Source organism: Maribacter sp. 6B07 (genome assembly GCF_002700155.1).
Classification (GTDB): Bacteria; Bacteroidota; Bacteroidia; order Flavobacteriales; family Flavobacteriaceae; genus Maribacter; species Maribacter dokdonensis.
In genome coordinates this window covers 374422-489764 of sequence record NZ_PDUT01000001.1, presented here as the reverse complement: position 1 = coordinate 489764, position 115343 = coordinate 374422, and the positions used below count along the sequence as shown (strand labels likewise).

The 115343-nt window shown below is 36.4% G+C and carries 90 protein-coding genes and 2 tRNA genes (2 of these 92 only partly in view); 55 read left to right on the top strand and 37 right to left on the bottom strand.

What is annotated here, in order from left to right; genetic code table 11:
* Positions 1-1580, bottom strand: the 5' portion of a protein-coding gene (locus CSC80_RS02035) for an Npt1/Npt2 family nucleotide transporter (protein ID WP_099189441.1). It extends 1240 nt beyond the left edge of the window; 1580 of the gene's 2820 nt are visible here — the first part of the coding sequence; the start codon lies at positions 1578-1580; its stop codon lies beyond the left edge, outside the window.
* A 28-nt stretch (positions 1581-1608) separates the two neighbouring features.
* Positions 1609-2514: a serine hydrolase gene (locus CSC80_RS02030; protein WP_058103685.1), complete on the bottom strand. Its 906-nt coding sequence runs from the start codon at positions 2512-2514 to the stop codon at positions 1609-1611.
* Positions 2515-2780: 266 nt separating this feature from the next.
* Here CSC80_RS02030 and CSC80_RS02025 point away from each other — a divergent pair, with 266 nt between their 5' ends.
* From CSC80_RS02025 to CSC80_RS02015, 3 genes are read left to right on the top strand one after another with little or no spacing between them, the layout of a single operon-like run.
* On the top strand, positions 2781-3842 hold the full coding sequence (locus tag CSC80_RS02025; protein WP_099189437.1) for a pyridoxal-phosphate dependent enzyme: 1062 nt from the start codon (positions 2781-2783) through the stop codon (positions 3840-3842).
* Positions 3843-3850: 8 nt separating this feature from the next.
* Positions 3851-4924 carry a DUF1611 domain-containing protein gene (locus CSC80_RS02020; protein ID WP_099189433.1) on the top strand — a complete coding sequence of 358 codons (1074 nt, stop codon included), beginning with the start codon at positions 3851-3853 and terminating at the stop codon, positions 4922-4924.
* A complete protein-coding gene (locus CSC80_RS02015) occupies positions 4921-5988 on the top strand; it encodes a dipeptide epimerase (RefSeq protein WP_099189431.1) in 1068 nt (355 codons plus the stop codon). The genes CSC80_RS02020 and CSC80_RS02015 overlap by 4 nt, the downstream gene beginning before the upstream one ends.
* Before the next feature lie 10 nt (positions 5989-5998).
* Here CSC80_RS02015 and CSC80_RS02010 read toward each other — a convergent pair whose 3' ends face one another.
* Genes CSC80_RS02010 through CSC80_RS01995 form a run of 4 tightly spaced genes read right to left on the bottom strand, consistent with a single transcriptional unit; the run spans position 5999 to position 10136 of the window.
* Complete coding sequence (locus CSC80_RS02010) at positions 5999-8626, bottom strand: glucosidase (RefSeq protein ID WP_099189429.1); 2628 nt, start codon at positions 8624-8626, stop codon at positions 5999-6001.
* An 18-nt stretch (positions 8627-8644) separates the two neighbouring features.
* Positions 8645-8950 (bottom strand): antibiotic biosynthesis monooxygenase, encoded by a 306-nt coding sequence (locus tag CSC80_RS02005; RefSeq protein ID WP_099189427.1) that lies wholly within the window; start codon positions 8948-8950, stop codon positions 8645-8647.
* Positions 8951-8955: 5 nt separating this feature from the next.
* The gene (locus tag CSC80_RS02000) at positions 8956-9438 is read right to left on the bottom strand and encodes an SRPBCC family protein (RefSeq protein WP_099189425.1); all 483 of its coding nucleotides are present in this window, start codon (positions 9436-9438) and stop codon (positions 8956-8958) included.
* Between the two features lie 14 nt (positions 9439-9452).
* Positions 9453-10136 carry an ATP-binding cassette domain-containing protein gene (locus tag CSC80_RS01995; RefSeq protein WP_058103679.1) on the bottom strand — a complete coding sequence of 228 codons (684 nt, stop codon included), beginning with the start codon at positions 10134-10136 and terminating at the stop codon, positions 9453-9455.
* A gap of 155 nt (positions 10137-10291) precedes the next feature.
* On the opposite strand from CSC80_RS01995, the gene CSC80_RS01990 reads away from it, so the two are divergent.
* The 4 genes from CSC80_RS01990 (at position 10292) to CSC80_RS01975 (ending at position 18501) form a co-directional block, all read left to right on the top strand.
* On the top strand, positions 10292-13309 hold the full coding sequence (locus CSC80_RS01990; protein WP_099189423.1) for a tetratricopeptide repeat protein: 3018 nt from the start codon (positions 10292-10294) through the stop codon (positions 13307-13309).
* 31 nt (positions 13310-13340) lie between these two features.
* Positions 13341-15095: a TonB-dependent receptor gene (locus CSC80_RS01985; protein ID WP_099189421.1), complete on the top strand. Its 1755-nt coding sequence runs from the start codon at positions 13341-13343 to the stop codon at positions 15093-15095.
* A gap of 154 nt (positions 15096-15249) precedes the next feature.
* On the top strand, positions 15250-17262 hold the full coding sequence (locus CSC80_RS01980) for a hypothetical protein (protein WP_099189419.1): 2013 nt from the start codon (positions 15250-15252) through the stop codon (positions 17260-17262).
* 186 nt (positions 17263-17448) lie between these two features.
* Positions 17449-18501 (top strand): OmpA family protein, encoded by a 1053-nt coding sequence (locus CSC80_RS01975; protein WP_180268570.1) that lies wholly within the window; start codon positions 17449-17451, stop codon positions 18499-18501.
* Here the strand turns inward: CSC80_RS01975 and CSC80_RS01970 are convergent.
* Positions 18498-19280, bottom strand: coding sequence for an NIPSNAP family protein (locus tag CSC80_RS01970; protein WP_099189415.1), 783 nt, complete (start codon positions 19278-19280; stop codon positions 18498-18500). The two genes, CSC80_RS01975 and CSC80_RS01970, sit on opposite strands and share 4 nt — an antisense overlap.
* Before the next feature lie 53 nt (positions 19281-19333).
* Between CSC80_RS01970 and CSC80_RS01965 the strand changes: the two genes are divergently transcribed.
* From CSC80_RS01965 to CSC80_RS01945, 5 genes are all read left to right on the top strand, one after another.
* Complete coding sequence (locus CSC80_RS01965) at positions 19334-20668, top strand: MFS transporter (RefSeq protein ID WP_236973305.1); 1335 nt, start codon at positions 19334-19336, stop codon at positions 20666-20668.
* Positions 20669-20746: 78 nt separating this feature from the next.
* A complete protein-coding gene (locus tag CSC80_RS01960) occupies positions 20747-21505 on the top strand; it encodes an NYN domain-containing protein (protein ID WP_058103672.1) in 759 nt (252 codons plus the stop codon).
* A 76-nt stretch (positions 21506-21581) separates the two neighbouring features.
* Positions 21582-23399 carry a DUF885 domain-containing protein gene (locus CSC80_RS01955; protein ID WP_099189411.1) on the top strand — a complete coding sequence of 606 codons (1818 nt, stop codon included), beginning with the start codon at positions 21582-21584 and terminating at the stop codon, positions 23397-23399.
* A 78-nt stretch (positions 23400-23477) separates the two neighbouring features.
* On the top strand, positions 23478-23906 hold the full coding sequence (locus CSC80_RS01950) for a hypothetical protein (RefSeq protein WP_099189408.1): 429 nt from the start codon (positions 23478-23480) through the stop codon (positions 23904-23906).
* A gap of 116 nt (positions 23907-24022) precedes the next feature.
* A complete protein-coding gene (locus CSC80_RS01945) occupies positions 24023-25630 on the top strand; it encodes an amidohydrolase (RefSeq protein WP_099191376.1) in 1608 nt (535 codons plus the stop codon).
* 65 nt (positions 25631-25695) lie between these two features.
* On the opposite strand, the gene CSC80_RS01940 is transcribed toward CSC80_RS01945, so the two are convergent.
* The gene (locus tag CSC80_RS01940; RefSeq protein WP_058103669.1) at positions 25696-26235 is read right to left on the bottom strand and encodes a DUF2911 domain-containing protein; all 540 of its coding nucleotides are present in this window, start codon (positions 26233-26235) and stop codon (positions 25696-25698) included.
* 247 nt (positions 26236-26482) lie between these two features.
* Between CSC80_RS01940 and asnB the strand changes: the two genes are divergently transcribed.
* A complete protein-coding gene (gene asnB, locus CSC80_RS01935) occupies positions 26483-28156 on the top strand; it encodes an asparagine synthase B (protein ID WP_099189406.1) in 1674 nt (557 codons plus the stop codon).
* Positions 28157-28243: 87 nt separating this feature from the next.
* On the opposite strand, the gene CSC80_RS01930 is transcribed toward asnB, so the two are convergent.
* Positions 28244-28429, bottom strand: a complete 186-nt coding sequence (locus CSC80_RS01930; RefSeq protein ID WP_058103667.1) for a CsbD family protein — start codon at positions 28427-28429, stop codon at positions 28244-28246.
* Positions 28430-28837: 408 nt separating this feature from the next.
* Here CSC80_RS01930 and gyrB point away from each other — a divergent pair, with 408 nt between their 5' ends.
* Together gyrB and CSC80_RS01920 are read left to right on the top strand one after the other, a co-directional pair.
* Positions 28838-30778 carry a DNA topoisomerase (ATP-hydrolyzing) subunit B gene (gyrB, locus tag CSC80_RS01925; RefSeq protein ID WP_071341490.1) on the top strand — a complete coding sequence of 647 codons (1941 nt, stop codon included), beginning with the start codon at positions 28838-28840 and terminating at the stop codon, positions 30776-30778.
* 71 nt (positions 30779-30849) lie between these two features.
* On the top strand, positions 30850-31866 hold the full coding sequence (locus CSC80_RS01920) for a DUF6588 family protein (protein WP_099189404.1): 1017 nt from the start codon (positions 30850-30852) through the stop codon (positions 31864-31866).
* 256 nt (positions 31867-32122) lie between these two features.
* Here the strand turns inward: CSC80_RS01920 and CSC80_RS01915 are convergent, their stop codons facing one another.
* A complete protein-coding gene (locus CSC80_RS01915; protein ID WP_139254388.1) occupies positions 32123-32500 on the bottom strand; it encodes a hypothetical protein in 378 nt (125 codons plus the stop codon).
* 290 nt (positions 32501-32790) lie between these two features.
* Here CSC80_RS01915 and CSC80_RS01910 point away from each other — a divergent pair, with 290 nt between their 5' ends.
* From CSC80_RS01910 to secDF, 3 genes are all read left to right on the top strand, one after another.
* On the top strand, positions 32791-33717 hold the full coding sequence (locus CSC80_RS01910; RefSeq protein WP_099189402.1) for a malate dehydrogenase: 927 nt from the start codon (positions 32791-32793) through the stop codon (positions 33715-33717).
* A 135-nt stretch (positions 33718-33852) separates the two neighbouring features.
* On the top strand, positions 33853-34467 hold the full coding sequence (locus CSC80_RS01905) for a hypothetical protein (RefSeq protein ID WP_099189400.1): 615 nt from the start codon (positions 33853-33855) through the stop codon (positions 34465-34467).
* Positions 34468-34569: 102 nt separating this feature from the next.
* Positions 34570-37536 (top strand): protein translocase subunit SecDF, encoded by a 2967-nt coding sequence (gene secDF / locus CSC80_RS01900; RefSeq protein WP_099189398.1) that lies wholly within the window; start codon positions 34570-34572, stop codon positions 37534-37536.
* Between the two features lie 54 nt (positions 37537-37590).
* Here secDF and CSC80_RS01895 read toward each other — a convergent pair whose 3' ends face one another.
* From CSC80_RS01895 to CSC80_RS01865, 7 genes are all read right to left on the bottom strand, one after another.
* A complete protein-coding gene (locus CSC80_RS01895; protein ID WP_099189396.1) occupies positions 37591-38817 on the bottom strand; it encodes an ATP-binding cassette domain-containing protein in 1227 nt (408 codons plus the stop codon).
* Positions 38814-39338: a GNAT family N-acetyltransferase gene (locus CSC80_RS01890; RefSeq protein WP_099189394.1), complete on the bottom strand. Its 525-nt coding sequence runs from the start codon at positions 39336-39338 to the stop codon at positions 38814-38816. The genes CSC80_RS01895 and CSC80_RS01890 overlap by 4 nt, the downstream gene beginning before the upstream one ends.
* Positions 39339-39371: 33 nt before the next feature.
* Positions 39372-39866: a DUF192 domain-containing protein gene (locus CSC80_RS01885; protein ID WP_099189392.1), complete on the bottom strand. Its 495-nt coding sequence runs from the start codon at positions 39864-39866 to the stop codon at positions 39372-39374.
* A complete protein-coding gene (gene lgt, locus CSC80_RS01880; protein WP_071341498.1) occupies positions 39866-40828 on the bottom strand; it encodes a prolipoprotein diacylglyceryl transferase in 963 nt (320 codons plus the stop codon). Before lgt ends, CSC80_RS01885 begins: the two co-directional genes overlap by 1 nt.
* Before the next feature lie 253 nt (positions 40829-41081).
* Positions 41082-41309 carry a membrane protein insertion efficiency factor YidD gene (gene yidD / locus CSC80_RS01875; RefSeq protein WP_099191374.1) on the bottom strand — a complete coding sequence of 76 codons (228 nt, stop codon included), beginning with the start codon at positions 41307-41309 and terminating at the stop codon, positions 41082-41084.
* Between the two features lie 109 nt (positions 41310-41418).
* Complete coding sequence (locus tag CSC80_RS01870; RefSeq protein WP_099189390.1) at positions 41419-41793, bottom strand: DUF779 domain-containing protein; 375 nt, start codon at positions 41791-41793, stop codon at positions 41419-41421.
* A 12-nt stretch (positions 41794-41805) separates the two neighbouring features.
* Positions 41806-43329 carry an aldehyde dehydrogenase family protein gene (locus CSC80_RS01865; RefSeq protein ID WP_074672528.1) on the bottom strand — a complete coding sequence of 508 codons (1524 nt, stop codon included), beginning with the start codon at positions 43327-43329 and terminating at the stop codon, positions 41806-41808.
* A gap of 195 nt (positions 43330-43524) precedes the next feature.
* On the opposite strand from CSC80_RS01865, the gene CSC80_RS01860 reads away from it, so the two are divergent.
* Positions 43525-44448 carry an AraC family transcriptional regulator gene (locus tag CSC80_RS01860; protein ID WP_236973304.1) on the top strand — a complete coding sequence of 308 codons (924 nt, stop codon included), beginning with the start codon at positions 43525-43527 and terminating at the stop codon, positions 44446-44448.
* On the opposite strand, the gene cysS is transcribed toward CSC80_RS01860, so the two are convergent.
* Together cysS and folE are read right to left on the bottom strand one after the other, a co-directional pair.
* The gene (gene cysS, locus CSC80_RS01855) at positions 44445-45923 is read right to left on the bottom strand and encodes a cysteine--tRNA ligase (RefSeq protein WP_099189388.1); all 1479 of its coding nucleotides are present in this window, start codon (positions 45921-45923) and stop codon (positions 44445-44447) included. The genes CSC80_RS01860 and cysS overlap by 4 nt on opposite strands.
* Before the next feature lie 14 nt (positions 45924-45937).
* Complete coding sequence (gene folE, locus CSC80_RS01850) at positions 45938-46618, bottom strand: GTP cyclohydrolase I FolE (RefSeq protein ID WP_099189386.1); 681 nt, start codon at positions 46616-46618, stop codon at positions 45938-45940.
* Between the two features lie 134 nt (positions 46619-46752).
* Here folE and CSC80_RS01845 point away from each other — a divergent pair, with 134 nt between their 5' ends.
* Together CSC80_RS01845 and CSC80_RS01840 are read left to right on the top strand one after the other, a co-directional pair.
* Entirely contained in the window at positions 46753-48555 is a 1803-nt protein-coding gene (locus CSC80_RS01845; RefSeq protein WP_099189384.1) for a T9SS type B sorting domain-containing protein, read from the top strand.
* A 125-nt stretch (positions 48556-48680) separates the two neighbouring features.
* Positions 48681-50117 carry a T9SS type B sorting domain-containing protein gene (locus tag CSC80_RS01840; protein WP_099189382.1) on the top strand — a complete coding sequence of 479 codons (1437 nt, stop codon included), beginning with the start codon at positions 48681-48683 and terminating at the stop codon, positions 50115-50117.
* A gap of 146 nt (positions 50118-50263) precedes the next feature.
* Here the strand turns inward: CSC80_RS01840 and CSC80_RS01835 are convergent, their stop codons facing one another.
* Entirely contained in the window at positions 50264-51769 is a 1506-nt protein-coding gene (locus CSC80_RS01835) for an outer membrane protein transport protein (RefSeq protein ID WP_099189379.1), read from the bottom strand.
* A gap of 32 nt (positions 51770-51801) precedes the next feature.
* Positions 51802-53121: a hypothetical protein gene (locus tag CSC80_RS19310; protein WP_143751712.1), complete on the bottom strand. Its 1320-nt coding sequence runs from the start codon at positions 53119-53121 to the stop codon at positions 51802-51804.
* Positions 53122-53217: 96 nt separating this feature from the next.
* On the opposite strand from CSC80_RS19310, the gene proS reads away from it, so the two are divergent.
* The 4 genes from proS to rpsT all read left to right on the top strand — a co-directional run bounded on the left by proS (position 53218) and on the right by rpsT (position 55257).
* The gene (gene proS, locus CSC80_RS01820; protein WP_099189372.1) at positions 53218-54693 is read left to right on the top strand and encodes a proline--tRNA ligase; all 1476 of its coding nucleotides are present in this window, start codon (positions 53218-53220) and stop codon (positions 54691-54693) included.
* A gap of 78 nt (positions 54694-54771) precedes the next feature.
* Positions 54772-54843, top strand: a tRNA-Glu gene (locus CSC80_RS01815).
* Positions 54844-54886: 43 nt separating this feature from the next.
* A tRNA-Glu gene (locus CSC80_RS01810) sits at positions 54887-54958 on the top strand.
* Positions 54959-55005: 47 nt separating this feature from the next.
* Complete coding sequence (gene rpsT, locus CSC80_RS01805) at positions 55006-55257, top strand: 30S ribosomal protein S20 (protein ID WP_036152561.1); 252 nt, start codon at positions 55006-55008, stop codon at positions 55255-55257.
* A gap of 786 nt (positions 55258-56043) precedes the next feature.
* On the opposite strand, the gene CSC80_RS01800 is transcribed toward rpsT, so the two are convergent.
* Complete coding sequence (locus CSC80_RS01800; protein WP_099189370.1) at positions 56044-56748, bottom strand: hypothetical protein; 705 nt, start codon at positions 56746-56748, stop codon at positions 56044-56046.
* Between the two features lie 203 nt (positions 56749-56951).
* The gene (gene rho, locus CSC80_RS01795) at positions 56952-58586 is read right to left on the bottom strand and encodes a transcription termination factor Rho (protein ID WP_099189368.1); all 1635 of its coding nucleotides are present in this window, start codon (positions 58584-58586) and stop codon (positions 56952-56954) included.
* Positions 58587-58788: 202 nt separating this feature from the next.
* On the opposite strand from rho, the gene CSC80_RS01790 reads away from it, so the two are divergent.
* The 3 genes from CSC80_RS01790 (at position 58789) to CSC80_RS01780 (ending at position 60920) form a co-directional block, all read left to right on the top strand.
* The gene (locus CSC80_RS01790; protein ID WP_099189366.1) at positions 58789-59199 is read left to right on the top strand and encodes a DUF4293 domain-containing protein; all 411 of its coding nucleotides are present in this window, start codon (positions 58789-58791) and stop codon (positions 59197-59199) included.
* 243 nt (positions 59200-59442) lie between these two features.
* Entirely contained in the window at positions 59443-59940 is a 498-nt protein-coding gene (locus tag CSC80_RS01785) for a hypothetical protein (protein WP_058103644.1), read from the top strand.
* Positions 59941-60059: 119 nt separating this feature from the next.
* A complete protein-coding gene (locus CSC80_RS01780) occupies positions 60060-60920 on the top strand; it encodes a hypothetical protein (protein WP_099189364.1) in 861 nt (286 codons plus the stop codon).
* A gap of 42 nt (positions 60921-60962) precedes the next feature.
* On the opposite strand, the gene CSC80_RS01775 is transcribed toward CSC80_RS01780, so the two are convergent.
* Entirely contained in the window at positions 60963-61457 is a 495-nt protein-coding gene (locus tag CSC80_RS01775) for a metallophosphoesterase family protein (protein ID WP_099189361.1), read from the bottom strand.
* A 146-nt stretch (positions 61458-61603) separates the two neighbouring features.
* On the opposite strand from CSC80_RS01775, the gene truA reads away from it, so the two are divergent.
* Positions 61604-62353, top strand: coding sequence for a tRNA pseudouridine(38-40) synthase TruA (gene truA / locus CSC80_RS01770; RefSeq protein ID WP_099189359.1), 750 nt, complete (start codon positions 61604-61606; stop codon positions 62351-62353).
* Entirely contained in the window at positions 62346-64112 is a 1767-nt protein-coding gene (locus CSC80_RS01765; protein ID WP_099189357.1) for an ABC transporter ATP-binding protein, read from the top strand. The genes truA and CSC80_RS01765 overlap by 8 nt, the downstream gene beginning before the upstream one ends.
* On the opposite strand, the gene CSC80_RS01760 is transcribed toward CSC80_RS01765, so the two are convergent.
* From CSC80_RS01760 to folP, 3 genes are read right to left on the bottom strand one after another with little or no spacing between them, the layout of a single operon-like run.
* A complete protein-coding gene (locus tag CSC80_RS01760) occupies positions 64113-64910 on the bottom strand; it encodes a DUF3667 domain-containing protein (RefSeq protein WP_099189355.1) in 798 nt (265 codons plus the stop codon).
* Positions 64907-65695, bottom strand: a complete 789-nt coding sequence (locus CSC80_RS01755) for a diadenylate cyclase (RefSeq protein ID WP_058103638.1) — start codon at positions 65693-65695, stop codon at positions 64907-64909. The genes CSC80_RS01760 and CSC80_RS01755 overlap by 4 nt, the downstream gene beginning before the upstream one ends.
* A 39-nt stretch (positions 65696-65734) precedes the next feature.
* Positions 65735-66559, bottom strand: a complete 825-nt coding sequence (folP, locus tag CSC80_RS01750) for a dihydropteroate synthase (RefSeq protein WP_099189353.1) — start codon at positions 66557-66559, stop codon at positions 65735-65737.
* A gap of 103 nt (positions 66560-66662) precedes the next feature.
* Between folP and CSC80_RS01745 the strand changes: the two genes are divergently transcribed.
* Genes CSC80_RS01745 through CSC80_RS01725 form a run of 5 tightly spaced genes read left to right on the top strand, consistent with a single transcriptional unit; the run spans position 66663 to position 70251 of the window.
* Positions 66663-67211 (top strand): DUF1599 domain-containing protein, encoded by a 549-nt coding sequence (locus CSC80_RS01745; RefSeq protein WP_058103636.1) that lies wholly within the window; start codon positions 66663-66665, stop codon positions 67209-67211.
* A gap of 8 nt (positions 67212-67219) precedes the next feature.
* A complete protein-coding gene (locus tag CSC80_RS01740; protein ID WP_099189351.1) occupies positions 67220-68317 on the top strand; it encodes a BT_3928 family protein in 1098 nt (365 codons plus the stop codon).
* A 35-nt stretch (positions 68318-68352) separates the two neighbouring features.
* The gene (gene tpiA, locus CSC80_RS01735) at positions 68353-69102 is read left to right on the top strand and encodes a triose-phosphate isomerase (RefSeq protein WP_099189349.1); all 750 of its coding nucleotides are present in this window, start codon (positions 68353-68355) and stop codon (positions 69100-69102) included.
* Positions 69103-69117: 15 nt separating this feature from the next.
* On the top strand, positions 69118-69954 hold the full coding sequence (gene prmA, locus CSC80_RS01730; RefSeq protein WP_099189347.1) for a 50S ribosomal protein L11 methyltransferase: 837 nt from the start codon (positions 69118-69120) through the stop codon (positions 69952-69954).
* Positions 69955-69975: 21 nt separating this feature from the next.
* A complete protein-coding gene (locus tag CSC80_RS01725) occupies positions 69976-70251 on the top strand; it encodes an ATP-dependent Clp protease adaptor ClpS (protein WP_027064640.1) in 276 nt (91 codons plus the stop codon).
* Positions 70252-70370: 119 nt separating this feature from the next.
* Here the strand turns inward: CSC80_RS01725 and CSC80_RS01720 are convergent, their stop codons facing one another.
* Complete coding sequence (locus CSC80_RS01720; RefSeq protein ID WP_058104301.1) at positions 70371-70592, bottom strand: hypothetical protein; 222 nt, start codon at positions 70590-70592, stop codon at positions 70371-70373.
* Between the two features lie 468 nt (positions 70593-71060).
* Between CSC80_RS01720 and uxaC the strand changes: the two genes are divergently transcribed.
* Genes uxaC through CSC80_RS01700 form a run of 4 tightly spaced genes read left to right on the top strand, consistent with a single transcriptional unit; the run spans position 71061 to position 75247 of the window.
* Entirely contained in the window at positions 71061-72467 is a 1407-nt protein-coding gene (uxaC, locus tag CSC80_RS01715) for a glucuronate isomerase (RefSeq protein ID WP_099189345.1), read from the top strand.
* A gap of 42 nt (positions 72468-72509) precedes the next feature.
* A complete protein-coding gene (locus CSC80_RS01710) occupies positions 72510-73487 on the top strand; it encodes a TRAP transporter substrate-binding protein (RefSeq protein ID WP_091606168.1) in 978 nt (325 codons plus the stop codon).
* 6 nt (positions 73488-73493) lie between these two features.
* A complete protein-coding gene (locus CSC80_RS01705) occupies positions 73494-73952 on the top strand; it encodes a TRAP transporter small permease (protein WP_058103630.1) in 459 nt (152 codons plus the stop codon).
* The gene (locus CSC80_RS01700; protein WP_091609047.1) at positions 73952-75247 is read left to right on the top strand and encodes a TRAP transporter large permease; all 1296 of its coding nucleotides are present in this window, start codon (positions 73952-73954) and stop codon (positions 75245-75247) included. Before CSC80_RS01705 ends, CSC80_RS01700 begins: the two co-directional genes overlap by 1 nt.
* Before the next feature lie 79 nt (positions 75248-75326).
* Here the strand turns inward: CSC80_RS01700 and CSC80_RS01695 are convergent, their stop codons facing one another.
* Complete coding sequence (locus CSC80_RS01695; RefSeq protein WP_091606166.1) at positions 75327-76346, bottom strand: LacI family DNA-binding transcriptional regulator; 1020 nt, start codon at positions 76344-76346, stop codon at positions 75327-75329.
* A 74-nt stretch (positions 76347-76420) separates the two neighbouring features.
* Positions 76421-77113 (bottom strand): NUDIX domain-containing protein, encoded by a 693-nt coding sequence (locus CSC80_RS01690; RefSeq protein WP_091606163.1) that lies wholly within the window; start codon positions 77111-77113, stop codon positions 76421-76423.
* 472 nt (positions 77114-77585) lie between these two features.
* On the opposite strand from CSC80_RS01690, the gene CSC80_RS01685 reads away from it, so the two are divergent.
* From CSC80_RS01685 to CSC80_RS01675, 3 genes are all read left to right on the top strand, one after another.
* On the top strand, positions 77586-78647 hold the full coding sequence (locus CSC80_RS01685; RefSeq protein ID WP_343224325.1) for an aldose epimerase family protein: 1062 nt from the start codon (positions 77586-77588) through the stop codon (positions 78645-78647).
* Positions 78648-78655: 8 nt separating this feature from the next.
* Positions 78656-80275 carry a sodium:solute symporter gene (locus CSC80_RS01680; RefSeq protein WP_099189340.1) on the top strand — a complete coding sequence of 540 codons (1620 nt, stop codon included), beginning with the start codon at positions 78656-78658 and terminating at the stop codon, positions 80273-80275.
* Positions 80276-80419: 144 nt separating this feature from the next.
* Positions 80420-81238 carry a glucose 1-dehydrogenase gene (locus tag CSC80_RS01675; protein WP_099189338.1) on the top strand — a complete coding sequence of 273 codons (819 nt, stop codon included), beginning with the start codon at positions 80420-80422 and terminating at the stop codon, positions 81236-81238.
* A gap of 60 nt (positions 81239-81298) precedes the next feature.
* Here the strand turns inward: CSC80_RS01675 and CSC80_RS01670 are convergent, their stop codons facing one another.
* Positions 81299-81835 carry a lipid-binding SYLF domain-containing protein gene (locus CSC80_RS01670; protein ID WP_071341522.1) on the bottom strand — a complete coding sequence of 179 codons (537 nt, stop codon included), beginning with the start codon at positions 81833-81835 and terminating at the stop codon, positions 81299-81301.
* Positions 81836-82110: 275 nt separating this feature from the next.
* Between CSC80_RS01670 and CSC80_RS01665 the strand changes: the two genes are divergently transcribed.
* Positions 82111-82302 (top strand): hypothetical protein, encoded by a 192-nt coding sequence (locus CSC80_RS01665; RefSeq protein ID WP_099189336.1) that lies wholly within the window; start codon positions 82111-82113, stop codon positions 82300-82302.
* Between the two features lie 59 nt (positions 82303-82361).
* Here CSC80_RS01665 and CSC80_RS01660 read toward each other — a convergent pair whose 3' ends face one another.
* Positions 82362-83192, bottom strand: coding sequence for a DMT family transporter (locus CSC80_RS01660; protein ID WP_262497223.1), 831 nt, complete (start codon positions 83190-83192; stop codon positions 82362-82364).
* A 393-nt stretch (positions 83193-83585) separates the two neighbouring features.
* Between CSC80_RS01660 and CSC80_RS01655 the strand changes: the two genes are divergently transcribed.
* Positions 83586-84404: an SDR family oxidoreductase gene (locus tag CSC80_RS01655; RefSeq protein WP_058103621.1), complete on the top strand. Its 819-nt coding sequence runs from the start codon at positions 83586-83588 to the stop codon at positions 84402-84404.
* A gap of 60 nt (positions 84405-84464) precedes the next feature.
* On the top strand, positions 84465-86702 hold the full coding sequence (locus CSC80_RS01650) for a c-type cytochrome (RefSeq protein WP_099191370.1): 2238 nt from the start codon (positions 84465-84467) through the stop codon (positions 86700-86702).
* A 2-nt stretch (positions 86703-86704) separates the two neighbouring features.
* Here the strand turns inward: CSC80_RS01650 and uxuA are convergent, their stop codons facing one another.
* The 5 genes from uxuA to CSC80_RS01625 all read right to left on the bottom strand — a co-directional run bounded on the left by uxuA (position 86705) and on the right by CSC80_RS01625 (position 93478).
* Positions 86705-87883, bottom strand: a complete 1179-nt coding sequence (gene uxuA / locus CSC80_RS01645) for a mannonate dehydratase (RefSeq protein ID WP_099189332.1) — start codon at positions 87881-87883, stop codon at positions 86705-86707.
* A 19-nt stretch (positions 87884-87902) separates the two neighbouring features.
* Positions 87903-88718 carry an SDR family oxidoreductase gene (locus tag CSC80_RS01640; RefSeq protein WP_058103619.1) on the bottom strand — a complete coding sequence of 272 codons (816 nt, stop codon included), beginning with the start codon at positions 88716-88718 and terminating at the stop codon, positions 87903-87905.
* Between the two features lie 11 nt (positions 88719-88729).
* The gene (locus tag CSC80_RS01635; RefSeq protein ID WP_099189330.1) at positions 88730-90565 is read right to left on the bottom strand and encodes an alpha-L-rhamnosidase C-terminal domain-containing protein; all 1836 of its coding nucleotides are present in this window, start codon (positions 90563-90565) and stop codon (positions 88730-88732) included.
* Positions 90566-90728: 163 nt separating this feature from the next.
* Complete coding sequence (locus CSC80_RS01630) at positions 90729-92084, bottom strand: Gfo/Idh/MocA family oxidoreductase (protein ID WP_058103617.1); 1356 nt, start codon at positions 92082-92084, stop codon at positions 90729-90731.
* Positions 92085-92089: 5 nt separating this feature from the next.
* Entirely contained in the window at positions 92090-93478 is a 1389-nt protein-coding gene (locus CSC80_RS01625) for a DUF1080 domain-containing protein (RefSeq protein ID WP_236973303.1), read from the bottom strand.
* Positions 93479-93790: 312 nt separating this feature from the next.
* Between CSC80_RS01625 and CSC80_RS01620 the strand changes: the two genes are divergently transcribed.
* From CSC80_RS01620 to CSC80_RS01575, 10 genes are all read left to right on the top strand, one after another.
* The gene (locus CSC80_RS01620) at positions 93791-96868 is read left to right on the top strand and encodes a TonB-dependent receptor (protein WP_099189326.1); all 3078 of its coding nucleotides are present in this window, start codon (positions 93791-93793) and stop codon (positions 96866-96868) included.
* Positions 96869-96886: 18 nt separating this feature from the next.
* Positions 96887-98536 carry a RagB/SusD family nutrient uptake outer membrane protein gene (locus tag CSC80_RS01615; protein WP_099189324.1) on the top strand — a complete coding sequence of 550 codons (1650 nt, stop codon included), beginning with the start codon at positions 96887-96889 and terminating at the stop codon, positions 98534-98536.
* A 310-nt stretch (positions 98537-98846) separates the two neighbouring features.
* Positions 98847-100901, top strand: coding sequence for a glycosyl hydrolase 115 family protein (locus CSC80_RS01610; protein ID WP_143751711.1), 2055 nt, complete (start codon positions 98847-98849; stop codon positions 100899-100901).
* Positions 100902-100911: 10 nt separating this feature from the next.
* Positions 100912-103236 (top strand): GH92 family glycosyl hydrolase, encoded by a 2325-nt coding sequence (locus CSC80_RS01605; protein ID WP_099189320.1) that lies wholly within the window; start codon positions 100912-100914, stop codon positions 103234-103236.
* Positions 103237-103240: 4 nt separating this feature from the next.
* The gene (locus tag CSC80_RS01600) at positions 103241-104536 is read left to right on the top strand and encodes an alpha-L-fucosidase (RefSeq protein ID WP_091606124.1); all 1296 of its coding nucleotides are present in this window, start codon (positions 103241-103243) and stop codon (positions 104534-104536) included.
* Positions 104537-104572: 36 nt separating this feature from the next.
* Entirely contained in the window at positions 104573-107137 is a 2565-nt protein-coding gene (locus CSC80_RS01595; RefSeq protein WP_099191368.1) for a glycoside hydrolase family 3 protein, read from the top strand.
* Complete coding sequence (locus tag CSC80_RS01590) at positions 107137-108201, top strand: phosphatidylinositol-specific phospholipase C1-like protein (protein ID WP_099189318.1); 1065 nt, start codon at positions 107137-107139, stop codon at positions 108199-108201. Before CSC80_RS01595 ends, CSC80_RS01590 begins: the two co-directional genes overlap by 1 nt.
* Complete coding sequence (locus CSC80_RS01585; protein WP_180268569.1) at positions 108179-111169, top strand: glycosyl hydrolase 115 family protein; 2991 nt, start codon at positions 108179-108181, stop codon at positions 111167-111169. Before CSC80_RS01590 ends, CSC80_RS01585 begins: the two co-directional genes overlap by 23 nt.
* Complete coding sequence (locus tag CSC80_RS01580; RefSeq protein WP_236973302.1) at positions 111124-113022, top strand: metallophosphoesterase; 1899 nt, start codon at positions 111124-111126, stop codon at positions 113020-113022. The genes CSC80_RS01585 and CSC80_RS01580 overlap by 46 nt, the downstream gene beginning before the upstream one ends.
* A gap of 61 nt (positions 113023-113083) precedes the next feature.
* Positions 113084-115343, top strand: the 5' portion of a protein-coding gene (locus CSC80_RS01575) for a hybrid sensor histidine kinase/response regulator transcription factor (protein WP_099189314.1). The gene runs 1775 nt beyond the window's last position; the window shows 2260 of its 4035 coding nt (coding positions 1-2260); it begins with the start codon at positions 113084-113086; its stop codon lies beyond the right edge, outside the window.

Sequence of the window (115343 nt, the reverse complement as noted above, 5' to 3'; positions counted from 1 at the left end):
ATATAGGCCAAAGTGGCAATAGTCAATTCACGGTCATCTATTTTCAATAATTCGGATACCTCTGCCGTCATACTTTTAGAATTTAAAAAGTATAGATTCTGTATAGCCGATAACTTCACTTTATTACTTGGGTGCTCTAACAACAGCTCTACATCATCTGCGAATCTCTTGTCATTGATTTCCATCAATTTATCCAACATAAATAGAATTTGCTCTTCTGTACCTTTCTTAAAAACGGTGCGCATGCCTGCAACTACAGATACTTTGGTGTCCGTGACCTTCCTGGTTTTCTTATAAGAGTCGGTCAGTACTTCTAAATTGTTTCTAAACGTTTTGTAATATTCAATACGTACTTTATAAATAAAATAGAGCCAAAGACATACCAAAGCAATTATAAGAATGCCAATGTAAAAAGAGGGTAGGTCAAGCCCACGTACAACGAATATTAAAAGGCATCCGGCAATTCCTGTAGCCAAACTATCCACCACCACATCAATAAATGATTTGGTCTTGTTTTTTAGCTCAAAAGGTAAGGGCAAGGTCAATAGTTCAGAGGCGCTTTTATGTATGGATTGTTTCAATATGCCATCCATCGCTTTAATGACTACAACGGCAGAAAGTTCAGGAAGCATTAAAAACAAAATACTACCACCAAATATACCAATGGGCAATAATAACAGTGAAAACCCTACACCCCAAATACCCACAATTCTATGGGTGAAAAATAGCTGAATTATCAGCGAAAGTAGATTAAACGTAGAAAACCAAAAAGCAAAAAATGCGGTAAGCTCATCGGCATCCGTAAAAGACGACGACGCAAAATCACTGAACAAATAATCTACCAATTTAGCGACTACGACACTCACGGCTACAATGCTGGCAATATAGGTGAGATGTTTGGATTTTAGTATGAGTTTTAAAGGCGGTTCACTAAGGTTGGTCGCAGATTTATGTTTTTTTACACTACCATTTTTTTTAACGCGGATGTTCCAAATATTTCGCAGAAGGGGAATGCAAAAAAATAGAAGCAGGGCGGCTACGAACATTAAGTTTTCATTGCCGATTATAGGGGCTAGAATAGAAGTTAAGTATCCACCAAAAATTCCACCAATAATGGCTCCCGATCCTATAAAGCCAAACAGTCTTTTAGCCTCGCGAATATTGAACACCAAATTAGCCAATACCCAAAACTGAGAAGCGGATAAAACGGCATAAATGGCAACCCAGATGTAGAAGAAATACAATAGAACGCCACTCACTACCTCAAATGACAATAGAATGCCTAAACCGATCATAATAATAATGGAACTGATCAGGGTAATCTCAATTACTTTTTTAAGCGGGTATTTTGATACCGCCTTTGAGTAAAAATAAGAGGTGGCTACCGCCGTAACGGCAACCAATAAAAAAGCAAAAGGCAATTGTTCAACACCTAGTTCAGAAAGAAAAAGAGCGTTTACCGTAGGTTTTATGATCAGTAATACGGCTATGACCAAAAAAATGTAGGCGAGCATCCAAAGAGATACTTTGAACTCGCCTTCACGTACATCGAATATTTTTTTAATCAGTCTTTCTACCATCAAGAAATGGGCATCTGTATTCCAAGACCTAAAGTACTGGCTTTTTTAACACCTTTTCAATTGGTTTTACTAAATCTCTGATTATTTGTTCTCCATTGGCATCATCTATGAGTGCAACCAGAATATATCTTCTATTGCTGTCTTCGCCCCAAACCAATATGGAATCGGAATGATAGGTACGCCAAGAGCCCGATTTTCTGAACAACCTGGCATTGGGAGCGATCTTATCCAGTGTATTTACAAACTTATGGTGCAGTTCTGGATCTTCCATAATATCTAGCATTTGCTTGGATCGTTTTTCATTGACCAACTTACCGTTCGCCAACAGATAATAATATCTACATACTTGGGTAACAGATGCAGCGTGACTCAGATTTTTTAAGGGCTCTCTGTTGGTTTCACCACCACTGCCGTAACGTTTGCCTACCCAAAGACCGCCTCCTTTTTGTTCATCATAAAAGGCATACTTGGGATCGCACATCACCGATTCTAATTTTTCATACCCCACGCGATCGATCATTCTGGTAGATGCGGCATTGTCAGATTTACTGATCATTAAACGCATATCTTTCTTTACTTCTGCAGTTTCCTTTAGTTCGCCTTTTTCAATAGCATCCATGGCCGCCAATAGAATGGCAATTTTAGGTAGGCTGGCAGCATACATCATATGGTTGCCGTTGACCCTTGCAAATCTCACCTTTTCCGGATTGCTCAGATCAACTAGTCCAACTGCCATTTTCTTTTGCACGATAAGATCGTTCCATTCTTGGTGTGAAGCCAGTTCATCCCTTAAATTGGTTTGCAGAGAACTGTCTAACAATTTTTGCAGGGGTTTGATCTTCGAATTGTCCATACGAAGTGGTAGCTCATTTTGTGCTTGTACTGCGGTACAGCATAGAAGGAAAAAAAGAAAAATAACAGGGGTTGATCTCATTGACGTTCGCTTATTTAAAAATGTAGTCAAAATTAGGTAAAGCACTCATTGGCCATATGTTAATTTTTTTGGTTAGTGCATTTTTTAAAATCACCGTAAAATCAATATAAAGACATATATCGCATAAAATAGGGTGTTAATTTTTAAAATAATTTCGGATTAAATAGTACCTATGCGTCCTTTTTTTTGAGGGCAAATGGGTTAAAAATTTATATCTAATTTCAATAAAATAACTGTATCTTAAAAAATGGAATTTATACAGACTTATGAATCTTAAAGATGGCGTAAAAACGGCTGAGAACAAGGTGTCTACAGAGGCACGAAGGCTTAGTGATATGGTCAAGGATAAGGGTAAATCTTTGGTGGATCGCTTAGAGTGCTTTGAAGATATTATAAGTTTGGAAGTAGGCGATACCGGTCTGCACCGTGCCAAGACTTTAGAACGTGAGTTCGATGTTCGTCAGCTTTATTTAAAATACGAAGGTGATAACCCCACCGGAACCCAAAAAGACCGTATTGCTTTTGCACAATTGTATGATGCGCTACGTCGCGAGTTTAGCGTGGTAAGCTTGGCTACCTGCGGTAACTATGGTGTGGCAATGGCGTTGGCATCGGACCTGGCGGGTATAGCTTGTAAGATTTATATACCGGAAAGTTACCATACCGATCGAGTGATTGAAATGGAAAGCCTAGGCGCAGAGATTATTCGTATACCCGGTAGTTATGAAGATGTGGTTACGGAAAGCTCAAGGTTGGCGGCAGAACATGGCTGGTATGACGCAAACCCGGGAGGAGCCAATACGCCGCTGCAGATTTCTGCCTATGCGCAGATCGCACAAGAGATTTTTGAAGATTTGGGCGACGCCCCAAAATACTGTGCGGTACCCGTTTCTAACGGAACGTTGTTTGCAGGTATTTATAGGGGCTTTGTAAATCTTTACAAAAGAGGGAAGACCTCGCGTATTCCTAAAATGATCGCGGCTTCTTCTTCGCATAAGAACCCTATTGTAGAATCCTATTTGCAAGGTTTGGATCATTGTAAGGATCTTAATCCTGCCGCAATAAAAGAAACCAAATACAATGAGCCATTGATCAACTGGCACAGTTTTGATGGGGAAGAGGCATTGTATGCACTTAAGGAATCTGAAGGGCATGCCTTCAACATTAGCGACAAAAAACTAAAGGAGATGACTTCTCTTTTACATAAAAAGGAAGGGTTCCGAATTTTACCTGCATCGACAGCGGGTTTGATCGGACTCTTAGAATTAGACGAAAAAATGAATTTTGAGCCTGACCGATTTGTGGCGGTGCTCACTGCAAAAAATTAAATATAAAAATGAAAAAAGTTATTGACGGTAAGGCACTGGTGTATTGTGAGGGAGCATTTAATACGCCTAACGGTAAAACGGCACATGGGTTGGTTCGCTTTACCGAACGTTATGATGTGGTTGGTGTGCTAGATGCTAAATATGCCGGTAGAGATGCCGGTGATGTTTTAGATGGCAGACCAAACGGAATACCGGTTTTTAAAGATCTGGAAGCTGCTATTATAGCATTAACGGCCAGCGACAACTTGCCAAGTTATTTGGTAATAGGGCTTGCACCAGATGGTGGTAGGTTGCCACAAGTTGCAAAAGCCACTATAAAAGCTGCGCTGCAACAAGGCTGGAACGTTGACAGTGGTTTGCATGATTTTCTAACGAACGATGCGGCATTGGTTGCATTGGCCAAAGAAAAGAATGTGAATATCAGGGATATCAGAAAAACTCCGGATCGCGATCAATTGCACTTTTTTACGGGAGATATCGAAAAAGTAGACTGTTTAAAATTAGCGGTTTTAGGAACGGATTCGGCCCTAGGTAAACGTACAACTGCCTGGATTTTAGTACATGCATTTAGGAATGCCGGTAAAAAGGCGGAAATGATAGGTACCGGACAAACCGGATGGATGCAAGGCGCTAAATATAGTATGGTGATGGATAGTTGTATCAATGATTTTGTATCGGGTGAAATTGAACATGCCGTGGTCAGTGCCTACAAGAATGAAGATCCAGATGTTATTGTCATAGAAGGGCAGGGGAGCTTAATGAATCCTGCTTACCCGGGCGGATTTGAAATTCTGGCTGCAGGTAGACCGGACTATGTTATTCTGCAACATGCACCAAAACGTTTGGAGTATGATGGGTTCCCAGGATATAAAATGCATTCGTTAGAAGAGCAGATCAATGCCATACAAGTGATTTCGGGTAAAGAGGTAATTGCCATTACCGTAAATCATGAAGGCATGGAGAAAAGCGAAATTCTAGAGGTATGCAAAGCAATTACCCTTGAAACTAAATTACCGGCTTTTGATGTATTGGAGTACGGTGCAGATGATTTAATAGCCATTTTGATGTCAAAATTGAAATGAGAATAACGAACATTTCTTTTGAGCGCTTAGATTTAAAACTCTCCGATCCTTACACGATCGCTTATGAGACTATAGATCGCACCAGTAATTTTATACTAAAAGTAGAGACCGATGGTAAAATTATAGGTTATGGTTGCGCAGCGCCAGATCCTATAGTTACCAATGAAACTCCTGATGATGTTGCACATGCCATAGATAGCATTATTATACCGTATTTAAAAGGCAAGGATCCATTTACCTACGCGCTATTGCTTTTAGAACTTAAACAAGTATTGGGCAAACGGTCTTCTACTTTGGCAATGGTAGATTTGGCATTATTTGATATTATGTCTAAAAAAGCCGAGGTGCCTTTGTACAAGTTTTTAGGGGGCTATCGCAATCAAATTGCTACCAGTATTACCATTGGTATTATGGGTGTAGACGAGACCTTGGCTCAAGCTAGTGAATTTGTAAAGCAAGGATTTGGCATTTTAAAGGTTAAAGGCGGTTCTAACCTTGAAGAGGATATTGCTAAAATGCGAATGATTCACGAAAAGTACCCGAATGTTGAATTACGGTTTGATGGTAACCAGGGCTATTCTGTAAAAGAATCGGTTGCATTTGTGAAGGCTACTGCCGCAATTGGGGTAGAAATTTTTGAGCAACCCACCAAAGTGGAGGCTGAAGAACGCTTGGGCGAAGTAATGGATCAGGTAAATGTGCCTATTATGGCAGATGAAAGTCTAAAAACATTGACCGATGCATTTCGATTGGCACAAAATGAACGGGTAGATATGGTGAATATCAAGCTACAGAAAGTAGGTGGTATTTGGGTGGGTATGCATATCAATTCCGTAGCCAAGGCAGCTAAATTAGATGCTATGGTGGGTTGTATAGATGAGTGCGGACTGGGTATTGCCGCAGGTTTGCACTTTGCCCTATCTAGACCTAATATTAAGTATGCCGATCTAGATGGTCATTTAGATATAATTGATGATCCCTATCATTCCATTTTTAAATTGGAAAATGGAATTTTATATCCGACCGAAAAACACGGTTTAGGTTTCTCTGAGTCGGATATATAAGAGGATCTCATTATTCTTCCAATTCCTCAATAAGGTTGGCAACTAAGGCTGTCCAACCTGTTTGATGCGATGCTCCCAGACCACGACCGTTTTCTCCGTGAAAATATTCGTAGAATAATATCAAGTCCTTAAAATGAGGGTCTTGGTAGTATTTTTCGTAGTTCTTGTTAATTGCCCTATTACCTTTTTCATCTTTCTCGAACATGTGGATCAGGCGTTTGCTCAACTCATCGCTCACTTGTTTAAGGTTCAGGAGTTTGTTGCTCCCGGTTGGGTATTCAAAAAGGAAGTCATTACCGTCATACCATTGGTATTCTCGTAGTGCTTGAATGAACAGATAGTTCATGGGCATCCAAATAGGTCCGCGCCAGTTAGAATTTCCACCGAACAAGGGCACGGTAGATTCCGCCGGCTCATAATCAATGGAATATTCTATGCCGTCAATATGAATTTGATAGGCTTTCTCATGTACTTTAGATAATGATCGTATACCATATTCACTTAAAAATTCTTTCTCATCTAAAAGTGCAGTGACCAGTTTTTGCATTCTATCCTTAGGTACCAATGAAAGCAGTAGGTCGCCATCTGCTTCGTATTGCTGTATTACCTCATATTTTAAGTTTTCTGCACGGTATTTTTTAAACCAAAGAACACTGGCTTTAAACTTTGGAAATTTATCCAACACACTTTTTTTAATGGTAAGTACTGCCGCTAGGGACAACATACCTGCAATAGAGCGTACTTTAATGGTGGTAGATTGCCCATTGGGCAAGATCAACCTATCATAGAAGAAACCTTCTACATCATCCCAAACATTAGCCTTATCGGTATCCATTTTGTTTAGGGCTTCTGCTATGAATACAAAATGCCCAAAATATTTTGTCGCCATGTCTTCATAGGTATCGTCATGTTCCGCAATACGAAGACTTATTTCTAGCATGTTTAAACTATATAGGGCCATCCAAGCGGTACCGTCAACTTGATCCAAGAATCCACCGCCGGGCACACCATGGCTACGATCAAAGACCCCAATGTTATCCAAGCCCAAAAATCCGCCTTGAAAGACATTATTGTCATTTCTGTCTTGACGATTTACCCACCAGTTGAAGTTCAACGAAAGTTTGTTGAACATGCGTTTTAGGAACTTGATATCGGGTACACCTGTAATGGACTTATCGGTGCCGTAAATCTGTAATGTTGCCCATGCCTGTACTGGCGGATTTACATCACTGAAATTCCATTCGTATGCGGGAATTTGCCCATTAGGTGCCATATACCATTCTTTGGTGAACAGCAATAATTGATCTTTGGCAAATTCAGGATCTATAGACGCAAAAGAGGCACAGTGAAAGGCAGAGTCCCACGCCGCGTACCACGGATATTCCCAAGCATCGGGCATAGAAAGTACATCGTGGTTTCTAAGTGTTTTCCAATTGCTATTTCTTCCGTTTTTACGCTGCTCTGGCGGTGGGGTGGTTTTGTAATCGCCTTCCAGCCATTTTTCAACCTCGTAATTGTAGTATTGCTTTGTCCATAGTAAACCGGCAAAGGCTTGTTTTAAAATCGCCTTTCGATCATCGGTTGCTTTAGGAGCTATTTCTTCATAAAATTGGGCACATTCTTCTTGTCGTGCTTTAAAAATAGCATCAAAATCTGAAAAAGGTGTATTCAAAGTTTCTTCTGTCAAACGAAGTTGAAAGGTTTTAGATTCACCGCCACCTATAATTTCTTGGTATAACGGTGCAAATTTGGTCCCGGAGCTATTTTTGGTGGCCAATTCAAAATCATTGTTACAAACGGCATCATTAAATAAATCCTTTTTATATGGGTGGTCGTTTGTATCGCTATATACTTTTTTTCTGTTCGTTTCATTTTCGGTAAAGAACAACTGTGCCGCCTTTTGAAAATACAGATTGTAGCTGCCCACATAAGGGTGGTCTATATGCACAAAAGGATTTGTTTTGGTCCCTTTTTTAGTGATAACAGGTTTTTTGGACATTTCTTTAAATGTCCAATGATTACGCATTACCATTTGTGGTAATAGTGTTATGGGCGCTGCTTGGTTGCTTCTGTTGGTAATGGTAATTTTTATGAGGATATCGGTCTCGTCTCCCTTTGCATATTCGGTACTGACATCAAAATAGGTGTTGTCATCAAAAATACCGGTATCCAAAAGTTCATATTCCAGCTCTTTTCGATTTCGTTTTTGATTCTCGGCTATGAGTTCATTGTATGGATACGCTTTCTGGGAATACTTGTACAAGTACTTCATGTACGAGTGAGACGGTGTATTCTCTAAATAATAGTACAGCTCTTTTACATCTTCTCCATGATTACCTTGCGGACCTGTTAGCCCAAATAGGCGTTCTTTTATAATGGGATCTTTTCCGTTCCACAAACCTATGCTAAAACACATATTGCAATAGCGGTCGCTAATACCTGCAATACCATCTTCACCCCAACGAAAAGCGCGACTTCTGGCATGGTCATGCGGAAAATAGTTCCAGGCATCGCCACCGGCACTATAATCTTCACGTACCGTTCCCCATTGGCGTTCACTTAAATACGGTCCCCATTTTAACCAGTCTTTTTCTTCTTTTTGTTGTTGTGATAAGCGGATTTTTTCAGGGTTTTTCATAAGGTAATGTACTATGTTTTATTGTTCTGCAAAGATTTCAAAGTGAGTTACTTTTTCTGGAAAATCGATAAGATAGTTTTTGTCTTCAGGGTAGTATTTTGCTATTTCATAATCTTCACCGGCAAAATTTTTAATGACCTCCAAACTTTCCCAAACGGTGATGAGTTTAAAATAAGCGAATTTTTTGTCTGTATGCTTTAGAAACATAAGTTTTACAAAGCCGGTTGTCTTACTGTAATCAGGTATGGCGCGAGACTTCATAAAATCTTCGTATTCATTTAGATGATCCAATTTTGTTTTGCCTTCCCAAATTCGTGCGATCATGATACTTATTTATTGATTTCAATTAGTTGTTTCCATTTTTCCGACTCGGCAAACGCTTTAATTGTTGTATTTCGTTTTTTCAGAAAATTAGTCATGTATTTTTTTAAAAATAAACTATCAGCAATTTTACCTAAAAAACCCAAAGGAGAGGTGTAATCAAAATAGTCGGTCATCAACGTGCTGTTTTGGCGACTTTCAAATACATGTTTATGCTTAAAATTTTTAAAAGCGCCTTTCATCATTTCGTCGGTAAAATAATTGGGGTATTCAAACTCGGTAATTTTAGTGGTTAGTTTTTGACTAATACCAAAATGTTTAGCTTGCCAAGTAACCCATTCATTTAAACCAATTAGACCAGTGGTGACACCTGCAATAGCTTCTTCGTTGGTCTGTTCTGTAGAAATTTTATGTAAATCAATACTTCGGGAAATATCAAAAACAATTTCCTTACTAGCATTGATTTTAGTGGTTAGAACAATACGTGGCATATTAATAAATACGTCTACACCGCCCTTTGCACTACTTCAAAAACCTTATTGGCATCGCACTTGATAGTTTTAGAAGGGAATTTTAATATTAAGGCGTAATCATGGGTGGCCATTAGAATGGTTCTCCCGGATTTATTGATTTCCTGTAAAACCTTCATCACCTCTACACTGGTTTGTGGATCAAGGTTTCCGGTTGGCTCATCGGCAATGATCAGCTCGGGGTCGTTCAATAAGGCACGGGCAATGGCAATACGTTGTTGTTCTCCACCAGAAAGCTCATGTGGAAATTTAAAGCCCTTGGTTTTCATACCTACTTTTTCAAGTACGTTTGCTACCCTTGCATCCATCTCGGCTTTATCCGTCCACCCGGTAGCTTTCAGTACAAAGAACATGTTCTGGTTAATATTGCGGTCTGGCAATAGTTTAAAATCCTGAAAGACAATACCTAGTTTTCTGCGTAAAAATGGAATGTCCTTTTCCTTTAGCGTCTTAAGATCGAACTCCACCACATGCCCTTCGCCCTTTTGCAAAGGCAAATCGCCATATAGGGTCTTCATAAAGCTACTTTTACCGCTACCGGTCTTACCAATGAGGTAAACAAATTCACCTTTAGCGATTTTTAAACTAACTTCACTAAGTACCAAGCTCTCCTTTTGAAAGATAGCCGCATCTTTAAGTTCTAAAACAATCTCTTCCATAACGCAAATGTTGATATAAAAGTAATAAGTTCCATTAGATATTAGAGTCCCCATGTTCAAATTCTTTTCTTTTGTATGGGTATTGCACATACTTAGGTACAATTTTTGCCGTTATCACATGTGATAACGGTAATTCTAAATAGTAACAGAACACTATGCTTAAACAATTCACCGCTTTTATTCCAATGGTATTGGGTTTGGTAGCTTTGGGCACGGCCCAAGAGACAAAGATCTATACCCATGAACAGAAAGCATTTCAAGACGCGCTAGCGCTATACAACAACGAACAATATCAAGCGGCACAGACTATTTTTGATAAGGTCAAAGTGTCAACAAAAGATGAGGAGACTGCTGCCAACAGTGCCTATTATTCTGCCAACGCGGCAGTGCGCTTAAACCAGATGGGTGCCGATAGGTTGATGGAAGATTTTGTTGAAAAATATCCTACGTCCACTAAACGTAATTCTGCTTATGCCGATGTGGCGGAGTACTATTTTCAAACAGGAAAATATCCGTACGCTTTAAAATGGTACAACAAAGTAGATCAAAGTTCTCTTTCTCGTGGAGAGATGGATAAGTTCAACTTCAATTATGGGTATTCTTTATTTACGTCACGCAAAACAAAAGAGGCTGAAAAATATTTGGAGAAAGTAACGACCTCTCAGGTTTACGGTTCACAGGCAAAATATTACTTAGGTTATATTTCTTATCAGCAAGATGACTATGAAACCGCAAACCAGCGTTTTGATCAAATTACGGATCAAGATGTGTTAGAGGAAAAGTTGAGTTATTACCAGGCAGATATGAACTTTAAGCTGGGTAAGTTTGAAGAGGCTATTGCATTGGCAAAAAAGCAATTGCCAAAATCTGACCGACGTGAAGTATCTGAACTGAACAAAATCATTGGGGAAAGTTACTTTAACCTAAAGCAGTACGAAAACGCCATACCTTACCTTACGGAGTATAATGGTAAAGGCGGTAAATGGAGTAATACCGATTATTACTATTTGGGCTATGCCTATTATAAAGGTGGTGATTATGCGAATGCCATTGCCCAATTCAACAAAATTATTGGAGGTACCAATAGCGTTGCACAAAATGCATACTACCATTTGGCAGAATGTTATTTAAAGTTGGATAAAAAGCAGGAAGCTCTGAACGCTTTCCGTAATGCATCTCAAATGGATTACAGTGCGGAAATTCAAAAAGATGCATTCTTAAATTATGCACGTTTAAGTTATGAAGTGGGTAATGCCTATGAGCCGGTACCGCAAGTAATTACCAATTATTTAAAAACCTATCCTAAAGATGAGCATCAAGAAGAGATGCAGACCTTATTGGTAGATTCATACATTACCTCAAAGAACTTTGAAGGTGCCATGCAATTGTTGGAGGAGAATAAAAACTACGCCAGTAAATCGGTATACCAAAAAGTAGCTTATTATAGAGGTATTGAGCTTTTTATGGAAGGCGATTATAATGCGGCTTCAGAGAATTTTTCCAAATCATTGGGCAGTGCGGAAGACATGTTGTTCAAGGCCCGTGCCGATTATTGGAAAGCGGAGTCCGATTATTTGTCCAACCGTTTTGATGATGCGGTAAAAGGGTATACGGCATTTAAGAACAACCCGTCTGCACAGAGTACGGCAATGTATACCGATGTTGATTATAATTTGGCATACGGATATTTTAAGCAGAAAAATTATAATGAGGCCATTACCTATTTCAACGCATTTACGTCTAATGGTAATGCCGATGTAGAAAAATTAAATGATGGTTACCTACGTTTGGGCGATAGTTATTATGCGACCAGTAAATACTGGCCTGCCATAGAAACATACAATAAAGCTTTGGCTTTAACAGGACCTGAAAAAGATTATGCCTTCTATCAAAAAGCAATGAGCTATGGTTACGTGGACAGAGGTGCTAGCAAAATTGAAAACCTTGAAGAATTTGTAAGCAAATTTCCTAGATCAAGCTTTAGGGACGATGCTTTGTTTGAACTGGGTAATACGTATGTAGCCCAAGGCCAAGAGAGTAAAGGTCTAGAGGCCTATGATCGCTTGATCAGTGAATATAGGGCCAGTTCATTGGTGCCACAGGCATTAATGAGACAAGGTTTGGTCAATTATAACGCCAGCAGAAATGAGGCTGCATTGGCTAAATTTAAAACCGTGGTTAGAGATTTCCCAAAAACGCAAGAGGCTATACAGGCGGTTGCTACGGCAAAATTGGTCTATGTGGATATGGGGCAGGTAAACGAGTATGCCGAGTGGGTACGCGGATTGGATTTTGTAGAGGTAACCGATGCCGAATTGGATAATGCTACTTTTGACGCTGCCCAAAAACAGAACTTGGAGGGTAATGTTGATGCCGCTATTAAAGGGTATAAGAATTACATTCAGCAGTTCCCAACAGGTTTACATGCCGTAGATGCCAACTTCAGTTTAGCTCAATTATATTTTGGAAAAGGAGATAAGGAAGCTGCTTTACAGTATTACAAATATGTGGCGGATAGAAGCACGAGCGAGTATGCAGAACAGGCATTAACACGTGTATGCGAGGTCTATATCTCTAAAGACGATTACCAGATTGCATTGCCATATTTGTTAAAATTGGAGAGTCAGGCGAATATTCAGCAGAACAGAACTTTTGCACGTTCCAATTTAATGAAAGGGTATTACAAGCAAAAGAACTATCCAAAGACATTGGAATACGCGGATAAGGTATTGTCTACTCCAAGTATTGACGACAGAATAAAGAGCGATGCGCATATTATGATCGCCAGATCGGCCATTGCTACAAATGATGAGGCAAAGGCTAAAGCGGCCTATGCAGAAGTTTTAAAAATAGCTTCTGGTGCCACTGCTGCAGAAGCATTGTATTATGATGCTTATTTTGAGCATAAAGACGGTGCTTACGAAAATTCAAACGTAGCGGTTCAAAAATTGGCTAAAGATTATGCGGCGTACAAAGAATGGGGTGGTAAAGGTTTGGTGTTAATGGCTAAAAACTATTATGCCTTAAACGATGCCTACCAAGCAACCTATATTTTAGAGAGCGTAATAACCAACTTTACGCAATACCCGGAAATTGTTGCCGAGGCTAGAGCGGAATTGACCATTATAAAGTCAAAAGAGGCCAAGAGCAATTCATCTGTAGATCCTAATTAAAAGATTCACGTACACCAGTAAAAGAACACCTATGTACAACAAACATATATTTACGCTTATATTTTTAACGCTTGGCTTTCAAGTTACCTTTGCTCAAGAAGAGGAAGAGAAAGATTTGGGTACAGAAACCGTAACGGTGACCAAAGCCTACACGCCAACCGTTTCAGATGCTTTTAAAATTAAATCGGTACCAAATATGAACGATTCTATCGTTCTTCAGAAAAAACCGATCAATTACAGCATATTTTCTGTTCCGGTAGCATCTACGTTTACGCCTTCTAAAGGAACGGCATCTAAAGTAGAAAAATTACCTCCTCCGGTATTATATAATTCATATGCTTCATTGGGCGCCGGATTGTATGGTAATGTTCTGGGCGAGTTTTATACGAGTAGAACTATAAATAGAGATGAGAATTTTGATATTGGTTTCAACCATTTGTCTTCTCGTGGTGGAATCAACGGTGTAGAGCTTAACGATACCTTTTATGATACCAGGTTAGATGCATCGTATGCAAAAAGAGATAGGGATTTAGATTGGGGTGCGGCCATTGGGTTGCAACATCAACTGTATAATTGGTACGGTATTGAACCCGGTGTGTTCAGTGAAACGGTTATTAATAGTATTGATGAACGTCAAAATTATTACATGGGCGAAGTAAGTGGTCACATAAACGTGGAAGATGCTTATTTTAAAAGGGCCGATTTAAAGTATAGAAGATTTTTTGATGCCGTAAGTTCCGGTGAAAACAGGGCAATTTTCAATACCGGATTTGAGTTTCCAATGAACGAAGAAACCTTTAATGCTAAAGTAAAGTTGGATTATGTTGGTGGTACATTTGAAAGTGCCAGTGTTAGTAGTGCTGACAATGATAATGGTATTTCTTATGGCAATTTGCAAGTAGGTATAAATCCGACTTTGACCATGTTGCGTGATGATCTTTCCTTGAATTTGGGAGTAAATTTGGTCTACGGAATGGACTTGGAGAATAGTGAAAGTAATTTCTATATCTATCCGGCTGTAACGGCTTCGTATAGGTTGTTAGATGAAACCGTAATCGCTTATGGTGGGGTAACAGGGGAGTTAAAACAAAACTCGTATTATGATTTTGTAGAAGGTAACCCTTTTGTTTCGCCAACGTTGACCATTGCGCCAACAGATAGCCAGTACAATGCTTATGTAGGTTTTAAAGGGCAATTGTTACCTAATTTAAGCTATAATGTTAAAGGGTCATATACCGCCGAGAACAATACACCTTTATATACTTTAAATCCGAGAAACGATTTTAGGTCAGATGATAAAGGATATTACTATGGTAATTCATTTGGTTTGTTTTATGATGATATAAAGACCTTGGGTATTTTTGGGGAGTTGAATGTAGATGTTAACCGTAATTTTACCGCAGGTGCAAATGTTGAGATCTATGATTATAATACAGAAACGGGCAACCCGGCATGGAACCTTCCAAATTTACAGGCTTCTTTGTTTATGGATTATCAAATAGGTGAAAAATGGTATGCTGGTGTTAACTTGTTCTATGTTGGTGAGCGTGAAGATTTTTCATCCACGGTAGTACAAAATGCACAACCAAGTGAATTTCCCGCAACCCTTATTACTTTAGATGGGTATTTTGATGCCAACGCCCATGTTGGATATCGTTATACAGATCAATGGTCGTTCTTTATAAAGGGAGCCAACCTTTCAAATAACGATTATCAACGTTGGTGTAACTTTCAGGTACAAGGAATTCAAATTTTAGGAGGCGCAACCTATAAGTTCGACTTTTAACAACAATTCATTTATAAATGACAACGCCTAAGTGTCGGATGCTTCTGATACTTAGGCGTTTTTGGTTTTAGTATATTTTTAACACATTAAAACAAACCTCAAATAGTTCACTTCGTAAGTATGGGCAATTCAACTATTAAACCCAATATAAATTATGAAGAAATCTATTTTTTATTTAGCAATACTTATAGGTGCCCTTTTCATTGCTTCTTGCAGTGATGATGATGACGCCATCGTAGATATGAATCCAGATGCCACCTGTGATGATGGTGTAATGAACGGTGATGAAACCGGTATTGATTGTGGTGGTTCTATGTGCGAACCTTGTGGAGACGGAATGACCGTTTTAGGACGTAGAACTGATCTTTTTGTTACCAATAACGAAAACGGAAACATATCAAGATATAGCGTTACCGGAGATTCTTTGGTTACATATATGACCACAACTACGGCTGCAGAGGGTATTTATTATGATGCTACGGCCGATATGGTCTATCAGGCATCTAGAAGCGACTTACAATTAGAAGCATTTGCGGACATTAATACATTAATTGATGGTGATGCCATAACTTCTTCCTTTTCAGGAGCGGCAGATTTGGAAAGCCCAAGAGAATTAGCGGTAAACGGAAGTTCTTTTGTAGTGGCCGATAATGGGTCTAACAAATTCTTTGTATATGAAAATACAGGCAGCGGATTTACACTGATGAATACCGTTGAAGTACCGTTCCCGGTTTGGGGCATTACTTTTAAAGGTGATGATTTATACGCTGTTGTTGATACTACGGGCGACTTGGCAGTTTATTATGATTTTCTTTCTAACGCCAACTCGGCTATTTTAAGATCTTCTAAAAGAGTTACTATTGAAGGTATTGTAAGAACACACGGTATTACTTATGATGGTACGGACGATGTTATGGTATTGACCGATATTGGTGATGCTACAGATGCAAACACAGATGGTGGTTTTCATGTAATTTCAGAATTCTCATCAAAATTCGATGCATTATCAGATGGTGAATTATTACCCATAGGAATGCAGGTAAGAGTAGCGGGTTCATCAACTTTAATGGGTAACCCTATTGATGTTGCCTACGACTCTGAAACCGAAGCAGTATATGTTTCTGAAATAGGAAATGGAAAAGTATTAGGATTTACTTCTATAGGTTCTGGTGGCGATGTGTCTCCGTCTTTCAACAAAGATTTGGCAATGGCTTCATCTATTTATTTCAGTAGTGATGAAACAGATGGTAACACAGGAGATTCTAGTGACGCTAGGGCAACAAGATTATATGCTACGAGTACTGCCAATGGTGATGTCAGTATTTATGACGGTTCTGGTATGCTAACTAAAACTGTTGCCACAGGTTCTGATGCTACAGAAGGTATTTATTATGATGCTTTTAATGATGCTATAATACAGGCTTCAAGATCTGGCTTGGCGTTGGAGTTTTATGGTAGTTTTTCTGCTGTAACCGATCTTGCAAATATTGCTGCGGATTTTTCAGGTAGTGCGGAGTTGGCCAGCCCTAGGGAAATTGCTGTCTTTGGTAATAAGGTGGTAGTGTCAAGTAATTCGGAAAATAAGTTCTACGTATATGAATATAACGGTTCTAGTTTTAGTTTGATGAATACTTTTGATGCCGGTTTTAACACTTGGGGAATTACTTTTATGGGCAATAGCTTATTGGCTGTAGTAGATAACACAAGTGATTTAGCGGTGTATGACAATTTCTTGACCGCTTTTTCCGCTGATGGTGCTATTACACCAACTAAAAGAATTACGGTTGAAGGTATTGTAAGAACACACGGTATAGATTATAGCGAAGCTGATGATGTGTTGGTGATGACGGATATAGGAGATGCTGCAGATGCCAATACAGATGGTGGTTTTCAAGTAACCCAAGATTTTGCCGCTAAATTGGCAGCAATAAATGACGGCGGTTCATTGGCCTTGTCCGAGCAAACAAGAGTTGCCGGTTCTTTAACCGAAATGGGTAACCCAATAGATGTAGCTTACGACCACAAAACAAAAACAGTGTTCATTGCAGAGATAGGTAACGGTAAGGTACTTTCCTTCTCAGATGCTTTAAATGCTAGTGGTAATGTTGCACCAGCAGTTAGTAATGATCTTGCTTCTGCTGCATCAATTTACTTATACAACAATTAAAGGTTAAAGTAAGGTTTGGTTTTTATTGTTAGTAAGGCCCTTCTTTGAGATGAGAAGGGCTTTTTTTATGCGTAAAATTTGGCAAAACGGCCATATTTTATCTTTTCTGTATTTTAGGGAAACTATTTAATGCGCATGTTAACTATAAGACCATATCTAAATCTTCTGCTTTTGCTTGCGCTGTGCATGCCATTTTTTTTAGCGAGTCAGAATTTGGTATTGAATCCTAGTTTTGAAAACTATAAGCAATGCCCCGTTGCATTGGGCAATTTGGAAAAAGATGTGATACATTGGAAAATGCCCACTAAAGGGACTACGGATTATTTCAATGGTTGTAGTGTAGCCATGGGTACTCCAAAGAATTTTAATGGTAAACAACCTGCAGATTTCGGCGAAGGCTATGTCGGATTTTATATGTACGCCCCCAATGACTATCGTGAGTATATTGAAGCGCAATTAAGCGCTACGTTGGTAAAGGGCGAACGCTACACAATTTCTTTTTATGTTAGCCTGGCGGAACGATCAGACTTTGCGGTCAAGGAATTTGGTATCCGTTTTACCGAGCTTCCTGTTGAAGTTGCTACGAGCAAGGTTTTGTCTGGCTTACATTATGCCCAACTAAAAGGAGAGAAATCCAAAGAGCTAGTAATATCCTATTCCAAATACTATTCCGATGAAATTAAGTGGGTGAAATTGACCACCACCTATGAAGCCAACGGAACCGAAAATTTTATGGTCATCGGTAATTTTAAAAACAATAGGCGCACACAGAAATATCAGACCAAAAGGGAAATAACAAAAGGTTCTTACTATTATTTAGATATGGTCTCTGTATATAATGTGAACTCAAAACTGTTAAGCGACGATATTCGATTAAAAGAATACGAGTTAGACAGTATTCATGTTTTTAAAGATGTGTATTTCAATTCTAACAAAGCCAAGATTAGAGGAGACCATCAACTGGAAATGGAACTATTGCTTTCTTACTTGAAGAAAAATTCTACTGTTCATATTGAAATACGTGGACATACGGATGATATTGGCTCTGATAGTTTTAATCAAAAATTGTCAGTAAGACGTGCAAGCGAAATCGTTGGCTATTTGACTGAAAACGGAATAGGCATAAATAGGATATCCTCCATAGGTTTGGGTAGTTCATTACCAATAGCCACCAATAAAACGGAAGCCGGTAGATTTCTCAACCGGCGTGTAGAATTTGTACTTCGTAATCCTAATTAATAATCTGAATATTCTGTTGGGTACAATAGGTGAATATCTGCGTGACTAACAGTGTTTTGGTATTTGTCTAACACAGAAATTTCCTTCCATTTATCAGACGATCCAAAATCTTTCCAAAGAGCATCTCTTTCTTTCATATTGTTAAATGTTGTCATATACATGAGATTGGGCATCTTATCTCCAGAAATGACATCGGCATAAAAAACCGCATTAAAACCTAAACTTTCAAAAAGTTTCACTTCGCCGCCCTCGTTGAACATATCTACTTTTCTACGGTAGATGGCTTCTGTTGGTCCTTCGTAACTTCTAAGTTCATATACTCGGTTTGCTCGTGGACCATCTACCGTGCTGGGTTTCATTTTTGGCATATCGGAAAATGCACGTAACAACACTGAGCTGATGCGTTCATAAGGTTTGTTGTCGTGCGCGGCATTAATGTATGCATCACCCGCGGATAAATGGGTTTTATCTACCGCTAGCATAGCTTCTAATTTATTGAACTCCGCTAAGGATTGAAACGGAATTAATACGTAGATTTTATTGCTTATTGTAAACTTGCCGGGTATTACCTTAAAGACACCAATATTGTTGATTCCCATTCTTTTTAACGCTGGTAGGTAGGCATTTTTTAGGTAATGGTCTACCATATTTTCTTGAGTATCGTTCTTTATGGTATATGTTTTTAGTTGGTAATATTCCTGTTCTTGTGCAAAACTTGTAAATGAGCCGCAAGTGATAAAAAACAATAAAATAATTGATAGCGTAAACCTATACTTCATGAAATTTGAATTTGAATTAAAACAACAAGTTAATGATAAAATGAACGATTACGATGCTGTACTTTTGTACCAGTATAGTTTCTATGGCCAATATTTTTCAAAAACCGCTTATTGATCCAGCCAAGAGCCCTGTGTTTTATGGCTACGTTATTCTTTTCATAGGTACTATTGGGATTTATTGTAGTATACCCGGGCAAACTATTGGTGTCTCTGTCTTTACCGATCCCGTGAAAGATGCCTTGGGGCTTAGCCGTAATCAATTTAGTAATGCCTATATGATAGGTACCATTGTCAGTTCCTTGGTCATTGGTAGGGCAGGTGTTTGGTTTGATACCTATGGGGCGCGTTATGTAGCTTTCTTTGCAGCCATAACTTTGGGTGTTACTTTATTCTTGTGCTCTTGGTCTGCAATAATGAGTTCTTATATAAAAGATTTGTTATCGGTAGATACTTGGATGGTGCCCTTTGTATTAATGACCGTTTTGTTCTTTATGCTTCGTTTTGCGGGTCAAGGGGTTTTGACCATGGCATCTAGAAATGTAATTATGATATGGTTCGATAAAAACAGGGGTAAAGTCAACTCATTTAGTAGTGTGGCACTTTCCTTTGGGTTTTCTTCTTCGCCCTTGTGGGTAAATGCGCTTATTGAAGGTTATGGATGGGAAAGAACTTGGCAATTTTTAGCTATTGGGCTTTTACTGTTCAGCATATTTATTTACACTTTCTATAAAATATCTCCTGAGAAGCATGGTCTATTGCCAGATGGTGCAAAGTCACTTTCAACCGAAGACGAAGAACTAAAAGTAGTTACAAAGCAGTTTACCCTTTCCGAAGCTAAAAAGGAAAGGGCTTTTTGGATGTACGGACTTACACTTGCCTTCAACAGTTTTTTTATTACGGGACTTACCTTTCATGTGGTGTCTATTTTTACACATGAAGGTTTTGCCAAGGAAGATGCCATTTCTATTTTCTTGCCAGGATCTGTAGTAGCGGTTACCGTTTCTACTATATTCAATTTTTTAAGTGATTATCTACCATTGAAATTGTATTTGTATCTAATGTTATTGGGTGGTTTTCTGGCTTCTTTAGGGTTTTTATTGTTGTCTACAGTTGCTGGCGTACCTATGTTAATTGCCGGTTTTGGTATCCTGGGAGGATTCTTTGCCGTTTTGAATGCCGTAGCTTGGCCAAGGTTTTTTGGGAGGGCACATTTGGGGAGTATAACCGGTAAAATAATGAGTTTTTTAATACTGGCAAGTGCCTTGGCGCCTAGTATATTTAGCCTTTGTCTATCAACCTTTGGATCTTATGAAATGGTTGGTTATTTGGGTTTGGCATTCTTGCTCTTTCTGGTTATTGGATCCTTGAAAGCCAATAATCCGCAGTAAAAAAATCATTTTTAACTTTATCGGTCAACATATTGTGGTTCAAGTAGAAATCAATCTATCTTTACAAAAACACTACAAATGGATTTGAATTTAGCGGTACTGATAGATGGGGATAATATACCTTCTGCCTATGTAAAAGAAATGATGGAAGAAATTGCCAAATATGGCAACCCTACCATAAAACGTATTTATGGCGATTGGACCAATCCGCGTTTGGGAAAATGGAAAAACGTACTGTTGGAGAATGCCATAACACCTATTCAACAATATGGGTATACCCAAGGTAAGAATGCAACCGATTCTGCCATGATTATCGATGCTATGGATATTTTATATTCTGGTAAGGTAAACGGATTTTGTATTGTAAGTAGTGATAGTGATTTTACAAGACTGGCAACAAGATTGCGAGAAGCAGGCATGCAGGTTTTTGGAATTGGCGAACGCAAAACACCCAATCCATTTATTGTGGCTTGCGATAAGTTCATCTATATTGAAATTCTTAAAAGTAGAAGCGAAGAAGAAGCTGCGGATAACAATAAGACACCCACGGAAAAAAATACCGTTGATAAAATTACCCCAAAGGCATTACGCTTTATTGCCACCACTATTGACGATGTAGCCGATGATGACGGATGGGCTTTTTTAGGTGATGTTGGTAGTTTGCTTCAGAAAAAGCAACCCAATTTTGATTCTCGTAATTATGGATTTCAAAAATTGACGCCTTTGATCAATTCCATCCCACATTTTGAAATTGAAAGACGTGAAGACTCTAAAGGGCGTAAAAAATTGATTTACGTAAAAATTAAGGAAAAGGTTTCTTCAAAGGCAAAAAAGTAAAACAAAACTGTATTTCATTACTATTGTTTTAAAACGATCATATTAGTTTGTATTTTTCAGTATAAATTAAAATGCTATGTATCGTAAGCTGTGGTTTTTGGCTGTTGTTATTATTTTTGGGTCATGTAAAGAATCCTCAAAAAAAGAGCAAGTAAATTTAGCAAGACCAATTGCTGAGGTGTTTGCTGAATTTTATGAATTCAAAAAAGGAATTAATCCTATAGAGGCTACCAAAGCTGGTTATTATGAGTATAATGACACCATAGCCAATTACATTTCAGACGACTATATTTTACATTTAAAAGACCGGTATACCTACTTCTTAGAGGAGTTAGGTAAGTATGATTCCACTCAGATCAGTACGGAAGACTACATGAGTCTACGCGTAATGCAATGGGATTGTAATGTAAAACTAGAAGGTGTCATGAATCCAATGGTTACTGTTGCTTCACCAATTTATGATCTGCCCAGTTTTGAGTTAATGCCCCTTTTTCAAATTCAATCGTTGCATTTGTACGTGGCGCAATTGGCAGGTGGTACCAGTGTTCAGCCTTTTAAAAGCATAGAAGATTATAATAACTGGCTCAGTAGATTAGAGGATTACCTTATTTTTTTAGATACGTCAATAGTAAAGATGAAGGTGGGCATGGACAAAGGTATAGTATTGCCCAAGGTATTGACATTAAAAATGTTGCCGCAAGTTCGTTCTTTTATAGATGTTCCATTAGAAGATAATTTATTCTTTAAACCCGTTTTAAATTTTCCGGATGGTATATCTGACGTAGATATGGATATTCTAAAAAGTAACTATGAAGATTTCATTCAAGAGAAGTTGACACCCAAATATGTGGAATTAAATGATTTTTTAACAAATGAATACTTGTCTAAATGTAGAACGTCTAGCGGCATGCTAGATTTGCCAAATGGTAAGGAGACGTACAAGTATTTAATTAAATTACATACGACTACGAATATGAGTGCAGATGAAATTCATGAATTGGGTTTGTCTGAAGTAGATCGTATTTCCAAAGAGATGGAAGCTGTTAAAAATGAGATTGGGTTTACGGGAGATTTAAAGTCTTTTTTCAATTCTCTTAGAAATAAGAAAGAATTAATGCCTTTTTCTAAACCAGAAGAGGTTATAGAAAATTTTAATGCCATTAATGACCGCATAGCCGTGCGTATAGATTCTTTGTTTAATTTAACCCCTAAGGCAGGTTTCAATGTACGAAGAACTGAAGCGTTTAGAGAAGCATCTGCCAGTGCCGAGTATGTGCCTGGATCAAAAGATGGTTCTAGGGCAGGTATTTTTTATGTGCCAATTCCAGATGTAAAGGCGTATAATATGGTTCATGATGAGGCATTGTTTTTACATGAGGCCATACCGGGCCACCATTTTCAACTAAGCTTACAGCAAGAGAACAATAGTCTTCCAGAGTTTTTACATCCTGAAAGTATGGGTGTGTTTGTAGAAGGTTGGGCTCTCTATGCAGAGTCGTTAGGCAAGGAATTGGGAATTTATACTGACCCTTATCAATATTTTGGTATGTTGAGTATGGAGATGCATAGAGCTATAAGATTAGTGGTAGATACCGGTATTCATGCAAAAGGTTGGAGTAAGGAGAAAGCCATACAATATTCTTTGGATAACGAGGCAGAATCTGAAGAAAGCATAATTGCTGAAATTGAACGGTATATGGCAACACCGGGGCAAGCCTTATCTTATAAAATGGGTCAATTAAAGATCAGACAATTGAGAACTAAGGCAGAAAAAGCTTTGGGAGACAATTTTAATATAAGGGATTTTCATAGTCAGATATTAAATTCTGGGAGTTTGCCTTTGGTATTATTAGAAGAGAAGATAGATAATTGGATCGCACAGCAAGAAATGTAAGGTGCTTAAAGACCACTTGATAAGTGTAATAATCAATGAGAATCAACGTTTAGAAATTATAGTTTAACACAGCCATTAATGAAGACCATTAAATTTATAGTTCAGGTGATAGCGCTTTGCGTTGTTTTGTACTCTTTTACAACTACGGAAAATTATCCGTATAAAAATTCTGTTGCAAAAGAAACGATAGCTTTGATAAGTACAGATTCTGTTTTGGGAGTTTGGAAATATACTATGACAAATGTGGATGCACCTTATGAGAAAGGTATGTTCTTTATTACCCAAAAAGGTGATTCCTATGATGTTGCCGTAAAACTTGGAACCGGTATGCTTACAGGGCAAGATGTGGTGGTTAAGGATAATGGTATTAATTTCAATGTAAATTTTGAAGGGCTAAAACGTGTGTCGTTTGTATTGGTCGTAGAGAATGATAAAATTGTAGGAGAAAGTTATTCTGCAATAGGAACCAGTGAAATTTTTGGTGTTCGTCAACTACCTGGACAATAAATATTTAAAACTTTAGGAAAAAATACTTAGTTTTCAATATTATTTGAAGCATGCATATTCATGTTTGCTTTATAATGTTGCTAACTAACTATATTATTTTGAAAAAACTACTTCCAATGCTACTTGTTATTTTAACAGGTTGCGAACTCATGAAAGAAAAAGTTGATCTTGTTATTGTAAATGCAAAGGTCTATACTGTTGATGATTCTTTCTCAGAAGCCCAAGCTTTTGCCGTTCAAGACGGTAAGTTTATTGCTGTGGGTACTACAGATGAAATTAGGGATGTGTATACCTCTGATCAGTTGATAGATGCTGATGGTAGGGCAATTACGCCTGGATTAATTGATGCACATTGCCACTTTTATGGGTTAGGACTTAATCAACAACTTGTAAATTTAGTAGGTACCAAGAGTTTTGATGAGGTATTGGAACGTGTTAAGGAGTTTCATGCAGCAAATCCTAAATCATTTTTGAGGGGTAGAGGCTGGGATCAGAATGATTGGGAGGTTAAAGAATTCCCTACTAAAGCCGAATTAGATACTATTTTTCCTGATATTCCTGTTGCATTGGAACGTGTAGACGGTCATGCTTACTTGGTGAATCAAAAAGCTTTGGACATGGCGGGTATTGATTGGAGTACCAAAGTGGAAGGTGGTGAAATTGTGAAGAAATGGGAGAATGGCTATTCTGGTATTACCGGAGTTTTGGTTGATAACCCTATGCAACTGATTGATAGTATTATGCCTTCACCAAGTTTAAATGATAAAATTAAGGCATTGAAAGATGCTGAAAGAATTAGTTTAAACCACGGTCTAACTACTGTCAACGATGCAGGTTTGGATAGAAATACCATAGAGCTTATTGATAGTTTGCAGCAGGCCGGTGAGCTATCCATAAAAATCTATGCAATGGTCAGTAATAATAAAGAAGATGTTGATTATTATATAAACAAAGGACCAATTAAAACCGACCGATTGAACGTTAGGTCTGTTAAGGTTTATGGTGATGGGGCATTGGGTTCTAGAGGCGCGGCGCTAAAAGAAGAGTATAGTGATTTGCCCAATCATTTTGGTGCTATGATAACCCCTGTAGATGAAATTGAAGCTCTGGCGGAAAAATTGGCACGGTCGGAATACCAAATGAATACCCATGCAATAGGTGATTCTGCAAACGTTGCTGTGTTGAGAGCATATAAAAAAGTGTTACAGGGCAAAGAGGATAGACGTTGGAAAATTGAGCATGCCCAAGTATTGACCGATAATGATTTTGATTTTTTTGAAAGTGGTATAATTCCATCTGTACAACCTACACATGCTACCAGTGATATGTATTGGGCGGAAGATCGTTTGGGAGACAGGGTAAAAGGGGCTTATGCTTTTAAGACCTTATTGAACAAGGCAGGTACTATAGCGTTGGGAACAGACTTTCCGGTAGAGGATGTTAGTCCGTTTTTAACCTTTTATGCAGCCGTGGCCAGACAAGATACGAGTGGATATCCAAAAGGAGGTTTTCAAATGGAAGAAGCCTTGACAAGGGAAGAGACTTTAAAAGGAATGACTATTTGGGCAGCTTATTCAAATTTTGAAGAAGAAGAGAAGGGAAGTATAGAACCTGGTAAATCTGCCGATTTTGTTATCTATGATAAAGATATGATGACCATACCATTAAATGAAATTCCCACTATAAAGGCAGAACAAACGTTTATAGATGGTATTGTTAGATAATAAAGAAGCATAAAAAACCTCGGTCTAAGACCGAGGTTTTTGTTTTAATACTGTGTACTTTAAAATTACATTGTAATTGGTACTGCAACTCTTGTCTTATCCCAGCCCATTACTAAAGATGTACCACCTTTAGCATCTTTAAATGCAATCGAGAATTCTTCTAATGATGCGCTATCAGAACCATTAGGTACTTTTACACGTGCAACATCTGCAGATTCATCATAAAAATATGAACCCCATTGGTTTAAATTCTTATTTAAAATTACGGTCCACTCTTCTTCACCAGGTATGGTGAACAATGAATAGGTACCAGCTTTGATATCTTTACCTCCAAAATTAACATCCTTGTAGAAAGTAATTTCCGGAGCTTCGTTGGCACCAGTTCTCCATACCTTTCCAGTAGGAGCCAATTCGTCCATAGAACGGCCTTTTAATTGAGGTCTACCGTAAATAATACGAACCGCTTTTTCAGAAACTTTGTAATCTGTTGGGTAAGCAGCCATATCCATAGGGCTTTTGTCAATACCAGAGAAATCTTGAGCAGATACCGAAGTGGTCATCACTACAGCTAACATTAATGTTGCGAGTGTAAATACTTTTTTCATAATAATTGTTTAGTTTTTTTCTAGGTCATAAAACTAAGCAGTTCCTTACAGTGATATTTATAAAAAGAAGTTAAATTTTGGAAAGTTACATTTCGCCATATTTAGAACGTTAATTGCTTCTAAAACCTATCATATATAATATAAAATGAATTTTATAATTACAATTTGTAAGCATATTTGAGATATATGTTTGTTAATTGAAACTATAACTAGATATTTGTATCATAATTGATATAATAATTAGATTATGTGTGGAATAGTATGTGCATTTGATGTTAAGGAAAGTACTGAAGTACTTAGACCTCAACTTTTAGAAATGTCAAAAAAGATTAGACATAGAGGTCCGGATTGGAGTGGTATCTATGCTGATGATAAAGCCATTTTAGCTCATGAGCGTTTGGCAATTGTAGATCCAGCTTCTGGAAAACAACCATTATTGAGTCCTAATGGTAAATTGATATTGGCTGCCAATGGTGAAATATATAATCATAGAGAATTACGTAAGCAGTTTGAAGGTAAGTATGATTTTAAAACGGAGTCTGACTGTGAAGTTATATTAGCGCTTTATCAAGAAAAAGGTGTTGATTTTATTGATGAAATGAACGGAATTTTTGGTTTCACAATTTATGATGCGGAAAAGGACGAATATTTTGTAGCTCGTGATCATATGGGGATTATTCCATTATACATGGGATGGGATAAAAATGGTACTTTCTATGTAGCATCAGAATTAAAGGCTTTAGAAGGTACATGTACTAAAATAGAGTTATTTCCTCCGGGGCATTATTTGCATAGTTCAGACGGTGAACTCAAGAAATGGTATTCCAGGGATTGGATGGAGTATGATGCGGTTAAGGAAAACGAAACCAGTATTAAGGAAATTAAAGAAGCCTTAGAAGCTGCCGTTCATAGACAATTAATGTCTGATGTGCCTTACGGTGTATTATTGTCTGGCGGGTTGGATTCTTCGGTAACTTCCGCAATAGCTAAGAAATATGCCCAAAAGCGTATTGAGAGTGGAGATACTGCAGATGCGTGGTATCCACAATTACATTCATTCTCGGTGGGTCTAGAGGGATCTCCAGATTTGGCTGCTGCACAAAAGGTGGCTGATCATATAGGAACCGTACACCATGAAATTAAATTTACTATACAAGAAGGTTTAGACGCTATAAAAGATGTAGTGTATAACCTGGAAACTTATGATATTACCACCATTAGAGCTTCTACGCCTATGTACTTAATGGCGCGTGTCATAAAATCTATGGGTATTAAAATGGTACTTTCCGGTGAGGGTGCAGATGAGTTGTTTGGCGGATATCTATATTTCCACAAAGCACCTAATGCACAAGAATTTCATGAAGAAACCGTACGTAAGTTAAGTAAGCTGCATATGTATGATTGCTTAAGGGCGAACAAGTCTTTGGCTTCATGGGGAATAGAAGGTAGAGTTCCTTTCTTGGATAAAGAATTTATGGATGTTGCCATGCGTATCAACCCTCAGGATAAGATGATCAACGGTGAGCGTATGGAGAAGTGGGTCGTAAGAAAGGCTTTTGAAGATATGTTGCCAGAAAGTGTTGCATGGAGACAGAAAGAACAATTTTCTGATGGAGTTGGATATAGTTGGATAGATACTTTGAAAGAAGTGGTAAACCAAGAGGTGAGCGATGAGCAATTGGCGAACGCTAAATTTAGATTTCCATTACAGACACCTACATCAAAAGAAGAATTTTATTACCGTTCCATATTTGAAGAGCATTTTCCTTCAGACGCTGCTGCGTTATGCGTACCACAAGAAGCTTCTGTAGCTTGTAGTACTCAAATTGCTCTAGAATGGGATGAAGCATTCAAGAACATGAACGATCCGTCTGGTAGAGCGGTTGCATTTGTTCATGATGATGCATACATTAAGCAATAGGGTTTGAATTAGTCATTAATACTTATTGTAAGAACCCGTCTAATTCTTTAGACGGGTTTGTTTTTTTATGAATTGTTTCATCATTGCTTAGATGTCATTGATCATCTGCTTTAGCTTTTCTTTTGATTCACCGGTTTTTTCTTGTATTCTTCCCAGTAATTCATCAGACTTACCTTCAGCATATGTTAGATCATCATCTGTAAGGTCACCATACTTTTGCTTAAGTTTCCCTTTTGCGATATTCCACTTTCCTTTAAATTGTTCTTCATTCATGATATATTGTTTTTAAGATTATACCTCTAAGTTAATGACCACATGTAAAGGAAATCTTAATAAATCCCCATTATGATCAATAACGCAAACATTGATTTTTTTACCGTTAATTTTGAGAAGTTTTGTTGACCGGGTGTATCATTTCTAAGGCATTTTGCACATTTAAGAGGTAGTTCCGGTCATTTGATATCTATAAATGAGGTCTTGGTTGTATTATTTAATGTTTTCAATACAACCTTACCTAACATTGATACTTTAGGTAGCTCTGTTTTTTAGGATGGAATCTCTAATTTTCCACAATAATTGTTGATAACTTGCCATTGCCCAATTACTAGGAAGGCTATATTTCATGGGGTATTGCGTATATTTGTAAGATTGCAAAATTTGAAGTAAAACAACCTTAATTTTATGAGCGAAGAAGCAAATAAGAAAAATTATTCGGCAGATAGTATTCAGGCCTTGGAAGGTATGGAGCACGTACGTATGCGTCCATCCATGTATATAGGTGATGTTGGGGTCCGTGGTTTGCACCATTTAGTATATGAAGTAGTCGATAACTCTATTGATGAGGCTATGGGAGGTCATTGTGATAACATTAGCGTTATCATAAATGAAGATAATTCCATAACTACAAGAGATAACGGTAGGGGTATTCCTGTAGATTTACATAAAAAGGAAGGTGTTTCTGCACTTGAGGTTGTAATGACCAAGATCGGTGCCGGTGGTAAGTTCGATAAAGATTCTTATAAAGTATCGGGTGGTCTTCACGGTGTTGGTGTTTCGTGTGTAAACGCTCTTTCTGATCATTTGACCGCTACGGTTTTTAGGGACGGTGTAATTTGGCAACAAGAATATGAACGTGGTAAGGCTTTATATCCGGTAAAGAGAATAGGTGAGACCGAAGATAGGGGTACAGAAGTTACTTTTCATCCGGATAATACCATATTCACCCAAACTATTGAATATAGTTATGAAACCTTGGCAAATAGAATGCGCGAGCTTTCTTTCTTGAACAAAGGGGTTACTATTAGTATTACCGATAAGCGTCAGAAAGACGAGAAAGGGGAATACGTTGGTGAAACATTCTTTTCCAATGAAGGATTAAAGGAATTTGTTAAGTTCTTAGATGGCAACCGTGAGTCATTAATACAAGGGGTCATAGCAATGGAAGGGGAGAAAAACGATATTCCTGTTGAGGTTGCTATGATTTACAATACTAGTTATACTGAGAATCTTCACTCGTATGTAAATAACATTAATACTCATGAAGGTGGTACACATTTATCAGGATTTAGAAGAGGTTTGACTTCTACCCTGAAAAAATATGCCGATGCTTCTGGTATGTTGGATAAATTAAAATTCGAAATTCAAGGTGATGATTTCCGTGAAGGTTTAACGGCAATTGTGTCTGTTAAGGTTTCTGAGCCGCAATTCGAAGGTCAGACAAAAACTAAATTAGGAAACCGTGAGGTTTCTGCAGCAGTGAGTCAGGCAGTATCTGAAATGTTGACAGATTACCTTGAGGAGCATCCAGATGATGCTAAGACCATTGTACAAAAAGTAATTCTTGCGGCGCAGGCTAGACATGCAGCTTCTAAAGCTCGTGAAATGGTTCAGCGTAAGAATGTAATGAGTGGTGGTGGTTTGCCAGGTAAACTATCAGATTGCTCTGAGCAGGACCCAGAAAAGTGCGAAATATTCCTAGTTGAGGGAGATTCGGCGGGTGGTACCGCTAAAATGGGGCGTGATCGTAATTTCCAAGCGATCTTACCGCTTCGAGGTAAGATTTTGAATGTTGAGAAAGCCATGCAACATAAGGTTTTTGAAAACGAGGAAATTAAGAATATGTATACTGCCCTTGGTGTCACCATTGGTACAGAAGAGGATAGTAAAGCATTGAATCTAGATAAGTTAAGATACCATAAGGTAGTCATCATGTGTGATGCCGATGTTGATGGTAGCCATATTGAAACCTTGATCTTAACATTCTTCTTCCGTTATATGAGAGAATTGGTAGAGAATGGGCATATTTATATTGCTACTCCACCTCTTTATCTGGTTAAAAAAGGTCAGAAAAAGAGATATGCTTGGAGTGATAAAGAACGCGATGAAATTGCAGATAGCTACAGTGGTGGTGTAAGTATTCAAAGATATAAGGGTCTTGGTGAAATGAACGCTGAACAATTATGGGATACAACCATGAATCCTGAATACAGAACATTGCGCCAAATAACGATAGACAACGCAACTGAAACCGATCGTGTTTTCTCAATGCTTATGGGTGATGAAGTACCACCTAGAAGAGAATTTATTGAGAAGAATGCTGTTTATGCAAACATTGACACATAGAAAATACCTATTACACAACAAAAACCTGCGTCTACGGCGCAGGTTTTTTAGTTTTAGGTAAAATTTGAATCATGAAGAATTTATTTACGTGTGTTTTTCTAGGGGCATGTTTAACTACTGTTGCTCAGGCAGATTTTAATAATGTACTAGCTGCCGGAGTTGAAGATGCAGAACGATTTACGACCGATTATATGGCACCACTCTCTGAAAGTGTGGTGTACAGTATGTCAACCGGGTGGTATAATACTGCGGATGCAAAACCTTTGGGCGGATTTGAAATTTCTATCATAGGTAATATCACGGGCTTTAAGAACAAGGAGGATAAGAAAACTTTTATCCTAGATCCCAGTGATTATGAGAATTTAGATTTTGTAGAGAATCCAGGTGTGGCTAGGGAAGTATCCACGGCTTTAGGGGATATTTCAGGAACTCAAGTATATGTAGAAGGTGAGGTATTGGGGGTAACCGTTAGAGAAACATTTGAGCTGCCATCGGGCTTGGCAGGTGAAAATATCGACTTTGTACCATCGGGTTATTTGCAAGCAAGTGTTGGTGTTATAAAGGGAACTGAAATTAAAGCAAGGTTTTTGCCTAAAATGGAATATGAAGATGCATCTATAGGACTATTTGGCTTAGGTATACAACACGATTTTACGAAATTGTTGCCTGCGGATAAAATTTTACCAGTGGCAATTTCTGCCGTTATTGGGTATACGAATATCAATGGTGATTATGATTTAAGTAATGCCAGGTTAATAGAAGGTGAAAATCAACGTATAGAGGCGGAAATCAGTAGTTGGGCATTTGGTGCTGTAGTATCTACAAAGTTGCCTATCATTAATTTTTATGGAGGTGTAAATTATATTACTGGTAAGTCGGTAACAGATGTTTTAGGAACGTATAGAGTTAATAGTGGACCATTTGAATCTGAAACTTATGAAGATCCTTTTTCGATCGTAAAAAAAGTAAATGGGGTAACAGGTACTTTGGGAACGAAACTAAAATTAGGTTTCTTTAGGCTGAATGCTGAATATAATCTAGGAGAATTCAATACTGCTACTGTAGGTATAAACTTTGGTTTTAGGTAAATCAGAAGTAAATAATATCAAGGTTTAAAAATCAAGTATTGAGAATTTTGGGTTCATCCCTGTTCCAGCGTTGTATTAAGAGATGCTAAATAGTATTGATTTTGAGATAAATCAGGCTTTTGATATACCTTGATTTTTAAACTTGAACTTGAATTCTCTTGTTTCCGACAACCAACAAATAGAGAACACATAGGAATAAAAAAGACTGCCCAGATCCCTCCGGACAGCCTTTTTCCCATGGCCCTGTTAAAATCGTTTATTCCCTTATTGCCAAGGTGGCACCATCTTTCTTTTGAAGGTAAACATTCTCTTCAGAAGATTTTATGGTGATAATATTATTGGGCTTTCCTTCTAGACCTTTATACTCAACCGTATAAACATCGTCTTGTTTAGACCAGTTAAAGTCTGTTTTTAAGGTAATGGTAGAACCTTCAATTTCATGATATCTACCAAGATAGACATCATTAAAAATCCATTCTTTACGAATAGTTTGTTTAGAAGAGCTTTCGGTTACGGTCAAATCGGATTGTGACCAAATTCCAATGATGGGATCGGTGTTTTGTTCAATGCGAGAACAGTTCGCAAGAAACACAATGGCACATATGGCCAACAAAGAGAGGAACTTCTTAGTCATAAGTAGGTTAATTTTATGGTGGATTTGGGATCCATAGTATTTAACGTGACTAGTTTTGGCTTATTATTAAAATTCGATGTATGGTCACTATTTGACGATTTCTTCGTTAAAGCGCAATTTTTTTTAACAAAATGTGCATTTTATCGATGTTTTTAATCACTTTTTCAGTTAATTTAATCAAGTGGCGAATAGCATAATTCGTCAATAAATACCTATTTTTGAAGTGAAAATTCAATACACATAAGATGGCTATTCCATTTTATATATAATAATTCATAAAATAATAATAAATGAAAGTTACAGTAGTTGGTGCTGGTGCAGTAGGTGCTAGTTGTGCAGAATACATTGCCATTAAAGATTTTGCATCAGAAGTGGTTATTTTGGACATTAAAGAAGGCTATGCGGAAGGTAAAGCAATGGATTTAATGCAAACTGCGTCATTAAACGGTTTTGATACCAAAATAACAGGTAGCACAAACGATTATTCTAAAACTGCGGATAGCCATATTGCAGTTATTACATCTGGTATTCCAAGAAAACCAGGTATGACCAGAGAAGAATTAATCGGTATTAATGCAGGAATCGTAAAAACGGTTTCTAGCAATCTTTTAGAGCATTCACCTAATGTCATCATTATCGTAGTTAGTAACCCTATGGATACCATGACGTACTTGGTACATAAAACTACTGGTTTACCAAAGAATAGAATAATTGGTATGGGTGGTGCTTTAGACAGCGCACGTTTTAAGTATCGTTTAGCAGAGGCTATGGAAGCTCCTATTTCTGATATAGACGGTATGGTAATTGGTGGTCATAGTGATACCGGTATGGTGCCATTAACATCTCACGCAACCAGAAATAGCATACGTGTGTCTGAATTCTTATCAGAAGAGAGATTACAACAAGTAGCGGATGATACTAAAGTAGGTGGTGCAACTTTGACCAAGTTGTTAGGTACTAGCGCTTGGTATGCTCCTGGTGCAGCAGTTTCTTCTATGGTACAAGCAATTGCTTGCGATCAGAAGAAAATGTTCCCTTGTTCTACATTACTTGATGGTGAATACGGTCTTAAAGATATCTGTATAGGTGTTCCTGTAATTTTAGGTAAAGACGGTATAGAGAAAGTAGTTGATATACCTTTAAGTGATGCTGAAAAAGCTAAAATGAAGGAAAGTGCTGCTGGTGTAAGTAAAACTAACGGACTTTTAGAGCTGTAGTTAATACCGCTAAATCATATTTGAACCCTTTGTGACATTGTTGCAGAGGGTTTCTTTTTCTAAGAAGATAGGCTTCAGGTACATATATTGTAAAAAATATACTACCTAGCATATTTTTCTTTTTATATTTGCCGCATGAATGCAAAATGGTGCGTAAGTACTTTATTTATTATTCTAGCCCTATTAGGGTTATGTCAAGAGCAAAAGAAAGCTTCTAATCAACAAATTTCATTGGAATTTGCTGATGTGGAATTAGCTTCAAATACTGCCCATGATGAAATATTGGCTGTAATAACTAAAAAATTACAGGTTTTAGGTGTCGATACCATTGAGGTAATAGAGAATGACGAAACACAATTAAGTATTCGTTATTACAGTGATATTGATGCTGAAAGCGTTAAAAAGTTTCTTTCACAAGAAGGTCGGTTTTTAGCGAATGAGGATGAAATTCCAACCGAAGATGATTCTGATGGACTACCCGGTCAATATAATCTGGTTGTTTTAGATCTTCACCAGCATACCGATAATGGATATCAAATTAAAGCCACACTTGTTGCTGGTCAAGATCATAATTTTGATTCCAAGGTTATTCCGGTAGTACTGGCTTTAACTAATAAATTTACTTTAGAGTTCAATGCTACTGTAGAATTGGCTCTTAAAATCAATAGCAAGGTTGCTATTGTTGCAAATAATACTTCACATCAAATTCCAGAGGTAAGGGCAGGACCCACCTGGATCAGAAATAGCTAAACTACAACATCTAATAAGACGTGATTATTTTGCGAAAAAGTAATACGCCTAGATTTTTAAACTACTTAATAAGTATAATCAACATAAATTAAATAAATAAAAATGCAGAATAAGGGACTTATAAAGCTATTTGCTTTATTATTCGGGTTAGTTAGTATTTACCAGCTATCCTATACTTTTGTTACAAGCAAAGTAGAAAAAGAAGCGAATACCTTCGCGGCCAGTCGTGTGTCTGAGGCAGAAGAGGGTTACGTGGCAAAGCGAGAAATGGTAGCGGCAAGCTATCTTGATTCTATCGGTAATAATACCGTTTTTGGCTACACCAATTATAATGAGGCTAAAAAGAAAGAATTGAACAAAGGTCTTGACCTTAAAGGGGGTATAAATGTTACCCTTCAAATTTCAGTAAAGGACATCCTAAAAGGATTGGCTAATAATACAAAAAGTCCTGTTTTCAACAAGGCTTTGGCAGATGCCGATGCAGCCTCTAAAAATAGTGATGATACATATATTGAACTTTTCTTTGAAGCTTTTGACGCTATAAAAGGAGATACTAAATTGGCTTCACCTGATATCTTTGCTAACAAAGGTCTTAGTGATGAAATTAATTTTCAAATGTCAGATGATGAGGTTAAACCTATCATTAGAAGAAAAATAGATGAATCTATAGTATCTGCTTTTGAAGTATTAAGAGAGCGTATTGATGGTTTTGGTGTTACACAGCCAAACATTCAAAGAGAAGGTAATTCTGGTCGTATATTGGTAGAGTTACCAGGTGCAAGAGATATTGCTCGTGCGCAAGATCTTTTATCAAGTACTGCTCAATTGGAGTTTTGGGAAACGTACAAGCAAAGCAATACCAGTTTTAGTACATTCTTAATTCAAGCGAATGAAAAGCTAAAAGAAATAGTTGAAGTAAAAGAACCAGAGCAAGTTAAAGAAGAGTCAGAGTTAGATTCTTTGTTGTCCGATGTTTCTGCAGATTCTTTGGATTTGGCAACACAGGTGAATCCTTTGTATGAGTTATTGATTCCTGCTAACCCAGGTTCAAATGCAATGTTTCGTGCAGCTATAAAAGATACCGCTACTATTGGTTCTTATTTTAGAATGCCAGAAATTAGAAGATTGTTGCCTGCTGATATCCAGTTTACAAAGTTTGTATGGGAAAGACCATCTTCAGAAGATACAGAGGTTATTGATTTGTATGCATTAAAATCTAACCGCGATGGTACGCCAAGAATTAGTGGTGATGTTGTAAGTGATGCTAGAGCGGATTTTGATCAGTTCAGTAAGCCTGCAGTTTCAATGACCATGAATACCAAAGGGGCTAAAGAATGGGAAAAATTAACAGGTGATGCTTATAGCAATCAAACAGGTATAGCTATTGTTTTGGATAACAAAGTATACACTGCTCCTGGTGTTTCTTCTGGTCCTATCTCTGGTGGTCGTTCAGAAATTACCGGAGACTTTACCGTAAACGAAACAAAAGATATTTCTAACGTACTTAGAGCCGGTAAACTTCCTGCTTCTGCAGAAATTATTCAGTCAGAGATTGTTGGTCCTTCTTTAGGTCAAGAAGCTATTGATAGTGGTTTTATGTCTTTCTTGATCGCTATGGCAATTGTTCTATTATGGATGATCGCATATTATGGTAAAGCAGGTGCTTTCGCAGATGTTGCTTTGTTATTGAACATCTTGTTGATCTTTGGTGTGTTAACCAGTTTGAATGCTGTGTTGACTCTACCTGGTATCGCAGGTATCGTATTAACGATCGGTATGTCTGTTGATGCCAACGTACTTATCTTTGAACGTATTAAAGAAGAATTGGCAAAAGGTAAAGGTAAAAGTCAAGCCGTTGCAGATGGTTTTGGTAATGCATTGTCATCAATCTTAGATGCGAATATTACTACAGGTTTAACTGCAATCATATTATTCGTTTTTGGATCAGGACCAATTAAAGGTTTTGCAACAACGTTATTGATCGGTATTATAACTTCTTTATTTACCGCAATATTCATCACCCGTCTTTTGGTTGATTGGTATATTGGAGGAAAAGGTAGAAGCTTGGATTTCTCAACCGGAATTACAAAAAACCTATTCAAGGGAATCAATATCGATTTCTTGATCAAGAGAAAGATAGCTTATGTTGTTTCTGGAATATTGGTTGCCGTAGGCTTATTCTCTTTGTTCTTTGGTCCTGGATTACAACAAGGTGTTGACTTTGTGGGTGGTCGTTCTTATACTGTTCGTTTTGAGCAGCCTGTTAACCCTTCTGAAATTGCATCAGAATTAAATACCGTATTTGGTAGTGGAACTAACGTGAAAACTTACGGAGAGTCTAACCAAGTAAAAATAACTACTCCTTATAAAGTTGATGTTGAGGGAATTGAGGTAGATACTGAAATTCAAGATAAGTTATACACTTCTTTACAAAAATACCTGCCAGACGGTATAAGTAAAGATGCTTTTGTATTAGGAGGTGTTGATGATGAGGCAGTAGGAATATTGCAATCTGTAAAGGTTGGTCCTACCATTGCAGATGATATTAAGAATAATGCCTTTTTGGCAATTTTAGGTTCATTGGCAGTAGTGTTCTTATACATATTATTCAGATTTAGAAGATGGCAGTTCTCATTGGGTGCCGTTGTTGCGGTATTCCATGATGTATTGATCGTTTTAGGTGTGTTCTCTATATTTGGAAAGCTAATGCCATTTAACATGGAAATAGACCAAGCATTTATAGCGGCTATTTTGACAGTAATCGGTTACTCGTTGAATGATACGGTGGTAGTATTTGACCGTATTCGTGAGACTTTGGCAGAACGCGGCTGGAAAGGCGGTTCTAACATTAACTATGCAATAAACAGTACGTTAAGTAGAACGTTGAATACTTCTTTGACTACCTTAATTGTACTTTTGGCCATCTTCATATTTGGTGGAGAATCATTAAGAGGATTTATGTTCGCAATGATCGTAGGTGTTGTTGTAGGTACTTACTCTTCTGTATTTATTGCAACTCCTGTAATGTTCGATGCGTTGAGCAAGAAAATTACTTCTGGTAAAGAGTAATCAAGAGTTTAACTAACTCAAATATAAAAGCCGTTCAGAAATGAACGGCTTTTTCTATTTTATACTACCGGTTGAACCAGTTTCATTTGGAGTAAGGTAAAAGGTCTGTTTTGGTTTTAGACCTTTTTCTTTTCTATGGGAAACAAAGATGATCGCGGTATCCGTCTCTTCTGCAAATTTGTTGACTAAAGCTACTAACAATGCTGCGGAATCATCATCCATACCTGCTGTGGGTTCATCTAATATTAATAATGGTGGTTGCTTTACCATGGCGCGTGCCGTCATAACCAGTCTTTGTTTACCCGTAGATAAAGCATTGAAAAAAGTGTTTTTAATATCACTTAGGTCTAATAGCTTCAGCCATTGCTTTATTATTCTTTGCTGAAACTCTGTTGGCTTTACATATAGCCCTACAGAATCATTTAAACCGGAGATAAGCATATTTTCTATTGAGTGTCTTCCGCTGAACTTATCGGTCATCGCAGGGGCGTAATAACCTATCTTTTTCTTGATGTCCCATACACTTTCACCACTACCTTTTTTACTGCCAAATAGGTGAATGTTTTGACCATAGGCTTTTGGGTTGTCGCCAAAAATCATGGAAAGTATAGTAGATTTACCACTACCATTGGTGCCTGATAGCTGCCAAAAGTCGCCTTTGTTCACTGTCCAATTAATACTGTTCAATATTTTCTTTTCACCATAGGAAATACTTACATCTTTAAAATTGATCAACATATTAGGCAAGTTAATGAAGTCAATACCTGATTGTGGTACGGTGATGGTTGTAAAGCTTTCTGGGATTTGGATTTCGGCAGAAAGCGGACTTTCTATAACTTGAAAGTTGTTCTTTATAATACTGCCATAATGGGTGATAAAAGAAAGAGTGTCTTCTTTTCTACTAGCCAGTTGAATAAAGGAAATATGCTTTGAGTGATTTTTAAATATGGTTTTAAGATCTTCTTGAAAGGAAATGTCCAAATTATCAAAAGGATTATCTAGTATTATATAATCTGGCCGTTCATTAAGCAAGTAATGTAACAAGGCTCTTTTTTGCTCTCCACTAGACATGGTTTTTAACGATTGCCCAACACTGCTAATTATCTTAATATCATGTTTATCTTCCTCGTCTATTAATTTTTCTAGGGTAAAATGAGAGAAAAGTCTTCCTGTTTTTTGTTTAAAATATTGGAGTTCAATAGGTGTTCTTCCTTGTTGAAAATCTTTAATGAAACCTTTCTTGTTTGAGTTGTTGTCTAAATATATTACCCAATGATTCATTTTGCGTTTATTCTATAAATATGAACTGTGTTATTATGGTAAGTGGTGGTAAAATCTATAAGCATACCATTTTTCAATGCCGTTTTTTGCGATGGAATATTATCTACCTGTATAATTGAAATTAAACTGTTTGTCCATTTTTTTTCAAATGCTATATGTTTGCACTTTTCTGCAGCCTCAAAGGCGAAACCTTTTCGCCAATATTCTGGTAGAATGGAATAACCAATTTCAAACTCTTGTTTACCATCTACCTGTTGTAATAGAACACCACAGAGTCCAACCAAGGTGTTGGTGCCTTTTAAAAATAAAGCATTTAAACCACCTAGGTTTGCCTTATATCTCTCAAAGATTCTTTGAAATTGTTCTTCGCAGGCAACTCTAGGGTCGTTTGGTAGTCCAGACCAGTATTGGCTGCTTAATGGTTCTTCATGAAATGGTAGCCAGTGTTCAAAATCTAATGGTTTTACTTCTTTAAAAAGTAAACGATCAGATTCTTCATTGAATAAAACATATGCTGGCATTATTCTCTTTGAATTAAACGCAGGATTAAGATATTACTTTCTGCTAAAACTAATACTATCACCAATAGATAAGCCCAATTCTTGGGATAGACCTGCATTGACCTCTAGTACGTATTTTATGGGTACTTGTGAAGATAAACCATCTTCATTTAGTGGTTGTGCATTTTCTTGAAAACTGGCAATTTTCAAATTTTCTTTTATATAGATGATATCTAATGGGAATTCTGTGTTCTTCATGTAAAAAGAATGCATTCTTTCATCAGGAAAAATGAATAACATACCTTCATTGATTGCCATACCTTTTCGGTACATTAGTCCGGTTTGGGTTTCATAATCTGTCTCGGCAAATTCAATATTGAATTTGGTTTTAACGGTGTCACTGGAGTTTAGAAAAATAGTTAAATCTCCTTCATGTGAAAAATCAATAGTTTCTGTAGCTATGGTTTTTTTAGATTCTTCCTTGCATGAAAAAGCTAAAGTAGCTATGGTAGCCACTACTATCAAGCCTTTATTTATTTTACTGAACATTACGCAGTTTTTGTTTTTCTGAACATGAAATAGAAACCTACTAGTATAAAGGGGATACTTAACCATTGACCGGTAGATAGTAAACCTAACGATTCTTCAAATCCGCCTTGACTTTTCTTAACGAATTCAGCGAAGAAACGAACTGTCCAAAGTAATACGAAGAACAACCCGAATAAATAACCGGTTTTGTTCTTTTTATCTGTTTTCCAATATAGAAAATACAACAGAATAAAAATGAAAATATAACCTATTCCTTCATATAATTGTGCTGGATGACGGTATGGAATTTCTGCTAGATATTGAGAAAACTGTGGGTTATTTTCTATAGCGGCATAAGCGGCGTTCAGTGTTTTCTCTTGGGTAATACCCAATGCTTTTGATGGGTGTAAGTCATCTGAATCACGAATAAACTTTGTGGCAAAAATGAAATTTTCATCTACCACTTTGCCGTTGATCTCAGAGTTGAAAAAATTACCTAAACGAACGCAAAAAGCCCCAATGGCAACAGGTATTACCATTCTGTCAAAAATCCATAACATGTTAAATTCAGGATATTTTCTTGTATACAAATAGGTGCCAATTATAATACCAAGTGTAGCTCCATGACTGGCTAGACCAGTAAATCCGGTAAATTCATAACCATCTATTAAACCAAAAAGTAGACTGCCAGTATCACTTTCGCGTACAGGTATTAAAATCTCAATAAGGTGATTAGAGTAATATGCCCAGTCATAAAAAAACACATGACCTAATCTTGCCCCTAGCATGGTGCTTAGAACGGTGTAGATGAATAGGGAATCTAATTGTTCTACCGATTTTTTCTCGTTAAGAAAAATCTTTTTCATAAGAAACCAACCTAAGGCAAAGGCGGTTATCCAAAGTAGATTGTAATACTTTATTTGAATGAAACCAATATTGAAAAGTGTCTCGTTCGGATTCCAAGTAATTCCTAAGAAATGCATGTGTTGAATTTTGAATGGCTAAGATAATAAAATAGAAATCTACCTAGCCGTAAGATTTGGGAAATTGGTTTTGTTATGAGTTAAAAGAGAGTTAAGTATGTAAATGAGAGAAAATGGAGAATAGGGAATGGAATATAGAGGTAGGAAAATAGCAATATTTGGTGATTTGACTAAGTCAAAGTTTTGACCAACGAAACCTTTAAATTTTATTAGTTTTTTGCGCTTGAACTCGAGTTTTGATTTTGATCCTTATTTAAGGAACTGGGTCGTAGCCTTTTCCGCCCCAAGGATTGCAGCTAAAAATACGCTTTGTTGCCATCCATCCTCCTTTAAAAAGACCATGTTTTTTTAATGCTTCTAAGGTGTATTGAGAACAAGTAGGGGAGTATCTACATGTTGCTGGGGTATAAGGGGAAATTGCCACTTGGTAAAACCGGACTATAAATATGAAAGGAGCAATAAGAATTTTTTTAAAGAAAATTTTCACGATGATAAATTAATAGCCCAAATTTACTATAAAAGGATTAACTATATAAAATAAGAAGCCGGATGGTTTGCATCCGGACTTCTAAAATTAAAATGGTTTTTGTTTAGGCTCCTATTCTTATGGGTTCTAAATGTTCGGCCTCTTCTTCGGAGTATAACCTAGATTTGATCAAAAATCGAAGACCTAACGGAATTTCCAATGAAAAACTAGAGCCAATACCTGGGGTAACGTCAACAGTCAGTTGAGTGTGTTTCCAATATTCAAACTGATCCTTTGACATATGAAAGTCGCAACCTTCAATAGTGCCAAGCCAAACATCGTTATCATCCAGCATTAAATCGCCTTTTTCAAAACACATGGGTGAGGAGCCGTCACAGCAACCACCACTTTGGTGGAACATAAGTTCACCGTGTTTCTCTTTTAGCTGTGCAATCACTTCTGCGGCTTTTTTAGTTGCCAAAACTCTTTTTGTCTTCATCGTATTTCGTTTTTAAAAGAATCCCATTTTTTTCTTATCGTAAGAAATAAGCATGTTTTTGGTTTGGCGATAGTGTGCCAACATCATTTTATGGTTTTCCCTACCGATACCTGATTTTTTGTATCCACCAAATGGTGCATGTGCAGGATATAGGTGATAGCAATTTACCCAAACTCTACCGGCTTTTATGGCTCTTGAAATCTGGTATGCCTGGTGGGTATCACGTGTCCAAACGCCGGCACCCAATCCATATAAGGTGTCATTTGCAATTTCTATAGCCTCTGCTTCATCTTTGAAAGTGGTTACACAAAGTACGGGGCCAAAAATTTCTTCTTGAAAAACGCGCATTTTGTTATTTCCTTTTAGAATTGTGGGTTGTACATAATATCCACCTTCCAAGCCTTCATTATAGGCTTGTGCGCCTCCTGTAAGGACTTCACAACCTTCTTCTTTTCCTATATTGATATAGCTAAGTATTTTTTCAAATTGATCGTTAGATGCTTGTGCGCCCATCATGGTATTGGGATCTAAAGGATGCCCCATTTTAATAGCTTTAGTGCGCTCAATTACACGTTCAATGAATTTTTCGTAAATACTTTCTTGTACCAACATTCTAGAAGGACAAGTACAGACTTCGCCTTGGTTTAAGGCGAACATATTGGCACCTTCCAAACATTTGTCAAAGAATTCATCATCGGCATCCATAATACTCTCAAAGAAAATGTTCGGTGACTTTCCACCAAGTTCAAGAGTAACAGGGGTAATGTTTTTTGATGCGTATTGCATGATTAATTGACCTGTTGTTGTTTCACCGGTAAAGGCTATTTTGTCTATTCTAGGGCTAGATGCCAAAGGTTTACCTGCCTCAGCACCAAATCCGTTTACGATATTAAGTACTCCGTCAGGTAATATTCCTTCAATAATTTCCATTAATATTAAGATTCCCACGGGTGTTTGCTCTGCTGGTTTTAATACTACACAGTTACCTGCAGCTAAAGCTGGAGCCAGTTTCCATGTTGCCATTAGTAGTGGGAAGTTCCAAGGTATAATTTGACCAACGACGCCTAATGGTTCAGTAACGTTCAATGCCACAGTGTTAGCATCCAATTCACTGACCGAGCCTTCTTCTGCTCTAATGACACCTGCAAAATATCTAAAATGGTCTACAGCCAAAGGTAAATCTGCTGCGCGTGTTTCTCTAATGGCTTTACCGTTGTCCCAAGTTTCGGCTCTAGCCAACACCTCAAGGTTTTGTTCTATTTTATCGGCAATCCTTAATAGCATATTGCTTCTTTCGGTCGCAGAAGATGAATTCCATGAAGGTGCAGCTTCCCATGCGGCATCAATTGCCTTTTCAATATCTTCAGATGTTGATCTCGGAATTTTTGTAAACGATTTACCGTCTACCGGAGAAATATTTTCAAAGTATTCTCCTTTACTTGGGGCTACCCATTTGCCACCAATATAATTTTCATATTGATTTTTAAATTTGGGTTTTTGAAGTACGTCTTTTTCTACAGTTGCTGTTGTGCTCATAGTATATGATTTAAGTTAATATTAGAAATGTATGTATTGGGAGCTAGTCAATACGATATTCTAAATGTACCTTACACTTATATCTTTTGTCTGACGCATTCTACGAATAATATGAACAATCCTATCAATTATTGATTTTATGATTTTTTTAAGCATATATTTTTGTAAATTTCTTAAAATAAAATCAAAATAGTTGTGATTAAGTTATCAGATAATTTCCTGGAAGGAAGGCGTTTAGAGACCATGGTGGAGAACCAGACATCTTACACAATGAACAATGCCGCCATGCATGTTTTTGAGACCCATGAACAAGCAGCTAGTGTTCTTTTAAAATTTGAACAGCCAGTTTTGGCCAGTATGATCCAAGGGAAAAAGATTATGCATTTACGAGATTATGAGGCATTTGATTTTTTACCTGGAGAATCTTTGGTTTTACCTGCAAACGAAAGTATGTGTATTGATTTTCCTGAGGCTATGTCAAAAAATCCTACAAGATGTTTGGCAATGGCTATTTCAGAAGATAAGATAAATAAAGTATTACAGTTCATGAATGAGAATATGCCAAAAAGTACCAAAGAGGCATGGGGATTAATGGACTATAATTTTCATTTTGTAAATGATAGGGGTATATACCAAATCATTCAGAGATTGCTGTTTTTGTTTTCAGAAGACCACCCATCAAAAGATATTTTTGTGGATAATATGTTGAGAGAGTTGATCATTCGTATTTTACAGACCAATGAGCGTAAAATTTATAGTAACACCACATTATCCATTAAAAAAGAAAGTAGGTTGACCGAGGTTATACGTTATATTAGAAATAACGTTCATAAATCTTTAAATGTAGATGACCTTAGTAAGATGGCTTGTATGAGTCCCTCTCACTTTTATAGGACTTTTAAGCAAGAGTTAGGGATATCTCCCGTGGAGTTTATCAATAACGAGCGTATAAAATTAGCGGTAGGTCTATTGCAAGATCCTAAAAGAAGCATAAAAGACGTATATCTTGACTGCGGATTTGAAAGTAGATCTTATTTCAATAGGGTTTTTAAAACAAGACAGCATTTAGCACCAGGTGAATACCAGTCTAAAATTCAAAAATCAAAATATTTAGATTAAAGGCTATACGTTGTACCTTCTTTACCGTCTTTTAGTTGAATACCCAATTCAGCCAATTGATCTCGTATTTTATCTGAAGTAGCAAAGTCTTTATTTTCCCTTGCCGCTTTGCGTAACTCGATCAACAATTCTACAACACCTCCTAGTTTTTCAGTATCTGCGTCAGAACTGTTTTTGTTCTCCAGGCCTAAAACATCAAAAACAAAATTTTGTAAGGTTTGTTCTAATTCTTGTTTATCTGTTTCGGTTATAGATTCAGTGCCTTCTTTGATTAAATTAATATGCTTAACAGCATCAAAAAGCTTTGCTATTAAAATAGGCGTGTTAAAATCATCGTTCATGGCGGCATAGCAAGTTGCTTTCCAACCTTTAACATCAAAATCGGTAGTTTTGCCCGTTTGTAAAGATTTCAACGAATTAAAAGCCTCCATAAGTTTATTGAATCCTTTTTCAGAAGCTAACAATGCATCATTGCTCATATCTAAAATACTGGTATAATGCGCTTGCATCATAAAAAACCTTACCATGGACGGGGAAAAGGGCTTGCTTAAAATATCATTTTCGCCAGAAAAAATTTCACCGGGGAGAATGCTGTTTCCTGTAGATTTTGCCATTTTTCTACCGTTCAAGGTCAACATATTTGCATGTAACCAATAATTGACCGGACTTTGGCCATTGCATGCTTCAGCTTGGGCAATTTCGCATTCATGGTGTGGGAATTTCAAATCCATACCGCCCCCGTGAATGTCAAATGTTTCGCCTAAGTATTTGGTGCTCATGGCTGTACATTCTAAATGCCAGCCTGGGAAACCATCTCCCCAAGGTGATGGCCATCTCATAATATGCTGTGGCTCCGCTTTTTTCCACAAAGCAAAATCTTGAGGGTTGTGTTTGTCATCTTGGGCAGCAAGATCACGTGTATTGGCAATCATATCTTCAAGCTTGCGCCCGCTTAATTTACCATACTCATGTTCTTGATTAAATTTTGCAACATCAAAATATACAGAACCATTGGTTTCATAGGCAAATCCTTTTTCAAGAATATCCTTAATGATTTCAATTTGTTCTATGATATGTCCTGTAGCGGTAGGCTCAATACTTGGAGGTAAAAAATTGAATTTTTCCAATATATTATGAAAATCTACAGTATAGCGCTGTACAACTTCCATGGGCTCCAATTTTTCTAACCGTGCCTTTTTTGCAATTTTGTCTTCACCGTCTTCAGCGTCATCTACCAAATGACCTGCATCAGTAATATTGCGCACATAACGTACTTTATAGCCAAGATGTTTAAAGTATCTGAAAATCATGTCAAAGGACATAAAAGTTCTACAGTTTCCTAAGTGTACATTGCTATACACCGTAGGTCCGCAAACATACATGCCAATATGGCCTGTGTTTATGGGTTTAAAAACTTCTTTTTTTCCTGTAAGGGAATTGTATACTTTGATTTCTTGACTTTCGTACAATTGCATAAAGCTGTATGCTATTAAAAATGGGTGTCTAAATTAAGGTAGTTCAAAAACTCGCGGCGTACCAATTCTTCCTTGAATTTTCCACCATATTCAGCCGTTACCGTGCTACTGTCTATGTCACGTATGCCTCTTGAGTTTACACAAAGGTGCTTGGCATCAATTACACATGCAACGTCTTCCGTACCTAACGCTTTTTGTAATTCTCTTACGATTTGAATATTTAAACGTTCTTGAACTTGAGGTCTCTTGGCATAGTAATCAACGATACGATTCATTTTTGAAAGCCCAACTACGGTACCGTTAGAAATATAGGCTACGTGAGCACGACCAACAATAGGTAATAAATGGTGCTCACAAGTGGAGTACAAAGTAATATTCTTTTCCACCAGCATTTCACCGTACTTGTACTTGTTGTCAAAAGTAGATGCCTTTGGTCTTCTACTAGGGTTTAAACCACCAAAAATTTCATTGACATACATTTTTGCAACTCTATTAGGCGTACCTTTTAAACTGTCATCGTTTAAATCTAAACCTAAAGTATGCATGATTTCACGTACTTTATTGCGAATACGTTCAATTTTTTCGGCATCGTCCAAATCAAAAGCGTCTGAACGTAAAGGAGTATCTTCTGACGTAGAAATATGATCGTTTCCTATTTCGTCAAATTGATTTTCCAGTGTATCCTCAATTTTCATTTTATCTTTCTTTTACAAGCTGCAAAGATATACAATATGTGACACTTTATAACCAAATGCGGGCATTACACAACATAAATTAGCCATAACGTTAAGGTCTCGTTAATTTTAGTTTTCCAAATCAAGAGGCCCCTATGACCAAGTATGGTATATCCATTTTATTAATTTGTTTTTTTGGCATATTCACTTGCTTTGCGCAAGTGTCGGCAGATTGCGCCAATGCAGTTCCTATTTGTTATAATACTCCGGTCAATGGAGGTACAAATGGTTATGGAATTGATGATTATAATGGTGCGTCAATTTCTGGATGTATTACTCAAGGTAGTGGTACGATCGAAACGAACTCCGCTTGGTATACCTTCAAAATTGGAGAAGTAGGGCAATTGGGGTTTAATATTGGGTTCGATTCAAACGAAGATTGGGATTTCGCACTATACAGAACTAACGATTGTAATGCACTGGGAGATCCGGTGAGATGTAACTATTTTGATAATTCTGATGATAGCAGTTATATAGGGGTGGGCGAAGACCCTACAGGCATAGAAAACATACAGTATGATGATTGGTTATTGGTAGAGCCGGGTGAAGAATACCTTTTAATGATCAATAACTTTAGTAATAATAATTCCGGATTTTCCATTCAGTTTTCAGGGACTATTTTTGTTGAGTTTCCTAATTCAGCCCTGGACTGTGATATTATAGACAATTTGCTAGGTCCGCCTATTATAGCATGTGATAATGAAACGGTAGTATTAGATGCTACAACGACCGATGCTATAACCTATGAATGGTATTTAGATGCAGGTACAGGCTATCAACGTATACCTGGTGAGAGTGATCCAGAATTATCAGTGGCGGTTTCTGGAATGTACCGCGTTTTGGTTGTGAGACCTTTAGGGAATAATTTAATAAGTGAAACACAGGTGGCATATGCCCCTTCTCCAGAAACTTATGAACTAGAAGATGAAACGGCATGTTTAGATGGTACGGTCATTGATTTTAACGAAAAAGATGCTGAAGCATTGGGCGGACAAAGTCCCCTAGATTTTCGTGTATCTTACCATGAAAGTTTTGAAGATGCTTTTGATGGTGCCAATGCGCTTTCTAAAGAGTTTGTGCCTACACAAGTTTCCCAAACTATATATGTTAGAACAACTTCTATTGAAAATTCTATGTGTTTTGATGCTTCTGAGTCTTTTGAGGTTGAAGGAATAGAATTGCCCATTTTAGATTTTGATACTGAGGTTTATATCTGCGGAGATGAGCCGGTAGTCACCATTGGTCAACGTATACCTGATGCTAGTTTTGCGTATGAGTGGAGTTCAGGTCAAACAAGTTCTTTAATTACAGTGGCAGAACCTGGGGTTTATACCTTATCCGTGACCAATACGCAAGGGTTGATACAATGTATTACCGTAAGATCGGTTACCGTTGTTTTCTCTAGTCCGCCCGTTATATCCGATATTACCATAGAATATGAGGATGATGCATCAAACATGGTAAATGTTTATTTAGAAGAGAATGGTGATTTTGAATATCAGGTAGATGATCAAGCACCGCAAAATAGTAGTGTATTCAATAATTTATTTCCAGGAGAACATACAATAACGGTACGTGACCCCAATGGCTGTGGTTCTGATACCAGAGATATTGTTGTAGTGGGCTTTCCTAAGTTTTTTACTCCAAACGGTGATAATGTTAACGATGTTTGGAAAGTAGATGGTCTATCTGCATTAGAAGATCCGGTGATCACTATTTACGACCGTTATGGTAAATTGTTATATCAGATATTCGAAGATTCCAGTGGTTGGAATGGTTCTTTCAATGGGCAGTTATTACCGGAATCCGATTACTGGTTTAAACTTTCTTACACCAATTCTTTAGGGGAGAATACCAACGCATCATATATTAATAACCACTTCACTTTAAAGCGTTAAAGGTAATAATTGGCAGTGAGTAGTGTATTTTATCGATTAAATGCCAGAATCTTCGCTGTAAGATACTAAAGCAGGTCATGTGTAGTTATAATATACATCACGTATACTAAATAGTTACACTTTTTATGAGAGTACTCATTTGTTCTATTTGTTGTTTGTTTCTTTTCTGTTATAAAGTAAGCGCACAAAATTCAGCCGATTGTAGAACGGCTATACCTGTTTGTGCCGATCAACCTATTATGGGCATAGCCGGTGGTTCTGGTGATGTAGATGATTTTGATCCGGAAGTTATAAGAGAAACAGGATGTCTAGAGAAAGGAAGTCTAACTTCGGCCAATATTGAATTCAATACATCTTGGTTTGTTTTTAGGGCAGGTACCGGCGGTCAGGTTGGTTTTGATATTGAGGCGTTGCCTTCAACTGGTTCTACACCTACGGCAGAATGGGATTTTGCAGTTTATGGACCAGATGTGGATTGTGCAGCTATTAGCAATGGAACGGCACAGCCAATTCGTTGTAATTACGAAGTGAACGATACAAACTTTACCGGTCTTGGTGTAAATCCCGATAGTGGTCAAGAAGGTCAGGCATCGTTAACAGGTAATCAAAATACATATGATGAGTATTTAGATGTGTTGCCAGGTGAGATTTATTATATCTTGATCAACAATTTTGCAGACAATTTTACGGGTGACCCAGAGCCATTTATGTTAACTTTTACAGGTAGCTCTGTTAGTGCTGATCAAGATACTGCCTTGGATTGTACCTTAAGGGATGAATTTTTAGGATTGGATATTGTTGCTTGCGAAGGTGATGACCCTATCACCATTAGTGCGTTGAATTCACCAGCAGGTGCGGATATCGCCAGCGTTGAATGGACGGTAGATTATGAAGACGACGGTATTATTGATGATACATTAACGGGTTCAGGATATTTTGGAGCGGAATTGGTTATTGTTAGCCCAAATACAGGACGTTATTTTGCAAGTATTACAACGGCATCGGGCTCTCCGCCAACGGTAAGCGATGATAGTGGGGTGTTGGTTACGTTCTATGGCACACCTATTTTAGAAAGAGTGGAAACATTGGATACCAATCTCTCCATTGATCCAGATCAAAATAATATCGAATTTTTTGTTGAGGGTGATGGGGATTATGAATATGCGATCAATGACGGCGTATTTCAAGATAGTCCTGTTTTTATGAATGTTCCACCTGGTGTTAACACGGTTATTATTAATGATAAAAATGGTTGCGGTATTACTGATCCCTTAGAATTTTTGGTCGTCGGGTATCCAAAGTTTTTCACCCCTAATGGGGATGGTATTAATGATGACTGGAATGTAGAGGGAATAGAGACGTTAAGTGACCCTGTTGTGTTTATTTTTGATAGGTATGGTAAGCTTCTAAAGCAATTGGGTTCCACAGATGCTTGGGACGGAAATTACAATGGACAGCAAATGCCATCTACAGATTATTGGTTTCGCTTTGAATATGGTGAACAAGAAGATGCCTTATTGGTTGCCAAAACCCGAAAAACTCATTTTTCATTAAAAAGGTAAAACCCTCAGGACAGGCTCATGAGGCATTTAAAGGAAACAAACTTTTAAATTGTAGGCAAGCCTTGGGGTATTGTACTCTTAGGCGGTGTCAATAAAATAAAAAAGGGGAGCAATTTGCTCCCCTTTTTTATTGAATTCCATTTCCTTTAAAAGTTTATCGTATAGCTTAAGGTTGCATTGGTAATACCTCTATCTATCATAGCCGGTGTTGTAATACCTGCATTGAAAAGTCTTTCGCTAACGTCTTGTTGGGAACGGCTTAGTGAAAAGTCTAGCTTACTGCCGCCGAAGTTATAGCCTATACCACCAGAAATAGCGTTTAAATCACCTATAGTATTGCCATTTGAATATGGACTTTGTTCAAAGCGATAGCCTGCCCTTAAACTTACTTGTTGAATTCTATATTCACCACCAAGTCTAAAGGTTGAAACAGTGCCTAAGTCACTTGCAATTTGTGAGTTTACCGTCTGAAAACTTGAGTCGTTGGTAGGGCGGAGTTCAGATTGTGAGAAATCTTGGTAACCATAATCAAAACTCAAAAGCCCATCTTTTGCAAATATTACGGCTAAACTACCGGTAAGTTTACTTGGTGTTTTAACTGTATAGCTTTCAAAAAGATTAATAATATTAAAATTGATAAAATTAATATCGGCATCTGCAAGGTCAGAATTAATGCGTTGAGAAGTATTATCCTCTAAACGATACCAGGTTGGTGATTGGTAGCTACCGCCCAGACGTACATTATCGTTTAATTTCGCAATAGCACCTAGGCTAAAAGAAAAACCATTACCCTCCGTTTCTAAATAATTGTCAAAAGTAGTTCTGGTTATTTCAGAATTAGGCTCGTAACCACTCTCGGTAAATTGATCAAACTGCGTATAGAGTACACTGTGGAAGTTTAATGAAGCACCCAGATATATGTTTTCTTTGTACTGTGAAGCTACATTGATGGTAAACTTGCTATTATACCCGGTTGTTCTTCTTATGAAATCTTGCTCCACAAAATCATAAAGCGTGTTGCTTACATAATTAGTATTTGCGTCATCTTCAGTTTCTGGGTCAAGAATACCGCCATAATATCCTAAAAATGCTTGTTGATCCCTAAAGCCTTGTGCTGAACCGATGTCTAAATAAGCTTCCTCTAAAAATTCACCATCTTGTACAAGAATGGAGCCAAAAGGTGTGCCTTGGGCATATTCGGAGAAATACGTGTCTATACCTTGTGTGCTACTTCCTGAAACATAGTATTCATTATCAAAATTGTTCACCAAATCATAATTGAAAGCCAAGGTAAATTTCTGCCAATCGGAATTGGAGTCGGTATTCCTGAAAACAAAGGCGCCACCAATTTGATTTAATTCAATAGTATTGTCTTTTGTTATGTTGGTGTCACCAAAATAACGTGCTTCATTATTGGTATTGTAATTGGACCCTGAAATGGTGAAAAGGCTATTGTTGAATACCGCTGAACCGGCAGGGTTTATGTTTAAGGAGGATAAGTCGCCACCTAAAGCCCCAAATGCACCGCCCATAGCTTGAAAGCGAGCGGTACCTTGTAGGTTTTCTGTACCGTAACGTAAGGCTTCGTTTATATTTTGAGCTCTACCAATGGCACATGCCATTAGTATTACGAAAGTCAAATATCTTTTCATAGCAATATTTAAATGTTGATAAATGTTAGATTTTAGTTTCTTCTACTGCTGCTGCTTCTTGAAGAACCAGATGATCTAGAAGAGGATCCACTGCTTGAACTCCTAGAGCTGCTTCCAGAGCTTCTGTAAGAGCTGCCACTAGAACTGCTTCTTCCAGAACTGTAACTACTGCTTCTAGAACTGCTACCGGAACTACGGTAAGATCTGCTAGAACTTCCTGAGCTTCTGCCCGAAGAATAACTTCTTGAGCTACTACCGGAGTTTCTATAGGTAGACGTTCTGGGAACGCTAACCCTACTGCTTGATCTAGATGAGCTAGAACTGTATGTTCTTGGGCTGCTACTGTATCTGCTGCTGTAGTTTCTAGAGGAACTGCTATATCTTGGTGTTGCTCTAGTGCTTCTGCTTGTTCTGTATGCTCTGTTTTGGTCCACACCAACAGTTCTTCTTGTAGAAGAGTTGCCAGAATACGTTCTTGAACTACGTGTGTTTGCAGAGCTTCTAGAAGTTGTCGCTCTAGAAGTGGTGCTTCTATACCTAGGTGAGTTACCTCTTGTGTTTACATTAGAACGACCTCTAGCCGCTGTAGAAGATAATCCGCTATTATTTGTTGTGTTTCTATTGTAATTGCCTCTTCTTGAGTTGTTAACTGCATAGCTTCTATTGGAAAATCCACGATTTCGATTGTAATACCCGTTGCCATAACCATAACCGTATCCATAACCGTAGAAAGGACGGTTCCAGCCGAAACCAATACCTGCGTAGCCAAATCCAAATCCGCCATAACCCCAATTGTTCCATCTATTCCATCCCCATGGTCTATTCCATCCATAACCGTAGTAACCTCCATAGCCCCAATTGTTCCAACCCCAGTTGTTCCAGCCCCAATATGGGTCGTTCCATCCGTAGAATCCTCCGTAGCCCCAATTGTTCCATCCATTATTGTGAATATAGATGCTTACATCGGAATTGTTGCTGCCCCAGCTACCATAACCTTCATAGTCGTTAGAATTGGCATAATAATCGGTCAGTTGGCCTTCAGTAATTTCTTCGTCTAAATTATTACTTGAATAAGAATCGACATCGGTAAAGATCTCGCTATCCAAAATTTGATCATATTGATCCGCCTTTTCACCAAAATAAGATGAATAGGTATCGTTTTCTGAAGTATTTTGATTGTAGTTTCTTTGTTCAGGTCTTCTTTCTACCGTTCTTACAACGTCGTCTGAATAAATGCCGTCATTGTCATAATATGAAGATTGTTGGTAGGTACCGCAAGAAGCAGCAAAAACTGCCAAGGTTACCAACATTGTAATGTTGCGAAGTTTGTTGTGGGGTAAGGAATATATCATCGGATCAAAATTATATTGTTGAACATATTAAAAATAACTAGTTTTACCCAATTATTACATACAAAGAATCACAAAATTTGTGCCAAAGTCTAGATAATGAGTAAAAATTTGACAAAGAGAAGCGAGGATTATTCCAAGTGGTATAATGAATTGGTAGTTAAGGCCGATCTAGCCGAAAACTCCGGTGTTAGAGGTTGTATGGTCATAAAACCATATGGTTTTGGTATTTGGGAGAAGATGCAAGCTGGTTTGGATAAAATGTTCAAGGAGACCGGACATGAGAACGCCTATTTTCCATTGTTTATTCCAAAATCATATTTAAGTAAAGAAGCAAGTCACGTAGAAGGTTTTGCAAAAGAATGTGCAGTTGTAACACATTATAGGTTAAAGAACGCCGAAGACGGAAGTGGTATAATCGTAGATCCAGAAGCTAAATTAGAGGAGGAGCTTATTGTTAGACCTACTTCTGAAACTATTATATGGGATACTTATAGAAAATGGATACAGTCCTACAGAGATTTACCATTATTAATTAACCAATGGGCAAATGTGGTTCGTTGGGAGATGCGTACAAGATTGTTCTTGAGAACGGCAGAATTTTTATGGCAGGAAGGTCATACGGCCCATGCTACGGAAAAAGAAGCCATAGAAGAGGCAGAGCAAATGATGAACGTGTATGCTGATTTTGTTGAAAATCATATGGCGGTGCCTGTAATTAAGGGAACTAAGACCGAAAGTGAAAGATTTGCAGGAGCAATTGAGACATATTGTATAGAGGCTTTAATGCAAGATGGTAAAGCTTTGCAGGCAGGTACATCTCACTTTTTGGGCCAGAATTTCGCTAAGGCTTTTGATGTTAAATTTGCGACCAAGGAAGGCGGTAAAGAGCATGTATGGGCTACTTCTTGGGGGGTATCTACAAGGTTAATGGGTGCTTTGGTAATGACTCATAGTGATGATAATGGTTTAGTTATTCCTCCAAAATTAGCACCTATACAAGTTGTTATTGTACCTATTTATAAAGGAATTGATCAATTGGATCAAATTTCGGAAACTGTTAATCCGTTAGTGAAAGAACTAAAGAGTAAAGGTATTTCTGTGAAATTTGATAATAGAGATACGCACAAACCAGGGTTTAAGTTCAATGAATATGAATTAAGGGGGGTGCCTGTACGTTTGGCTATTGGACCAAGAGATATGGAAAATGGTACTTATGAAGTGGCAAGAAGAGATACCTTGGAAAAAGAAACGGTAAATGCTGCAGATGTAGTTGAAAAAATAGAGTTCTTAATAGACGATATTCAAAAGAATATGTACCAGAAAGCACTTGATTACAGAAATAATCATATAACCGAAGTGAATTCTTATGATGAATTCAAAAAAGTTTTAGAAGAAAAAGGAGGATTTATTTCTGCTCATTGGGATGGAAGTAAAGAAACGGAAGAACTAGTGAAAGAGGAGACCAAAGCCACTATACGTTGCATTCCTATTGATGCAAAGAGTGAAGAAGGTGTGTGTATGGTTAGCGGTAAACCGTCTCAAAAAAGGGTGTTATTTGCAAAAGCATATTAATTTTTTTAAAAAATTATATTCAGGTGTTGCGATAGTGAAAAATATTTGTATTTTTGCATCCGCAATTGCGCAAAGTATGGTCCGTTCGTCTAGGGGTTAGGACGCCAGGTTTTCATCCTGGTAACAGGGGTTCGATTCCCCTACGGACTACAAAATTAAATTTTTGGATAATTTTCCAAAGCAGTGACATAATGGTCCGTTCGTCTAGGGGTTAGGACGCCAGGTTTTCATCCTGGTAACAGGGGTTCGATTCCCCTACGGACTACAAAATTAAATGGATGAAAATCCGAAGAAATTATAACAGAGAATAAAATGGCAAATCACAAGTCGGCATTAAAGAGAATTAGAAGAAACGAAGCAGTTCGTTTACGTAACAGATATCAGCATAAAACTACACGTAATGCTATAAAGAGATTGCGTGCAGAAGAATCTAAGAAAGATGCAGAGGCTCTTTTTCCAAGTGTTGTTAGTATGATCGATCGTTTAGCTAAGCGTAACATTATTCATGATAACAAAGCTGCTAACTTAAAAAGTAAGTTGGCAAAGCACGTTGCCGCTTTGTAAGATATTGCCTTAAGAAATTAAAAAGCCTTCCAAAACTGGGAGGCTTTTTTTATGGGCTAAATTTTAGTTTGTCTGCCTCATTGGTAACCTTAGTCTTCTCATTGATAGAAAACCTATGATGAAGCAGAGGTACATTGTCGCTATTGAAATATAATGATACTTAGAGAGATTGTATGTAGTGTACAGTTGATAATCAAAAGACAATATATACATTGAAATAGGGTAGCAGATGTAAAACATAAGTAATCCTAAACTGATCCAAAATAGCAAGTTTTTTCTAGGTATAAATTTCTGTTCTTCTGTAAATATCTTGTATAGATAAGTTAGGCACGCAAATATTAATACTATTGCACCCGCAATAATTGCATAGTTCTGAGGTTCGGTGTAAAAGTCTTGTAAAAACAAATTGACTATGCAGGTCAATAAAAATAATACACCACCATATTTAATGAGAATTCTACTTCTTTTGTTTTCAATTAATTGATAGAAAATATAAAAGAAATATAGATAGAATACAATGTCGAATATATTGAAAATTATAGTGTTGTAATTATAATATTCAGGTATATAAACTAATTGTATATCATCTACATCCCTAACGATAGCACCTAGTATTTCTGATAATAAAACGTAGCTTAATATTATGGGTAAATATTTTAAGATGGTATCGTAGTATAGCCTATACTTGGTAATGGATAAAACCAGTGCTATGAAATAGAAACAGATGTAGTAATTATTTAAAATATACTCCAACATGGTTTAACGGGCTATTTGACTGTGAAATGTTTATTGGTTTTTTGGCGGCGGTACACCTGTGCCTCTATTCAAAGTTAGACTTTCTTGACCTTGTAATATTGCCGGTACAGCTTTTGGTGTACTTGTTGTTGGTGCAAATGAAGCATATGCTTTTGTATTGGGGTCATTATTATTGCCATAACCTTCATTTATTGGTTCAAAGCTATTGTTCATAGGTACGGCTTGTTTGCCCTTTGCTCCTTGAGCTATATAAAAAAGATAATCACGCTTACCGTCATTATAAGTAGGGGAGAGCATAATGCTGTTCTGTCTTGGGTGTTTGATCGGTTCTTTGCTTTGAGGGAAATATTCCTCATTTGGGTAGTTGGAGTAGTAAAGTCTTAATGTGGAAATTTCAACTCCGGCATCGGCAGCTTCTTGTTCAATATATTCTAAATATTGCTTGATGGTTTTATAATCGTAGTAAACAAATCTGCCAACATGAAACTCTTCATCTCTTTTAGTTATTTTATTTATGGAGTCTTCATAACGTTGTATTAATGGTACCCGCCTTTTTTCATATGAGTCATACATATTTTTTGCCTGTGAAATAGGTACTATTTCTTGAGGAGCTAATACCACTGGTTTTTCCGGTTTCTTTGGGTCTTGCTCTTTGGGTTGATCATTACAGCTCATAAAAGCAGAGATGATAATGGTGCATAAGATTTTACTGATTAGGATAGATGGTCTTTTCATTTTCTGAGATTTTAAGTGTTTACTAAAGAAAAATGCTAAAAGACTGGGGGATAGTTCTTTCTGATTTTATAAAGATATCAAAAAAATAGCAGCTTTAATTTTTGATGTTATTATTAGGGTAGTTTATTACAGTGGGTATGATACAAAATAAAAAATCCCGATTTCTTAATGAAATCGGGATTTAAAATTATAATTAAAAAGAATTACTGATTCATTGTCATCAAGAACTCTTCATTGTTTTTGGTTTGTTTAAAACGTTGCTCAATAAACTCCATGGCTTCTACAGGATTCATATCTGCAAGGTACTTACGCATTATCCACATACGTTGTAGGGTGTTTTCATCAAGTAGCATGTCATCTCTACGTGTGCTTGAAGAAGTAAGGTCAATAGCAGGGAATATTCTTCTGTTTGCAATCTTACGATCCAATTGAAGTTCCATGTTACCGGTTCCTTTAAATTCCTCAAAAATAACTTCGTCCATTTTAGATCCAGTTTCAGTTAAGGCTGTTGCAATGATAGACAATGAACCACCGCCTTCAATATTACGTGCAGCACCAAAGAATCTTTTTGGCTTATGTAATGCATTAGCATCAACACCACCACTTAATACCTTACCAGAAGCTGGTTGAACAGTATTGTAGGCTCTTGCCAAACGTGTAATGGAATCTAAAAGGATTACTACGTCATGACCACATTCTACTAATCTCTTTGCTTTTTCCAAAACAATATTAGCAACTCTTACGTGCTCAGTCGGTTCTTTGTCAAAAGTAGATGCTACAACTTCACCACGAACATTACGTTGCATATCCGTAACCTCTTCTGGTCTTTCATCGATAAGCAAAATAATTTGGTAAACTTCAGGATGGTTTGCAGCAATACCGTTCGCAATATCTTTAAGTAACATGGTTTTACCAGACTTAGGTTGCGATACGATCATACCTCTTTGCCCTTTACCAATAGGTGAGAACAAATCAATAATACGGGTAGATATTGTACTTTGGCGTTCTGCCAAATTGAATTTTTCTTGTGGGAATAACGGAGTTAAATGCTCAAATGATACACGATCGCGTACGATCTGAGGGTCTATGCCGTTAATTTTATTTACCTTAATAAGAGGGAAATACTTTTCACCTTCTTTTGGTGGTCTTACGTTACCTAAAACGGTATCACCTGTTTTAAGGCCAAAAAGACGAATTTGCGACTGAGAAACATAGATATCATCAGGTGATGATAGGTAGTTATAATCGGAAGAACGTAAAAAACCGTATCCATCTTGCATGATATCCAACACACCTTCACTGGCTATTATGGAATCAAACTCATATTCCGGCTCCTTGTACCTGTTTTTAAGGTCTTTGTCAAAATTACTTTTGTCATGAGGAGTCCTTGGGTTAGGTTTCTTCTTGTGATTATTATTCTGTTGCGAATTCTTATTATTGTTATTGTTTGACTGATTTGAAGACTTAGGTCTTGGTCTAGGTCTTTTTTGTTCAGTAACTTCTTTAACCTCATTTTCTTGCGGAGCTTCCTTTTTTACGGGAGTCTCTTTTGCCGTAGCCGGTTGAGCGTCTGTACTAGCATCCTTTTTGGTGTTTTGTGCAACACGTGTCCTAGGTCTAGGTTTAGGCTTCGGTTTTTCTTCTGTAGGCTTAGGTGCCTCTTCAGTGGTTGTGGGGGCAATAGCTGCGGCAACTTTTGGGTTGGCGGCTTGTAGGTCCAAAATTTGATAAACTAAATCTAGTTTTTTCAAGGTTTTGAATTTAGGAACCTTAAGTCCTTTAGCAATTTCCTGAAGCTCAGGTAGCTTTTTCGATTTTAAATCTGAAATCTCAAACATTAAGTAATAGAATAAATTATATAAGTAGTTTGTATTGTAAGAAGTAAATAATTTTATTTGGATAATCTATAAGGAAAGTTATTCCTTAACTGGTAGGTGTTATGACGTGATAACGTAGCAATATTACAAATTATTTTGAATAAAATGGTTATATTTTTTGAAAAGACCTGTATTTTTGCAATCAGAAAGCGATATTAGATTTATGATTCAAAGAATTCAGAGCCTTTTTTTAGTAATTGTTGCAATACTTACGGGTATACTTCCGTTCTTCTTTAATCTATGGATTAATGTAGATGGTACAGAAGTTTTTGCAAACAATGAATTGCTCATTTCTATCGCATTTTACGCAAGTGCCGTTTTGGCTATTTGGTCTATGGTACAATTTAAAAATAGAAAATCTCAGTTTGTAATAAACAGGCTGAACATGATATTGAACGTTTTTTTATTAGGATTTTTCGTTTACCGATCACTAAACTTATCCGGAGAAACTTTGGTTTCTGAGAAGGGTATTGGGATGCTGATTCCAGTATTTTCTATCATTTTTTTGGTCCTTGCAAATAGGGCAATAAAAAAGGATGAAGATCTTGTAAAATCTGTTGATCGCTTACGTTAAGCCTGTAATCTTAGTAGTATTAGTGCGTTAAAACCCGGGGTAGTTACCGGGTTTTTTTATGTCTCCACTTTCTTAAATATCACAGAAATATTGCAGTATTTCAATCATATGTGATAAACTGTTTACTTTTTCTTGAATTCTTCGTGATATCGTGGTTTTATGTTTGTCCTCAAGAAACAGCAAGGTTAGCGATAGTCGTTAATATCCTGTTTTAAATTAAAACAATTTTAAAAATTTACGATTATGAAAAACAGAAAATTTACACTTGTATTATTACTTAGTGCCGTAACAACATTCTTTGTTAGCTGCTCAGATGATGATGTAGAAACAGTAACCGTTACGGAAACTGTGGTTGAAACAGAAACGGTTGAAGTAGATTCTTCAATGCCAGTTGGTGACCTAACCGTTTCATTAAGCGGTAATTTGGTGGCAGAAAGTGGCACGCCTACCCAAGGTTTGGTTGAATTGGGTGTAGATACCGAAAGTTCTTATTTTGTGCATTTTGGAGATGATTTTACAACTGAATTAGGTACTGGTACCGTAGGTATTTTCTTTTCTACCTCAGACACTTTTACGGCCGATCCAGCTAACGGTAACCCAGATCTAATGCTTATTGGTAACGTTGCCGGTAATGGTGAAATGTTCATAAAGTTAGATGCAATGCCTGATGCTAAATACACACACATTATTCTTTGGTGTGCTACGGCTAATATTCCTTTTGGAAATGTAGCATTAAACTAAAAAATAGAATATTGATTGCCTTTGGGAATAGAGACACCTGATTCTGTTTTTCTATGTCTCCCAAAGGCTTTTTTTATAGGTTTTCAATGTTGTGGCCTATAATTTGAAAAAACAGAATTATGGAAAAAATAAAAATCTTCTTAGGTATTTGCTTTTGCTTGCTTACTGTTGGTCTGCAGGCGCAAAGCGGATGGACAAGGGAGGCAAAGGGATTCTATCTTCAAGCTTCGGCATCATATTTCTCTTCTAATAATTATTATACCACAGAGGGTAGATTGGCTGATCAAGGAAGCGATTTTAGAACTAGCGGACTCTTGCTTTACGGTGAATACGGTATCTCCGATAGGTTTACGGCAATCTTGGACTTGCCAATTGTTCGTTTAAATAGTTTTAGCACTACAGAAACTGTTGCTGGTGTAGGTAATATACAATTGGGAGTTAAGTATAAGCTACTTAAAAGCTTTCCTTTGTCTTTACAGGTTGCTTTGGATATACCTACTAATGATGGTACTAACTTTGCAAGATCTAACGAGCCAAATGCCTTTGGTCAATTTGATGAAATAAATTTACCTGTTTCTGATGGTGAATTTAATATATGGACAACCTTGGCCGCATCCCATGGTTTTAAAAATGGTAAAACATATGCATCGGCATTTTCAAGTGTAAATTTTAGAACTGAAGGATTCAGTAACCAATTTCAAGCCGGGGTTGAGTTAGGACATTTGTTCTTTAATAAGCTATATCTTATTGGAAAATTGAAAATTCAAGAAAGATTATCTTCTGAGAATAATGTGCAAAGTGGCTCTTTCTTATTTGGTGAGGGTACTACATTTACAAATTACGGAATTACGTCAATGTATAAGATTACAGACCATTTTAATTTGGTTGCGCAATACTCCGATTATGCCGGTTTTCTGGTAGATAGAAAAAATGTCTACGATGGTGGTGCCATTTCTTTGGGAGTTTCATTTGAATATTAATTAGCTAAATACAGGGTGTAAGTGTTAAGTATCGCCCTGTTTTTACCTTTTTCCAAGTTCAATTACTTCAAGATCTTTAATATTGTCTCCATCGATAACAAAACGTAACATGGTGCGTACTTGATGAAACCCATGTTTTCCACAGGCCCCAGGGTTCATATGTAGTACCCCTAACTTTTTGTCCATCATTACTTTTAAAATGTGAGAGTGACCACAAATGAAAAGTTTAGGCGGATTTTCTTTAATAATATCGCGTGTTCTACTATTGTATTTAGGTGGATACCCTCCAATGTGGGTAATAAGAACATCAACTCCCTCACAGAAAAATCTATTGTTTTCAGGAAATTCTTTTTGAATGATATGATCGTCAATATTGCCATGTACACCTCTTAGTGGTTTAAGTTTTGCAAGTGCATCGGTTACTTTTAAGTTCCCAATATCCCCTGCATGCCATACTTCGTCTGCCCATCTTGCATGTTTTAATATGGCGTCGTCCATGTAAGAATGTGTATCGGAAAGAAGAAGAATTTTGGTCATTATTATTGCTGAATTTTATATTTATTGACTTTCCATGAAAAATGAAAATAACCAACGTTTAAGTTTTCCTATTTACTGTGGGTACCAAGAATGTTAAAACGTATGGTTTTTAATACCTTTGTCAGATACAAAACTAGTATATCCTTTTGAGATTCTTCATTCAATTTTCATACTTCGGTAAAGCTTATCACGGTTGGCAAAATCAGCCAAATGCCATTACGGTGCAAGAAGTGCTGGAAAAAGCGATGTCCAAACTTTTAAACAGTCCGGTTGCATTAATGGGTGCAGGACGTACAGATACTGGTGTTCATGCCAAAATGATGTATGCCCATTTTGATGTTGATAGCTTGGGTGATATTCCTGAATATGTGTTCAGACTTAATTCTTATTTGCCAAATGACATTGCGGTAGACCGTATTTTTGAAGTAGAAGATGATGCACATGCACGTTTTCATGCTACTTCCAGAACATATGAATATCATATTGCAAAAAGCAAGGATCCTTTTTCTACGGACCTTGTATATTTCGTAAAAAAAGATCTTGATATTCAACTAATGAACGATGCAGCTGAACTATTGTTGGGCAAAAAAGATTTTGAATGTTTTTCTAAATCCAATACAGATGTTTTTACCAATATCTGTGATCTAAGAGAAGCACAATGGAAGCTAGAAAATAATACGCTTGTATTTACCATTACGGCAGATCGGTTTTTAAGAAATATGGTTAGGGCCATCGTTGGTACGCTAATTAATGTAGGATTGGGGAAATATTCACCTGACTATGTTAATACCATATTAAAAAGCAAGGATAGGGCAATGGCAGGCGTTTCTGTTCCTGCAAAAGGACTATATTTGACCTCTATTGTTTACCCCAATACTATTTTAAAGAATGGATAAGGATTCTGGCAAAGCATTTGACACTCGTCTTTTTAAACGCTTACTGGCCTATACAAAACCGTACAAAATTACATTTTATGGTGTTGCATTGTCTGCCATATTATTGTCTGGTTTTGCTATTCTAACCCCTTTGATCGTAAAAAAAATTATTGATGAGGCCATTAAGGGCAGCAATAAAGAAATGCTATTGTATTTAACGGTTGCTATGTTGGTGGTTTTGCTTGGTCAGGTAATTTTTCAACTGGCGTTCAATTATTACGCTAACTGGTTAGGAGAATCTGTGATCAAAGATGTAAGGATAAGTCTTTTTAAGAAAATGCTTTCTTTTAAAATGACCTATTTTGATAATTCCTCATTGGGTGTTTTGGTAACTAGGGCTGTTGCGGATATGCAACGAATTGGAGAGATTTTTAGTCAAGGTTTTTTTGTCATTGTGGCCGATTTATTGAAAATGGTCGTTGCGGCAATGGTCATGTTGTTTATTAATTGGAAGTTATCATTAATCGTATTTGCGTTATTGCCAATTATAGTATATGCTACTAGATGGTTTCAAAAAGCGATGAAAGTAGCGTTTACCGAGGTAAGGGCAGAGGTTTCAAATTTAAATTCCTTTGTGCAGGAGCGAATTACTGGAATGAAAATCGTTCAACTTTTTACCAGAGAGAAAATTGAAAGCGCCAAGTTTAGGGAAATAAACGAAAAACATAAAAAAGCTTGGTTGAAAACGGTATGGTATAATTCTATCTTTTTCCCTATTGCTGAAATTGTTTCTTCTTTAACGGTAGGGTTAATTGTTTGGTACGGTGGCTTACAGAATGTAGCGAATATTTCAACTGATATTGCAGGTACGTTATTTGCTTTTATTATGTTGATAGATTTGTTGTTTAGACCATTACGCCAAATTGCGGACAAGTTCAACACCTTGCAAATGGGTATGGTTGCGGCTAATAGGGTTTTTAAAATTTTAGATACCGATAGTCACATACAAAATGTAGGTTCTTATGAGAAAAAAGTGGTTAGTGGTGATATTTCTTTTGAAAACGTTCATTTTGGATATTTGGAAGATGAAGAGGTATTACATGGTATTTCCTTTGATGTTAAAGCAGGAGAAACAGTAGCTATTGTTGGTGCTACAGGAGCCGGAAAAAGTACGATCATTAATTTATTGAACAGATTTTACGAAATTAATTCAGGTTCAATTAAGGTTGATGGTGTTGATATTCAAGACTACAAATTATCTTCATTAAGATCTCATATTGCCGTAGTATTACAAGATGTGTTTCTTTTTGCCGATACCATTGCAAATAACATTTCTTTAAAAGATGAAAGTATATCTGTTGATGATATAGAAAAAGCGGCCAAGGCTATTGGGGTAGATGAATTTATTTCTAGCCTACCAGGTGGCTATCACTATAATGTGAAAGAGCGCGGTACCATGCTTTCTAGTGGTCAACGCCAGCTAATTGCTTTTTTACGTGCATACGTAAGTAATCCTAGTATCTTAATATTGGATGAAGCTACATCGTCCGTAGATACGTATTCTGAACAATTGATACAATTGGCTACGGATAAGATTACCCAAGGGAGAACTTCTATCGTAATTGCACACAGATTAGCTACTATTAAAAAAGCGGATAAAATTATTGTAATGGATGCCGGTAACATCGTTGAGACAGGCACGCACAAACAACTGCTTAAAAAAGGTGGTTATTACAGTAATCTATACGAAGCTCAGTTCTTAGCTGAGGAGGTTGCTTGATCAAGGAGTCATTTTCTGAAAAGTATCAGTGAAAAGGGCTATATATACTATTGCAATTAACATTAGTGCAAAACAAATCGTAGCGAATAAAACAAGAAAGAATAAAAGTTTCAATATGGTCTGCTTTATGGTCAAATTAAAGAGCTTGTAAAATACCCAAGTAAAGAACCCAATTTGAAATACCAAATTGAACATGGAAATGTAGTAAAGTAATTTGGAGTTCCATAAAACCAACATGTAAACGGTATTGATAATTATGGAAAGATGTGAATATGCGTAGATGTTTATTACAAAATGCTCACTAAGGTTAAATTGTTTTTTATTGATAAAAACTACTCTTGACATTAAAGCAAGAAAAGGTAGCATAGCTATATAGAAGAGACTTTGATATTTAAACAAGTAAGTATTCCATTGCTTTTGAAAATCTTGTGCCATTTTATCGGCTTCAGTTAAAGATGAAGAATTTTCATATTTAAAATCAAAATCTAAAGCATTAGGGAAAAACTCGGTACAGACATAAACAAAAAGACCGCCAAAGGTAATTGCTATGGTGAGGTAGCTAATAGGGTTTAAGTACTTCTTTCTAACACCGCTAATGTATCCTCCGATAACTTCATCAGGTTTAGTAAAAAGGTGTTTAAATGTTATAAGAAAGGTATTGTCAATGTTGAAAAATCGCTCGGTAGCATCATACCATAAATTCTTTACTGTAAGTCTGTTTCTAATTACCTTAGCGCCACAATGGGGACAATAACTAAAATCCGTTCTTAAGTTGTTTTGGCAGTTCTTACAATTCATTGCACCAAATCTTGCTTCAGCATATTAGTTAATTGGGTGATAGAATCATACAAAACAAATTCCCCGTTTTTAATATAGGAGATTAGTCCTGTTTCTTCACTAACGACTATACTTAGGGCGTCGGTTTTTTCACTAATACCGACTGCAGCTCTGTGTCGTAATCCAAAACGAAGGGGGATGTTTCGCTCGTTTGACACTGGTAAAATTACTCTTGTTGCAACAATGTAATTACCAACAATAACTGCGGCACCATCATGTAATGTGCTGTTTTTATAGAAGATACTTTCTAGAATGGGTTGGTTGATTTCAATATTCATACGATCTCCAGAACTTTTAATGAAATCTAAAGAGTTGCTACGTTCTATTACTAAAATGGCCCCGGTTTTGGTACTGGCCATTTTTTCACAAGCTTTAATTATAGCGTCTACATCGGTTTCTGTAGAAATCCCTTCTTGCTTTAAAAATTTAAAGTGTTTTACAAAGTTTCTTTTGTTGGCAAAATTGGTTGACCCGATCATTAGCAAGAACTTTCTGATCTCTTGTTGAAAAACAATGATCAATGCAATTAATCCAACTTGCATAAATGCACCTACCATGCTACTGATCATTTGCATGTCTAACAACTCGGTCAATTTCCAAAATGCCCAAACAATGACAATTCCGATGAAAATATTAATGGCAACAGAGCCTCTTACCAGCTTATAAATGTAGTATAGGAGCACGGCAACAAAGATGATGTCTAAAACATCGGTAATCTTAAAATCAATAAAATTTAAAAAATCCAATCAGGTCCGTTTTAGTAAAATTAAGAAATCAGTATAAACTTAGGCATTTAATTGTTCATATAGTTTTGTGCACTCTACAGCTTCTTTAACATCATGCACCCTTAGAATTTTCGCTCCCTTTTGTAAGCACGCCATGTGCAATGCTGTGGTGCCGTTTAAAGCTTGGTCCGCAGTTACGTCTAATGTCTTGTAAATCATTGATTTTCTGCTAATACCTGCTAGTAAAGGGTGTTCAATAATACTCATTACTTCCATTTGTTTTAAAAGCTCAAAATTTTGTTCCAGGTTTTTTGCAAAACCAAATCCTGGATCAATAATAATATCTTTAACACCTAATGCTTTTGCGGCGGAAAGTCTTTCTGAAAAATAAAAAAGTACTTCCTTTAAAATATCCTTATAATCTGTTTGTTGCTGCATGTTTTTGGGTGTACCGCGCATGTGCATCATAATGTATGGTACATTTAGTTTGGCTACAGTGCTCAACATATTATCATCATGTAATCCCGCAGAAATGTCATTTACTATAGCGGCACCATTTTCAATGCATGCTTTAGCGACATTACTTCTAAAAGTGTCTATTGAAAGAATAACATCTGGAAATTTATTGATTATTAAACTAACAATTGGTGTAATTCGTTTTAATTCTGTGTCCTCACCAACCTCTTTGGCACCTGGTCTGCTACTATAAGCTCCTACATCTATAAATGTTGCGCCTTCACTTAGCATTTTATCAACTTGGTTCAGTACACTTGCTTCATCCTTATATTTACCGCCATCAAAAAAAGAATCTGGGGTAACATTTAAAATGCCCATTATTTTGGGTCGTTCAAGAGAAATAAGTTTGCCGTTACAGTTTATGGTCATTTTCAATAATTAAAAGGAATTTGTGGCATTTTCCAAGTTTAAACCATCTATCTTGATGGTTACAATTTTTTAAGCGAAATTTACACAAATTAGATAGAATTACATGCTAGATACGGCAAAGGAATACGATGAGGTAATTGAGATTTGTATTAATCTATACCAGAAAAAAATGTCAGATTACGGCAGCGCTTGGAGAATTTTAAGATTGCCTTCGCTTACTGATCAAATTTTTATAAAAGCACAACGTATACGTAGTCTTCAAGAAAATGAAGTTCGTAAGGTGGATGAAGGTGAACGCTCAGAATTCATAGGTATCATTAATTACTCGGTAATGGCACTAATTCAGCTAGAATTAGGTGTAGCTGATCAGCCTGATCTTTCTACTGAAGAGGCTGTGGAGTTATATGCCAAGCATATTAAAATTACGAAAGAACTTATGTTGAACAAGAACCATGATTATGGAGAAGCTTGGAGAGATATGAGGGTAAGTTCACTTACAGATCTTATTTTACAGAAATTACTTCGCGTAAAACAAATAGAGGATAATAAGGGTAAAACATTGGTTAGTGAGGGTATAGATGCCAATTATCAAGATATGATCAATTATGCGGTCTTTGCATTAATACATTTAGGTTCAGAATCAGAAAAATAAATTTAAGAATGAAGTATTTAGTAGGTGTCGTTAGAATTTTTGTTGGAATACTTTTTATCATTAGCGGATTTATAAAACTGAACGATCCCGTTGGTTTTTCATTTAAACTAGAAGAGTATTTCAGCCAAGGTGTATTGGACCTTCCTTTTTTAACTCCGTTCGCATTGGCCATTTCTATACTGGTGGTAATCGTAGAGGTAATGGTTGGGGTAATGCTAATTCTAGGCTATAAACGTAAACTTACTGTGTGGACCTTATTGGCAATGATAATTTTCTTCACGTTCCTTACATTTTATTCTGCATATTTTAATAAAGTAACTGATTGCGGTTGCTTTGGCGACGCAATTAAATTGACACCTTGGGAGTCTTTTACAAAAGACGTGGTACTGTTGGTGTTGATTTTAATTATATATGTTGGTAGAAAATATATAACTCCTTTAGTGAATTCTAAGACCTTGATGTCTGTACTATATGTTTCTTTTATTGCTTGTGTAGGGTATGTGTATTATGTGTTGAACCATTTACCGGTTATTGATTTTAGACCCTATGAAATTGGCAAGAATATAGAGGAAGGTATGAACACTCCTGCAGATGCTCCAAAAGCTGTGTTTGAATATAAATGGAAGTTTAATGTCAATGGCAATGAGGAAATTTATGTCACCAATGGAGATTACCCAACGGTAGACGGGGAATTTATAGATGTGGAAACAGAAGAAATTCAAGCAGGGTATGAACCACCTGTTCATGATTTCACTATAGAACAAAACGGAGAAGATTTTGCAGCAGCATTATTGCAAGAGCCTAAATTGGTAATGGTCATAGCATACGATTTGCGTAAGTCCAATCTTGAGGTTTTCAAAGAAATAAAAGCTGTGACGGATAAGGCGTTAAAATCGGGTTATAAAGTTATAGGTATGTCTGCTTCCGGTCCTGATCAAACAGATGCGTTGAAAAAAGAAAACAACCTGGCGTTTGATTTTTACTTTACAGATGAAACTACACTTAAAACTATTGTTAGATCTAACCCGGGAGTTTTAGTATTGGAGAAAGGAACCATAGTGCAAAAGTTACATTACAATGATTTAGAAAATTTGATTTTCGAATAAATATAAACTGAAACTGAACAACTAGAAACAAAAATATGAGAGCAAAGATAGTAGCAGGTAACTGGAAAATGAACAAAAATTTGGCAGAAACAGAAACACTTTTGGCTGAGTTATCTGCAAAATTACCAGATACGAATGCAGAAGTAATGGTAGCACCAACCTATGTGAATTTAGCAAGCGCCGTACGTACTTTAGAAAACTCTAAGATTGAGGTTATAGCGCAGAACATGCACTTTGCAGAAAGTGGAGCTTTTACAGGTGAGATATCTGCAGATATGTTATTAAATATTGGTGTTGATACAGCCATAATTGGCCACTCGGAAAGAAGAGCCTATTTTGCAGAAAGTGATGCAATACTTTCAAAAAAGGTAACAACAGCTTTACAAAAAGGCATTCGCGTAATGTTCTGTTTTGGTGAGGAGCTAGAAGATCGTAAATCAGGCAACCATTTTAAATTGGTAGAAAGCCAATTGAAAAACGTACTTTTTAATTTAGAGCCATCTGCGTGGTCTAATATTGTTTTGGCTTATGAGCCAGTTTGGGCAATTGGTACAGGTGAAACAGCTTCTCCAGAACAAGCGCAAGAAATGCACGCATTTATTCGTAAAACTATTTCTGAGGCATTTGATGCAACCATTGCAAATAATGTAACCATTCTTTATGGTGGTAGTGTAAAACCGGGTAATGCGGAAGAAATTTTCTCTAAACCAGATGTTGATGGTGGCTTAATAGGCGGGGCGTCTTTGGTAGCAGATGATTTCATAGCGATTATAAATGCTATTTAAGTTCACTAAACAATAATGAGCGATATCGTATATATTGAATACCGTTTTACGGTAAAACCAAAAGAACCGGCTTCAGACATTCTCATTGCAGAATTGGGTGAAGCCGGTTTTGAAAGTTTTGTAGAGGAAGAGGATGATGTTTTGGCATATATTCAAAAAACAGATTGGTCTTCTGATATTTTAGATGACATTTATATTCTTGGAAATTCCAATTTTGAGATAACTTACCAGTATAAAGAGATTGCGCAAGAAAATTGGAACGCTACGTGGGAGCAAAACTTTCAGTCCATTATAGTAGATGATGTGTGCATGATCAGAGCACCTTTTCATGAGAAGATTCAGGTAGATTATGATATTGTAATTGAGCCAAAAATGAGTTTTGGAACCGGGCATCATGAAACTACGCACATGATGTTACAGCATATTTTACAGTTAGATGTAGAGAATAAAACCGTTTTGGACATGGGTAGTGGTACAGGGGTTCTAGCCATTTTGGCCGGTATGCGTGGTGCTACGAATATTGATGCAATAGATATTGATAATTGGTGCTATCTAAATGCTAAAGAAAACGTGGCACGAAATAATATGGATTTTATATCGGTTTATGAAGGTGATGTTACTTTGCTAAAGGATAAAAAGTATGATTTGATCATTGCGAATATCAATAGAAACATTTTGTTGGCCGATTTACCTAGCTATGCGAAATGTTTAAATAAAGGTGGTGTTTTATTATTAAGTGGTTTTTATACCGAAGATTTAGAAATGATTTCGCAAAAATGTACCGAATTAGAGTTAAAGTTTGAAAAAAACCTTGAACGAAATAATTGGGTTGCAGCAAAATATGTAAATTAGTTAGTATTAATTGAGATTCATATGAGCACAAAAGAAGAAATTTACGAAGAACTACTCCTTGAAGAAGAGACGGTTCAGCAAAATGAAATCGTTCTTTTTAATGATGAGGTGAATACATTTGATCATGTAATAAATACATTGATTTCAGTTTGCGAACATTCTCCTGAACAGGCTGAGCAATGTTCTTTAATTGTACATTACAAAGGAAAATGCACGGTTAAAACTGGAGAATATGAAGAACTTAAACCACAATGTTCAAAATTATTACAAGCAGGACTTAGTGCAGAAATTACTTAAGTTTAGTTCGGTAAAATGAAAGTTTAAAATGAATAAACGTAAAAAGACCCCTTATTTCTATAAGGGGTCTTTTTATTGATTAATCTAAAAAATAAATAAAATATAAGTTTAGATCGAAATTATACCAATGGCACGCCATTCAATCTTTTTTCAATCTTCTTCTTTTTCTCGGTTAATCTTTTCATTACGTCCATTAAACTAGGATCCTTAGTTTCTTTATAAACTTCGTTGATGCTTAAGATAAGTGCTTTTGCCTCTCTTGATGCTTCTACTCGGTCACTAGTGGACATATTGCTCATTTTTCGACTCTCAAATTCCTGAGCTTTTTCAAGTAACTCCATGTGATGCTTTTTTTTCAAAGTTAACATAATATTCAAATTACGCAATTCTTTGTCGATTGTATATAGTTATGAGGCTATTAGATAATAGTATTTATGAACAATTTAACGAAAATGGTCAGTTTAACGTCTTTTTTTCAGGGTTGAAATGCAATTTTTATGACAGAATAAAAATACCAACAGTTTATAATCACTTTTTAGTTGACGAAATATGAATAATTTGGGGTAATTAATTCAAAAATTAAGAATCAGTTAATAAGTTGTGCCTTAAAAAATCCTTATCTTATTTTTAGACGAAAATATTTGCTAAATCTTTAAAAAAAGATATATTTGTGTAATCGATTGCATTGAATTGAGTTTTTTATAGATTTAGAGCATTCCAAGAAAGTATTCATTTAGAAATACGGGGTAATTAAGTGTATTGATCAACTTCTATTTTTGACAATGTAACTAAAAGTAAAACGTATAACAGTGGTAGCTAGCAAGTCATTTATTAAGGAAGATTTTTTATTGGAAAATAAATTTTCACAAAGATTATTTCATGATTATGCTTCGCGAATGCCGATCATAGATTACCACTGTCATTTACCACCAATTGATATTGCCAATAACCGTCAATTTGAAAACTTGACCGAAATTTGGTTAGATGGGGATCATTATAAATGGCGTGCCATGCGAACTTTTGGTGTAGAAGAAAAGTATATCACCGGTGATGCCTCGGCAAAAGAGAAATTTACCCAATGGGGCAGAACCGTTCCCTACACTTTAAGAAATCCGTTGTACCATTGGACTCACCTTGAGCTGCAACGTTATTTTGATATTGACATTTTATTGAATGAGAATACAGCTAGTGAAATCTTTGATGAGGCTTCCTCAAAGCTGCAAACATCAGATTTCAGTTGTCATAATCTAATAACCAAAATGAATGTTGAGGTTATTTGTACAACAGAAGATCCAATTGATAGTTTAGATCATCATGTTAAAATTAAAAATAGCGGTTTTAATGTGAAAGTGTCCACTGCTTTTAGACCAGATAAAGCAATTGTAATATCTAATGAAAACTATCTGAAATATATTAATAAGTTATCCGAAGTAAGTAATGTGTCCATCGATTCCTATAAATCTTTGTGCGATGCGCTAAGCGTGCGTTTAGATTATTTTGAAGCTAATGGGTGTACCTTATCGGATCATGGCTTAAGCCATGTGCCTTTTAGAAATTTTACCGATACGGAAATAGAAGATATTTTTCAGAAAAGAAGGGCTAAAATACAGTTGACATTAGAAGAGTCTGAAAAATTTCAGACTTCTATATTGTTGTTTTTGTGTGAGCAATATCACTCCCGTGGATGGATTCAGCAATTTCATCTTGGAGCGTTACGGAATAATAATGCTAGAATGACTAGAATTCTTGGTCCTGATACTGGTTGGGATTCTATAGGCGACTATTCACAGGCAGAGACACTTTCAAAATTTTTAAATAGATTGGACTCTAAGGATAAGCTTACCAAAACCATTTTATATAACCTTAATCCAGCAGATAATGAAGTACTGGCTACTATGATCGGTAATTATAATGATGGTACCGTTAAGGGGAAAATGCAGTTTGGTTCTGGTTGGTGGTTTCTGGATCAAAAAGACGGAATGACCAAGCAGCTCAATGCATTATCCAATATGGGGCTAATTAGTTGTTTTATTGGTATGTTGACAGATTCCCGTAGTTTTCTTTCGTATCCCAGACATGAGTATTTCAGAAGAATTGTTTGTAATCTTTTTGGTCAAGAAATGGAGATGGGAGAGCTGCCTCAAGATTTTGATTTGGTAGGTAAAATCATTCAAGATATAAGTTATTATAATGCTAAAGAGTACTTCAAATTTTAAATATTAATATTCAGGTTCCTTTAAACCGTTTAAAACCATACAATGAAAAGTATACAATTGCTATCGCTACTAAGTTTGGTCATTACCTTTTTGGGTTGTGATATACAGAATGAAGCAAAGACGTTAAGGCTGGGGCATGGTTTAGATGTAAGCCATTCGGTACATAAGGCAATGGTTAAAATGGGTGAAGATCTCTTGGAGCGTTCCGGTGGTAAACTTAAACTTGAAATATACCCTAGTCAACAATTAGGAACTGAAAGAGAGTGTTTGGAGCTTTTGCAAATAGGTAGTTTAGATATGACAAAAGTTTCTGTAGGGGTATTGGAGAATTTTGCACCGAAAATGAAGGTATTGGGTCTTCCCTTTCTCTTTAGAGATCGTCAACATTCTTTCAGTGTACTTGATGGACCTATAGGCGAGCAATTATTGAACGAAGGGGAGCAATATTGGTTAAAAGGTTTGGGCTATTATGATGCTGGCAGTCGCAGTTTCTATACCATGAACAAGCCAATAGAAAAACCAGAAGATCTGGTCGGGGAAAAAATACGGGTAATGGAAAGTGCAACGGCAGTGAACATGGTCAAGGCTCTTGGGGGATCGCCAACTCCTATTTCTTGGGGTGAACTTTATACTTCTTTACAACAAGGTGTTGTTGATGGTGCCGAGAATAATCCTCCTAGTTTTTACCTGTCAAGGCATTATGAGGTTTGTAAGTACTACTCATTAGATGAGCATACGGTGCTGCCAGATGTTCTGTTAATTGGTACTTATGTATGGAATAAATTGAATGAGCAAGAGCAAAAATGGTTGAGTGCATCGGTAAAAGAATCTGTAAAATATCAGCGTGTTTTATGGGCAGAGGCAGAAGAGGAAGCTTTACGTGAAGTTCAAAAGGCTGGTGTTGAAATTATTCGACCAGATAAATCACTTTTTGCGGAAAAGGTAAAAGATATTTATGAAGGATATAAGGATGATCAGGATATATATCCGCTTATCAAACAAATTCAAGAAACAAAATAGTCTGCTATGCGAAATAAAATAGACGCCGTTTTAGGCAAGACCTTGGTGCTGATTATGTCGGTTATGGTAATTAACGTACTATGGCAAGTTTTTACAAGATATGTTACCGGTAACCCCAGTTCATTTACAGATGAGCTTGCTCGTTATTTAATGATATGGATCGGCGTACTAGGTGCGGCATATGTGTCGGGTCGTAATCTTCATGTTGCTATTGATATTTTACCACTTAGGCAAAATGAGAAAACACAGAAAAAGTTAAAGATAATTGTAACCATTCTGGTAATACTATTTGTATTGTTCGCTTTTGTGATCGGAGGGTCTCGTTTGGTTTACATCTCATATGTACTGGGGCAACAATCACCTGCATTGCAAGTACCTCTGGCATTGGTTTATATCATAATTCCCATTAGCGGATTACTGATTATGTATTACAAAATTTCTGACCTTAAAAATATGAAATCATGATGGAGCATTTACCTATTTTAGTATTAGTACTGAGCTTCATATGTTTGCTATCCATTGGTACGCCGGTAGCATGGAGTATCGCTATTTCTTCATTGTTGACCATGCTGGTAACTATACCCGCCATGCCTGCATTTACAACGGTATCTCAACGGATGGCTACGGGGCTTGATAGTTTTGCCCTCTTGGCAATTCCGTTTTTTGTGCTTTCGGGCGAACTTATGAATAAGGGTGGTATAGCCCATAGGCTTATCGCCTTTGCCAAAACTTTAGTTGGTGCCTTTCCCGGTGGTTTAGCTTTAATAAATGTCATAGCCGCAATGTTAATGGGTGCTATTGCAGGGTCTGCTATGGCTTCTGCATCAGCAATGGGTAGTATACTTGGACCTGAAATGGAAAAAGAAGGCTATTCAAAAGAATTTGGCGCAGCGGTCAATATTACATCCGCTACAACTGGTTTAATAATTCCGCCTAGTAATGTGTTGATCGTTTATTCATTGGCAAGTGGGGGAGCATCTATAGCTGCCCTGTTCTTGGCTGGATACGTTCCGGGAATTATGACCGGGCTTTTTTTAATGATCGTGGCAGCTTTTTGGGCAAAAAAGAAAAAATATAAGGTAGGTAAACGTAGTAGTTTTAAACAAGTAGGTAAAACATTCATAGATGCTTTGCCAAGTCTTTTTATGCTTGTGGTAGTAATTGGCGGTATTGTAACGGGAATTTTTACCGCTACTGAAGCCTCTGCCATAGCCGTGCTATACAGTTTAATTTTAGGTTTTATATATAAGGAAATTACCTTGCCTAAACTACCACAGATTTTACTGGATTCTTCTGCCACTACGGCAATTGTTATGTTATTGATAGGTTCATCTATGTGCATGTCATGGGCTTTGTCCTATGAAAATATTCCGCAAGATATAAGCTCTGGACTATTAAGCTTAAGTGAGAATAAAATTGTTATTCTTTTGATCATAAACTTACTATTGCTCTTTGTGGGAATTTTTATGGATATGACTCCCGCCGTTCTGATCTTTACACCGATATTTTTACCTGTGGTAACCAAGTTAGGACTTGATCCCGTTCACTTCGGTATTATTATGGTTTTGAACCTTTGTATAGGTTTATGTACACCGCCCGTAGGCTCGGTACTGTTCGTTGGAGTAGGTGTGGCTAAAACTACTATTGAAAAAGTGTTTAAACCATTATTGCCTTTGTTTATTGCAATGATCATTGCACTGTTCTTGGTCACTTATATTCCACAATTGAGCTTATGGTTACCAAGTTTATTTGATTTGTAGGATTAAAGAAGGTCTTATTGATTATGTGGGTATTGTTGAAGCTAAAAAGAATACTTCTAGAGAAATAGTCCAATAATTTTTATGTTTTGCTGGACGATTTTCTGACAATTAATTTTGCTGGCAGCACCACGTTGCTCTGAACTTTTTCATTTGAATCATTTTCAATTTGTTCTAAAAAGACCTTTGCCGCCATTTTTCCCATTTCCAATGGTGACTGATCTACAGAGCTGATTGATGGTTCCATAAATTGCGTAAAGGGTTCGTTACTAAAACCTACAACGCTTAAATCTTCTGGTATTCTAATAGATTTACTTTGTAAGTATTTGACTGCACCTAACAATCCGTTGTCCGTAGATGAAAATATGGCATCTGGTGGTTCTGGTAAATTCATAAGTGTTTTTGCCGCATCTTTACCTGCCTCCATATTACTTTGCAAGGAAATTACATATTCCTTTCTAAAGGGTATGTTATGTTTTGCCAGCGCATCTTTATATCCCTTAAATCTATGTTGGTAAAGTTCAATACTTTGGTCAACGTCAAAGTGCGCAATTTTTTTACAGCCTTGTGCAATTAAATGCTCCGTTGCAACAAAACCACCTTGGTAGTCATCAATGGTAACAGTGCTTATTTCATTGAACCGTAAAACCCTATCAAATAGTATAAAAGGCGTACTTTTTTTAACGGTCTCCTTGAATTCATCTTTATTCTGCTCGGTAAAAGATGTAGATAATAATATACCATCTACCTGCGCATTTAACAGGTTCTGTATAATTTTCTTCTCCCGGTTTCTATCCTCATAGGTTTGCGATATAATTACATGAAAACCTTTTGGATATAGTTCATCTTCTATACCACGAATTACAGAGGCAAAGAAATTTTTATTGATGAAAGGTACTACCACCCCAACATTTTTACTTTTACCACTTTTAAGTGCTAATGCAAGCCTATTCTGTTTGTAGTTTAATTTGGTAGCGGTAGCTAGTACAAGATTGCGTGTTTTTTCGCTTATTTTAGGATTATTGTTCAAAGCCCTTGATACCGTTGCAGCGGTAATGTTCAATTCTTTTGCAATGTCGTAAATGGTAGCCTTTTTGCTCATAGAAAAATGTATGATAAATTTACGAAGATTGAATAACTTACCGTGCTCAAAAATGTCTTAAAATAGAAGGATGTTTAAATTTTAAAACTAAAGCCTTTCTCTACTTTTTTATGATATTTATTTTGATCGAATTCAAATAGAAAAGCACCTTTTTTAGAGGAGCTCATATCTTTCTCTTTCAATTTTGTCAATAAATCCAATGAGTTGAATTTGTTAATAAAGTTTCGCTTATCCAGTTCGGTATCCAAAATAGCTTCGTAAAGCTTTTGGAGCTGTCGCATCGTAAATTTTTCTGGTAAAAGTTCAAACCCAATAGGCTTACAACTTATTCTATTTCTTAAAAGAGTCAATGCTTCTTTAACCATTATATTATGGTCAAAAATCAATGTAGGTATATCTTTTATGTCAAACCATTTAATCGGATTTTGCCTCAGTAATTCTTTACAATGGTGTTCTATATTTATAAGGGCAAAATAGGTTACCGAAATGGTTCTTTCTTCCGGATCACGGTCTATTTTAGAATAACAATGAACCTGTTCCATATATACCTTATTCAAGCCTGTTAAGTTCTTTAATATACGGGCAGCTGCTTCTTCTAGGTTTTCTTGCATTTTAAGAAAACCACCAATAAGTGACCATTCTCCTTTAGCTGGTTTAAAGTCTCGTTCAACGAGCAAAATTTTTAATTCTTCTTGATAAAATCCAAAAATTATACAATCTATAGCAAGTAGTACTTTGTCCTCTTTGCGATAATTATTCAAAACCATTATTCATTTTTTGCGAACCTAAATTAATGAGTTTCAATTGAACTGAACCACGTTTTTGGTAGAAAAGGTCTATAGTTTTTTCTATAGTTGGCTATTAATAAATGTGTTAGTTGTTTTTTAAAGGCTTTGATTTGCTTTGTAAATGGTTTTTTATATCTAGATAATTTTACGGGAGCAAGTGAAAAACGCAGGGAGAACTAATTTTGGAATAAACCCTGAAAATGTTAATCTGATGATTGTATTTTTTTTATTTAGAATCATTTAAAATTAGTTCGATTTAAAAAAATAAAAATAAGTCTCCCAAATTATTGTAAGAAGTTCGTTTTCATTAATTTATGAATATTTGTCACATATTATTATGAAATTGATTAATATATCTAAGTATTTGGTGTTGATTATTGCTATTTTGATAATATATTTAGATTTCAACATGGAATATGTTAAGGTGATTTGGCAAAATGATAAAATTTCAATGAGGATTAAAAAAAGTAATTATGGTGTTACGGTAAATAAGGATAAGGTAGAGTTATACAAACTGTATAATTTGAACGGAATTCAAGTAAGCATAATAACTTTTGGAGGAAGAATAACAGCTGTTGAAACTCCTGATAAAGATGGAAATACTAAGAATGTTGTTTTAGGTTTCAAAAACTTGGAGCAGTACGAAAAACCTAACCCATATTTTGGAGCTCTTGTTGGAAGATATGGAAATCGTATTGCAAAAGGGAAATTCATCTTAAACAATTACGAATATCAACTAGCAAAAAATAATGGTGAAAATAGTCTACATGGTGGTGTGGTAGGTTTTGATAAAGTGGTTTGGAAAGTTGAAGATATTCAGGAAAATAAAACCTCGGCTTCTTTAAAACTTAGTTACTATAGTAAAGATATGGAAGAGGGTTTTCCTGGTAATTTAAAAATAACGGTCACCTACACGCTTAATTCTGATAACAGTTTTGATGTTTTATACGAAGCAACTACAGATAAAACTACCATTGTAAATCTTACACAACATTCCTATTTTAATCTTTCGGGCGATTTCTCTCAACCTATAATTGATCATGTTGTGGAGATCAATGCAGACAAATTTGTGCCAGTGAATGCTTCGCTGATTCCTACAGGTGAGTTGGCAGCTGTAGATGGTACACCGTTCGATTTTAGAATACCAAAATTGGTGAGTGAAACTATAAACATGAACAACGATCAAATTACTTTAGGTGGTGGTTTTGATCATTGCTGGGTGTTGAATAATTCTGACAAAGGGTATAGGCGTGTAGCAAAGGCATATCACCCAGAATCGGGCAGAGGTGTTGAAGTAATTACGGATCAACCAGGTATGCAATTTTATACAGGAAATTTTTTAGATAGTACGCTACCAAGACCAAACGGTGGTTTTTACGCAAAAAGAAGTGGCTTTTGTTTTGAAACCCAACATTTTCCAGATGCACCAAATCAACCAAGTTTTCCTTCTGTAGTACTAACTCCGGAAGAAAAATACCTGACAAAAACCACGTTCAAATTCACAGTTAAATAAACCATACCATGCAACAGTTAGACCATTTAGATTGGATCAGTATTTCACTCTACTTTTTATTACTTGTAGGTGTAGCCATATGGGTAATCAGAAAAAAAGAAGATAATACGGAAGATTACTTTTTAGCCGGCAGAAATGTTGGCTGGTTTGTAGTAGGTGCTTCAATATTCGCATCAAACATTGGCTCAGAACATGTAGTCGGTTTAGCTGGCACGGGAGCAAGTAATAAATTGCCCTTGCTTATTTATGAGATACATGCCTGGGTTGTATTAATGCTAGGTTGGGTGTTTTTACCATTTTATGCTAGGAGTGGCGTGTTTACTATGCCAGAATTTTTAGAGAAACGTTTTGATGCCAGGTCAAGATGGGTGTTATCGGTTTTCTCTATTGTTGCATATGTGCTAACAAAAATATCGGTGACCATTTATGCAGGTGGTGTGGTAGTTTCTGCATTATTGGGTATAGATTTTTGGACGGGAGCCATAGCTACGGTCATATTAACAGGACTTTATACTGTCTTGGGCGGTATGAGAGCAGTGGTATATACAGAAACGTTACAGGCAATTTTATTAGTGGTTGGCGCTGCTGTATTAACGTTCATTGGGTTAGATAAAGTTGGTGGATGGGGAAGTATGGTAGATACCTTGGGACCAGAATATTTTAATATGTGGAGACCTGCGACCGATCCGGATTTTCCTTGGCCTTCATTGTTCATTACAAGTACTATAGTCGGTATATGGTATTGGTGTACAGACCAATATATTGTACAGCGCACATTAACGGCAAAGAACATAAAAGAAGGAAGGAGAGGTACCATATTTGGAGCATTGTTAAAATTATTACCTGTTTTTTTGTTTTTGATACCAGGAGTTATTGCATTGACGTTGAAAATGCGAGGAGAATTACATTGGGAAAGTGCAGATGAAGCATTTCCGGTGTTAATGAGTAATTTGTTGCCATCAGGCCTTAGAGGTCTTGTGGCCGCAGGGTTATTGGCAGCTTTAATGAGTTCTTTGGCTTCGGTATTTAATTCATGTTCTACCTTGTTTACAGTTGATGTCTATAAAAAATTACGTCCGGATACACCGGAGAAAAAACTGGTGAGAACAGGACAAATAGCTACTGTTTTTGTGGTGATTATAGGTATTATTTGGATTCCGATAATGGCAAATATATCAGGAGTGTTATATGAATACTTACAAAGTGTACAATCGTATATTGCACCACCCATTACTGCTGTATTCTTATTAGGAATTTTTTATAAGCGAATTAATGCCACGGGAGCTTTTGCAACCCTTATCATGGGAATTTTAGTAGCCTTTTTTAGAATTGCGTTAGAGTTGCTTAAAGATAATTTTGATTCCGATGGGATATTATATTATCTGGGGGATATGAATTTCTTGACTTTTGGTGCTTGGTTCTTTTTATTTTGCTTAATCTTTATGGTAGTAGTTAGTCTATTAACGAAATCGCCTGATAAGGAGCAAATAGTCAACCTAACATTTGGTACTATAACCGAGGAAGAAAAGAATAAAAATAAGAATAGCTATAATTGGATCGATATTATCGTTTCTATTTTTATTGTATTGATCGTAATAGGTATTATGGTGTTCTTCAACGGAAAATAACAACTTGGTTTACTAGTATAGAAAGTGTCACCTATTTTAGGTGGCACTTTTTTCATTAAAATAGATGTGCATTATAAATAATTGCAATAGAGATAAAGAATTGATTTTTAGAAAATTAATTTTAAAGCACTAAAAAAAATACACATGCAAAAACCAAATAAAAGACTCGTAGGGCAAACCTGTATCATCACCGGATCTAGTGATGGTATTGGTGAAGCGGTTGCCAAAGCAATGGGAATGGAAGGAGCCAATATTGTTATTAATTATCATAGTAGTAAAGTGGAAGCTGAAGAGGTAGCACATTGGATCAGTGAAAATTCTGAATGTGGTGATGCTATTGTGGTCAAATGTGATGTTAGCAAGGAAGATGAAGTGCAGAATATGTTTAAAAAAACGATATCAAAATTTGGTACTGTTGATGTATGTGTAGCCAATGCCGGTTTACAATTAGACCACCCATTGCATGAAATGCCATTATCTGATTGGCAGCGAGTGATAGATGTAAACCTTACCGGTCAATTTCTTTGCGCAAAAGAGGCTATAATAGAATTTAAGAGAAGGGGAATGCGACCTGATATTTCAAATTCATTGGGGAAATTAATTCATATGAGTTCTGTGCATGAAGTAATACCATGGGCCGGTCATGCTAATTATGCAGCAAGTAAAGGTGGTTTGGTCATGCTAATGCAAACTATTTGTCAGGAATACGGACCGGATAAGATACGTTGTAACTCCATTGCACCCGGTGCTATTAAAACAGATATCAATAAGGATGTTTGGAGTACCCAAGAAGGTAGAGATGGTATGTTAAAATTAATACCTTATAAACAAATTGGTGTGCCCGATGATATAGGAAGTGTAGCAAGCTGGTTGGCATCGGATGAATCTGAATATATAAATGGAACTACCATTTTCGTCGATGGGGGTATGACCTGTTATCCAGGTTTTACTGCTAATGGGTAATTGGAAACAAAAAAATAGCCACCGAATTGGGTGGCTATTAGTTATTTTAATGAGAACTAATTATTGCATCAAAGGAGTGTAATCAAATTTTTGACCACCTACAGATGCATCTGCCATTAAACCGGCTTTTGGTAAAGCAAAAACGGCAACACCATCTCTATACTTTGCATTTACAGCAACACCAGATTTAAGTGCAACTGCAGAAGCTTCAGCAGAAAACTCAAAATCTCCTTCTTTAAACTCGGCTAAATCTTCAGCTGTTTCAAAAAAGATTACTTCCGTAATAGCTTGCCCGCCAGCTTGTAGACCTACACTTAATTTTTTTAGGTCGGCCATACCAACCTTTTTGCCATTTTCATATACTACACCGTTCCCCGATGCACCACCAATTATGAAGCCTCCTTTTCCAACGTTAGGAAAAACTACATATCCTGCAGAGTTGTTAAAGAACTGGTCTAAGCCAACATCCATTGTCATTAATTTTTCCTTTGCATTTTCGGCATCTTTAATTACTTTTTTGTCCTTACTGCTTTGTGCATTTACTCCAACGGCTACAAATAAAATAGCTGCTAATGTTATAGATTTTAAAATTTTCATCTGTTCTAGTTTTATAAATTTATTAGAATTGTTTCTATACCACAAAGTTAATTTGAAAGACAGGTATTGTTTGTTGTTATCCACATAAATATTGATTCAAAAGCATGTTAAATATTTGTAAATCAGTTAATTGTAAGTTAAAAATTGAGATTTTATTTATTTTGAAGTAGCTAAATGATTTGTGCACAGCATTTTAAATGCTTTCAATATTTCTTAAATATTTGTTAATTTAAAGTTTTCGTTTTATATTCATGACATATTAAAAGGAGATAATAATGGAAAAGCAAGAATATTTTTTTGATTCTAAAATGATAGCTAACCTTTTAATAGCTCTGACATTACTTTTATCAGCTGCTTATTACATAAGTAATGCTAAGGAAATTGAAGACGAGGTAAATACAGTAATTGTATCCTCTCTTAAAGATGTTAGCAATAGCTTGGCTGAACAAGAGACAACTAGAAAATAATTGTAATTTCTGACCATTACCAAAGCTACAGGTGAATAATCTGTAGCTTTTTTTATTGCCTATTTTTTGCCAACTATAACATTTGCAACCAGCGCAGCTATAATCATAAGTATTCCTATAAGGCTCCAAATAGAATAAATATCTCCAAACCAAAATATGCCAACCATAATAGTGAAGATAACTTCAATATATTTTAATGGTGCCACTAAATTTGTTTGTGCAATTTGAAATGCTTTGGTCATGAAAACTTGTCCAAAGAATCCAAAAATCCCTAAACTTAATAATAAAAGCCAGTCTATGCCGGTTGGGGTAATCCAATTGTTTATACTTAATAACCCGCCTATTACGGTACCTGTAAACATAAAGTAATTCACAATGACCATTGGGTGATCGTTGTTTCCAATTTTTCTAATAAGTACATAAACCAGACCACTAAATACGGATGCTGCCAAAACCAAAAGTAAGCCTGTTGAATTAATAGTGTTGTCAAAACCTTTAAGGACTAACACTCCTCCAAAAGCAAAAATAAATAACAACCACTGAATAGGTTTTAGTTTCTCTTTAAGTAATAATACTGCAAAAATAGCGGCATAAATAGGTGCAAGATATCTTAACGATACTGCTGTGCCAACAGGTAAATATTGCAATGACATAAAAAACAGGCTCATAGCGGTTAATCCCGCAAGAGCTCTAAATATCATAAATCTACGGTTGTTACCCAATATTGGGATTTTCTTGATTATTATGTATGATGTTCCTAAAATTAAAGAGCCAATGGTTCTGAAGAATACAATTTCAAAGGTGGGAAAATGGCTTAGGTATTTTACGAACGAGTTCATTAAACTAAATGAAAACGTACTAATGATCATAAACAAAATGGCCTTCTTCACAGTTCAAAATTATCAGTACAAAGGTAAATGCCTGTATTTGAAATCTTCTAGTTAAACGCTGATAATTACATTTCTCATTAAAGTTTTATCACTTTGATAATATAACATACTTGAAAGAAGTTGTTCTATAGAATTAGAGTAGTTTCTTCATTAAACTAAGAATAAAACCGATCATTTCTTAGCATTTTAATGTCCTTCAAATTAATTAAGGGAAGTTTTAATTTTAAAGGTCTTGAAATTTGACAGAATTATTTTATGGTAATTGTTATAATAGCCATAATGGTAGGGGAAGTTTTTGATAATTCCCTTAACTTGGCGGTACAATGCAGATACATTGTAGCTAGTACTGATGAATAGTAAAATCTTAATTTCAATTACACAAATACAGATAAAATGAACGAATTATTATCCTTAAAAGATAAAAATTATGCACTTTCAGGTGGAACAGGAACCTTAGGTGGATCCATTGCTGAATATTTAGTTGAAAATGGTGCTAAAGTTTTATTGTTAGGAAGGTCAGAAGATAAATTAAAGGGTAAGCAGAACGAGCTGAATGCGCTGGTACCAAATAGTACATTTGTTTTTAAGGTCGATGTCATGGACGAGTCTGAACTTGTGAAGTTGAAGAATAAAATAAAAGAAGAATTTAAACACCTTGACGGACTAGTAAACCTAGCTGGCGGTAATATTCCGGGAGCAACCTTAAGGCCAGACCAAACAATTAGGGATATTTCTATGGGTGATACTAGAAAGGTTGTCGATATCAATTTATTCGGTACGGTTATACCAACTGTAATTTTAAGTGAATTAATGGTAGAGCAGGGCTATGGCTCAATTGTTAATATTTCTTCAATGGCCGCAAAACAAACTATTTCTAGAGTTCTTGGATATTCAATGGCCAAGAGTGCAGTGGATATTTTCACCAAGTGGATGGCCAATGAACTGGCTTCTAAACATGGAGATAAAATTAGGGTAAATGCCGTTGCGCCCGGGTTTTTTATAGGCAATCAAAATAGACGTCTATTGACCAATGAGGACGGTTCTTTTACCGAAAGAGGTAACAGTATTATTAAAAATACTCCAATGGGTAGATTTGGCGATGCGTCTGAGTTAAATGGTATGGTTCATTACTTGCTTAGTGATGCATCTAGTTTTGTAACCGGTAGTATTTTTGATGTGGATGGTGGCTTTACTTCCTTTTCTGGAGTGTAAATGCAATTTTTAAAGTTTGGCTATTCTTGTAATCGATTACCTAATTTACCATTAATTTTCATGCGCTTAATTTTTTATAGTTTACTTGTTTTCTTCTGTCTTTTAATCTCTTGTAATTCAGGTTATGATGAAACAGAAGTGTCTTTAGATTCATATGTTGTAGAGGACGGATTCAACTTAAAGGTTTTGGCGGCAGAACCACTTCTCAAAGCTCCTGTTGCCATAGATTTTGATGCTAAAGGTAGAATTTGGGTAGCGCAAATGCCTGGGTATATGAACGATCTTCAAGGGTCTGGTGAAGAAGAACCTTCCGGCAGTATTGTTATTCTTGAAGACTTGGATAAAGACGGTGTCGCAGATCATTCTAAAATATTTATGGATAGTTTGGTAATGCCTCGGGCCTTGGCGCACGTTTATGGTGGTTTACTGTATGCAGAACCTCCATATTTATGGTTCGTGGATATTGAAAATGATAAGCCGGTAAACAAAGTTATGGTCGATTCAATTTATGCGGTTGAAGGTAACCCGGAACACCAGCCAAACGGATTGGAACTGAATATTGATAATTGGATTTATAATGCAAAGTCTAATTTTAGATATCGAAGAATTGATGGTGTTTGGAAAAAAGAACCCACTACCTTTAGAGGGCAATGGGGCATTACCCACGATAATTTTGGTCGACTTTACTATAATGATAATTCTAGAATTTTATTGGGAGATTATGTGTTGCCAAATACGCTGATAGATAACCAATATTATACACCTAAAGCTAGCGTAGATAAACTATTGACCAATGATCAAAGGGTGTATCCTGCTTTTGCGGGGTCTGTAAATAGAGGGTATGCAAAGGGAGTTTTGAATGCAGATAGCTTACTCGTCAATGCTACGGCAGCTTGTAGTCCATTGGTTTATAGAGGAGGGAGCTTTACTCAATCTTATTCCGAGAATGTTTTCGTATGTATTCCTGAAGGAAATTTGATAAAGCGTTTGCGTTTAAACTTTATGGGAGATGCTACCAAAGCCGAACAAGTTTGGCAGAATAAGGAATTTATAACCTCTTTAGATGAAGGGTTTAGACCGGTAAGCTTAAAGAACGGCCCCGATGGTAGTATGTATGTGGTAGATATGCATAGAGGTATGATTGGGCATCATGCATATATGAGTCCGTATCTACGGGATAAAGCAAAGGCTAAAGAATTGGATACTATTGTTAACTTCGGAAGGATTTTAAAGGTATCCCATAATAATGCAACTAATAATTATTTAACGGATTTTGATTCCTTAAATGGTAGTGAATTGGTCTCTTTGCTACAAAGTGATAATGGATGGATCCGTGATCGTGCCCAGCATTTTTTAATCTTTAAGGAGCTGAAAACGGTTATTGACGACGTTAAAGACCTTGCATTGAACAACAAAAATCCTTTAGGTCAACTACATGCGCTTTACGTTTTAGAAGGCTGGCATGCCTTGTCCTTTGATTTTCTTGTAAGTGTTATTGAAGAAAGTAATAGTGATGTAGCCTCTCATGCTTTGGTGATTTCAAAGGATTTTATTTCAGAAAAGTCAATTGAACAGGCAAGTCATATTTTTAAGAGTGCTTTGAATAGGAATGAATTAGGTTTAGATGTATACCTAGCCAATGTTCTAGGTCACTGGGTTAAAATTGATAACCATCGATTTCAGCCTTTATTGACCAAAATCTTAGAGCGAAGGGAGCTGAATACCACTGTAATAGATGCTGCAATCAGTGGTTTGGAAAAGGTAGATGCCGTTTTTTATAATGATCAGGTCATAAAGAAAAACCTCAAAAACACCCCTTTTCTCAGTAAACTTGAAAATGCGATAACTAATAGAAAATCTGAAAAGAAGAATGCTATTTATACTCGTGAAGTAATACGTGAAGATACGCGTACTAGTGGGTCTAAAATGTTTTTTCAAATTTGCGCCTCGTGTCACGGTGCAGATGGTAAAGGTATTGATGGTTTGGCACCACCACTTATGGGATCTGAACATGTTAAGAATACAGAGCGTTTGGCATTGATTATATTACACGGGCTGGAAGGTCCTGTTCATGTAAATGGAGAACGTTATGATATAAATTTGGCAATGCCCGGACTTATTAGAAATGAATCTATAAGCGATCAAGATATTGCCAATATTATATCATATGTAACCAATGCTTTTTCTGATCGATCCAGAAGTTTAAGCAACAAGCGAATTAGTGAGTTGCGAAACGTAAAGTCATCTACGGGGATGGAGTTTACCGAACCGGAATTACAAGCTTTAGATAGAAAATAGAACTATTTTAAGCTTTTTCTAATTCCCATTTCCAAACCTCTTAATTCCGCTAAACCTCTAAGTCTACCAATGCCGGAATACCCCGGATTGGTTTTCTTTCTAAGGTCGTCTAACATTTTATGGCCGTGATCGGGGCGTAAGGGCATTCTAGTATCGTTACGACCAGCGGCCTTTCTTTTATTTTGCTCATTGATCAACGCTTTCATTACCGAGTACATATCAACATCACCTTCTAAATGATTCGCTTCATGAAAATTACCATCGGCATCGCGCTGGGTACTACGTAAATGTATAAAGTGAATTCGATCTCCTAAACGGTCTACCATGCCCGGTAAATCATTGTCCGGTCTTACACCAAAAGATCCTGTGCAAAATGTTAATCCGTTATTAGGGCTATCAACGGCTTTATAAAGATCAACAATATCTTGTTCCGTACTTACCACTCGTGGTAAACCTAAGATAGGAAAAGGCGGGTCGTCTGGATGAATACACATACGAATACCCGATGCTTCGGCTACCGGAATAATTTCAGATAAAAATTCAAATAGATTTTTCTTTAATTCTTTAGGTCCTATGGCATCATAGGTTGCCAAAATTTCATTGAATTCTTCTAATGAGTACCCTTCTTCAGCGCCAGGTAAACCGGCTATTATATTACTGATAAGCTTGTTTTTGTCCGCTTCTGAAAGCGTTTGAAAATAGGCTTTGGCAGCATTTTTTTGTGTCTCGGTATAGGTGTTTTCCGCTCCGGGTCTTTTTAACAGATATAATTCAAAGGCAGCAAATGCATTAGCTTCAAACCGAAGAGCGGTAGAGCCATCTGCCACTTCGTAATCTAAATTGGTACGTGTCCAATCTAAAACGGGCATAAAATTGTAGCAAACCGTATCTATGCCACATTGTCCAAGATTGGTAATAGTTTGTTTGTAGTTGTCGTAATAGGTTATATAATCTCCTTTTTGGGTCTTTATTTGCTCATGAATTGGAACACTTTCTACGACCGACCACGTTAAGCCGGCAGCTTCAATAGTGTTTTTTCGCTTCATTATTTCTTCTACGGACCATATAACTCCGTTGGGAATATGGTGTAATGCGCTAACAATTCCTGTTGCACCTGCTTGTTTTATATCTGATAACGATACTGGATCATTTGGTCCGTACCAACGCCATGTTTGTTCCATTATATTTTTTTAAATTTTATTAAACTCCGCTAAATGCGCTAAATCCTCCATCTATTGGTACAACAATTCCGGTAACGAATTTTGATGCTTCGGCACATAGATAGTGAATAGTACCATTTAATTCATTGGTTTCTCCAAATCTTTTCATGGGTGTGTTCTTAATAATTGTTTCTCCACGTTCGGTAAATTTACCGGTTTCTTGATCAACTAATAAGGTTCTATTTTGGTTACCAATGAAAAAACCTGGTGCAATTGCATTTACGCGAATACCTTCTCCAAATTTTGTTGCTAGTTCTACAGAAAGCCATTTGGTGAAATTATCTATGGCTGCTTTAGAGGCTGAATACCCAACAACTCTTGTAATTGCACTTTGGGCGGTCATAGAAGAAATATTTATAATTACACCCTTATTGTTCTTAACCATTTCTTTGCCAAAAATCAAGGATGGTAAAATACTACCAAATAGGTTTAGATCAACCACTTTCTTAAAATGATCAATATTCACGTCAAATATGGTTTGGTCAACGGATATAGTGGCTCCGGGCATATTCCCGCCTGCAGCGTTGATTAAGATGTCAATTTTTCCAAATTTGGCGATGATTTTATCAGAAACTTCCTTTAAGTTTTTTTCATCCAAGGCATTGCAAACAAATCCGGTAACGTTATTGTTGATCTTTTTTAACTGCTTTATGGCGCTATTGACGATATCTTCTTTGTAATCCAATATGACAATGGTAGCACCGTTGTTAAGTAGGTAGCTTGCCATTTCTCCGCCAAGTATTCCACCGCCACCGGTTATTAGAATTACTTTGTTTTCTATACTGAATAAGTTCATTTTTGTGTTGATTATTGTTTTAGGTCAATCGTATGGTTTCCACTGTTAAGGATGATAATTTGTTGTTTTGGTTTAATTTTCTTCCCGTTATGTCTGCCTTTTAAATTAATTAGAGGAACTTTAAATTCAGCGGACATGTTTTCAGGTATTTCTATGATATATTGATGTGTTTTTTTGTCTTTTTTGAAACTTGCTTTAATGACCCCGTTCATGGTGGGTACTTTAATATTGGAAAATTTCAAATTAGCTAGTTGAGGTTGTATTTCGGCTATTTTAAATCCTGCTGCTTTGGGTTTTATGCCCCACATGTAACGTGTAGTTATGTTCAAGGGTGCCGTACCCCAAGCATGGTTCCAGTCAGCATTTGGTTTGTATTTTACATCCCAAGCCTCTAAGGTCATGGTAGCGCCAATTTCTATCATGTTCCACCATGTTCTATCGCCTTTGGTATCTGTAATGAGGTCTAAAGCATATTGTGCTTCATTGCTTAAGTATAAACCTTCCAATAAATATTGTGCACCATATACACTGCAAGCCATGCCTCTGGTTTTTATATATTCGGTAACCGTTTTAACATGTTCCTTTGGTACAATGCCAAACGCTAAAGGCATCATATTAGCATGTAAGGAAGAATGTGTAGATCCTTCGCCATCTGTATAATATCCTCTGTCCGAATTAAAAAACTTTGTATTCATAGTGGTTTTTACATTTTTGGCTTTCTTATTGAAAAAAGCTGCATCCTCTATTTTGTCAAGTACAGTTGCGATTTCTGCCATTAACGTTAGATTATAATAATAGAATGCGTTTACCACGGTGTTTACCGGTACAATTTCGTAACCATCCCTTTCGCCTTCTGGGGTAGCTAATTTCCAACCTGTATCTTTTTGAGCGGGTGGCCAATCAATAATGTCTTTTATTTTAGTATCTGCCTTTTTAAAACCTAGTTTCTGAATATATGCTGCATTCAGATTTGGGGAAGAAGAACTGATAAGGCCATCTGCACGTTCTAGTTCCATTAAGGTTTTTAATTTAAGATTTTTATAATGTTGTTTTAACGGTTCTATATCTCCCGTATACATATAATCAGTGTAGAACATAGGCACCGTATGTAATAACCATTCTGTAGGCCAAGTAGGATTTTCAATAAAGTAAGAATTAGTTCTCCTTGCCATGATATAGAGGCTATCAACACTATAATGACTTAATTGATTTATGTAGGCATCTGCTTCATATGGTATTCGCTCTCTATCACCATCTACATAAAAACCTGTAAAACTTGTAGCTTTTATAGTGTGTTTACAAAGCTCCCATATGGAATCTAGAATTTTGTTGGATGATGAGAAGGCACTAGCTTCATCGTTAAATTTGTGATGTAAAGCTTTTTGATGAATCTGTAGTTCGGTAATTGGAATTTTTAGGTTCTCAATTTCACAATATCGAAAAGGCATTACCACACCAATACTATCTTGCAACTGTATGGCAGCACCTGTGGTATTACGCTTATCTGCAATTAATTTTGGAAGGATTAAGGTGTTGGCGGTCAATTGTGGTAATACAATTTTTTGATATCGTATTGTTGCTCCCGGATTTTTATCAACTCCATTTTTATCGTTTAATTTCTCACCTAAATGAATGATCAATGAATCTGTTTGAGATTTATTGCTATATAATTGTATGGTTCCAAAAAATGCTTTACCAAAATCTATTAAATAACTATCGCCTGTTAGTCTGTTAACCTTAGCAGGTGGAATGATAGTAGTTTTTAAATCAATATTTGTATTACTATTTTGAGCTTGGGTTACTGCAATAGAAAGTAGTATAAGACATATGTGAATATGCTTTTTCATAGTATTTACGATATGTATATTTATGATATTTAGAACTAGATACTATGCTGTCAGTAGCATAGTATCTAGTATAATAGTCTTATTGGGGGTATTACCTATATGTCATTGTTTTTTTAATAAGAAGGCAATTTCAAATAAGTATTGCTATGATAGAATATGATGGTTATACATCTTTTATTTCCCAACCTGGTTCGTATGTTCTAGACCATAATTTCATGGCTTCTCTATTAAAAATACGACCTGTAGCTTCATCAACTTCAAATGAATCATCTATTCTAGAAGCTATATTTGCATAATGTGTTAGCATTTGGCTAATAGCACCCTCATCTATAGGAGAGGTTAATTCGGCTTTTCCCCTAATGGCATCAAAGAAGTTGACAGTGTGTAGAGTTGACATATCGCCACCACCACCTAGTGCAGTACCTGCTTCTTCACCGGAAGAAAGGTTTTCTTTAATGAAATTTCCTTTTTGGTCAAATAACTTATAACCGCCGCGATCAATATATGCAGTACCTTCTGAACCTGAAACTATGGTGCCTCTACCATATTTATTACCAAATTTATGATATCCGGTTCTACTATTTCCATCCCACTTAATAGTTTTGTTTCCAGCGAATTTAAAAGTTGCTTCCATTGTGTCATACATTTCCCATCCATCATCTTTATAATGATACTTGCCAGCATCTACAGATACGTGTTCGGGATAGGTAACACCCAATGCCCAACGTGCAATGTCAAGTTCATGGGTAGCATTGTTGCCCATTTCTGCGGTACCATAATCCCATCCGTACCAATGCCAATTATAATCCCAAGTGTTGTCCGTGTACGCTCTTCTTGGGGCCGGTCCTTGAAAAAGTTCCCAATCTAAACCTTCTGGCGGGTTTGCCTTGGTTTGGTGAGGCACACGACCTCTTGCACTAATATAGAATGCGGTCGCCTTATAAACATCACCAATTACGCCGTTGTGTATATCTCTTATAATTTCTTGAGATTCTAGGGCAGATCTTTGCTGGTTGCCCATTTGCACTACTTTATCAAATTTCTTTTGATAGGCAACCACCAACTCACCTTCGCGCGGGTTATGACTACAAGGTTTTTCTAAATAAACGTGTTTGCCGGCTTGCATTGCCATACAGGCACCTGGTGCATGCCAATGATCTGGCGTGGACATAAATATGGCATCAACATTTTTATCGTCCAATATTTTTCTGATGTCGTTTTCCAATTTTGGTTTGCTGCTAATTTTAGATGCTACTTCTGTGGCAGCTTTGTCTCGCTGACTTTTCATTACATCACATAAATAGGTAAGCTCAACATTATTTTTTTTGTGTGCTATAGCAGGTATATAGGCACCATACCTTCTACCTAAACCTTGAATAGCTACATGAATTCTATCGTTTGCACCTATTATTTTAGAATAGCTCTTTGCTGTCATCGCATTTGCGGTACCACTGGCTATCGTAGCCCCAACTGCACCCAAAGCTGTTTTCTTAATAAAATTTCTTCTGTTTGAACTCATCGTATTTATTCTTTTGTATTATTTATAGCTCGGATTTTAACATTTTTGAACGATACTAAATCTCCATGGTCCTGTAGTAGTATTTGACCCTTATCCAATTCCCCGAAATTGGGCCACTTGGCATATTTACTTTCAGAAACCAATTTTCTATATGCATCACTTTTTCTTTCATATTCAAGAACTTTGGTCCCGTTTAGCCAATGTTCTACATGGTTGTCTTTAGATATGATATAAGCTGTATTCCATTCACCTATAGGTTTAATGGGTTTGTTTACATCTGCTTGAATTAAATCGTAAAGAGAGCTAACGGTTCTGCTGCCTTCATGGTTTCCTTTTTTTGCATCGGGGTGAAGGTTGTCATCCAATATTTGATATTCCAGGCCAATAGAAGACCCTTCACCTTTATTGATCTCAGTGTCAACATAATATTTAATGCCACTATTGGCTCCTGGGGTTAATTTAAAATCAACTTTCAATTCAAAATCTCCATAAAGTTCTTTGGTTACAATATCACCACCTGCGGCAGATTCTTCCCCACCAGAAGAAAGTACACTTAGAACGCCATCTTCAATTTTCCATCCTTTCTCAGGGAATTCATCTAACTTGGCACCTCTCCAACCATCAGTAGTTTTTCCGTCCCAGAGAAGTTTCCAGCCGTCTTTCTTTTCATCTATGGTCAGTTGATTATTGGTAATAATAGGTGTTAAAGGAGAATTTCTTGAGTATTTAGAAACACTATCGGTTATGATTCTTACATTTTTCCAAATAATATCTGTTCCTGCTTTTTGATCTTTATGTATGCTATGCACTTGTAGGCATATAAAGCCTTTTGCGGTTTTATCATCTATAAGATATGCGGCAGGTACGTCATTTACCCAAGTTTTAATCGTATCACCTATAGCTTCAATTCTATAATGGTTCCAATCGTTTTGCTTAAAGGCTTTTTGTGCAGCATGATTATCGGTCATAGGGTTTAGCCAACCACGCCTTGACTCATCATAAATACCGCCGCTCCAGGCTCTTTCAGAAGGGTCTATTTCAACTTGATATCCATGTACCCTGCCATCTCTATATGTTGGTATACTATTACTTCTAATTTGAATTCCCGAATTCATGGTAGAATCTACCTTATAGTCTAATTCTAATATGAAATCGCTATACATTTCATCTGTAGTTAAAAATGTGTTAGGAGTGTTGTGGGTTGTGGTTCCTACTATAGTACCTTCTTTAACGGCATAGGTTGCATCTCCTCCTAATTTATGCCATCCGTTTAAAGTTTCTCCATCAAAAAGATCCACCCACGGGGCATTGTCTTTAGGAGTATCGCCACAACTAATTAATAATGTAACGGTTGCCACGAGTAATAATTTACTGTTGATCAGGTAATTTTTCATTGTTGTCATTTTGGTTTTAAAAAGGCTTTACAAAGTATTGTTTTTTAGTTTTTTTATGATGGACATTTTAATACAAAGCATGGATTTTACCATCTAACGGCAAATTTCGACTTTACTTTAAATACTGAAAATATGAAATTTTGCCTCTACAAACTATGTGAATTTCGCAATTATTTGATGTGTATTTTGTCAAATATACAATACAGCAAATATGGACTATTTTATGATTGTCCATATTTTCGATGAATATGTCCATCTGTTAACTTGGTCTTAACAATACATTAGTAGTCAATTAACTTAACAATAACAAAAATGAAAAAACTAAAACTATTAATGGTATTCCTTTTATTGGGTATGTCATCGGTACTATTGGCGCAGAGTAGCGTTACGGGTACGGTGGCAGATACCCAAGGCATGCCAATTCCTGGAGCATCTATCGTAGTAAAAGGAACATCAAATGGAACGGTTACAGATTTTGATGGCAACTTTAGTATAGCGGTAGATGATGGAAATGTTCTAAGTGTATCTTATTTAGGTTATAAACCTGTAGAGGTGACTTATTCCGGTCAATCTAACATTCAAATTACTATGGAAGAAGATACGGCTCAGCTAGATGAGGTAGTAGTAATTGGATATGGTTCTGTGAAAAAGAGTGACTTAACGGGCGCTGTAGCTTCTGTAGACAGTGAAACGCTTACAGAGCAAAGAAAGACGGATGTAGGGCAGGCAATACAAGGGCGTATTGCCGGGGTAGATGTAAGAACCCTTAATTCAAAACCTGGAGCACCTTTATCTATAAAGATTCGTGGTAATACCGTAATTACTGCAAACCAAGGTAATGAGCGTGATGGTGTTAGTGATAATCTAGATGATGATCCTTCTAAACCTCTTTTTGTGGTCGATGGTATATTTTTCGATGATATAAGTGTTTTGAATCCTTCTGATATCGAGCAGATGGATATTTTGAAAGATGCTTCCGCAACAGCAATTTATGGTTCTAGAGGTGCTAACGGTGTGGTTATCATTACAACAAAGAGTGGTATTGAAGGTAAAACCGTTTTTACTTATGATTCTTCTTTTGGATTACGATCGGCAACTAATGTTCCAGAACTTTACTCAGGTCCTGAATATTTAGAGTTTGTGGATGATGTTCTAAGGGCTAGAGCTTGGCAAGGTACAGATAGAACGGTTGCATCTTATAATAGTATAGTAGTAGATCGCTCCACTGAAATTCAATCATCTAACGAAGAAGCATCTAATGTTGCTAATGGTAGGTATACTGATTGGATGGACCTTTTTAGAAAAACAGGTTTACAAACTAGCCATACCGTTGGTATGTCCGGTGGTAGTGATGGTTTGGTCTATAACGGATCAATTGGTTATTTACATGATGAAGGTGTCATGGGTATAGAGGAGTTCGAAAGATATAATCTAAGTGCTTCTTTATCTAAAAAAGTATCTGACAAGGTAACGGTTGGTATTAAATCTTATTTGGCTCTTTCAGAAAGAGAAGAAGGTAGTAGAGAACTGTTTAGAAGTACACTGCGCCTAGCACCAACGGTTAATCCTTATGACGAGAACGGAGAGCCTATTTTATTTCCAGATGATCAAGATTTACGATTTGTAAACCCTATTTATGATGCAGAGGGTGCTTGGAGAATTAATACTAAAACCTTAGATGTTATCGCCAATGTATTTTTTAACTATAAGCCAAACGATTGGATCAATTTTAAAACACAATTTTCTCCAAATATTAGTACTCAACGTTTTGGGGAATATAGAGGCTTGTTAACGAAATCATCAAGAAATGACCCATCTAGAATTCAGTCTCATTATCAAACAGACTTTAAGACATCTTATACATGGGATAATATTCTTGATTTTAATTTTGATATAGCTGAAGGTCACAACCTTAAAACTACCTTGATCAATTCATTGTACTATTCTAACCCTGAGGGAAGTGATATACAGGTACGTGATTTTGATACTGATGCATACTTGTTCTTTAATACTGAAGGAGGTGCAGAGATACCTAGAGATTATGGTAGTTTTTATGAAAAAGAGACTTTAGCCTCGTTTGCGGGTCGTTTAAACTATAGTATTAATGATAAATACCTGTTTACTTTTACTGGTAGATATGACGGTTCTTCTAAACTGGCGGTAGGTAATAAATGGGCATTTTTTCCATCCGCAGCTTTTGCATGGAGAGCTAGTGAAGAACCTTTTTTGCAGAATGTTGATTGGTTAAGTAATTTGAAATTACGTTTAAGTTACGGTGAATCCGGTAATGACAAAACGGTAAACCCATATAGTTCATTAGCATTTTTGGCACAGGATAGTTATTTGTTCGGTGATGATTTTAATGTTGGTAAATCTGTTGAGGGGCTGTCAAATGCAGATTTATCTTGGGAGGTTTCTAAGGAGTATAACCTCGGATTAGATCTTTCTGTTCTAAATAGTAGGGTTAATTTCGGTTTTGAATTTTACAACAAAGAAACAGAAGGTAGTATTCTTGCCCGTCAATTGTCTTTCGTAACTGGTTTTGGAGATTCTGGTACCGTAGGTAATTTTGGTTCGGTAAGAAACAGAGGTGTGGAACTTACCTTAAATACCGTAAACGTACGTACAGACAACTTTACATGGCGTACCAACATCAATTATACGAATAATGATAACGAAATACTTGAGCTTTATGATGGTATAGAGCAGATCTTAGTTGGTTCGGACTCTAGACTGAATGGAGTTTTGCAAGTAGGTGCACCAATTGATGCAACATTTGATTATGAGGTAGATGGTATTTGGCAAATAGACGAGGCTGCGGAAGCGGAGTCCTTTGGACTATTACCTGGGCAGTATAAATATGTAGATCAAAATGGTGATGGAGTTATTAACCAAGAAGATAAAAGGGTTATAGGTTCTCAATCTCCAGATTGGATCGCAGGTATGACAAATACCTTTAACTATAAGAATCTTGAATTGAACGTTCAAGTAAATACAAGGCAAGGAGTATTTGGACATTCTGAGTTTCATCAAAACTTTGCTTCATTTAATGGTGATGCAGCAGTATTCAATAGTTTAAAGCAAGATTATTGGACACCTAATAATCCTGATGCTAGATATCCTTCGCCAGAATATGGAGAATCTTCTTACCCTTGGTTCTATGAAGATATGTCTTTTGTAAGAATTGGTAATATTGGTCTTGCCTATTCATTTTCTCAAGACCTTTTAGACAAGTTGAATATGTCTACGTTACGTCTATCGCTTGATGTTCAAAATCCGTTCACCTTTACCGATTTTGCTGGTCCGGATCCAGAAACAGGTTTACAGAACTCCTATAATATGGGGTATTCTGTCAAAACAGTTTTATTCGGATTAAAATTATCGTACTAATTTTTAAACTATAAAAAGATGAAACTATTAAAATATATAAAGATTATAACTGTCTTCTTTATCATGATTTCGCTGAATTATGCCTGCGATGATTATTTAGAAGAAGAGATATACTCAGATATTACTTCTGAGAATTTTATTACACAAGATAATGCCGATCAATTGGTGGTTGGGGTGTATAGCAGTTTAAGAGATGTTTATAAGGAGTATACTTTTCAATATTTGGGCACTGATGTCTTTACAAGTAAAAGTGAAATATTCTCTTTTAGTCCAACAAACGACTATTTTAATTTAAACTCAGGTGAAGGCCTTGCGGTTTGGTCAAATAATTATAGTGTAGTTGGTAAAGCCAATATTGTTATTAACAGATATGAGAATCAAATAAACTGGAGCGATGCAAATTTAGGGGCAAGAGATTACGGTATAGCCCAGGCTAAGGCACTAAGAGGTTTGGCGTATTTTAATTTGGTACAACAATACGGAGGGGTAGTCATAGAGGTAGATGAGGTGCAGACCATTCGTACAGATTATGTCAGATCTACAGAAGCTGAAACATATGCACAGATTATTTCAGATTTAGAAGAGGCTATTCCTGTATTGTTAGATGACCCTAGTACAGGAAGAATTTCTAAACGCGCAGCACAACACCTTTTAGCTGAGGTTTATTTGACAAGGGCATACACTTCGGCCGGTACTTCGGCAGATTTTGATACAGCTGCGGCATTGGCTGAGCAGGCGATAGGTGATTATGATATTCGTAGCCAGTCTTTTGCAGAGGTTTTTGATTATGGTAATCAAGAAAATGACGAAGTATTATTTGCCATACAATATGGAAATAGTGGATTGGCAGATGATAAAAGTAATAACAAGCATTCGCTTTTTATGAATCAGGTATTCAATTATCCTGGTGTGAATAGAACTACAACACCCTATGGGGTAAGTGGTTTTGGGGCAATGCCTACACCATTCTTCTATTCTTTGTTCGCCGATAACGATACAAGGGAAGATGTTACAATTCACCGTGCGATCATAGCCGACAGTGATGAACCAGATGGTCCAGATAATATTGTTGCAGGTGATACCATAGTTTATTACCCTAAAAATGCACTAGATGCGGATGAATTAGCAGATCGCTTAAATCGTTATTGGGTATACCAACCAGATCAGTATCTATTTGGATTGCCCGATGATATACCAGGAGTTAATTATTTATATTCTTTAAATATTGAAAGAACAAATTTTCCAATATTTAAAAAGTTCGATGATCAAGACTTTAATGAAGATACCGATGGGGCTAGAGATACCTTCGTATTTAGGGTAGCCGGCACACACTTAATTGCAGCAGAAGCTTATTTGGGAGCAGGTAATACAGCATCGGCCCTTAATCATTTAAATATTGTTAGAGAGAGAGCCACTGGTGTTGCAAATGAATATACATCGATAAGCATTGATGATATTTTAAATGAAAGGGCTATAGAACTTGCAGGAGAAGAAAATAGATGGGCGGTACTAAAGCGTACCGGTAAGTTAGAAGAGCGTATTGCGCTATACAATCCACATGTTATGGATCATGGGACTTTCAATGCAGGCATTCACTTGTTAAGACCAATACCTGCCAATGAACTACAATTGTCAGATGGTTCTTTAGAGCAAAATCCTGGTTATTAAAAAATTATGGAATTTTAAGAGATAATAAGAAGTTAGTTTTCATTCCTTGAGTTGATATGGGCAGGTTTTGTACCTGCCTGTATTATGCTTTAGATGATATGGAAAAGACTATTATGAGGGTGAGATTATTTTAACCATATAGTATACTTGAGTTAATATGATTACAGCGCTTATTTCTGAGATTAGCTTATTTATCCCAATTCAAAATTCCTTTTTCAATTTATAGTTTCAAGATCACTTCATTTGTTCATATTAAAATGTAGTGAATTCAGATATTCAAAACTTCTATAAAATAGAAAGACGTAAACGAATGATTAAAAAAAACAGATTATTAAAGCATTTCTTAATTCTGTCTGCTTGTTTAGCATGTTGTATAGGCTGTAACAGCAACTTTAAAAATCCGTCGGCTGTATATTTAGTTATGGCAGAACATGCTACTACTGCTGCAACTTCGACGATTCGTGATCTAAAAAACGATCTAGAAAAAGTTTTAGAGGAAGATGTATTTATAATCACACCGAATTCTACGGTACCTGAAAATACACTTGTATTTATTTTAGGAACTTCTCAAGATACCTTTATAAATAAGTTTGTTACTAATGGCCAAGTAAAGCTTTCTAAATCGAAACCAGGTTCTGGAGGTGGCATTTGGGCTATAAATACTTATCATAAGAATAAAGCTATAGTTATTGCAGGTTCAGATGAGCAAGGTTTGCAATATGCGATATATGATTTCTCAAAAGATGTTTTGGGTGTTGATCCCTTAGAGTATTGGACGGGAAAATTACCTCAGAAGAAAAAGATCAATGACCTATTGAACTTTGAACCAAAGATTATAGCTCCACCAAAGGTGCCAATGCTAACTTATTTTGAGAATGACGTAGATGAATTGGCAAACTATAGGGGCGAGTTATTAAAATACGATTGGGAGAGCTATACTGAAATGATCAACTCTTTGGTACGTCTTCGTTATAATTCTATTCAACTTTTCGACATGTTGGGTAGACCCGAGTTTTTTATTAGACCTGAGTATAAAGCCTTAAAGCCAGACTATCAAATAGATATTGACTATGTAGAGAAAATGATAGATTATGCCCATGAGAAAGGAATGAAGATAGCGGTAGATTTTGCTCTTGGGTATCAAATTCATCCAATGGATGCTGAAAAAGCAGATTGTTGGAAAACATATAAAGCAGATTGGTTACAAGCTTGGCGCTATTATTTTGAGGATACACCGTTGGCAAAAACAGACGTTTTTATATTAAGACCACGCCACCAAGTATGGGATTGGAAATATGAAAGTACCTGTGGGGAAAGTAAAATTGAGGTATTTAATGAGGTTTATGCCGCATTTGGTGAACTGGTAGATGAGTATAAGCCAGAGTCTCAAAAGGTACTTGTTTGCTATTCTGATGGTATGGAAATGTGGAACAATGGTTTTAGACCTCCTAAAGATTGGACCGTGCTTTGGTCTGATCATGGATTTGGCGAATTTGAGCACTTACCAAGTACTACCGATGGTTATGATTTTGGAACATATATGCATGCTGGTTATTGGCTAAACCATACGGTACACAATCCATACCCAGAGAAGGTGGAGTCTGTAATGAAAGAAATGTTCCATAAATATGATGCTGATAATTATTGTTTGGTCAATGGGCAAAATTTTAGACCGTTTCTGTTAAATCTGGTTGCTTATAGCCAGGTATGCTATAGCCCAGATGACTTTCATGCGGATACTTTTTATAAAGATTGGACAGAACAATACTTTAGCCCAGAAGCAGCTGAACATGCAGTGAATTCAATGAAATATTTAAGTGAGGCACAAGAGGGCAGAAAGGGGTATGTAGAGCATTTATGGGAAATTAGGGAGGCAGTTTCTTATTTATCCAACGCCCCAATAGAAAGACCGGGAAAATCACCTGTGCCATATGATTATAATCGTGTAATTGGTGATGTAGAAAACGTTGAAAGAATCAATGTAGTTTTAAAGAAAGCAATTACTGAAGCAAAATTAGGATATGAAAAATTGGGTAACAATGATAATTTTTACCATTCCTATGTGCTTCTTCCAGCGCAGTTGTATTCAGATTTAATTGCCTTTGAAACATCATTACATAAAATGGCTCAACTCAAAAAACAATTTGAGAATACTAAAGATAAACAGTATTTGAAAGAAGCTATTTCTATACTACCAGCAGCAAAGACACAACTAGATACAATTTTAGATCGCAGAAGTACCGGTGATATCGATGATAAATGGAAAAACTGGTATGCTATAGCTAACAGAAGACAAAATAATGGTTTTCCTTCTTATGATATGCTTAATGCTATTGAAACTAATCTTACTAAAATGACTCTTTAAATTGATAAGAATGAGATTTGGCTACAATTTTAAATATAACGTTATTTTACTGAGCATATCAATATTGATGTTAGGTGCATGTAAAGAACGGCCCGTAAAATCTAAAACCGATGGTAAACAGCATATTGATTACACGGCTAAGGTGTATCCTCTTTTAGATACGGAAAATTCTAGATGGTTCTACTTTTCATCTGCAAGCAGGCCTTTTGGTATGGTCAACCTGAGTCCAGATACCCAAATTGGGGGTGCTTGGGGAAGTGGTTATAGATATAAAACAGATACAATAAAGGGATTCAGTCACATACATGCATGGCAAATGTCTGGTATTTCGGTCATGCCCGTAACTACAAATAAGGAAAGCAAAGAGGATATTTATAAAGATTTCTATTCAAAATTCAGTCATGATCAGGAGGTGGTTATGCCTGGTTTTCATAAAGTAAATCTTGATCGTTTTAATATTTCCGCCCAATTGACCAGTACTAAAAGAGTAGGTTTTCATCAATATAGCTATCCTGATAACCAAGAAGATAAAGCTATACTTTTTAACCTTAATACATTGTTAGGCCCTAGTAGTAATACAGATGGTTTTTTAGAGCAGAATTCAGCTAATGAGCTTTCCGGTAAAGTAACGATGGAACCTACGCATAGGAGACCGAAGCCTTTAACCGTTTATTTTAAAGTAAAATTAAACGCTAAAATAGTATCCGTCAATAAAGATGACAAAACAGGTAATTATCTCATTGTTTTGGATAAGGACCAAAATAATGTATTAATGAAAGTGGGTATATCTTATACCTCTGTAGCGAATGCAGCGCTTAATATGTCCAAAGAATTACCGCACTGGCAGTTTGAGAAGGTTAAAGAGGAAGCAAAAGGAGAATGGAACGGTTTACTTGGAAGAATTAATGTTAAAGGCGGTTCTGAACAGGATCAAAGAAGGTTTTATACAGATTTGTGGCATGCATTACAAGGTAGGCGTATTATTAATGATATAAATGGTGCTTACCCTAATAATACAGGAGAAATATTTAAAGTAGGGCAACTGCCTTTAAAAGCTGATGGCTCGCCAAAATTCAATCATTATAATTCAGATTCTTTTTGGGGAGCACAATGGACCTTGAATACTTTGTGGGGCTTGGTGTATCCTGAAATAATGTATGACTTTTCAAATTCCTTAATGCAGTATTATAAAGATGGCGGACTCATACCACGTGGTCCTTCGGGAGGTAATTATACCTACGTGATGACAGGAGCAAGTGCTACACCTTTTATGGTTACTGCAATACAAAAAGGAATTATTGTAGATGAATTGGAAGACGTTTACCAAGCTTTAAAGAAAAATCATTTAGCTGGCGGAATTATGGAGAAAGCCGGCTATGAGCACACAACTAATGTTGGTGGTGGCTTAAAATATTATATGGATCAAGGTTATGTGCCTTACCCTATTCCAGAAGGTAAATTTGGTAGCCATCAAGACGGTGCTAGTTTAACCATGGAATATGCGTACCAAGACTGGACGCTGGCGCAATTAGCGAAAAAGATGGGTTACAAAGAAGATTATGATTATTTCTTGGCGAGATCTTCTAATTATAAAAATGTTTTTGATTCCGAAATAGGATGGATGCGTCCCAAAAATGTTGATGGACAATGGAAAGCAGATTATGATTCGTACCAAGCAGAAAATGGCTTTATAGAATCTAATGGAGCACAATCTACATGGTTTGTCCCTCATGATATTAAAGGATTGGCAAGCTTAATGGGAGGTGCAGATGCTGCAATTAAAAAGCTAAATGAACAGTTTGAAACTGCAGAAGATTTAGGTTTTACGGCAGGTTCATCACATTCGGTAGAATTACATCCTGAGTATAGTAGAATTCCAATCAATTTTGGTAATCAACCTTCTATACAAACAGCTTTTATTTTTAGTCAATTAGATAGACCAGATCTTACACAACTTTGGTCAAGAAAAGTGGCGAAAACTGTTTTTGGCGGCTTATCACCATCCACCGGATATAATGGAGATGAAGACCAAGGATTAATGGGCAGTTTGGCTGTACTTATTAAAATTGGAATTTTTCAAATGAACGGAGGTACAGAAGCTAATCCTGAATACCAAATAGGCAGCCCTATTTTTGATGAGGTTACTATTAAATTGAATAATAATTTTTATAGTGGCGACCTATTTGCCATAAAAGCGAACAACAATAGTGATGCTAATTTTTATGTATCAGAGGCCGAGTTTAATGGAACATCAATAAAAGCTAATAGCTTAAGACATGACGATATTGTAAAAGGGGGCGAGCTAATTTTGGAAATGACCAATACAGTAAAATAAAAATATGAGAATCAAGGTATCAGTTCTATTGGCTTTTTTTTGCTCTACAATTTATTCACAAATAAATAATAGGGTAGATTTAGAACAGGATTTTATGGATATGGGATTTGGGATTTTTGTGCATTGGAGCGTTGATTCCCAATTAGGTAGTGTAATAAGTCACTCATTGGTAGGGGCATCAGATGATTATGTTAATCGGTATTTTAATGAACTTCCTAAAACATTTTATCCAGATAAGTTTAATGCAGACGAATGGGCAAGGTTATTTAAAATAACTGGTGCTGAATACGTTGTGTTTACTACCAAACACCATAACGGATTTTGCATGTGGGATACGGAAACCACTGATTTTAACATCATGAATACTCCTTACGGTAAGGACATAACTGGTGAGCTTTTTAATGCATTACGTAAGCAAGGGCTAAAGGTAGGTGTGTATTTTTCTCCTGAGGATTTTAACTTTTTAAACAAGCAAGGAGAACTCATTTCAAGAAATAGTAGAATGAGTCAGATTACAGAAAATGAAGAACTGCTGGAGTACGATAAAAAACAGGTTAAAGAGTTGGTGAGCAATTATGGACCTATTGACGTAATATTTTTCGATGCTTTTAAAACAACACCTATAGTACAGTATGTACATTCTTTAGACCCAAATATTGTAGTTACAAGAGGAGAAATGGAAACTCCAGAACAGAGTATACCCAATACGGCAATGCAAGGACCATGGGAAACCTGTATGACCATGGGAACCCAGTGGCAGTATAAACCTACTAATGAGTCTTATAAAACTGGAACTGAATTAATTGAAAAACTAATAGAAATAAGAGCAAAAGGAGGTAACTTTTTAATGAATGTTGGTCCTAAGCCTAATGGCGAAATTCCATTGGAACAAGAAGAACGGTTAAGAGAAATTGCCCTTTGGATGTATGTAAATAGTGAAGGGATCAAAAATGTAAGGCCCGTGCCAACTATTATTAAAGATGGCGATATGTGGTTTACTAAAGGTAAAGATGAAAATACGGCATATGTTTTTATAACTGGTCAAAAAGATTGGTTTAAAGGTTTTAGAAGAAATTTTCTGCTTAAAAATATGAAGGCAACTAAAAATACGGCTGTTTCTGTTTTAGGGCAGAATGATTTAGTGGTTGAATATTGGCCGGAAAACACACCAACATCTCATTTTGTTCAACATAAAGATTTACTGGAAATCTCAATAAGTAGAGCACAACGGCTATACAATGATAAGGTTTGGCCTAACCCTATTGTGGCTAAGGTGACAAATGTGGAATTTATTAAATAGCAAAACTGTCTGAGAAGGATGATCAAAATACGATTTATGTCGATTAAGAAAATTGTACCATTATTCGCAATATTTATATTGATTCCCTTAGCTGGTTTTTCACAAAACCAATGGGAATTTAAAAATCAAGACTTACCATTAGAAACAAGGGTAGCTGATTTAATGAGTAGGCTTACAATCCAAGAAAAGATTTCTATGTTGATTTCTACTGCTGAGGCTATTCCAAGATTGGAAATAGAAAATTATTATCATGGTAATGAAGCTTTACATGGTGTAGTAAAAGGTGGTCGATTTACTGTTTTTCCGCAAGCGGTGGCATTGGCATCAACATGGAATCCAAATTTAATTCATCAAGTTTCAACCGCTATTTCAGATGAGGCTAGGGGTAAATGGAATTTCTACAATCAAGGTAAAGAGCAAAAGAATGTGTATAGTGATCTATTGACATTTTGGTCTCCTACCATTAATATGGCTAGAGACCCACGCTGGGGTAGAACTCCAGAAACCTATGGAGAAGATCCATATTTAACTAGTAGAATAGGGATGTCTTTTGTAAAAGGTTTGCAAGGCGATGATGATAAATATCTAAAGGTAGTTTCTACACCGAAGCATTTTGTAGCCAATAACCAAGAGGAAAACAGGTTTGCTTACAACGCCAATATTTCAGAAAAATCTTTACGTGAATATTATTTCCCTGCATATAAAGTGGCTGTTCAAGAAGGTAATGCCCAATCTATTATGAGTGCATACAACGCTTTAAATGGGGTGCCTAGTACTGCAAATGGTTGGCTATTGAATACTGTTCTAAGAGATGAATGGGGTTTTGAGGGTTACGTAGTAAGTGATTGTGGTGCACCCACCTATATTCAGAAATCGCACAAATATGTAACTACTAAAGATGAGGCTGCCAAGGTAGCATTAGAAGGTGGACTTGATTTGGAGTGTGGAGACGATATTTATGCTGAACACCTGTTAAAGGCATATGAAAATGGGCTAGTGTCCCAAGTAAATATAGATAAGGCGGTAAAAAGGGTTTTAACCGCTCGTTTTAAATTAGGGATTTTTGATAAAGTTGACGACAACCCTTATACTAAAATCTCGCCAGATGTAATTGGATCTAAAAAGCATCAAGAACTGGCATTGGAAACATCAAGACAATCTATGGTTTTGTTGAAGAATCAAAATGATATATTGCCTTTAAATGTAAAGGATATTAAAAAAATTGCGGTTGTTGGTTTTAATGCTAATCAGGTTGTTTTTGGCGATTATAGTGGTCTTCCCGTAATTAAACCCATATCACCTTTAGAAGGTATTAGAAATAAAGTTGGTGATAAGGCAGAGGTCACTTATGTGAAATGGAAAACGGCGGCTAGAAACTTAAATTTAATTGAAGCTGAAAATTTGGTGAATGACCAAACAGGTGAATCTGGTTTGTACGGAGAATATTATGATGACAAATTTTTAGAGGGTACGCCACAAACGCGCGTTGATAAAGTGGTGAATTTTGATCCAGTAAATAATCCACCAGATCCGTTTACCAACTTTCGTCATAAATCTATGCGTTGGTCTGGTTACATAACCCGAAATTTTTCAGGAGTTTATAAGATTGGGGTGAATTCTGATGATGGGGTTCGTATGTGGTTGAATGGTGAATTGGTAGTGGATGAATGGCACAACCGTGGTATGACCACAGACCAGGTAGAATTAGATATGGAGGCGGGTGAAAAATACGCTATCAAATTAGAGTATTTTGATAATGGAGGCGATGCTATTTGTCAATTGCTTTGGGAAGTACCAGCAACTACAGACGATTTATATACGGAGGACAAGCAGGTTGCCAAAGAGAGCGATTATGTGATAGCTGTAATGGGTATTAATAAATCTATTGAAAAGGAAGGTCGCGATAGAACTTCGTTAGCGTTGCCAGAAGACCAGGTCAATTACTTAAAAGAGATATATGCCGAGAACAAAAATCTAATTGTTGTTTTGGTTGCTGGTAGCTCTTTGGCTATTAATTGGATGGATGATAATGTACCTGCAATTGTAGATGCATGGTATCCGGGTGAAGCCGGCGGTACTGCTATTGCAGATGTATTGTTTGGAGATTACAATCCTGCAGGTAGATTGCCATTTACCTTTTATAAATCGGTTTCAGATTTGCCTGATATGGATGATTACGAGGTGTCTAATGGTAGAACATATATGTATTTTAAGGGAGACGTACTGTATCCTTTCGGATATGGATTAAGTTATACCCAATTTAAATATGATTCTTTAAAAGTAAAGTCTGAATCTGATGCTGTTTTAATATCTGCAACAATTAAAAATACTGGGACTTTTAATGGCGATGAGGTAGTGCAGTTGTATTATACGGTTAATAATTCAGCTGTAAACAGACCTATTAAAAAGTTGATAGGGTTTGAAAGAATCAGCTTAGATATTGGAGAATCAAAAACTATTGAATTTAAAGTATCTAAAAATGACCTGCAGTATTGGGATGAAAAAGCTAAACAATGGTCGTTCGAAAAAGGCGAATATCAATTTATGGTAGGCGCATCTTCTAAAGATATACGACTTCAAAAATCAAAAAAAATAAAATAATGAAACAGACCATTGCTTTGTGTATGTTGTTATCTGCTTTTGCATTCGTAGGCTGTAAGAGCAAACATGTGTCACTAAACGATATTCAAGTAATAGGTAGTCATAATTCATATAAAATTGCGATTGAAAGACCGTTGTACGATTACTTGCATACGGTGGAACCAAAGAAAATGGAAAGTTTGCAATACACCCATATTTCTTTAGAGGAACAATTGAATTTAGGTTTACGGAATTTAGAATTGGATGTTTTTTATGATCCAAAAGGAGGTTATTTTTCTAACCCTAAAGGATTAGAAATAGTAAGATCTCTTGGTCAAGAACCTTTGACTTTTGATGTGGAAGAAAAGTTGAAACAACCCGGACTTAAAATGTTTCATGTTCAGGATATTGATTTTAGAAGCCACTATTTATTATTTTCTGATGGATTAAAAGCCTTGAAAAAATGGTCGGATAACAACCCAAATCATACTCCTGTAATTATTCTTATCAATACGAAAGATCAAAAAGTACCACAAACTAGAGAACCTTTGTCATTTGATAAAAGCGCCTTAAATGCGCTTGATGATGAAATAAAAAGTGTGCTGCCTGCAAGTCAATTAATAACTCCAGATGATGTTAGGGGTGATTTTGAATCCCTTGAAAAAGCTATTTTAACAAAGGGGTGGCCAAGCTTGAATAGTGTAAAAGGGAAGTTCTTATTTGTGTTAGACGAAAAGGAGAAACGAATTAATGAATATCTATTAGGTCATGAATCATTAAAAAGGAGAGTCTTATTTGTTAATAGTAAAGAGGGCAATGCAGAAGCTGGTTTTAGAATAGTAAATAACCCGGTTAAAGAGTTCGCGTATATAAAAGAACTGGTTTCAAAAGGATATATGGTTCGCACTAGGGCAGATGCCGGTACTAAAGAAGCAAGAACCAATGATTATGAAAAGTTTGAGAAGGCAAAGGCATCGGGAGCGCAAGTAATCTCTACAGATTATTATGTGCCCTCCACATTATTTGATTCTGATTATAAAGTGATTTTTGAAGATGGGACGTATGAGAAAATTAAGAAAAAGTAACTTAATTAAAAAGATAGTTGTAATGCTCATTTGCTTTCAAGTGGTGGTATTAGCGGCACAAGAGCAAGCTACTTCTGATTTTACACTTGTAGGGGACAATGCGATTACCTCTATTTTAATAGATAAGAAAGATGCAAAGGTTGTAACTATAGCATCAAATATATTTGCAACTGACGTTTATAACATCACAGGAAAAAAGCCTGGAGTCTCCACTAAAGATAGTAGGTCTGAAACTACAATAATTGCCGGTACCATTGGTAGCAATAAATTGATTGATAGCATGATCGCTGCTGGTGAAATTGATGTTTCTGTAATTGAAAAACAATGGGAACGGTATAGTATTCAGATTGTTGAAAATCCAACATCTACTATTAAGAAAGCTTTAGTGGTTGTAGGTAGTGATAGGAGGGGAACAGCCTATGGTATATTAGAACTCTCCAGAAAAATAGGCGTATCACCATGGGAATGGTGGGCAGATGTTACTCCGACTAAAAAAGAGTCACTTTCTCTTACTATGGAAAAAGAAGTTTCAAAATCTCCTTCTGTAAAGTACAGAGGTGTTTTTCTTAATGATGAAGATTGGGGATTACAACGATGGGCAGCTTTAAATTTTGAAACAGAAACTGGTGATATAGGCCCAAAAACTTATGCCAAAGTATTTGAATTGTTATTGCGATTACGGGCAAATACTATTTGGCCTGCCATGCATTCTAGTACCAAACCATTTTACTCGTACCCAGAGAATAAATTTGTGGCAGATGATTATGCCATTGTTATTGGTTCATCGCATGCTGAACCCATGCTTAGCAATATAAATACGGAATGGAAACATGATGAAATGGGGGAGTATAGATATGATACCAATTCAGAAACCATAAAAAGGCTATTCACCAAAAGAGTAAAAGAAACAGCCAAATTAGAAGGTGTTTACACTACGGGTATGCGTGGTGAGCATGATTCGCCCATGATCGTTGGCGAAGATGATACCGATGCACAAGTACATTTGTTGGAGCGTGTAATTACCGACCAACGAGCCATTTTAGCTAAGGAGACAAAGAAAGACCCGTCAAGTATTCCACAAGCTTTTGTGCCCTATAAAGAGGTGTTGAACTATTACCAAAGCGGACTTGAATTACCTGAGGATATCACTTTGGTTTGGACTGATGATAACTACGGGTACATACGTCAATTAAGTAATCCGCAGGAGCAAAAAAGAGCGGGTGGTGCCGGGGTATATTATCATACATCATATTGGGGTAGACCGCATGATTATTTATGGTTGAATTCTACCAATCCGGTTTTGATGTGGGAAGAAATGTCAAAAGCATTTGAGCTTCAATCTCGTAATATTTGGATTTTAAATTGCGGTGATATTAAACCACATGAGTATAACATTGAACTGTTTTTAGATATGGCTTGGAATATGGAGGACTTTAATGAAAGTTCGTCTGTAAAACAGCATACTAAGAATTGGGCTTCGCGTGAATTTGGTGAAACATTTGCAACTGAAATTACAAATGTATTATTTGAAAATAACCGTTTGGCGTATATAAGAAGACCTGAGTTTATGGCGTGGAGCCAGGTAGAGCCGGTTACTAAAGAAGGGGAAACAGAATTAACACAGTTTCATTATGGCGATGAGGTTACAGAGCGTATTGATAGTTTTAAAAGTTTAATAAATGCTACAGAGGAGATTTATAACAATATACCAATGTATAGAAAAGATGCTTTTTACCAATTGGTGTATTACCCGGTTATTGGTGCATCTAAATTAAATCAGAAGTGGTTGTATAGTTTTAAGAACCAATTTACAGCTAAACAAGGCAGGCAAAGTGCGAATACTTTTAGCGTATTATCAGAAGAAGCTTATAATCGAATCATTGAAGAGACCGATTACTACAATACAGTGCTTAAAAATGGTAAATGGAACCATATTATGACAATGGCTCCTCGTTTTCTTCCGGTGTTTGCAAAACCGGCAACCTTTGCCGTTGTTAACAGTGAAAAAACTAGTTTGGGTTTAGCCTTGGAAGGGTATCAGATGGAGGTTAATGATAAGGTAATTAATAGCTATGCAGATGTACTTCCTGTTTTTAATAGCTATACTAAGAGTGCTTATTATATTGATGTTTTTGCAAATGGTAAGGGTACGGTTAATTGGAAAGCAAAACCTAAATCAGATTGGATTCGCTTGTCAGAAAATAAAGGAACCTTAAATTCTGATAATTTGGAAAAACGTATTTGGGTGAGTATAGATTGGAGCAAAGTTCCCCAAGGCGAGAATAAAAAAGAAGCTCCGCTAGGACACGATTTTCAGTTGATTCCTCCGAGTTATAAGGTGAATAGTGCTATTGAATTTATATCAGAAGGGAAAACTACTACCATTGGTGTATCTGCTTACAATCCTAAATTCGAGGCATTAAAAAACTACAACGGTTTTGTTGAGGATAAGGGTTATGTATCTATACATGCCGAAAACTTTACAAGAAAGAAAGAAGGTAAAGAGGCAAATTGGAAGTTATTTGAAGGTATGGGCTATACCAATAAGGTCATAACTGCACTGCCTAGAACTTCAACGACTTTGATAGATTTAGAGGAAATAAAAGCGAATAGTCCGGTTTTGGAATATGATTTTTATACATTTAATTTTGGTGAGGTAGATGTGAATATACAAGCGGTACCCACTCATGCCCCATTTGCTGGAATAGGAGTTCGCTGTGCAATTGCTATTGATGACGCTACACCGGTTTTTGTGAATTTTGAAACCAAAGGTCGAAGTGAGGTATGGAAACAGAATGTACTTAGAAACGCATCAATACAAACGGTAAAACAAATTGTAAATAAGGCAGGAAAACATACATTGAAAATATGGATGGTAGATCCTGGAGTATTAATTGATCAAGTGTTGATAGATTTAGGAGGATGGAAAAAGAGCTATGCCTTTCCGAAAGAAACGGTCAAAAAATAATTCAAACTAGAATTAGACAGCAATATAGATTTCTGTATGTTGCTCTGCTATTTTTGATGCTTTCTTGTGGTACTGGAAAGGAAGAAGAATTTGAAGAAGTGAAAATTGCATTTATTGCAGATGCACATTTTCAAGATATCTATGCGCAATTTGAAGATGTAGATTACACAAGAATTAAAAACCATAAAACCGGTGATTTTGTAAACATTCGTACTATGAATGCACAATTACAATCTACCAGAATATTCAATGAGAATTATTTTGCCTTTATTGAAGCGCTAGATGACATTGTAAAAAGGGGAATTAAAATAGTTGCATTGCCAGGTGATTTTAGTGATGATGGCCAACCCGTACATGTTAAGGGGTTGCGTAGAATTTTACAACGCTATACCGACGAGCATGATATTTTATTTTTTGCTACAACAGGAAATCATGATCCTGTAAAACCCTTTACGCATGATGCCGGTAAAACCGATTTTTTGGGTATTGGGGGAAAAGAACAGATAATTACAAGTTCAATTGAAAATATAAAGGATACTTTAGCTGGGCGGCTTACCCCAATTATTACCTCGGAAATTCAAAAGTGGGGATACCAAGATATTTTAAATGAAATGGCTGCTTTTGGTTTTTATCCACAAAAAGATTACGTGTATTGGGAAACTCCATTTTCAGATTACTCTTATCAAGGTTATACGTTTAACAAGGCAGAGCAAGCGTCTTCATTGGAAAATAGAACCTATGCGATCGATGCGTTTAATAAACACCCAGATGCAAGTTATCTAGTAGAACCAACCGAAGGCCTTTGGCTATTGGCATTAGATGCCAATGTTTATGTTCCAAAAAATAAATTATCTGGCGTATCAGAAAATATCAATGATTTTGAAAGTGCAAGTACAGGGTACAATAATGTGCTTTTACAAAAAAGACATTTAATAGATTGGGTAAAAAAAGTATCAGAGAAGGCTAAAAAAATGAACAAGGTTTTAATTGCTTTTAGTCATTATCCCATGGTTGATTATAATGACAATGCATCAGATGAAATGAAACATTTTTTTGGTGAATCGAAAATGCAACTACACCGTGTGCCAAAAGAGGAAGTGGCAGAGTTATTTGCAGATGCAGGTATTGAAATTCATTTTGGTGGTCATATGCATATTAATGATACTGGTGTAAGAACAAGTACAAAAGGTAACACTTTATACAATATTCAAACTCCGTCATTAGCTGCATACGCACCTGGTTATAAGATATTAACGATACATTCTAAAACCAAGTTTGAAGTGGAGACGGTTGTTATTGAAAAAGCTGAAAAATTCAATAGTCTATTTTCCTTATACGAGGAGGAATATAATTATTTACAAAATACGCAGACTACTGAAATTTGGAATAAAGACATTTTAACAGCTGAGAATTATAGAGATTTTACACAATGGCATTTAAAGGAATTGGTTAGGCTTCGTTTTTTGCCAAATGATTGGTCACAAGAATTTGTTGAAACTTTTATGCATAAAACAGGTGAAGAGCTTTTAATGGCTCAAAACGATAATCTTGACAATAGCTTTAATAGCGCCAATTTATCTAGAGGTGATTTTAAGGCCTGGACGGGTTTTGACATGATATATGATTTTTATCGCTTAAGAAGCGCAGATGAATTGGCCTTTGCCGATATTGGAAAAGCTCGTTTAAAACAGTACGAATTTTTATGTAGTCAATTAAAACAATCTGATGATAGCGCTTACAGATTGTGGTCATATATTTTCGAGAAAAGTAGTAACGGAAAACCATCAGATCATTTTACAATAGATGTAAAAGCTGGGACTATTGAAAAGAAACGCCTTAACGTTCTAGAATAAACTGTTATTTGTAGCTTTAGTACATTTATAACTAACCAAACTCAAACATTTAAAACAAAACATGCGAAATGTTTTCAGCATATTTATCTTAATTATTTTATTAGCAACAAGCGTAACTGCTCAAGATATTAAATTTGAGCATTATAATGATGACAGTGGGTTGTCTCATAATGCTGTTAGGCATATTGTTCAAGATAAGCATGGATTTTTATGGTTGGGTACATTTGCCGGTCTAAATAGATTTGATGGTTATGAGTTTAAATCTTATCTAAGCTCTTCTACCGATGGGTCTAAACTGCACAATGATGATATTACGGCCTTAGCTCTAGATGAGGACTTTAATAATTTATGGATAGGTACCAGAGATGGACTCTCATTATACAAAACGGATACTCATACGTTTAACACCTATTTACCTGATAGGAACAATAGTGAAAGTCTTCCGGAGGGAGAAATAAGATCGGTTTATGTTGATAAGTTTAAAAGAGTTTGGGTAGGTACAAAAAATAGTGGTCTCTATATCTTAAATGTTGAGACCAATACTTTTAGAAAGGTTCAAATTGAAAATTTCAACTACATAAAAGCAATTGTAGAAGATAAAAATGGGAATATTTGGATCGGTAGCTACGAATCTGGCGGTGTAGCCAAATTAATGTTAGATTCTAAGGGTGAAATCTCCCAAAAACATATTTATACTCTTACAATTCCAAATTCAACAGAGAAAAATCCATATTTAAATTTTATATATGAAGATGCAAAGTCAGATATCTTCATTGGTACCAGAGAAGGGTTGTATAAGTTGAACAAAGGGTCAAATGAATTTGTAAATCTGGAAATAGAAAATACAGAGATCAGAGATGGGTTAGGTCCATATTTTCTTTCGGTTACACAGGCAGATGATGGCAAATATTGGGTAGGTACATTAGGTGGTTTAATAGTTTGTAATCAATTGGAAGATATTGCTAAAGGTGAGTATAAGTGGCATTATTCAGTATTGACAGATGATACTTCCTTGGTAGATAATTTGGTATCAGCCTTATTTTTTGATTCATCAGGAGTGTTATGGATCGGTACAGAAGATGGTTTAGATAAGTATGATCCGTTTGAAAATCAATTTAATAGCAATAAGGATATTTCACTACATATTGATAATCAAGTTCCAAGAATTAGAGGTTTTAGTAAAACTTATGATGGTAAAGTTGTAGTTGCCACAAGACATAATGGACTTTTTATCTCGAATGAAGATGCCTTTTTACCCTTGTATAACAACCAAAAAGATATAGCAAGCATTTATTCCATAGATGGGGTAACATTTTACTGTGGCCTTTGGAACGGAAAGTTATTGGTGTATGATTATAAAAAAAATAGATCAAAAGAATTCAATATCGGCTTTGAGCAATCGCCAATCTTTGCTTTTGAAACATATGCAAAAGATCAGCTGTTAGTAGGGTCTTTTGGAGAAGGGGCTCTGATATTGAATACAACAGAACTTAAGAATGGTACAAATACAGAGATATTTTTAAAGGGATACCAAATAAATGAAATTGTAAAACAGAATGATTCCAGTATTTGGTTTGCTACAGAGACAGGTGTAGTTAATTATTTAAAAGGTGAAAATAGTTTTGAGTATTATACATCATCGTCAACCTCAGATGCTGGTTTACTTCATGATAATGTAAGTGATATTATGTTAGATCATGAAGGTCGCTTATGGGCGGCAACAAGAAAAGGACTTAATTTATTTGATTTCAATACCAAAAAGTTTGTGCCGTTAGATGAACCTTCTGAGCTTGCCGACAAGTGGATAACAGATATGCTCACTTATACAAACGGTGATATTTGGTTCAACATGAATAGTAATAGTGTTGCCAGGTTGAAATCTAATTTAAAGAGTCATAATATTTATGATGTAAAAAGTGGTAATAGATTAGATGTATTTAGTTCTAGTGGTTTTTACAATTTTGATGATTCAAACATATTTTTAGGTGGTAAAAACGGAATAATATATTTTTCTCCACATGCTATAAGTGAAAATAAAATAGCTAAAACCCCTATAATTACTGAGTTTAAAATACAAAATGAAGTAATAGAACCAGGTGTGGAAATCAATGGTCAAATTCCATTGCTTAAGGATGTAAACGATATTAAGAATGTAACCTTAGAGTATAAAAACAGAAATTTTTCACTTCAATTCTCTACACCTTCTTACGTTAAAGAAAAACTGAACAGCTTTGAATATATGCTAGAAGGCTTTGATGAAGACTGGATATCAACTTCTAGCAATTCACGAACAGTACAATACACCAATCTGTTTCCAAGTG

Excerpts from the sequence above, each read along its gene's own strand:
- CSC80_RS02030 (WP_058103685.1), bottom strand. The coding sequence starts at position 2,514 with ATGAGATCAACCCCTGTTATTTTTCTTTTTTTCCTTCTATGCTGTACC.
- CSC80_RS02025 (WP_099189437.1), top strand. The coding sequence starts at position 2,781 with ATGAATCTTAAAGATGGCGTAAAAACGGCTGAGAACAAGGTGTCTACA.
- CSC80_RS02020 (WP_099189433.1), top strand. The coding sequence starts at position 3,851 with ATGAAAAAAGTTATTGACGGTAAGGCACTGGTGTATTGTGAGGGAGCA.
- CSC80_RS02015 (WP_099189431.1), top strand. The coding sequence starts at position 4,921 with ATGAGAATAACGAACATTTCTTTTGAGCGCTTAGATTTAAAACTCTCC.
- CSC80_RS02010 (WP_099189429.1), bottom strand. The coding sequence starts at position 8,626 with ATGAAAAACCCTGAAAAAATCCGCTTATCACAACAACAAAAAGAAGAA.
- CSC80_RS02005 (WP_099189427.1), bottom strand. The coding sequence starts at position 8,950 with ATGATCGCACGAATTTGGGAAGGCAAAACAAAATTGGATCATCTAAAT.
- CSC80_RS02000 (WP_099189425.1), bottom strand. The coding sequence starts at position 9,438 with ATGCCACGTATTGTTCTAACCACTAAAATCAATGCTAGTAAGGAAATT.
- CSC80_RS01995 (WP_058103679.1), bottom strand. The coding sequence starts at position 10,136 with ATGGAAGAGATTGTTTTAGAACTTAAAGATGCGGCTATCTTTCAAAAG.
- CSC80_RS01990 (WP_099189423.1), top strand. The coding sequence starts at position 10,292 with ATGCTTAAACAATTCACCGCTTTTATTCCAATGGTATTGGGTTTGGTA.
- CSC80_RS01985 (WP_099189421.1), top strand. The coding sequence starts at position 13,341 with ATGTACAACAAACATATATTTACGCTTATATTTTTAACGCTTGGCTTT.
- CSC80_RS01980 (WP_099189419.1), top strand. The coding sequence starts at position 15,250 with ATGAAGAAATCTATTTTTTATTTAGCAATACTTATAGGTGCCCTTTTC.
- CSC80_RS01975 (WP_180268570.1), top strand. The coding sequence starts at position 17,449 with ATGCCATTTTTTTTAGCGAGTCAGAATTTGGTATTGAATCCTAGTTTT.
- CSC80_RS01970 (WP_099189415.1), bottom strand. The coding sequence starts at position 19,280 with ATGAAGTATAGGTTTACGCTATCAATTATTTTATTGTTTTTTATCACT.
- CSC80_RS01965 (WP_236973305.1), top strand. The coding sequence starts at position 19,334 with ATGCTGTACTTTTGTACCAGTATAGTTTCTATGGCCAATATTTTTCAA.
- CSC80_RS01960 (WP_058103672.1), top strand. The coding sequence starts at position 20,747 with ATGGATTTGAATTTAGCGGTACTGATAGATGGGGATAATATACCTTCT.
- CSC80_RS01955 (WP_099189411.1), top strand. The coding sequence starts at position 21,582 with ATGTATCGTAAGCTGTGGTTTTTGGCTGTTGTTATTATTTTTGGGTCA.
- CSC80_RS01950 (WP_099189408.1), top strand. The coding sequence starts at position 23,478 with ATGAAGACCATTAAATTTATAGTTCAGGTGATAGCGCTTTGCGTTGTT.
- CSC80_RS01945 (WP_099191376.1), top strand. The coding sequence starts at position 24,023 with ATGCTACTTGTTATTTTAACAGGTTGCGAACTCATGAAAGAAAAAGTT.
- CSC80_RS01940 (WP_058103669.1), bottom strand. The coding sequence starts at position 26,235 with ATGAAAAAAGTATTTACACTCGCAACATTAATGTTAGCTGTAGTGATG.
- asnB (WP_099189406.1), top strand. The coding sequence starts at position 26,483 with ATGTGTGGAATAGTATGTGCATTTGATGTTAAGGAAAGTACTGAAGTA.
- CSC80_RS01930 (WP_058103667.1), bottom strand. The coding sequence starts at position 28,429 with ATGAATGAAGAACAATTTAAAGGAAAGTGGAATATCGCAAAAGGGAAA.
- gyrB (WP_071341490.1), top strand. The coding sequence starts at position 28,838 with ATGAGCGAAGAAGCAAATAAGAAAAATTATTCGGCAGATAGTATTCAG.
- CSC80_RS01920 (WP_099189404.1), top strand. The coding sequence starts at position 30,850 with ATGAAGAATTTATTTACGTGTGTTTTTCTAGGGGCATGTTTAACTACT.
- CSC80_RS01915 (WP_139254388.1), bottom strand. The coding sequence starts at position 32,500 with ATGACTAAGAAGTTCCTCTCTTTGTTGGCCATATGTGCCATTGTGTTT.
- CSC80_RS01910 (WP_099189402.1), top strand. The coding sequence starts at position 32,791 with ATGAAAGTTACAGTAGTTGGTGCTGGTGCAGTAGGTGCTAGTTGTGCA.
- CSC80_RS01905 (WP_099189400.1), top strand. The coding sequence starts at position 33,853 with ATGAATGCAAAATGGTGCGTAAGTACTTTATTTATTATTCTAGCCCTA.
- secDF (WP_099189398.1), top strand. The coding sequence starts at position 34,570 with ATGCAGAATAAGGGACTTATAAAGCTATTTGCTTTATTATTCGGGTTA.
- CSC80_RS01895 (WP_099189396.1), bottom strand. The coding sequence starts at position 38,817 with ATGAATCATTGGGTAATATATTTAGACAACAACTCAAACAAGAAAGGT.
- CSC80_RS01890 (WP_099189394.1), bottom strand. The coding sequence starts at position 39,338 with ATGCCAGCATATGTTTTATTCAATGAAGAATCTGATCGTTTACTTTTT.
- CSC80_RS01885 (WP_099189392.1), bottom strand. The coding sequence starts at position 39,866 with ATGTTCAGTAAAATAAATAAAGGCTTGATAGTAGTGGCTACCATAGCT.
- lgt (WP_071341498.1), bottom strand. The coding sequence starts at position 40,828 with ATGCATTTCTTAGGAATTACTTGGAATCCGAACGAGACACTTTTCAAT.
- CSC80_RS01870 (WP_099189390.1), bottom strand. The coding sequence starts at position 41,793 with ATGAAGACAAAAAGAGTTTTGGCAACTAAAAAAGCCGCAGAAGTGATT.
- CSC80_RS01865 (WP_074672528.1), bottom strand. The coding sequence starts at position 43,329 with ATGAGCACAACAGCAACTGTAGAAAAAGACGTACTTCAAAAACCCAAA.
- cysS (WP_099189388.1), bottom strand. The coding sequence starts at position 45,923 with ATGCAATTGTACGAAAGTCAAGAAATCAAAGTATACAATTCCCTTACA.
- folE (WP_099189386.1), bottom strand. The coding sequence starts at position 46,618 with ATGAAAATTGAGGATACACTGGAAAATCAATTTGACGAAATAGGAAAC.
- CSC80_RS01845 (WP_099189384.1), top strand. The coding sequence starts at position 46,753 with ATGACCAAGTATGGTATATCCATTTTATTAATTTGTTTTTTTGGCATA.
- CSC80_RS01840 (WP_099189382.1), top strand. The coding sequence starts at position 48,681 with ATGAGAGTACTCATTTGTTCTATTTGTTGTTTGTTTCTTTTCTGTTAT.
- CSC80_RS01835 (WP_099189379.1), bottom strand. The coding sequence starts at position 51,769 with ATGAAAAGATATTTGACTTTCGTAATACTAATGGCATGTGCCATTGGT.
- CSC80_RS19310 (WP_143751712.1), bottom strand. The coding sequence starts at position 53,121 with ATGATATATTCCTTACCCCACAACAAACTTCGCAACATTACAATGTTG.
- proS (WP_099189372.1), top strand. The coding sequence starts at position 53,218 with ATGAGTAAAAATTTGACAAAGAGAAGCGAGGATTATTCCAAGTGGTAT.
- rpsT (WP_036152561.1), top strand. The coding sequence starts at position 55,006 with ATGGCAAATCACAAGTCGGCATTAAAGAGAATTAGAAGAAACGAAGCA.
- CSC80_RS01800 (WP_099189370.1), bottom strand. The coding sequence starts at position 56,748 with ATGAAAAGACCATCTATCCTAATCAGTAAAATCTTATGCACCATTATC.
- rho (WP_099189368.1), bottom strand. The coding sequence starts at position 58,586 with ATGTTTGAGATTTCAGATTTAAAATCGAAAAAGCTACCTGAGCTTCAG.
- CSC80_RS01790 (WP_099189366.1), top strand. The coding sequence starts at position 58,789 with ATGATTCAAAGAATTCAGAGCCTTTTTTTAGTAATTGTTGCAATACTT.
- CSC80_RS01785 (WP_058103644.1), top strand. The coding sequence starts at position 59,443 with ATGAAAAACAGAAAATTTACACTTGTATTATTACTTAGTGCCGTAACA.
- CSC80_RS01780 (WP_099189364.1), top strand. The coding sequence starts at position 60,060 with ATGGAAAAAATAAAAATCTTCTTAGGTATTTGCTTTTGCTTGCTTACT.
- CSC80_RS01775 (WP_099189361.1), bottom strand. The coding sequence starts at position 61,457 with ATGACCAAAATTCTTCTTCTTTCCGATACACATTCTTACATGGACGAC.
- CSC80_RS01765 (WP_099189357.1), top strand. The coding sequence starts at position 62,346 with ATGGATAAGGATTCTGGCAAAGCATTTGACACTCGTCTTTTTAAACGC.
- CSC80_RS01760 (WP_099189355.1), bottom strand. The coding sequence starts at position 64,910 with ATGAATTGTAAGAACTGCCAAAACAACTTAAGAACGGATTTTAGTTAT.
- folP (WP_099189353.1), bottom strand. The coding sequence starts at position 66,559 with ATGACCATAAACTGTAACGGCAAACTTATTTCTCTTGAACGACCCAAA.
- CSC80_RS01745 (WP_058103636.1), top strand. The coding sequence starts at position 66,663 with ATGCTAGATACGGCAAAGGAATACGATGAGGTAATTGAGATTTGTATT.
- CSC80_RS01740 (WP_099189351.1), top strand. The coding sequence starts at position 67,220 with ATGAAGTATTTAGTAGGTGTCGTTAGAATTTTTGTTGGAATACTTTTT.
- tpiA (WP_099189349.1), top strand. The coding sequence starts at position 68,353 with ATGAGAGCAAAGATAGTAGCAGGTAACTGGAAAATGAACAAAAATTTG.
- prmA (WP_099189347.1), top strand. The coding sequence starts at position 69,118 with ATGAGCGATATCGTATATATTGAATACCGTTTTACGGTAAAACCAAAA.
- CSC80_RS01725 (WP_027064640.1), top strand. The coding sequence starts at position 69,976 with ATGAGCACAAAAGAAGAAATTTACGAAGAACTACTCCTTGAAGAAGAG.
- CSC80_RS01720 (WP_058104301.1), bottom strand. The coding sequence starts at position 70,592 with ATGGAGTTACTTGAAAAAGCTCAGGAATTTGAGAGTCGAAAAATGAGC.
- CSC80_RS01710 (WP_091606168.1), top strand. The coding sequence starts at position 72,510 with ATGAAAAGTATACAATTGCTATCGCTACTAAGTTTGGTCATTACCTTT.
- CSC80_RS01705 (WP_058103630.1), top strand. The coding sequence starts at position 73,494 with ATGCGAAATAAAATAGACGCCGTTTTAGGCAAGACCTTGGTGCTGATT.
- CSC80_RS01700 (WP_091609047.1), top strand. The coding sequence starts at position 73,952 with ATGGAGCATTTACCTATTTTAGTATTAGTACTGAGCTTCATATGTTTG.
- CSC80_RS01695 (WP_091606166.1), bottom strand. The coding sequence starts at position 76,346 with ATGAGCAAAAAGGCTACCATTTACGACATTGCAAAAGAATTGAACATT.
- CSC80_RS01690 (WP_091606163.1), bottom strand. The coding sequence starts at position 77,113 with ATGGTTTTGAATAATTATCGCAAAGAGGACAAAGTACTACTTGCTATA.
- CSC80_RS01685 (WP_343224325.1), top strand. The coding sequence starts at position 77,586 with ATGAGGATTAAAAAAAGTAATTATGGTGTTACGGTAAATAAGGATAAG.
- CSC80_RS01680 (WP_099189340.1), top strand. The coding sequence starts at position 78,656 with ATGCAACAGTTAGACCATTTAGATTGGATCAGTATTTCACTCTACTTT.
- CSC80_RS01675 (WP_099189338.1), top strand. The coding sequence starts at position 80,420 with ATGCAAAAACCAAATAAAAGACTCGTAGGGCAAACCTGTATCATCACC.
- CSC80_RS01670 (WP_071341522.1), bottom strand. The coding sequence starts at position 81,835 with ATGAAAATTTTAAAATCTATAACATTAGCAGCTATTTTATTTGTAGCC.
- CSC80_RS01665 (WP_099189336.1), top strand. The coding sequence starts at position 82,111 with ATGGAAAAGCAAGAATATTTTTTTGATTCTAAAATGATAGCTAACCTT.
- CSC80_RS01655 (WP_058103621.1), top strand. The coding sequence starts at position 83,586 with ATGAACGAATTATTATCCTTAAAAGATAAAAATTATGCACTTTCAGGT.
- CSC80_RS01650 (WP_099191370.1), top strand. The coding sequence starts at position 84,465 with ATGCGCTTAATTTTTTATAGTTTACTTGTTTTCTTCTGTCTTTTAATC.
- uxuA (WP_099189332.1), bottom strand. The coding sequence starts at position 87,883 with ATGGAACAAACATGGCGTTGGTACGGACCAAATGATCCAGTATCGTTA.
- CSC80_RS01640 (WP_058103619.1), bottom strand. The coding sequence starts at position 88,718 with ATGAACTTATTCAGTATAGAAAACAAAGTAATTCTAATAACCGGTGGC.
- CSC80_RS01635 (WP_099189330.1), bottom strand. The coding sequence starts at position 90,565 with ATGAAAAAGCATATTCACATATGTCTTATACTACTTTCTATTGCAGTA.
- CSC80_RS01630 (WP_058103617.1), bottom strand. The coding sequence starts at position 92,084 with ATGAGTTCAAACAGAAGAAATTTTATTAAGAAAACAGCTTTGGGTGCA.
- CSC80_RS01625 (WP_236973303.1), bottom strand. The coding sequence starts at position 93,478 with ATGAAAAATTACCTGATCAACAGTAAATTATTACTCGTGGCAACCGTT.
- CSC80_RS01620 (WP_099189326.1), top strand. The coding sequence starts at position 93,791 with ATGAAAAAACTAAAACTATTAATGGTATTCCTTTTATTGGGTATGTCA.
- CSC80_RS01615 (WP_099189324.1), top strand. The coding sequence starts at position 96,887 with ATGAAACTATTAAAATATATAAAGATTATAACTGTCTTCTTTATCATG.
- CSC80_RS01610 (WP_143751711.1), top strand. The coding sequence starts at position 98,847 with ATGATTAAAAAAAACAGATTATTAAAGCATTTCTTAATTCTGTCTGCT.
- CSC80_RS01605 (WP_099189320.1), top strand. The coding sequence starts at position 100,912 with ATGAGATTTGGCTACAATTTTAAATATAACGTTATTTTACTGAGCATA.
- CSC80_RS01600 (WP_091606124.1), top strand. The coding sequence starts at position 103,241 with ATGAGAATCAAGGTATCAGTTCTATTGGCTTTTTTTTGCTCTACAATT.
- CSC80_RS01595 (WP_099191368.1), top strand. The coding sequence starts at position 104,573 with ATGTCGATTAAGAAAATTGTACCATTATTCGCAATATTTATATTGATT.
- CSC80_RS01590 (WP_099189318.1), top strand. The coding sequence starts at position 107,137 with ATGAAACAGACCATTGCTTTGTGTATGTTGTTATCTGCTTTTGCATTC.
- CSC80_RS01585 (WP_180268569.1), top strand. The coding sequence starts at position 108,179 with ATGAGAAAATTAAGAAAAAGTAACTTAATTAAAAAGATAGTTGTAATG.
- CSC80_RS01580 (WP_236973302.1), top strand. The coding sequence starts at position 111,124 with ATGGAAAAAGAGCTATGCCTTTCCGAAAGAAACGGTCAAAAAATAATT.